Source organism: Paenibacillus sp. LS-5, assembly GCF_056121505.1.
The window spans coordinates 1-115,343 of the sequence record NZ_JBWAVA010000003.1; the positions used below are offsets into that span (position 1 = coordinate 1).

Genomic DNA, 115,343 nt, shown 5'->3' on the forward strand with positions numbered 1-115,343 from the left:
CAGGCAGCGTTCCCCGGCGCGGCGGGCGGCAGAGCCGCGCCGGGGCAGGCGCAGCTGCGGCAGGCGGAGCGCCGCCGCGCGGAGAAGGCGGCCGGTGACCGCAGGGAACCGGCCTGCGCCACGCACCGTAGAACCTGCCATTGCGCTGCGCAGAGCAGGTAACACGCCAACAGCGGCTTCCAAGCTCAGCCGCCTCTGCAAATGGCAGAGCTGTACGGCCGCCCGCCACTGCCCAGTAAGTCCGGGAAGCTGCTCTGCAAGGAGCGCTTCGACTTCAGGCTGGAGTAATGAACGGCCATTAAGCGCTTGTATCAACTGATCAGCCGCATCTCCTAGAGCAGCCTTCGCTCTGTCTTCTTCCATTACATTAGCTATATTGTACTCTTTATAGTTAATGTAGGCCCTTGGGTCGCCTCCGGCCGTTCTAACCTCCTCTTCCAATAACGCCCGGAAAGAGACTTCATTATACAGTCTACCTACACTCCAGCTACCGCCGGCTCTCCTCTCTTCATCGATTTCTGCTCTGAGTACATCTGCCATATATCTCCCCCAGTCCTGCTCCTGCCAATGCCCTACTGACGGGAAGGAGCTCCATTGCTCCCTTAGCTTCACCGCCCAACCCAGAGGAAGAGCCATAGAGAGGAGTACCCGCTTGTCCGCAGCACAATTACTCCACCCATCCTGTTCTGCTCCATTACTACTCCACCATAACCTGTCTACATTCATATCGAGTGAAACCCATAGACTCCAGTCCCCCCCAAGCTCCACTGCATATACAGCCACCTGCATCTGCTGCACCTCCTCAAAATATTTCCTCCCAGCTGTCTCATAACAGCACAAAAAAGCACACTCCCCCATTTCTGAAGAGTGTGCTTCACCCGTTTCCTGCTTTAACTGCATATGTTATGATTATTCGCCTCGCTTTGATCTGCATCCCCTGCTCCACGGCATTTGCAGAAAAGGCAGCGGTACCGGTTGTCCAGTCCCCCGTAAATCCACTATGACTCCAGACTGGAGCTCGTGATCTGACTCCAAAGAACAGATGGGCCTAGCCGGAATCAATTCCAGTGCGGAACCATTCCGTGCAAGCCGTGTAGCTATGTCCAATGTTGCATCACTCGATCCGTCGTCCATCAAGGTTATCTGCAGTATCTTACCGCTCAGCAAAGAATGGAAGGTCAGCGCTCTGATATACCATTCCACTACATATTCATGATTACGAGTAATGAGAATATATTGAATCCGTTTGCCTGTTGGGCTACCCTGCCGGGATCGCTCCCGTTTACTTAGCATATGAACCAACACTACCGCAAAAACATAGATGGCCGCAATCCATATTAACTGGGCTACCATGGAGATACACCTCCTCTTATACCGACACTATATGCCGGTGATAAAAGGTCGGTGACTGCCCAGGGCAGACTGCATTTTCCTTCTAATGTGCTGCAGTCATTATATGTAATAGCTTAACCTACTATCTACAGCGTTACCCACCCATACTTTATCGAATTAATAACAGCTTGAGTACGATCATCAACTTCCATTTTTTGGAGAATACTGCTCACATGGTTCTTGACGGTTTTTTCACTGATAAACAGATATTCACCGATCATTTTATTGCTCTTGCCTTCAGCCATCAGACGAAGCACTTCTGCTTCACGCCGGGTCAGCGGATTGTTGTCACCGGCAACAAATTTAACTCCAGCCTCTTTAACTGCAGTTTCAGCAATAGCTCCTGTTTCATTGAGATATGTCATACGGCGCAGCTGATTAATAAGCTTGCCAGTAACCTTTGGATGAATAAAGGCATGGCCTTCACAGACCGAACGGATGGCATTAATAAGCGATTCCGCCTCCATGTCCTTCAGCAAATAGCCATTGGCACCCTTGCGCAGCGTTTCAAATACATAACTCTCATCATCATGAATCGATAAAATAATGACTTTGACATCCGGGAACATTTCCCGCAGCTTTTGTGTGGCTTCCACACCATTTTCAATGGGCATATTGATATCCATCAGGACAATATCTGGTTTGGTTTCGTTGCAAAATTCAAGCACCTGAATACCATCACCACATTCCCCAATGACCTCAATATCTTCCTCCATATTTAAAATCCGCTTTAGCCCTTCACGAAACAACTGATGATCATCGGCCAAAAGAACTTTAATGGGCGACTTGCCAGGATTCTGGTTTTCCATCACATTACTCCTTCCCTTTTTCCACATTCGTCGGAATGTGAATTACGATTGTTGTACCCTGATTCTCGGCTGATAGTATTTCCATTCTTCCTTCGAGCAGTTCCACGCGTTCCCGCATGCCGACCAGCCCAAAGCTTTCACGATTTGCCTGTTCACTGATTTTCTTCACATTGAACCCAAGACCATTATCCTTCACGACAATCTTGATCAGTTGTGCCTGATAAGTGATCTCCACTAATACGTAGCTCGGAAAAGCATGTTTGGCCGCATTCGACAATGCCTCCTGGACCAAACGGTATACGGCTGCCTCCATAGCTGATGACAGCCGGTGCTCCTTACCCCTCGTTTCAAAAGAGGTCCGGATCTTTGTCTTTTCCTCATAGTCATGTACGTATTTCCTGAGTGTCGGAATCAGACCCAAATCATCAAGCGCCATCGGACGCAGATTAAAAATCACCTTCCGCATTTCTTCCAGGCTGTATCTTACCTGCCCTTTCAAGTCTAATACTTCGTCCTGTACCAGCCCAAATTCCTGCTTTACCAGCATTCTTTCTACAATTTCCGTCCTTAGGACTAGATTCGCCAGCATTTGAGCAGGACCGTCATGAATTTCCCGGGCAATTCTTTTGCGTTCCTCTTCCTGAGCCAGGATTATTTTGAGCCCGATCATCTGGCGGTTCTTCGCAGATTCGACAATCCTCGTCACTTGTCCTAGTTCTCCGGATAGATATTCCAGAACAACGCTCATTTGCGAACCAATCGATTCTGCCCGCTCTACCGAATTTTCGACACTGCGGACCCGAAGCTGCAGCTCGTCACGCCTGCTCCGAAGATAGACCTCCCTCTCTCTGGTCATCATCAGTTCAAGCTGAAGCTCTGTCGCTTTCTCATAAGCGATTCGGATATCCTTCTCGGAGTAGCGGACAAAGTCCCGGCTGACCTCTGTCAGCCGGATACGGGAGCGGTGATACTGCAGCTCCAGCTTGTCTACCTTTTGCAATGTTTCATCCGTTTCATCCATGACCCGCTGCAGTTCTTTGTTGAGTGCAACAAGCTCATCCCGTGCAACCTGCAATATTTCAAAAATCTGATACTTGCTGCTCTCCATCACGTCGATGGTATTCTTAATGACGCGATCTATCGCATCGGCTTGAAATTCCACGGATGCTTGCCCCATTTCTATCGGATCGTATTAAAGACTTTCCTTTAATATTACCATATCATGATTCGATAGTTACGGTCTTCGTTTTCTGTTCCCATTTTACGGTGAGTCCCAGCTGCTCCGAAACCAATCTAAGCGGTACTAAAGTCCTGCCTTGTAGGATTAAAGGCGCTACTTCAGCACTCTGACGTTTACCATTCAGTATGAATTCCTTCTTGTTAACCGTCAGATCAAGCGCTTTGGCCCCGCGAAGCACCAGAATCTTTTTGGTCATCTGATCCCAAGAGGCACTCCCGCCAAATGCATCCAAGACTACTTTTATCGGCACATAGGTACTTCCATTTTTAACAATAGGAGCCACATCAATCGCCTTCTTTACACCGTTGACCGTTATGGACTTAGACCCGATACTCATCGCAGCAGTTCCTGTTGGAAGTCCGGCTTCACTGGATAGAGAAGGCATTATGAATGACAAGTTGTCAAAAGCAACCGTTCCTGTCTTCGCCCGTTCATCCTGGCCTTCTTCTACATTCACTACATACAAGCGTTTCAGCGTTGCCGGGAACTTGATCCCTGAGCCTGACAGATCAATATTGAGACTCTTCCAGCCGTTCCAGTCTATTACTTTGGCCAAATCAATGTAGGAGGTAGTCCCACTACCATCTACAACTTCAGCCCGGAGCCAGTTAAGACTCATATCACCCATCACATCAAGTGACATCGACGTTGCCGTTGCCGGAATCTGTTTACCACTCGTCCCGTTCAATTGGGCATAGGCATACATCTTCCCACTGCCTGCAGTCATATCATAGCTGAGTGAAAGTACCTTAGAACCTGCCTTTTCAGCGTTACCGGCCACAACTGCAGCCGTTCCGGTCACACTGCCCACATTGGATGTGAAGGCAATCGGATAACCTACATTTTCGAAGTTCTCCCATGGCGTAGCCGCTGCTGCAGACAATACAACTGCCGTGCTGAAGCCGTCATAACGGGCGATTGCATATCCTGTCGTAACACCTGCATCAACCGAATCAACCTTCAGTCTGCCATCCTGAACACTACCCTTGAAACCGATAAGCTCCCATTTCAGTGATGCTGGCGGAACGGTAAGCGACGCGCCGTTTTTAGCCAAAGCAGTCACAGGCACGTATACGGATGCCCCGACCGTCAGCGGCGCTGTAGCTGTGGCTACCATTAGTCCTGACAGGTCTTCTCCACCCAGTACTGTAATCCTTGTCGAGGCTGAGGCGGCACCGCTGGCTGCTGTCAATGTGGCTGTACCTGCTTTAACCCCGGCAGCGACCCCGCCGCTTACGGTTACACTGCCATTACTTGAAGTCCACGAAGGATTCCCTGCAGCTACGTCAATAGGATTGTAGTACGTATCATAGCCCTTTAAAGAATAGGCTGCCTTTTGTCCGATCAGCAATACTGAGCTGCCGCTAATCTTAATCCCTTTCACTTCGCCATGCGGAGCTGAGGTGTAGACACCCACTCCGTTGACAATACTCCGCTGTTCGGTGCCATACTCGGTATTGAAGGTCAGGCTCGTCGAGGTTTCGGCAAGCGGCCGGTCTACCATGGTTGTAGATCCGCCTCCATCCAGATTTAATCCTTTCCAGACCCCAATATTCTTCATGAAGGATTGAAGCTCGGTCAGTGACATGCCCGCACTGTTGGCATTGTCTTCGACAGCGATCACGTACACATATCTTCCATCCTGTGAATAGCCGAGTGCTGTACGTGCGCGGTAGCCCCCAATACTGGAGATGGAGCGAGAAAACGTTGCCGCTTGGCCGTTATTCACCAGAATGGTATGCCCGCCAATCATCATCTGCAGACTGGCAAGGTCAAGCTCCTGCTGGGTGGTTTTGGAACGAAGGGTATAGACACTGCTCAGCTTTTGTCCTACAGTCAGATGAGCTTTGACGAACTGGGCTCCCAGCCCATGTGTCCGCAGAATGTAGGCTCCCTTGGGCACCGCTATAGGTAAAGCTTTGTCTACTGAAATCTGGGTAATGGTGTCATTCTCCACAAGCACCTCGGTGGGTGTAGTCGAGCTGTTCTTTGGCCGGTCCAGAGCAGACCAGGCATCCGTATAGATGTAAGCCGCATTTGCATGACTATAGGTCGAGCTCCCGCCTTCCGGGCTGTATGCGCCTTTATTAATACCTGACAATGGAAACTGGGCTCCGTCCTCCGCAGTAACCAGTCCTTCGAACGAATACTCATCAATTACAGGTTTGCGGTCTTTGGTAACGGCAAAAGCATACATGCCTTCAAGCTGTGAAGGTGTGGATACCACAACTCCGCCAGAAACCTGACCACCGATAGGAGCACCCTCTCCTCCTGTATTAAAATAATCTCCGTTCACTGCGGCTACCGCCCCAGTCTCTGTCGCCATTCCACCGGTGCTTTGCCGTGTGGTTAATTGGCCTTTCTTGCCTGTCATTACATCCAGAGATACATAGGGATTATTAAGATCTACGCGGATCACATCCGCAAGACCTGTTACGTTCTTCCCGGAACGGGCTGTTGTATATTTGTATTTCATCATAATAGCGCCTGAAGTAATTACTTCTTCACCCAGCTTGGTCACGGCAAAGGATGAGGCCGCCTTCGCGATAGGTGCCTTTCCTAAGCTTAATTGCGGCAAACCTTCACTGCCCAAAACAGGCATGATCCATAATACTCCTGCTAATGATGCCGCAATCCACTTTTTAGCTTGCAGCTTCTTCATTCCCTGCAACTGCTCTTTACTCTTCTTCCCCATGAAAACTTCATTCATTTCAGCGTAACTCTCCCATCTCTTTTGTACTCACAAACTTCGTAATCAAACTCATACTATTAGTTCCCGCGTTACCATTACATCTTTAATAGACTGATTTTAGACCAGAAAGTTGCGATTCTGATAGATTCTTCAAGAAACTGGACAAGATAAAATAAGCGTCCAGGGACCATTCCCCGGACGCCATAGCAACAATAGTCTTTTGAATTTATAGGGATTCTGCTTGCTTCAGCATTCGTTCTAACATTACAGCTGCCTGGGCACGTGTAGCATTGCCTTGCGGTTGGAACTCCGTGGGGGTCATACCCAGGATAATACCTGCTTGTATGGCCTTGGCTACGAATGCTGTATTTTGACTATGAATCTTAGAACTATCCTTGAACTTTAACAGAGAGGATGAAGCTGTTCCGTTCAATGTAATCGGATGTTTCGTATAATCCATAGCTCGGACCATCATGATCGCCATCTGTTCCCGGGTAATATAATCTCCCGGCCGGAATGTACCATCTGTATTCCCCATGATGATCCCCGCTGTAACAGCGGCGTCAATGAAATCACTAGTTTGGTTAAAGGGCTGAACATCTCTGAACTGCTGCACTGATCCACGCACCGTCTGTAGTCCAAGACCCCTGCTTAACATCACAGCAAACTCGGAACGGGTGATTTTTTGATCCGGCTTGAATGCTATCCCATAGCTACTATCAATGATGTTCTTAGCGGCCAGCTCTGCTACAGTTGTTCTGCTCCAATGCGAAGCCATATCTGAAAAGGTGCGCAAGGATATAAATATTCCAACAACCTGGTTTCCGTTTGTACGTGTACCAATCACAGTATAATTGCCAACTCTACTGATTTGAGCCGGTAGATGAATAGCATCATTATACGTTGAATCTACACTGGCAGCCATCGTCTGCGCACTATTCAGGATAGCTGCATTACGCACTGTATAGTCAACTTTTACATTCGTTTCCTTTGCATTGGAGTAATTATCTTTGAGGGATCCCGTCAAACGCAGATCGACAAGACCAGTAACGCTGCGTACAGCCTGACTTTCAATCTTTTGTTCAAATGAATAGAACGTTCCGCTCGGTACATTCTCCATCCGCATAACAAGTGATACTTTATTAATATCTGATCCCAGATTAGTAGCAAGTGCATTCATATCAATATCGCTTAGCGCCACTTTAAACATATTGTCACCATAACGGATGACCAGCTTGGCATTTTTATTGCGATTCACCGCATCAGATAAAGTTTTTAGCCCTACGGTAACATAGGCCGACTTTTCTGTAGAAGGAACCTCAAATGCTAATGTGTCCGCCCCGGTAAGGTTCAAATATTCATAACTGGCGGCCACCCGATCGGCATTCAGATCATATCTTTTAACCAATTGCTTGTAGACGGAAAGATCGGATACTGCCAGTGCAGAATCGCTTTTCAGAAGTGGATACTCCTGACCAAACTCACCGGATGCCAGACTTCCAAGATAGGACGGGCGTCCTCCATTCCCGGAAGATTCGGTTGTCAGATTTTGAACAGTCAATGTGTTAAAGGAGGGAAGTGAATTGCCGCTTGAGTCTGTAATCATCCCCGCACCAGACAGGTATGACAGATCAACCTTCTGCCCCGCTTTCACTGCTTTTGAGAGCTTAATCTTCAGGGTGGTTCCTGACAAAGTGAAATCCTGAATATCCACACTGCTGCCATCTGCTTTTATGCCAAATTGATTAGCATATAATTTCGAAGAAGCCTGCATGCTCTTGCTGAACGTAACGATAAGTTCATCGGCATTCACCACAGCCCCGCTAATTTGAGATACTGCCGTGTCTGAAGTTACCGTTACTGGCTGCAGATCAACATATGCTGCACGATTTCCGTTTAGATCACTTAGCCCCAGAGTACCAGGAACATAAGATATGGTAACTGCCCCGTTAAGCGGCAGATTACTTTGAAGAGTTAACGTAACCTGCGCACCATTCACTGCTACATTGGTTACATAGTTTGCTTTGCCGTCGACAAGTACTGAAAATTGACTATTCATCGGCAGATTACTGCTTGCCAGACCCTCATTATAAGTCAGAGTCATTTTATTCCCGGCTCCGGAAGCACTTTGGAAGACAGGTGCGACGGTATCATTACTATTCCGGATGTTAAAGTCTGAGAAATTGGCGATATTTTGACCCAGTGTACTGAGCAAAGGATAAGAACCGGCATAATAGGACACCTTCACAGGCTCTCCGTTACCCGCCTCACTACCAACTGTTAAATATACATTACTCCCGCTTGATCCGATAGAATCCACTCTGAGGGAATATCCACCTGATGTCACCACAAATTGTTCTCGGGCATAGGTAGAGACTGTTTTCAACGAATCATTAAAAGTCAAGGTTACGGTTCTGCCTGAGATCCTGCCCTCTTTTGGAGTAGGAAGTGCTGAATCTATACTATTAGTAACCTGTTTTGCTGAAAAAGTAGAAGCTGCATTCCCGCTAGTATCTTGAATCGTTCTTAGACCTCCAGCATAGCTTACTTTTACATTTTGACCAACCGCTATACCTGTACCAAGAACGACTAAGACACTGTCACCCTGGACATAGGCGCTGTCTATTGAACGGCTTTCATCATTTACCGTAACTCCAAAACTCGAAGTAAGCAAAGCTATGGATGGATTGAGTGTCTCATTATATTTCAAGCGGATCGTCCGATTGTTGTCCAGTGTAGCTGAGGTAAACACCGGAGCCGTTTTGTCTACTGCCACTGTCCGGAAACTCCAGGCTTTCGCACCTGACAGCCCTTCATATTGCGAGGTAGAATCAATTGCATCCGAGAAAGCGCCCTTGGCAATATCCACATAATATATGGTATCCGGTTCAAGCGCTGCTGCCGGCTTAATCACAAAATCTTTAGCCGTGGCACCCGCCAGTACAGATGTAGCAACCTTTGTCCCGCTGCTTTTATACAGGTTGACTCCATTGGCAACAGTACTATTGAATACCGCATCCCGATTGAAGCTAAGGGAGATGGTTTTGGAGATGTCTACCGATTCGCTCCGGTCCGCCGGTGTTAATGAAGTGATCAATAGACCTGTAAGGGAGGCCGTTGTGAACGTCCATTTATATGGTCCAGAGGCAGGAAAGACATTTCCATCCTGATCATAAAAAGCTCCTTGTGGAATAGTAACCGTATATAATGTACCGTTTAATAGCGGCGAGGTAGTGGTAGCAGGAAGAAGTGTAATGACCGTACTCCCTCCTCCCGTGACACTTGTTGAGTTAACATTAAGCCATCTCGTTCTGGAGTCATCCTGCGCACCTGGGGAGACAGAGATATACCCGGATGCCGGGCTCATTGGACGATCAAAATACAGCTTTAATGCTCCACTTACCGGTACGCCAGAAGATGCGTTCACTGGAGAGGTCGATGCTGTAATAGCGCTGCTTCCGATCGTAGAGAAGCTCCAGATACTTCCACTGGAAATTCCCTGGAATGTTTTATTGCTTGCATCTTTAAACGCGTAGGAATCGATAAGCACATAATAATTCCCGCCAGCCGGAAGTTTGTTGGATAACGTTAGTGTAACTGTAGTTGAAGTGGCGTCGCTCTGCAAATCTACTTTGGGCTCGCTATCCTTAATTATAAATTCCTGAATGACTGAGTTATCCGCAGAAGACAGCAGTTTAACAGAACCTCCGCCTCTCGCAAGGACTCCTGTCAATTTCATTGTCAGCTGTGTTAAAGTCCCCGCATCCACTCTAGTATTGGCAGCAGGGGCATAGCTGGTTGCTAATATAGCAGGATTGGTTTCTGGAGCGGTAGTGAAAGACCAATTGGTCTCCGCTGAAACATTCCCTGAAGCATCTATGAACAACCCTTTAGGAATGTTTACACTATACGTCGTATTTGGAGCATACTTCAGTGCAGCGTCTAACTTAATCTCATATCCTGCCGAATTCCCGATCAATCCAGAACTGCCTACAGGAATTTCTGCAAAAAGAGCGCCTGAATCACGGGTAGTGATTGTTATTTTTCCGTTTTGCGGTATAACCTGCCGGTCAAAGCTTAGTCCCAAGGGTGATCCCACATTCACAAAAGCTGCACCTGCAGTTGGTGATGTGTTTATTCCAAATTCAGATGCGGCGAATACCGCCGATGTATGTACTCCGATAGTTGGACTGCCCAAACCGAATAGCAAATTGCTTGCAATGATAATAACTGCCCCTATTGTTACCTTCTTCTTCATCCCGTAAAAAGCTCCTCTCAAGCCATTCTATCATCCAACCTATATTGTTATATTTCGGCTGGAGGGCTTCCAAAGTTTAGAAAGGGGACTTCAGCGGTTAGTGAAATCTACCATAACACAAATAAGCCCGCTTGAGCGGCCCTCATCTGTGAGGTTCGTTCGGCGGGCTTACTTATAAATTTATGATTAAATACCTGCTTGAGCTTTCAGCATATCCGCTCTGTCTACACGTTCCCAAGGAAGGTCCACATCAGTCCGTCCAAAATGGCCGTAAGCTGCGGTTTGTCTATAGATCGGTTTACGCAAATCCAGCATCGAAATAATTCCAGCTGGGCGGAGATCAAAATTGCTGCTGATTAACTCAACCAGCTTTTCTTCACTGATTTTGCCTGTTCCATATGTATCCACATTAATCGATACAGGACTTGCTACACCAATGGCATAAGCCAATTGAATCTCACATTTGTCAGCTAGGCCGGCAGCGACCAGATTCTTAGCCACGTAACGAGCTGCATATGCCGCAGAACGGTCGACTTTGGTTGGATCCTTACCAGAGAACGCACCGCCACCATGACGGGCATAGCCACCATAAGTATCGACAATTATTTTACGTCCGGTCAGACCTGCATCACCTTGTGGGCCACCAATGACAAAACGGCCTGTAGGATTAATAAAGTACTTTGTATTCTCATCAAGCAACTCAGCAGGAACTACCGGCAGAATTACATATTCCTTAATATCTGCTTGAATTTGTTCGAGAGAGATTTCTTCTGCATGTTGTGTAGACACAACAATGGTGTCCACCCGAACCGGTTTTTCATTATCATATTCAATGGTTACCTGTGTTTTGCCATCGGGACGCAGGTATTCCAAAGTACCATTCTTACGAACCTCAGACAAGCGACGGGCAATACGATGAGACAACGCAATCGGCAGAGGCATCAATTCGGGAGTTTCATTGGTAGCAAAACCAAACATCAATCCCTGATCACCCGCACCAATATTCGCTGTTTCTTCAGCAACCTGTGCAGGGTCGCGGTTTTCCAGTGCAGCATTAACCCCTTGGGCTATGTCTGCCGACTGTTCATTCAGTGAACTCAAAACAGCACATGTATTATAGTCAAAACCGAATTTAGCACGAGTGTAGCCAATTTCCTTGATGGTATTGCGAACAATTGCCGGAATATCCACATATTCCGATTTGGTACTGATCTCCCCAATGACCAACACCAGACCGGTTGCAACAGCAACTTCACAAGCCACACGGGCATTAGGATCATTAGCCAAAAAAGCATCAAGCACTGCATCGGAGATCTGATCACAGATTTTATCCGGATGCCCCTCGGTTACGGATTCTGAGGTAAATAAATGACGTCCTTTAATAGACAATACAACAACCTCCCATATGGTTGATCTGACACTGTAAAGGGATTATTCGCGGATACCAGACCTAATGATTTCCAGATAACAATAAGACAAGTTTGTCCACCTAGACTATCATTAGCAAATCTTCCGGCTCCATAATCATAGTTAATCTAGTCAGATAAGTTCAAAAAATGAACCTTTCCCGATTGGAAAAGGTTTATGGCTTTCCTCAAAAGTCATATTAACTTATTTGCAAGATGGTGTCAATTCAAGACATTCTTATTTGAAAAGAGACTGTTCGGCCTGCTTCACAAGCCTCTTGGTTAGTTCTCCACCAACAGATCCATTGTCGCGGGAAGTAAGATGTCCCAGATAAGAAGATCCATATCCCATTGAACCACCTGTTACACCAAGCTCAGACGCAAATTCAGTATCTGCCCCCCCACTATTAGGAACACCATACAACCCAAACTCCGAAGCAATTTCATACTGCATTTGTTTGAGCATTGCCCGGCTTTCCGGTACTACTGTGCGATTAGCACGTGCCATATTCAAGCACCTCCTGATAATTTTTAAGATTACAGGAAGTATTGTGCGCCTGATCCACCGCTTTGAATCGCCTCAATGTTTGTCAGACGTGGTAATCCGTTCCGAAGGTATGACCTAACCATTGCTGGGGCATTCTATTTTATAGATAGTTTATTTTGAAGATTCAATTTATTCTTACATTATTTCAATGTATAAGTGCCGCGTACCATTACAACCAGGCCTAAAGTCTGACCATCTTGAACTGTTATACCCCGGCCCGCACGTGGAAAAGATAATAAATGGTTGGTCGGAGCTGAAGCACCATTGGTAAGATCTACGCCATCTGTTAAATCACCCACGCCATTGCTATCCTGCGTAGTGATTACTGCTTTGCCAGCCCGAACTATAAATTCAGCCCCTGCTCCGGCAATAAGAGTCTGACCAGGTTTTACATCAACGATAACAAAGGCAGTAGAAGCACTCTGTGCAGGAGTACTTGTTGGAGCGCTGGTTGGAACGCTTGTGGGTGCAGGAGTAGCTGTTGCTGAAGGAGCTTGTGTGGCAACAGTACCACCTTGGAGTGCTCTCTGAATCTGTTGATCCACATAACTTTTGGTAACAACCGGATCATCTGCAGTACCTGGTTGAGAACCTACACTTGCGCCTTCAGCAGTAAGATTAAGTAAAGACCCTGCCCATACTCCACCAGCTACTACCATCGTAGTCATTGTAATTTTCCAAGCTATTTTCAACGAAGTTCCTCCTCTTATATGGATAAATGGCTATAAAAAAAAGAATAGCCTCCGAAGAGGCTATTCTTTGCTTCGGTAAGGAAGCTGATATTATTTACCGTATACAGTAGTGCCAGTAGTGATGGCATTTCCGCTCAGGTCAACAATGTCAGATGCAGGTGTTGTAACCACGCCGGAAGAGTTAGTTTCCTTAGCTTGAACTGTTACGCTGATCGAGTTCACATAAGCTGCACTCAAATCAAGCAGACCAGCAGCATCAGTTGTGTATCCAAGAACTTCGTTGAATTGTACGACATTATCACCGTTCAAATCAATGTAAAGAACTTGTTGAGAATTGTAAGTGCCGGATTTGGTATCGAAGGTAACATAGTACTTACCTTTATCAGTACCTGTCAATTGAGGTCCACTCACATGAGCAGATGCTGTAGGAATAGTAATACCGTTAATAACAAATTTAAAGTCGGAAGAATCAACCTTAGTTCCATCAACGGATTCAGAGAATGTAAGAACGAGTCTGTTTGCATCACCTGCGGAAATCGCAGCAGCAGTCAGCTTAGGACTTACGCTATCCTTAACAGCAACTTGGTAAGGGAAAGCAACGATAACATTACCAGCAGTATCAGTGATACCGTTGATTACCAATTCCAGAGTACCCTTAGTTCCGATAGCGGAGTTAGGTACAAAGATGGTTACTTTAATAGGAGCAGTGTTGCTACCGGAGTAGTCCGTAATGATGTAAGAACCAGCTGGAAGAACTGTTCCATCCAATGTGTAGTTGTTTACATCACGAAGAGTTGTAAGTGTAAGACCACCAGCATCTTTAACTGTGAAGTCAAATTCATGATAGCTTGCACCGTAAGTAGTGTTAACTACACTTGTAACAAGCGCAGGTCTAGTAGTATCAGTGCTGGAAGAAGCTGTGATAGTCACTGGTACAGCAATTGCTGCAAGAGCATTTGTTGCTGCAGAAGTATCTTTAACATAGCCAGCTGCAAGACGCAGTGTGTAAGTAGCGCCCGACAGGGACTGACCGTAAGTCAAGGAAGTACCGTCAGCAGACTTCACAGGTGTAACTGTAAGGTTTGTTGGTACGCCTGTAGCATCATTGATCAGCACAGGTGCTGCAATAGTTGTATCAACATTGATAGCTTCAGAGAATTTAACTACCAAACCTCTGCTAGTGTATGTTGCACTTGTGACAGTTGGTGCAGTTACATCCTTAGTGAAGGTAACAGCTTGTGTGGAAGCTGCTGCAACTACGTTACCCAGAGTATCTTTAATAGTAGATCCGAATGAGATCGTACCATTGAAAGTACTAGCTGTATTGTAGGAGAAATAGTGCTTCAATGTGAATGTTTTAGCATCGCTACCAGCAGTAACCTGGAACACACCTTGGGAAACCCCGTTTGCATCAAGCAAAGTAATGTTGTTGTTCAAAGTGTTGATATCCATAGCCTTTGTGAACACTACTTTGACAGTACGCTCACCAGTTACAGTTACGCTTGCAATTGCAGGAGCAACTACATCAGATACTACAGCAACCGATGTTTTCAATGGGTTAGGAGTAGCATAGTTACCTGCAAAGTCAGTCAGATTAAGCAAGGAAACATCATAAGTAGCGCCACTTGTCAATGTGCTAGAAGTTGTCAGTGTGAGCTCATCAAGTGGAGCACCAGCATTGCGTGCAGCAATAGTAGCAACAGCACCATTGACATAAGCTACAGCAGTTCCAACACCTTTAACAGGCTCGCTGAGTTTGATGTAAACTTTGTTAGTAGTTGTTTTAGCAGTTGCAGAGATTGACACTACAGAAGGAGCAGTGGTATCAGCAACACTCAACAATGCAGTGTAAGCAGGGAATGCTTTATCAGCAGCAGTTCTTACTGCATCAGTTACCACTACAGTGTATTGACCCTTAAGGTATTCAGCACCAGCAAAAGTTACAGTAGCTGAAGTAGCGTCATCAGACAGAACAACAGTTGCAGCATCAGTATCAACTACTGGCGCGCCATTCAGTGCGATTACTTGTACTGTTCCGTATACCAGTGTAGTTACACCGCTAACAGTTTCAGTGAGAGTATCCGCATCAATTGCACGGTTGAATTTGATCACGGCTTGTTTGCTGTTTGGAGCTGTTACGGAAACAACCTTAGGAGCAGCCAAAGTTACTTTTGTACTGTAATCAACGTTAAGGTGTTTGAAGTTGATTGTTGTTTCAACACCTTCTACCAGTGCGGTAGTCAAAGTTACAGTTTCAGTTGTTTTGTCAGAGAAAGTTACTACAACGCTTGTTGGGCTTACTGCTTCAGCAGAAGCAACAGTCAATGTAGGAACAGTAAGTTTCTGGTCAACTGCATAAGCTGTTTCTACTACCAAAGAACGAGTAGCGTTAGCTTTGAAGTTGGTTGTTTGAGCAACCAGACCAGCGTTGATTACTGCTTGAGCATAGCCCTTAGCCCATGCGGATGCAGTGTTGTCAGTTGTAGCAGGAGTTTCAAGTTTCAAAGCGCGGAACAATACAGCCGCTACTTCTTCAACTGTTACTTTGCCGTTGTAGTCGAAGATACCTTTAACAGTATCTTTACCTTGCATCAATTTAGCTGCAGAAACAGCTTCGATGTAAGGAACTGCCCAGTTGCTGGCTGTGTAACCTTTATCTTTGTAAGAAAGCTTGCCAGTTACTTCAGTAAGACCGAACAATTTAGTTACGATCTTAGCGAATTCAGCACGAGTCAGATCTTTTTCAAGATGAGCTTGACCGTCTGGGTATCCGTTAAGAACACCTTTAGCTGCCAAAGCATCAAATTTCGCTTGCGGAGTTGTTGCAGTTTCACCAAATGCTACAGAGGCAAACATCGAGAATGCCATTGCTGTAGATAATGCTACGGATAAAATTTTCTTCATAACCTTTTTTTCTCCTCCTTGGACGTTCATGAACTGGGTTTCTTCTTTAGTTGGGTAGCTCATGTTACTCATTAGCCGATGCACCCCCTTTCCCGAGTTGAGCATGTTAAGTATAAATAATGTCTGTGACGGGTATCACAGAAACTTGTAAACAGGTTTTGGACAGAGTAATACTAGATTCCTAATTCTACCTAAGTATTATACAATGTGCCTCAAGTCACGTAAAGCTAATTTTTCCATTTGGCATTTTCTCTTCACCCTTACAGACTTACAAGAGATTATCAAATGCCTTGTGTAAATGACTCTACACCTTAAACGCAGAAGTTTCGAGAAAGTTGCGCTTTACCGGAAAATTATTTTTTTATCTTGTACCCTGCCCCGTTCCAATAGAAGATACATATGTATTTTCTACTAAGTATTGTTAATGCTTAGTGGCTACGGGAATCAGTATAGCATAGACAGTTTCTAACCGTCATTAAACAATATTTGTTAAGTAAATAAACACAGTTATCCTAGTTTAAACCATTAATTGAGGATTTGGGCAAACAAAAAAGCGCCGTCTCCGGCGCTTGTCTCTATAGATACTGGTCTAACGGATTTTCATCGATAGTTGAATCAATTCCTGCCGCTTCTCAGGGCTGGCATTTACGTTCTCGTACATAGCATCAATTGCCTCCCGATTCTCACGGTAGCTCTTCTCATGCTTGATTGTAGTATGCGACCATTCGATTAGCGCATTCTCGGCAACAACAAGATCATTATATGCATCATGGAACCCTGTAGCCTGCACAAGCTCCTCCATAACCTCCTGCGTGATCTCCTGCAATGCACGTTTTGCAGCAATTTCCTTTTCCATAACTTTTGCTCTATTCTCAAACGAATTCTTTGCTTTCATGTAATCCAGCTGTGCTTTTGATAAAATCGGTTTCATCGATAGCAAACACCTTTCAAATAAATATTATTTTCTATAATTATTGTAACGTAAATGGGAGCGAATTACAAAGATGTCTATATGGTAATTAACCAGTGTGAAGTCATATCCCCCAAAAACAACAAGAACCGTAATTCATTATATCTAAAGAGGTTTGATTAATAAAGCTTATCCTGAACATAGTTGATCATAAACAAACGGAGGGCGATTAAATCGCCCCCCTGTAATCCAACTGAATCCATTAGATTTTGTATTTAGCTTAGAGTTTTAGGGAAGATAGTGGTACTCTTCTTCAGCAACTCAACGGCAATTTTACCAGCCTCTGCTCTAGTCATGTTGGACTTAGGATTAAAGTTGTAAGATGGCTTCTTTTGACCGCTGATGGTGACTTCAGTTCCGTTCATAATCTTAGCCTTCGAAACCGCTTGGACTGCGGACAAGGCGTAAGATTCAATTTTACCGGAGTCTACAAACGATTTGGCTACCGCATCTTTTAATTTCTGATCGTTAGTAGCAAGCTTCAATTTCAGCGCTCTGGCAATCATTACGGCTGCCTGCTCACGTGTAATTGGCTGATCCGGGCCAAACACACCATCTGTAAGACCTGTTACTATACCCGCTCTGGATGCAGTTTCAATATGTGCATAGTCCCAGGTAATTGAACTAGCTCCAGGAACCAGATCGGCATAAGTCTTGTTATCGTCATAGTTAAGCGGAAGATTCAATCCCTTAACAAGCAGGGTAGCGAATTCACCTCTGGTCGTTTGATCATCTGTTCCGAACTGTTCAAAACGAAGATTATTCATAATTCCTTTGGAGTACAAGGCGTTCAGGATATTTCTTGCCCATTGATGATTAGTCACGTCATTATAGCCGCGGCTCATTTTCATGACCTTGTAGTAACCAAATTCATCAAACGGAACCGAGATCGTATGCTTACCTGTATCTACAGTACCGCCGATATTTTCCCATTCCCGTTTATTGCTGTATTTGAATACTGTAATCATAGTTCCTGCTTCATTCACAACATTGGGGTCAAAAGCCAATTTCAGCGTTCCGCGTTTGGAAGGTGTAATAATGCGCTCTGCAGGAGTGGCTGGATCACCGAACAATCCGTCTACTGAATAAGGCGCTAAACCGTTCGTAGCTGGCACATATCCTGCTGATGATGAGCTCCCTAGCTCGCCCAAACCTCCGCTGATCCAATACACATCCGAAATGCGGCCAAAGTTGCTGCTCTCATAATTCGAACCGAAGCGAAGCATAAATTCATCTGGAATACTCCAGGTTGGTATGCCGCTCTCTGTAAAGGTTTCTGGGAAGCCAATGACGTTCCCGTAATCATTACGCCGTTCCACAACACCACTGGTTGGCTCCGCTATCCCAAACCGCAGCTTGGTATTTGGATAGAACTTCGTCAAATTACGTGTATCCGTAGTTTCCATGACCGTTCCTTTAGGGAAGCTTAATTCTAACGCCTTGTCGAACACACTGTATTTATCCGCTACCTTAGGTGCCATGTATTGCGAATCAACTGCTACTGTACCGGTATAGAATATTGAAATCGTATCTGTACTTGTGGTAGCACCGCGAACAATTTGAATTTTGATCGTGTTCGCCTTATTTGGTTTCAACCCTACATAGTCGAGTGCAAAACGTCCTGGTCCCAGATCCGTACGTCTGATTGCTGGATCTTTGTCAATGATGACACCAGTTGCTCCCTCAGCATCAATATCAAAGTGAACAAAGTTTTTATTCACAACATACTGAGTACCAACAGAAGGTTGCGGAGAAAGAATACGATAGGCACTTACCTCTCTGACAATCTCCAACTTCTGGCTGGTCTTGGCTCCTGTACTATTAATAAGCTCAAGCGTATAAATGTACGTTCCTGGTGTTTCGTTCACAAAATCCTGAATCCGCATGACAAAGTCCTTTTGGCTTCCGGCAAAACTAGTGGTATAGGTTGTACCTGAAAAAACCGGGCTTGGTGTAGTTGATGTACTCGCATTCGCTGGAATATCGAGTGAGAGTATATTTTTGGTTCCCAGGTTCAAATTGAGTTTAACCGCACCGCTACCTCTAAACACCAAATCATATGTCTTCAAGCTGGTAGTATACTTATTGTCTTTATAAATAAAATCAGGGGTTAAGTTAAACAGCTTGGTCAGTGCAATATCGGTAGGTCCATAAGCCGGGTCAGGGAATGTACTTCTGCCCGTACTCACAGCCGGTTGAAACTTACTGATCGTAGATACGTTCTCGTCGAGAATGTAAATGATCAATTCCTTGCGCACTTGACGGGTTTGCCCTTTGGCGTCCGTCCCTGTGCCCGTAAGGACGATTTTATTCTCCCCGAACACTAAGGGTCCATTGGTTGCATCTATAGCTAAGTCAACTGAAAATCCACCATCAATAGGATCAAGCCAATTCGTTGTTGTACCCGTTGGTCTTATTTTTGTACCATTTGCATACATTTCGGCCAGAAAATGAGTACTTGTCAAGTTGAAATCAATGTATTTGCCCTTAACATTCAAGATTTTGCTGGCTTTAGAATCTATAACGATAGTCTGTCCATCTGTAAGGTTTGATACATAAATATAGTTCTTAGAAGCAAAGGAAATATTAACATCTTTATAGGCAGTTGAACCCTTAATATTGAATCGGACGGTCTGGTTACCATTCTGGAAATCCGATATTTTAAAAATATGCTGCGTACCGCTTGTAGATGATTGCACCAGTACTGGTGTCAGTCCTGTAGTGGAAATAGGCAAATAGCCTGCAATCAGTTCTGCTGGAGTTGTCACTGCGGTATTTGTTGTAACCGAGATGTAGAAGGAACTGGAATCCACCTTGGCTCCATTCAGTGGTACTCCGGGTGGAATAACACCTGTTCCATCGTATCCATTCAGATATTTCATATCTGTGATTACGATTTTACCCTTCATATATTGAAAATCAAAAGATCTGTTAACGGTCTTGGTGCCGTAACCAACGGATAGATTATGTGTTTGCGTCTCTAATCTGTTGCCTGCAGTGTCTTTGTTAAGTGTCAAAGGAATCGCAAATGACACCAGCCTATAAGAAGGGGCATTCTTGATAGGAGAAGGTACCAGAACTTCCTTGCCGGGAGTTAACGATATACCAGTGGAACTATCAATCGTAATACCGCTCCCATAAGTTACACTTGTTACCACTGCACTATCCAAATTCACGCCTGCCGAACCTTCAAATGGAATCCCTGCATTGTCAGGCCACATCATTTGGACCATTACCGTCGCAGTGTCCTTATCTTCAGTCATCACTGGCTGATCCCCGTACAGCAGATCCTGCCCCTGTGGGGTTGTGGACGAATCAACCAGATACATTTTGACTATGGGATTCTTGTCATCATAATAAAAGATCGAATATTCAAAGCTCAAGCTATCTGAGCCATTCTGTACTACTAATTTCAGGTTATTGACACCTGGATTAAGCTTCATGCGCTGTGAGAAGAATGTTCCATCCTGCAGCAAGGAAGTGCCTTGTGCTGATCCGCCATTGATGGCAACAGTAACCTTTGTTGCATTCATTGCTTTACCTTGAAGAGTGATTTCTTCGTTGGCTACAACCAACTGTGCTCCTTCGTTCAAATTAAGCGTCGATGATCCGCCTAATACTTGGAGTTTCTCTACATATGGAACCTGATCAAACAGCACATAAAATGACTCAGAACGGTCATTACTTCCCTGAGATCCCGTTAGAGTGATACGGTTCATCCCTGGAAACAAAGTCAGATTTGCGCTAAAGCGGTTGTCAGGGCTATTAACATCTAATTGAACAACACCAGGTGTGACATGAGTAGCATCCTCTACCCAAGTCCCATTCTCCCAGTTTAGACGTTGTACACTCGCTCCCAGCGTAGAACTGGTCACTTTCGTGAACGTTCCTGTAACAACTAAACTAGCATCCGTTACAGGTAATACATTCGTTCTTGTGATTTGATTAGTTGTACTAGTTGAAGGCAGTAATGTCAGATCGACAGTGTTGCGCAATGTCGTATTATCCGGCGTGAAATAACTGGTAGGCTTAAGCACAACGGTGGCAGCCACTGCAGTATTCATAAGGCCAGTAGGAATTAAAGATACTAGTAAAGCGAAAAGAAGCGTCCATACAAATGTCTTTCTCATGCGCTGCATGTCATTAATCTCTCCCTTTTTGATGATATTAATTATTTTATCGGTCCGGCAGAAGATTATTTGAAGGAATATCTCGAATTTCCTAAACACTCCTATTTCTTACTTTGTCAGCTTTCTTCATTATTAAGCTGTAAAAATGCAAAAAAAGCCCACCCCACTATAGGATGAGCTCTTCATAAATATAATAATTGCTATACCCGATAAGAAATAAACCTTAAAGTTTAGAACCGCGTTCCTGAGTTACCTTCAACCGGAGTCTCGCCAAGGAGTTGAGAACCGGACGTTTGGTCTTGCTGATGACACCCGTAATCTCTGCACCGATCTGCAGGAAAAAGAGCATTACGCAAATAACGACGAAGGTTACCCAGTTGGCTTCATATAACGATGCGGACGTTTGAATTACAGCCAAAACTCCAAAGAATGCGGCAATCCCATAAATAATCAGAACAGTCTGGCGATGGCTGAAGCCAAGCTCGCGAAGGCAGTGATGCAAATGTCCTTTGTCCGGAGCGAAGATTGGTTTCTTCTGCAGCTTCCGGCGGACGATGGCAAAAAACGTATCCGATAGCGGAACTCCAATGATCAATAGCGGTGTAATAAAGGAAACCACGGCAATCTGTTTGAATCCCAGCAAGGCAAGCAGTGCCAGGCAAAAGCCCAGGAACAGCGATCCGGTATCACCCATGAAGATTTTGGCGGGATGAAAGTTAAAGAACAAGAACCCAAGAATACTACCCAGCAGAAGCAGGCAAAGCAGTGCAACCATCGTATTGCCCATCAAAAAAGCCATGACGGCAATAGTAGCAATCGCGATACCGGAAACCCCGGCAGCAAGCCCGTCCAACCCATCAATCAGGTTAACGGCGTTCGTGACCCCGACAATCCAGAAGATGGTCAGCGGAATGGCAATCCAGCTTTCCAGTGAGGAATACGTATTATTAAATGGAATGTTTACAAAATCAACGGTAATTCCAAATCCGAAAACAACAATACAAGCTGCGGCAATTTGGCCCAACAGTTTCACTTTTGCTGAAAGCTCGAACCGGTCATCCAGTGCACCGATAAGCACGATCAGTCCGCCACCCGAGAGCAGCGCTTTGATGAAACTTGCCTCCCGCGGAGTAAAATCATAAGGGACAAGCGGTAATACGGCAAGCAGACCTAACACAAACGCCAGAAAAATACCTAATCCGCCGAGGCGGGGCATGATCTTAGTATGCACTTTACGGGCATTCGGCACATCCGTGGCACCAATTTTAATTGCGAATTTCTTCACCAGTGGTGTCAAAAGCAGTGCAAGTCCCATGCACACAATGAATCCGGCGATGTATATGATTAACATTTGACCAGTCGACCTCCATTTCTCTACCGCATTGAATTATACGCTGAACGTAAAACAAATTCCAATTCTGTTTTTAGGCTATTAATCGTATTTTCACACTAAAAAACCGCGTTTTACTGAGCTTTTGTCACTTTATCTTTCTCACGCAGCACTTTTACTGCGAATTTCGGCAGCGCAAGCATTCTTTTGTAGCGAGTAGGCTCCTTAAGAAGGCGGTACAGCCACTCTGCACGAAGTTTCTGGAAGGCTTTGGGGGCTCTGCGGCTCTTGCCGGAGATCACATCAAAACTCCCGCCGACACCCATCATAACCGGTATATTCAGCCGGGATTTGTACTTGGCGATCCAAGGCTCCTGACTATCTGCTCCTCTGGCGACAAAAAGCAGATCAGGTTCTGCGTTGATGATTTCACTAATGATCTCCTCATCTGCCTCAGGACCAAAATAACCGTCGTGATATCCTGCGATGAGGATACCCGGATACTGAGTTTGTAACCGGGAGGCCGTCTCGCGAATCACTTCAGGTGTAGAGCCCAGAAGATATACCTTCCAATTGTAGCTTTCTCCTCGATGCAGCAATTCATGTAGCAGATCGAAACCAGCAACACGCTCAGCTACGGGCTGTTTGCAATATTCCGCTGCCCACACGACACCTGTTCCATCGGGAACAACCAGTTCAGCTGATTTCATTATTTCCATATAAGCAGGATTCTCTAATGCCGTCATAACCATGATGGGATTGGCTGTAATTACCTGATGCGGCACACGTTGTTGGATGGCATCGGTTAAATAGGATACGGTCGCCTTCATATCGATTTTGGATACCCGGATGCCAAAAATCGGCACAGTGGGAATCACACTGTCTGCTCTCATGTATCAATCACCCTTTATGGCGGAAATATTCAATAATTTGCCGGGCTGGCGCCTCGGCCTCCTGAACTAGTGAAGCAATAAGCGGTTCACGTGTAAGCTTCCACTCATCCCCTGCTGCCAAAAGTCCCAGCACTTCCGCAGCAAGCTTGCCGCTGTCCAGTGAAGACGTGGTTCCAATCGGCTGGCAGCCGACACGTTCCAGAAAATGATCAATCTTCGGATCATAAGATATGCCAATGAGTGGCACACGTCTACCTGCAGCATAAATCAGGCTATGCAGCCGCATTCCGATCAGGACATCACATCCCTCTACTTCCCGCAGCATTTGCTGCGGGTGATGGGCATCCTCACGGATACTGACCACTCCACCGTACTGGGAGATTTCCCGCTCCAGCTTCTGCATGATATACCGTGAGGCTTCAATATCAGAAGGATGGTGGAACGGCAGGAATCTCAGATGAAGCGGAGCCTGCTTACAGGCTTGTAGCAAGCCATCCGAAATCGCGTCCAGATCTCCCCGCCCCTGTTCCCAAAAGCGGACAGATATCCCGACAGTTTGAGAAGCAGGCTGTGAATGAGCCCCATTGCTTCTTGTAGCTTCATCTTCCGGAAGACTTAAACCCATCACCGGATCAGGGACCACTTCGATCTTGTTCTTGTCTAACCCCATGGACAGCAGCAGCTGACGTGACTGCTCGTCCCGTACAGAGATATAACTGCATTTGCGGAAAACCGATTTGATCAACGGATGAAAAAGCTTGCGGTTGACCGGGCCAATTCCTTGAGCGTAAATAAAGGTTGGTTTGCCCATCCATTGAGCCAGCTTGATGATGCCCAGGTAGTATGGAATCGTTTTGCTCCCGGTCACATCCTGCAGCAGGCTGCCTCCCCCGCTGATCAACCCTGCACTTCCGGCAATGGCTCTTCGTACCTCTCCAAGCTTCATACGGTGCACGGACTTCACGCCATATGTCGCTGTCGTCCATTCAGGGTCTATCGATAAAACAACCGGCTCAATGACGGTTCCCGTTGCCAGGGCGTGTTTGTGCAGTGCAATAAGAATAGACTGCAGCACCGCCTCATCCCCGCTGTTCCGGAAACCGTAATAGCCTGAAATAATTATTTTTTGAGGAGCGGCGACCATCGTTTCCAACACCCTTCCACAAGCTGCCATACCCCTACTGCGATCAGGCCCACAATCAGGCCTAGTGCCAGTCCCAGCACTCCACGGACCAGTGAAATCAGCACGGGAGAGTGAATATGGGCAAAAGTGTCAACCATGGAGAGCTGACCGATCACAGCAATAATCATGATAAACGCAGCATTACGGTATTTATACGCCATAAAAGCACCCAGAATAAATAGCGGATGGGCCAGCAGGAATTCCTTATTGCGTGGACGGACCCCGACTGCATTCTCAAGGAAGTTGCGGAATGACATTTCCAAAGAGCTTACATTGCCGTTATTACCGGTTCGGCTCAGATAGTACATCCCCATTACCCCAAGTACAGCGGCTGCAATCACCCAAGCTAAGGTAATCGGCGTCCGCAGAAGTTTTCCGGTCTTGCTCAGAACAAACTCACCACGGTATAGCAACACATATACAGCAATCAGCGCAATAGGCGCCAGATGCAGCAGACTGACACCGCGGAACTGATTAAGCACCAGACTATAGGTGATATTGTTTAGCAGCGCGATCACAAAAGGCACGGCACTCAAGGAGATCAACGCTGTTTTGATATAGAGTACAAGACTGTGGGTCAGGCGGCGCTGTGGTGTCATCACTGCAAAGGTCAACGGATTGACCCTAAGCGGTGGACCCATTTCATTGATTTTGCGTATGGCCAATATAGTTGCCACAGTCGGTGCGCTAATAGCTACCGCAAGTGCCAAAGCCTGTTCGAATAATTGCGGCTTCAATAACATCAGCCCGGCACTTCCTACCAGGCCAAGTGCCCAGGCCGGCAACGTGAGCCAAGGTATAAAATAAGAAACCAATAGGGCCACCATCGCCACAGCACCTATAACTGCAATCAATTTAAAATAACGCTGGAATGAGGAATCCACAACATCAAAAGCAGTGGCTTGACCCAATGTAAATCCATTGCCCTCAATTTTCTCCACCGCACCGCCGGGATCACTGAGGCTCGTAATGAGATTATCCAAAGTGTCTTTTATCTGAGCCTTGGATGTGTCACGCGACGGAATGGTGTTAAGATAGATCATTCGGATGTTGCGGTCTTTGGTTGCAAGTGCAAAACGGTCAGCGATTGTTTCCGGAGAAAGGGCTGAATCCCCTTCACTGAGCGAGTATAGCCGGGTTACATTGTAATCCAGCAGATATGCTAATTTATTGAAGCCCTTTTGCTGTGCTTTAATATTCTCAATGGCGGCAATTCCCATTCCGCGTTCCTTAAGAAGATCAGCAAAGGCAGTAATGCTTTTCAAATCAGCGTCATCATTAAATCCTTTGACAGACTCGCCTTCAAAAAGCAGACGTTTGACACCAAGCTCCTTGTATCTATCCAGCAGTCTGGTAACGGCGGCCTCATTGTAAGGCAGGGAATCCACCAGACGAGGTACAATATTAAACCCTTTATCGTGAAGCATCTCCAGGGTAAACGGATCCGGCTGCAACGGCTTGAGTGTGGCATCCTCCAGCGGAGTTTTGATAATTAGCCCTTGTTGTCCGCGGAAACTCCACTCCTCAGTAGCTATCTCCAGACTGCCGAAGCCATCACGGATGATAGGTGCAAGAGCTTCACTGTTCTCCGGGCTGGTAAAGAGGACATATGTATAGTTCTCATTCTCCGGAATCACGGTGTTCATAAGGTTGGCGATATCCGCCGCTCCCCATATCATCAGCCGGCGGGATTTGCGATAATCCTCCAGCGTATTCTCATAGATAGCCATACTGCCTACTCCCGCAGCCTTCAAACGGTCAAGCTGCTGCGAGATGTAATCCTGCGGATTCGCCTGGTAGCTGGCCACCTCCACCAAGTCGCGATAATCAAAAACAAATTCCACGGTCTTGGAAGATTTTTCGGTCTGCAGACGGTCATAGACGACAGGCAATGCAGCGAGCACACCAATCACCACTACGATCCATAACCACTTCCGTGAAGCGATGTTCCAACGTTGCCATTTCTGCTGCACTTCAAAGTACCTCCTCTTTCACTTAAAGCCTGTTCAAGGCTAATTTCAAGCAGAAACGGATGCGCGTCCTTAGAGGAGCGGTATCCGTTTCGCTTGAATCCTGTTCTTCTATTATTTATTTCCCGTCTACGCGGGACATAACCTGAGCTGTAAGCGTAGCAACCTTGTCTTTGGCATTCTGCAGAGATTCACCGCGAACTGCAAAGTACACTTTAATCTTCGGCTCAGTGCCCGATGGCCGCAAGCAAAACCATGAACCGTCAGACAGCAAATATTTCAGAACATTTTCCTTAGGGAGACCGTTAAGTCCCAGGGAATAATCCAATATCTCGCTTACTGCCGCACCGGCAATTTCCTGCGGTGGATTGCTGCGCCAGTCATTCATAATACCCTGAATCTGCGCCACACCGTCCTTGCCCTTCAATGTACGTGATTCCAGGCTTTCCAGGAAATACCCGAACTGCTCGTAAAGTTCCTGAAGAACATCATACAGTGTCTTGCCTTGGGCTTTGTAATAAGCACCTGCTTCAGCAATCAGCATGGAAGCAAGCACGGCATCCTTATCACGGGCATAATTGCCGGCAAGGTAACCATAACTCTCTTCATACCCGAACAGATACGTGTATTCACCTGACTGCTGGAATTGAGTCATTTTTTCACCGATATATTTGAACCCGGTAAGCGTGTTGAATACGGTAGCACCGAAATGCTCAGCAACAGCTGCACCCATCTCACTCGTTACAACCGTTTTAACGACTGCACCATTGCTTGGCAGCTTGCCCTGCTCCTGCAGACGGCTCAAATAGTAATAAATCATGAGCGCTCCAGACTGGTTGCCGGAAAGAACGATGAAATTACCTTCGTTGTCGCGCACTACTGCACCCATACGGTCTGCGTCCGGATCCGTACCAATCAGCAGATCAGCGCCCAGCTTCTCGCCAAGCTGAATCGCAAGAGTGAAAGCTTCCCTTTCTTCAGGATTGGGGGATTTCACTGTAGAAAATTCTGAATCCGGCTGCTCCTGCTCAGGCACCACATGCACTTCTGTGAAGCCGATTTTCTTCAAGACACTGCGGACCGGCAGATTGCCTGTCCCATGAAGCGGGGTGTAGACAATTTTGAAATCACGTCCCAGCCCAGATGAAATCTCATCCCGGGCTACACTCACAGCCGCTACTGTATCCGTGAATGCCTCATCTTCTTGTTCGCCCAGCCAGTGCAGCAGACCTCCGGCCTCTGCCTCTTCCTGTGACATGCGCTTTACGCCATTAAAAGAGTCTACCTCCATGATGTAGGAGATGACTTTTTCAGCCTCATGCGGAACAAGCTGTCCACCTTCGGCATTATATACTTTGTAGCCATTGTACTCCGGAGGATTGTGGCTTGCCGTAATGACTACGCCTCCAGTAGCCTTCAGATGACGCACGGTAAAAGACAGCTGTGGGGTCGAGCGCAAGGATGGAAACAAATGAGCCTCAATGCCGTTTCCAGCCAATACCAATGCAGCTTCAAGGGTGAACTCCGGCGAGAAGCGGCGGGAGTCATGCGCGATTACTACAGAAGGTCTGCCTTCGCCATTATGCTGCTCCAGGATATAATTCGCAAAGCCTTGAGTCGCTCTGCCAACAGTATACCGGTTAATCCGGTTGCTGCCAGCTCCGATAACCCCGCGCAAACCGCCTGTACCGAATTCCAGATCTCTGTAAAAGCGTTCTTCCAGTTCCTGCGGCTCATTCTCCAATGCATGAAGTTCTGCTTTGGTGTTCTCGTCAACGGATGGGTCCTGCAGCCAGCGTGACAGGGTCTCTGCGGCTTTCGGGCTTAACTGAGTCATATCAAAATCTCTCCTTCTCTATCTATGATATATGATTTTATAACAGGTCTTAGCTGAGTGCGAACATTATTTCCCCGGAAGCAACCACTTTGCCAGCGACCTTCGCTGTAGCTTGGCCTTTACCTATGCTGCCCTTAAGACGCGTAATCTCCACTTCCAACTCAAGCGTGTCACCTGGAACAACCTGACCACGAAACCGGAACCCGTCCAAACCTGCCAGAAAACCGATCTTCCCCTTGTTGGCTTCCACGCCAAGAATCGCTACAGCGCCTACCTGAGCGAGTGCTTCCGTGATTAAGACACCAGGCATGACCGGATATCCCGGGAAATGGCCTGCAAAAAATGGCTCATTCACCGTAACATTCTTGATGCCAACTGCCCGCTTGCCCATCTCTATTTCGGTAATTTTGTCCACCAGCAGAAATGGGGGCCGATGGGGGATTATTTCTTGAATTTCATTGATATTCAGCATGGATACAAAGCTCCTTTCGGATATAAGCCACATCTTCTATACTGCCCTGCTGCTGCAGCATTTCGTTAAAATTCTTCACCATACTGCATAAATATGGACAGTTACGGGGAAAATTATATTATCCTTCACCACCTGCAGCAGTGGAGGTTGAGATAAGGGGCTTTCTCCACCATAACGGCGGAGAGGGCCCTTTTTGTCTCAGGGGCCTCCATCATTATACATTTTCCAGTATAAAAAAGAAAACTCCCCTGTACAACAAGGGAGTTTGAATATTAACGATAATTCATGGTGCAAACACCAAATCGTAGACATGCTTCCAGGTGCTCCATTGAAGCACATCACTGAATTCTTTTTTGCCGAGGATCACGTAGCCAACCACCATGCCACCGGCTAGTGCTGCTACCAGCAGCACTGGAATGAGAAACCATTGAACAATTGTCCATTTGGAAATCCCCCGGCGTCTTACTGGCTGCTGCTGTTCTGCTTCGGTTGATTCCGGCTTACCATTGTTCTGACGAGCCATTCCTTCACCTACCCGCGCATGTTATTAGCCAGACCTTGCATCTGATCACTAGATGATAGTGCTCTTGCGGCAAGCTGATAAGTGCGCTGAATTTGCATCATTTCTGTCATTTCTTTATTCAGATCCACGTTGGATTGTTCCAGATACCCGGACCGTACACCTATTGTCGAAGGTACTCCAGCCGCTTTAAAAGCCTGCTGTGTGGTAACTCCGTCAGCGAGCACATAGAAATTTCCGTCTACAGCTTGAAGAGCACTCTTGCTGAGAGGCTCTACAATCATTATAGTACCGGCTACCTGAGCAGGCGCATTCTCATCCGTCTTAGTCAGCACCCGTCCGCTCTCATCAATAGCCGCACTTACATTCACCGGTACAGTCAATGGTTTGCCCTCTGTATTCAAAACAGGATTACCCGTGTTGTCCACCAGCATCATTTTGTCCTTATTCGCACTGTCGGGCACAAAGTGAAAGTCCCCTTGGCGGGTATAGGCAGTAGCACCGTTCACCTGAACTCCAAACAACCCGTTACCTTGAATGGCCAGATCTGTCGGATTCCCAGTTTCTCTAAGCGTACCTTCCTCCCAGTTGCTTGTGACCGTGGGCACACGGACCCCAAAGCCAATGTTAAAGCCAAGCGGTGTGCTGCGTCCAGGCTGGTCATAATCCTTGGACTGCTGCTGAACCCGGGTCAACACATCCTCAAAAGAACCTTCTTTGCTCTTATAACCATCAGTATTCATATTGGCGATATTATTAGCGATAATATCCAAACGCTGCTGGAGACTGGACAAAGAGACAGATGCACCTATTGTTGAGTTATTCATTAGCTACTCCTCCTGTCCTAGACTCTGCCGACTTCATTTACAGCCTTTTGCAAGCTGCTGTCATAATACTGAATTACCTTCTGATTCGCTTCATACGCCCGGTAAGCTGCATTCAAATCCACCGTTACCTGAGTCGCATCAACGTTGGAATTCTCCAGATATCCCTGACGCACCTGAAGATTATCCGTGCCGTTGGCGAAGCGGATCTCTGCATTTGCAACATCCTCTGCATGGAAAACACCGTTACCGTCCCGGACGAGCTCCTGCGGTCTTGTAACTACACTGATACCCATTTTGGTTCCAGAAGGAAGCCCCGTTACTGGGTTTAGCAGATTGCCCTGTCCGTCTACTTTAAGATTGTCCTGAGGACCTGTCAAGACTAACGGGTTGCCGTTGCTGTCGAGCACTTTAAAACCGCCCGCGCTGAGCACTTGCCCTGTTGAATCTACTGTGAAGCTGCCGTTGCGTGTATATAAGTTGTTGCCATCATTGTCCTGTACCGTAAAAAAAGCCTGCGGCCGGTAGATAACCTCACCTTCCGGAGTTATATACTTACCCGAGCCGTCAAAATTAATATTCCCGCCGGTAGCCGGGTCTGCCACCTGCAGATCCGTGGATAATGCAAAATCGGCCGGCTTGCCGCTTTCAATGAGATCTCCCTGCAAATATTGGGAGACCGACTGTTCGGCAAATACACCTGTATTCATTTTACCAACGGGTTTGACGATGCCGCCGCTCATTGCGGAAATGAGCACCTCGGGAAAAGCATGGCTGACACTGTCTACCTGCTTGTACCCTGTTGTGTTCAAATTAGCAATGTTCTGCGTTGCCGTATCATGTCTGCGCTGCTGTGTAACCATTCCGGCAGCGGCTGTATATAATCCTCTAAGCATGAGGGTAAGTCCCCTTCCTGATTGTGCTGTTAACTACTATTATCGGCAGACTAGAATTTTTTCTTAACATTCTTGTCCAATTGATCGAGCATAATCCCGGTTCCCTTAACCACACAATGCATGGGATCCTCCGCCACCCAGACTGGAACATGCAGCTCCTCAGAAAGCAGCTCGTCCAATCCGTTAAGCAAGGCGCCGCCGCCGGTTAATACGACCCCACGGTCTATAATGTCTGCTGACAGTTCAGGCGGTGTCCGCTCCAATACCGATTTGGCTGCAGCCACGATGGAAGAAACCGGGTCCCAAAGCGCTTCCTTTACCTCACCCGAAGTAATGGTCAGCGTCTGCGGAAGTCCGCTTACCATATCGCGTCCACGAATATCCATTTCGGATTTCATGCCGCCCGGACGGACAGAACCGATGGATAACTTGATATCCTCTGCCGTGCGCTCGCCGATCAGCAGCTTGTACTTCTGTTTGATATATCTTAAAATGGCCTCGTCGAATTTGTCCCCTGCCACTTTGATTGAGGAGGCGGTAACAACGTCGCCCATGGACAACACGGCTACATCCGTCGTTCCGCCGCCAATATCGACGACCATATTTCCACTAGGCTGATAAATATCCATACCCGCTCCGATGGCTGCGGCTTTGGGTTCTTCTTCCAGGAATACTTCTTTTGCCCCGCTGCGTTCCGCCGCTTCCCGGATTGATTTCTGTTCAACGGAGGTAATATTGGTGGGGGCACAGATCAGAATACGGGGCCTTGCATACCACGAGCGGCCACCTACGCGGTCAATGAAATACTTCAGCATCATTTCCGTAATCGCAAAATCCGCAATAACACCGTCCCGAAGTGGACGGATCGTAATAATATTTCCCGGTGTGCGGCCTACCATGCGCCGCGCCTGTTCGCCTACTGCAAGGACTCTCTTCGTATCACTTTCGAGCGTGACCACGGAGGGTTCATCCAGAACGACTCCCCTTCCCTTGACATGTATGAGCACATTGGCCGTGCCGAGATCGATTCCGATATCCTTGCTAAGCATAATGAAAGAGCCCCCAAAGTGTTATTTTAAATGAGAATATAGTAAGTTAGTCCCAAATTTAAAAATACCATACTTTAGGGGAAGGATACAATGTAATAAAACTGAATTATCACTTAAATTTCCGAAAATCTTATGGCTTTGAGGCTACGGCCACCTCGCGCCTTTTCCCCGTCGTTTTTTTATATTTAATTTTTGTGGCTTCTCCCCCCCGAAGATGGCGAATCGATTTGTGATATTCGAGAATGTGCTTCACCTGATCGGCCAGATCAGGGTTGATCTCCGGCAAACGCTCCGTTAAATCTTTATGCACCGTGCTCTTTGAAACGCCAAATTCTTTGGCTATGGTCCGGACCGTGTGCCTGGTTTCCACGATGCAGCGTCCGATTTTGATCGTACGTTCCTTGATGTAATCGTGCACGCTCCCGCCTCCCAACTGTGGATAGTTTGGTACATTATATGAGGGGCGGGCCTATATATTCGCGCTTTCAGGACGTGACAAGCTTCCGAAGGCTCATTTTATTTCCTGGACAACCTAAATATGACCTTGCCTTGCGGAGATGTGGATGGAAAAGGAGCTTCTGAGGCAAAAAAACAGGAGGCCCTATGGCCTCCTGCGGAATTCTCATGCTTAGCGTTGCGGCAGCAAATCGGAAGGATTGACTGGCTTGCCGTTTTCGTACACTTCAAAGTGCACATGATTACCAAGGTTCTTCTCGATCTCACTGCGGCCAGCTGTTGCCAGCGTGTCGCCCTGTTTCACTTCATCACCCTGCTTCACCTTGGTATCACCAAGGCTCTGGTAGACCGTCTTCAAATCGCCTGCGCTCGTGACCTCAACCACTTTGCCGAATACCGCCACATCTTCCACACGGGTGACTTCACCGCTGAGTGCAGCTTTGACGTCGAATGCCTGATTGTCCTCACGGGCAATGTCGATTCCTGCGTTAGGCACAAAGGTGTCATTATACTGCACCATGGCCGCCACATGATTTTCTTCGGTCCCATTCTCATCGTAGAACGGTTTAACCACTTCCACATCTGCAGGACTGGCTACCGGCCAAGCCATGCTTTCTGCTGAAGCAACGACTTCAAGTGCTGCAGGATCATCTTTTGCTGTACCTGCTTCAGCACCTGTACCCGCGGACTCCTGTGAAACGACGGCGGCGTTGTCTGGTTTCAGCGGCTTCTGGCCTGCGTCCTGATAGACCCACACCAAGGTTAGTATAATTGCCGCTGCCGCCGTGTAGACTGCCGGAAATACCCACCGTTTGGACAACAGCCTGTTCCATGAAGAAGGCTTGACGCCTGAATCTCCCTGCTTATTTTTGAGAGATTCATCATGGTTTGTTTTGATTTTGTCTTGTTCATTCATATGTTTATCACCTCAGTAACCAGTGTTACCGGGCGCTTCGCTTTTATACGTATCTTGCAAGTTATTTTTTCAGGAGAGTTGAGACTTGGTTAAAAGAGACGCCGCTGTAATAGTGTTTGAGAATTCGCGTAGCCGTGTTTCCCTCCCTTGCCATGCCGTTCGCCCCCCATTGGCTCATGCCGACACCATGTCCGTTTCCATAAGTTGTAATAACGATTTTGCCGCCCTGCCGCTTCCAGGTGAACTGGCTGGAGCGCAGCCCAAGCTTCTCGCGTACCTCCCGTCCAGAGAACACGGTGCCTGCGATGGAGATTTCCTTGACCCGGTGTCCTGCTGTCATCGACAGCACTTCCACAGGCAGGCTAGAGGCGGAGGAGACGGGTTTTACCAGAGTAGCAGCAGCCAGATTGCCGGAAGCCGGAATATCCTTGTCTGCTATCCCCAGCTTCTGCAGCAGACGGGAAGATGTGAACGTATATGTCACCGCCAGATTCGGCGTAATTTCCTGATCCCATGGGCTGGCCACACTGCGCAGGTAAGGTACTGCCGTATTCCAGTAATCTTCGGAATTTTCAGTATAGCCTCCGCTGGAGGCGAAGAAGGAAGCCGTGATCGGCTGTCCTTGGTAGGTCATCACTACGCCGCGCGTCTCCAGGACCGCACGGCGGATCTTGGCCAGCCCGGCGCTCTTGCCGCCGCGCGTCCACTCCCGTTCCAGTGCGGCCCGCGATACGTAAGCCTGATGGCTTACCGTATCCGTCACATCCGCACCCTGAACGGGCACGCCGCTGTGGTCGCCGGCCAGCAGGCGGCGGACAATGAAGGTGCGCGCCGCGACGGCTTGCGCTTTGAGCGCTTCCAGCTCAAAGTCGGCCGGCATCTCGGCCGCAACCACGCCGCTGACGTAGTCCTCCAGCGGCAATGTCTCTATTTGTCTGCTATGCGACAAATAGACGGCGACTTTCGGCTGCAGGGCTTCCTCTGCAGCCGCCCCCGGCGCCGCCGGGAGGGCCGTGGCCTGCGGCACGGCCGGAGGCGCATGTTGTCCCCCGCGCAGCGGGACAACAGCCAGCGGCAGCAGCAGCGCCGCCAGCAGGGGCGCTGCGAGCCAGGCGGCGGGGGCCAGCCGCCTGAGCGGGGGCACCGGGCGCCGCGCGCGCGCGAAGCGGCGCGGCGGTTTCATTTTACGCCATAGCAGGTAGCGGTAATCTTTCATCTCTATGTCTCCTTCCGTCAGTTACCGTTATTCTTATAGATATGAATCACGTGTAACTGCTAGAACGCTATTCTGAGAGAAAGAGAGACGTTCGATAGCTGGAGAGATTCCCTTCGTAACAGGCGTTGGAACAAAGAAAAAAGACCACCTCAGATTGAGGTGGCCTTAGAGAGTTATGAATGGTTATTATACCCAGGTTGGCTGAACCTGAAAGCGGGGCTTAACCTCTTCGCTTTTGAAGGATTCGCCTTTGGCCGTTTCCGGTTTGACCACTTCTTCATTTACAGCTGCAGCAGCTACTTCAGACTCTTCCATGGAAATCCGCCATATGTCCGCACCAAGGCCCGACAGTTTCTCGGCCAAATGCACATATCCACGGTCGATATGATGGGTTCCACCGACTTCCGTCGTGCCCTCGGCAACCAGACCTGCCAGAATCAGTGCAGCACCTGCACGCAGATCCGTAGCAGTTACTTTGGCTCCGACCAATGCTGCATTACCAGTTACGATCGCGGAACGTCCTTCGATCTTAATCTCAGCATTCATATTGTGAAATTCATCCACATGCATGAACCGGTTCTCAAATACCGTCTCTGTCACAACACTTGTGCCTTCGGAACGAAGTAGCAAAGCCATCATCTGTGATTGCATGTCGGTTGGGAAACCCGGGTACGGCAATGTCTTCAAATCCACAGCCTTAAGCGGCTTGTCGCTGATCACCCGAACCCCATTCTCGTCCGGGATAATCGTCACGCCCATTTCTTCCATCTTGGCAATCACAGGACCGAGGTGATCTGCGATTGCACCTTCCACGTATACATCTCCGCCGGTTATCGCAGCGGCCGCCATATAGGTGCCTGCTTCAATCCGGTCAGGAATGACATGGTGCTTAACGCCATGCATGCGCTCCACGCCTTCGATGCGAATCACTCCGGTTCCCGCACCGCGCACGATACCGCCCATCCCATTCAGATAGTTGGCCAAATCCACGATTTCGGGCTCTTTTGCCGCATTCTCAATTACCGTTACACCTTCGGCGAGTGCCGCCGCCATCATTATGTTTTCGGTCGCTCCTACGCTGGCCACATCCAAATATACCTTGGCCCCACGCAGCCGTCCGTTTATTTTCGCTTCAATGTAACCCTGGCCCAAACTAATCTCAGCACCAAGCGCTTCAAACCCCTTCAAATGCTGGTCAATCGGTCTTGTACCGATGGCGCAGCCGCCTGGCAAGGAAATGCGTGTACGACCCAGTCGGGACAAAAGAGGGCCCATTACCAAAAAAGAAGCCCGCATTTTTCGCACCCATTCATATGGTGCTTCACAGGAAGTAAGATTTCTGGCATCAACCTCGATGATATCGTTCTGGTATGTAACACCCGCACCCAGAGATTCCAGTACTTTGCTAATCGTCATTACATCGTCTAGCGGAGGTGCGTCCACAATGACGCTGACTCCTTCTTCTGCCAATAGAGAGGCGGCTATGATCGGTAGTACGGAATTTTTTGCGCCGCTTACTTTCACGCTCCCGGTCAATCTGTTGCCACCGCGGACGATAAATTTGCTCATTTCGGTTTCCCTCCGCGTCCATTATTTCTTAAATTAAGGCTTAGTATAGAATGCTTGTGTTTCCATTGTCTGACCTGCGCCCGAGGTGCGGACACGCTCCTTAAACATCAGTGTTGACATAATAAAACCGTATTATTCGACACTTTTTTCACCGCTTTGGCCTAAGAGAGATATAACCAAAGCACTCATTCTTAAAACATGTTGCGAATCTGCCCGCTCCATCCAAGATAATCCAGAAGGAACCCAGCCACGAAGTGGCCCAGTACAATAGCCAGCAATAAATGCAGCAGCCTTGCCTGAGGGCTCTTGGGATATCTTATGACCAAATCAAGCTTAAGGTTCTGAAGTGCCCACCAAGATATTGCAACACAGAATAAAGAAACAACCATTGACACCAAACCACTGCTGCCGATTGAGCTTGACAACTCATCATATAGCCCTGTATCCATGTTAGCCCCCTGTTTATTAGGTTACTCGGAAATCGACTCTTATATCATACTTGCGCAGGGGAAAAGAATCCAGTACTTTTACAAACTTTTAAACTTTTCATGCAATGGAAGCTGCGATGTTTACGAGATGTTCACTTTACTTGCAGAAAATAGTCATACTTCCCAGCAATCAGGCAGGGCAACCCAGCAAAGAAAGTGGGCATGGCATAAACGATACTTTAGTATACCCTCAAAAAAAACGGCCAAGCCGCAGGCTTGACCGTAATTATTATTGTTGTCCTTTTCCGGTGGACACTTTGATCCGTGTAACGGCGCGTTGAAGCGCCAGCTCCGCACGGCGGTGATCAATATCATCCTGTTTGCTGCGGGTCTGAAGTCGGCGCTGGGCGCGTTCCTTCGCCGCTTCGGCGCGTTCAACATCGATTTCCGTAGGCAGTTCGGCACTTTCGGCCAGAACGGTCACCTTGTCTTTATGCACTTCCACGAAACCGCCATGAACAGCGATAGTGATTGTAGCACCATCCGCTTTGACGAACATTGGAGCAACCTGAAGTGGAGTTACAAGCGGAATGTGTCCCGGTAAAATACCCAGATCACCATCGGCACCCTTTACCGTCAAGCTGCTAACCTGCTTGGAGTAGACAAGATGCTCCGGTGTGACAATTTCCAACAGAAAGGTATTCACTTTCATTCCTCCTCAGAGCTTTACGAAATAAAGCTCGCATCGAAAGCCATAGTTCAGGGTTACATCGTTTTCGCTTTTTCCACTGCTTCTTCGATTGTTCCAACGAACAGGAACGCTGCTTCCGGAAGATCATCATGCTTGCCTTCCAGAATTTCCTTAAAGCTGCGTACAGTTTCTTTGATCGGCACGTATTTGCCTTTGAAACCGGTGAATTGTTCAGCTACGTGGAATGGCTGCGACAGGAACCGCTCAACCTTACGGGCACGGGATACAATGATTTTGTCTTCTTCACTGAGCTCATCCATACCCAGGATAGCAATGATATCCTGAAGTTCGGTGTAACGCTGCAGCAGCTGCTTAACGCCCTGTGCTACGTCATAATGCTCTTCACCAACAATCTCCGGAGCCAGCATACGCGAACTGGATGCCAGCGGGTCTACAGCCGGGAAAATACCCTTTTCGGAAATCTTACGCTCCAGGTTGGTAGTTGCATCCAAGTGGGCAAACGCCGTTGCCGGTGCAGGGTCAGTGTAGTCATCCGCTGGCACGTAGATCGCCTGAATGGAAGTAACCGAGCCTTTTTTGGTTGAAGTGATACGCTCTTGCAGCTGGCCCATTTCTGTTGCCAGAGTAGGCTGGTAACCTACGGCAGAAGGCATACGGCCAAGCAATGCGGATACTTCGGAACCCGCTTGAGTAAAGCGGAATATGTTATCGATAAAGAGCAGCGTATCACGGCCTTCCACATCACGGAAATACTCCGCCATGGTCAGTCCGGTCAGAGCTACACGAAGACGTGCGCCCGGCGGCTCATTCATTTGTCCGAATACCATTGCTGTTTTCTTAATAACGCCGGAATCGGTCATTTCATGATAAAGGTCATTACCTTCACGGGTACGTTCACCAACGCCTGCGAATACGGAAATCCCGCCGTGTTCTTGGGCAATGTTGTTGATCAGTTCCTGAATGGTTACGGTTTTACCTACGCCGGCACCGCCGAAGAGGCCGATTTTACCACCTTTTGCGTAAGGAGCCAGCAGATCGATAACCTTGATCCCGGTTTCCAGAATTTCAGCCTGTGTCGACAGTTCATCAAATGTCGGAGCCAGACGGTGAATCGGATTTCTGTCTGCAACCACTTCAGCGCCGTTATCAATTGGATTGCCCAGAACGTTAAATACCCGTCCCAGTGTAGCTGCTCCAACCGGAACCGAAATCGGTCCTCCCTGATCAAGTGCTTCCAAGCCCCGAACCAGACCGTCTGTAGAAGACATGGCGATACAACGTACCAGATTGTCACCCAGGTGATTGGAAACCTCCAGGGTCAAATCAATCGTGCGGCCGTTTGCCAGGCTGGTTACAATCTTGATAGCGTTGAAAATCTCGGGCAGCTGGCCGCGTTCAAATTCAATATCGACAACCGGACCCATAATGCTTACAACGCGTCCTTTGTTCATTATAATATTTCCCTCCTCGAAAGCTGTTGCATTAAAAAGAAATCACCGCACCGCATAAGCGGAACAACTCTCTTATACGGCACCCGTTTCCTGTGAAAATATAAGCTGAAGAGTTTGGCTTCGCATATATTTTAAGACTGCGCGTTTGCTCCGGCCACGATCTCGGTAATTTCCTGCGTAATAGCCGCCTGACGGGCACGGTTATACGTAAGTGTAAGTTCTCCGATCATTTTTGACGCATTCTTCGTTGCACTGCCCATTGCTGTCATTTTCGCACCCAGCTCACTGGCCTTGCCATCCAGAATAGCGCTGTAAATCAGTGTTTCCGCATACTTTGGCAGCAGTACTTCTAGCACGCCTTCAGCTGAAGGCTCATATTCGTACGTGGCTTGTAAGCCTTCTGCCTTACCGTCATGCTGTTCCACCGCTTCCATAGGCAGCAGCCGATCAACAGTAGGCACTTGACTGATCGCATTTACAAAACGGTTATAGCAGACGTACAGTTCATCGTACACGCCTGTTTCAAACTGCTGTACCGCTGAGTAAGCAATCGACTTAATGTCAGCAAACTTAGGTGTATCGGAGAGCTCGGTAACTTCCTCCACGATCGGATATTCACGGCGGCGCAGAAAGTCACGGCCCTTGCGGCCGATAACGAACAGAGCATACTCATCCTTTGATTTATGGCGCTCCGCCAGCAGCATGGTCACTTTACGCAGAATATTCGCATTGTATCCGCCTGCCAGACCCCTGTCAGAGGTCACAATCAGATACGCGGTTTTCTTCACGGGACGACTGACCAGCATTGGATGTGTAGCATTCTGTGAGCCGGAAGCGATACTCGTTACAACCTCTTTCAGCTTTTCTGAATAAGGACGGGCCGCTTCTGCCTTTTCCTGTGCTTTGCGCAGCTTGGAGGCGGCAACCATCTCCATGGCTTTAGTGATCTGTCTGGTGTTCTGAACGCTCTTGATTTGACGTTTAATATCACGCATGCTTCTTGCCATGATTTCACCACCTTAGAGCTTTGACGAAGTCAAAGCTAACTTCGTAAGCATAATCTGAGCTTTGACGAAATAGTGCTAACTTCGCAAGCTTTATCTGAACTTTGACGATATTCAAAGCCCGTTCTTAAGCATATTCCAGAGCTTTGGCTAGGCCAAAGCTCGGTTTGAAATATCCATAGAATGACTGTAGAGCTTAGCTGGTTGCGAAAGCTCTCTTGAACTTATCGATAGCGGCCTTAAGAGCAGCTTCGTTATCGGCAGTCAAATCCTTGGTGTCAGTTATGGATTTAGCAATATCAGCAGCATTGCTGTCCACATAAGCCAAGAATTCCTTTTCAAAACGTCTAACGTCTTTGACAGGAATATCATCCAGATGTCCTTTGACAGCGGTATACAAGCTGATAACCTGATGTTCAACGGAGAGTGGCTGGTTAACACCCTGTTTCAGAATCTCCATCATGCGCGCACCACGGTTCAAACGGGCCTGCGTAGATTTATCCAGATCGGAACCGAACTGGGAGAACGCCTGAAGTTCGCGGTATTGGGCCAAATCCAGACGAAGTGAGCCGGCAACTTTCTTCATCGCTTTGATCTGTGCCGAACCACCAACACGGGATACTGAGATACCCACGTTGATCGCCGGACGTTGACCGGAGTTGAACAAGTCGGATTCGAGGAAGATTTGACCGTCTGTAATCGAGATTACATTCGTAGGAATGTACGCCGATACGTCAGAGGCCTGTGTTTCGATAAATGGCAGAGCGGTTAATGAACCCCCGCCAAGTGCATCGCTGAGCTTAGCTGCACGTTCCAACAGACGGGAGTGCAGATAGAATACGTCACCAGGGAATGCTTCGCGGCCCGGTGGACGGCGGAGCAGCAAGGACAATTCGCGGTAAGCCGAGGCTTGCTTCGAAAGGTCATCATAGATAACAAGAACGTGTTCGCCTTTGTACATGAAATATTCGCCCATTGCGCACCCTGCATATGGAGCAAGATACAGCAGCGGTGAAGGCTCGGAAGCGGACGCAGTTACAACGATTGTATAATCCAGCGCGCCGTGGCGGCGAAGGGTTTCAACAACCTGTGCTACCGTGGATTGCTTCTGGCCGATGGCAACATAGATACATTTCATGCCGTTGCCTTTTTGGTTGATAATCGCATCAATAGCGATTGCTGTTTTACCTGTCTGACGGTCACCGATGATGAGTTCGCGTTGTCCGCGGCCGATTGGCACCATCGCATCTACGGCCTTAAGACCTGTCTGCATTGGCTCATGCACCGATTTACGGTCGATAACGCCCGGTGCATTGTTTTCCACAGGACGGAATTCCGTTGTTGCAATCGGGCCTTTGCCGTCTACCGGCTGCCCCAATGCATTTACTACACGGCCCAGCAGGGCTTCGCCCACGGGAACCTGCATAATTTGTCCTGTACGTTTTACTTGATCGCCTTCACGAATTTCCGTGTACTCACCCAGGATAACAACACCGACGTTGCTTTCTTCCAGGTTGAGCGCCATGCCCACTACTCCGTTGGAGAACTCCAGCAGTTCCCCTGCCATCGCGTTTTCCAGACCGTAGACACGGGCGATACCGTCGCCGACTTGAATGACGGTGCCGATTTCGGCCACTTCGATATCGGCTTTATATTGCTCAATTTGACTTTTGATCAAACTGCTGATCTCTTCAGGTCTAATGCTCAATATCCTCACCCCTATCTTCTATGCTTCTCATTAAAAGATTTCTCAAGACGCGTAAGTTTGCCGGACAGGCTGCCATCATACAGCGTATCGCCAATAATGACCTTCAGTCCGCCAAGCAAGCTCTTATCAATCACATTTGTGATACGGATATTCCGGCCCGACAAACGGCCGAATTCCTCGGCAACCTGGGTTAGCTCGCTACTACTGAGCGAATAGGTTGAATAGACGGTGGCATCTGCCAGACCAAGACTATCCCCTTCAATCTTGATATAGCTGTCCAGCAGATCCGGAAGAATATCCATTCTGCCCCGCTTCATCAGGATTTCCAGAGTGTTGATAACCGCCCCCGACAGCTTGCCTTCCAACGCTTTTTTCAGCACAGCAAGCTTGTCATCACCAGAGATTCGCGGAGAGCTGATAAATCTCTGGAGCTCTGCATCTGTATTCAGTGCAGTAACCAGGCTTTTCAGTTCCTCTTCGATTTCCAGGGTCTGCCGTTCTTCAAAAGCAACCTCGAACAATGCCTTCGCATATCTTTTGGCGACTATCGTATCCTGACTCATGACCGGCCTCCGACCTCTTTGAGGTATTGGTCAACAAGCCCTTCTTGCGCAGGATCAGTGCTGACTTCTTTTTGAAGCAGCTTGGATGCGATTTTGACAGATGCCGCTCCCAGTTCGCCGCGCAGTTCTTCAACCGCTTTGTTCTTCTCGTTCTGGATATCACGAACTGCCTCGTCCTTGATGCGTGAAGCCTCGACCTTAGCCTGACCGATCAACTGTTCAGTCTGCTTGCTGCTGGTCTGTCTGGACTGCTCAATAATCTCAAGAGCCTCTTTGCGGGCAGTTTGAAGCGCCTGTTTCTGCTCTTCAACATAAGAAACAGCCTGTTCGCGGGTCTGAGCAGCTTCATTCATCTGCTGCAGCACGAGCTCGCGGCGTTTCTCCATCACGGAAAACAACGGCCCGAAAGCATACTTGTTGAGCAAAAAGTATAAAATCCCGAAGGCAATAATAGCCAACACGGAAGATTCCCATACAAAAGACAATGTTAGACACTCCTTTCTGTTGCACGTTCATATCTTAGGTCTTTTCTAAAAAGAAGGCGCGGAGGGCTGTGGCCTTCCCCGCCAAACATGTGTAATTAATTAAGCTCCAACATAGAACATGAACGCAAGTACTACACCGATGATCGGCAGGGCTTCTACCAGTGCGACCCCGATGAACATTGTAGTCTGCAGCGTGGATTTCGCTTCCGGCTGACGGGCGATACCTTCTACTGTTTTACTTACGATCAGACCGTTACCAATACCGGCGCCAAGCGCTCCCAAACCTACTGCAATTGCAGCTGCCAAATAAGCCATAACTCCCATTGTGTAAATCCTCCTCAAAGATATGTTTTAGTGTGTATTAATGAGCCAGACTCGAAAATTGATTCCGCCTTGGCATAAATCTTGTATTCGTAAATCTTTTGCACCCTAATGCTCGTCATGGGTTTCCAGCATTTGCGAGAAATACACCATAGTCAGCATTACGAAGATGAAAGCCTGGATGGTACCGATGAATATACTGAATCCCTGCCAGACTATCAAGCCAAGCACAGAAGCGATCCAGCCCCCTACACCCAGCGCCGCCAATTTGAGGATAACGGATATCAGGACCTCGCCGGCAAAGATATTACCGAAAAGACGCATGCCGTGTGTCAGCAGCTTCGATACCTGCTCAATCAAATTGATCGGGAAGAAGAACGGGTAAGGTTCAAAATAGTGTTTGAAATAGTTTTTGGTATTGCGCGTCATACCCACAATGTGGGTCATCAGGAAAATCATAACCGCAAGTCCCATTGCTACCGCAGGGTCAGCTGTAGGGGATTTCCACCAAGCCACACCTACTTCAATCTCTTCATGGGAGTCGGTAGAACCCGTTCCCGATTCAGCATCAGCATGAAGTTTGTCCAGTTCTTTGGTTACGGAGACAATCTCCTTGCCAAACACTTTGGCATGCTCCGCATCATGATAATCTGTGACAATCCCTAACGGAAGTCCGAGAAGGTTGCCTACAAACAAGAACATGATGAGCGCCAAGCCCAGAGAAAGAAACGGTTTGCCTTTTTTGAGGTCCATTGTACTTGAAATCAGGCCCTGTACAAATTCAACTGCCCATTCCAAGAAATTTTGCAGTTTGCCGGGATTCTCAACCGATAAATTGCGCGTTGCCAGAAGCGCGAGCACAAAAACAATGGTACAGGTCACTAATAGCATAAACACGATAGATAGGTCAATTTGAAAACCGGCCAAATCAATAATTGGTGATTTATGCATTTTATTCTCACCCCTTTCTCCGTTGCAGCCTTTAACTTTCTCTACGCGAAAACCCAATTCCTATTATAATAAGAAGAATTGGAGCCAAGAGCAAACTGCCAGCCACCGCAACCATATTGAAGATCTGCGGTACTTTAAAGGCTACCATTACACCCAAGAGACTTAGCGCAGCACGGGTTAGATAACCCAGGCTTACACGTCTCTTGCCTTCACCTGCCATAGTATCCGCCACTTGCCGGACTTTGTAGCCCAGGTAGGTCACATTAATGCAGCCAATGGCTCCGCCGAGCGCCATACCAAAGCCTATAGTCCGAAAATCCGGGAGTACAGACGCAGCAAGAACGCATACAACCACGAAGCAAAGTGTTGCCAGTGCCAATACCTTGCGGTATCGAGACAAATCATCCATCACTTTCCTCCATGACAGCTTTAATAATGAAGATGACACCTGCTATCCCGAACAGCACACCCAAAATGACACCAAGTGCCACACCGAGACCGGAGCTATTCCACTTTTTATCGAGCCACGCTCCCAAGAAATAACCGCCCAATGTAAAGGCGGCCAAATCAATACCGACAGCGCTGACAAGACTCATGGCTTTCAGCGCATGACCCGTTTGTTTATGCGGTTTCTCAGGCTTATCAGGGCCCTTCATTTCAACACATCCTTAGAAGTCCCATTCATTTTACTGAATGTTACAAGAGTTTGTCAATCCAGCGCAAATCATGGGTTTTTCGGATGAAAGTATGAAAATAATCACAGCAAAAGATTCCAAAACCATATAAACCGTACAGTTTTACTGTATGTTGATTTTGGTGTGTTCAGAATATCGTTTTCAAGCTTTGCTGTTCATTTTGTGAACATTCTGTGAAACTCTTCCGGACGGTCTTCGACAACACCGAAATGATGCAAAATCGCATTGACAATTCTCTGTGAGGCTTTACCGTCTCCATACGGGTTGGCGGCCCGGCTCATCGACTGATAGAGATTCTGATCAGTCAAAAGCGCATGTGTCCGTTGATACACCTTCTCTTCGTCCGTCCCCACAAGTTCCAGTGTTCCGGCTTCAATCCCTTCCGGGCGCTCGGTTGTATCACGCAGCACAAGCACAGGAACCCCAAAGGAGGGAGCTTCCTCCTGCAGGCCGCCGGAATCGGTCAATATCAGGTGGGTATGCGGATAAAAATTATGCAGGTCAACGACATCCAGCGGATCGATCAGCTTGATTCTTGGGTGTCCGCCGAGTATCTCATGAGCCGGTTCCTTGACTGCTGGACTCGGATGCACAGGATAGACTATGGCTACATCTTCAAATTCATCAGCGATTCTTTTGACAGCACGGAAAATATGACGGTGCGGTTCGCCTTGAGATTCTCTGCGGTGCGCCGTCATTAAAATAAGTCGTTTTCCTGAAGCAAAATCCAGTACAGGATGCCGGTAGTCCGGCTGTACGGTATATTGAAACACATCGGTTACAGTGTTGCCTGTGATATAAATACTTGATTCTTTTTTGTTCTCGTGTCTCAGATTTCCTGCTGACCAATCCGTCGGAGCAAAGTGCAGGTCTGCAAGAACTCCCGTCAACTGACGGTTCATTTCCTCAGGATAAGGAGACAGCTTGTTCCAGGTCCGAAGTCCCGCTTCCACATGGCCTACCTGAATTTGCTGCAGGAATGAAGCATAGCTGGCAAGGAAGGTGGTAAGTGTATCGCCATGCACCAGCACAAGGTCCGGCTTAGCTTCCCGAAGCACCGGCTCCAGTCCCTCCAGTACCCGAATGGTAATCTCATTCAGCGTCTGGCGGTCCTTCATCACATCCAGATCATAATCAGGAGTGATGCGGAAGACCTCCAGCACCTGGTCCAACAGCTCACGGTGCTGCGCCGTTACGCAAACAACAGATTCAATGTGTTCAGGATGTCTGGCAAGCTCCAGAACCAAAGGCGCCATTTTGATCGCCTCGGGGCGCACTCCGAAAATCGTCATCACTTTAATTTTGGACATAACCCCTACCCTTTCTTCATAAACACTTCATTATACTTCGTCTGTTTAGTTAATCTATACTACTGCTCTTGATAAGGCTTTACTTGGTTCCATACAACCGATCACCGGCATCTCCAAGCCCTGGCACAATATAACCGTGTTCATTCAGGTGGTCATCCAGCGCAGCAACATAGATATCAACATCAGGATGGGCAGCTTGTACAGCAGCAACACCTTCGGGAGCCGCAATCAGGTTCATCATCTTGATCTGGGTGCATCCGCGATTCTTCAGAGAGGTGATCGCGGCAATAGCAGATCCGCCTGTAGCCAGCATCGGGTCAATCACAATCAATTCACGTTCTTGAACATCGGTAGGAAGCTTGATGTAATATTCAACCGGTTGAAGGGTATCGGGATCACGGAACAATCCGACATGTCCTACCTTGGCAGCAGGAAGCAGCTTCAAGACACCTTCAAGCATTCCAAGCCCGGCACGCAGAATCGGAATCAATCCCAGCATTCTTCCGGAAATCACTTTACTTTCTGTCTCTGCTACAGGCGTCTGCACAGTAATGGTCTCAAGCGGAATGTCACGCGTAATCTCATATGCCATAAGTGTAGCGACTTCATCAACATGCTCTCTGAACTCTTTCGTGTTCGTCCGCACATCGCGAATAAATGTTAATTTGTGCTGAATCAAAGGATGATCGCAAATCACCAATTTTCCCATTCTTGTCCCTCCGGTAATTGTGAGTCTTATTTATAGCCGCAGAAAGCGCTTTTGCTTTCTCCCCTGGCTAAATCTTGTCTATTATATCATCACCCGAGGTGTATTTCACCTAAGAAAGGCTGGTTCCAAAGAACGGAATTGCCTTACTGTTCGACCCGGCTTGCGCTAAAGGGCAGGAAAATGTCCTTTTTCGTTAAAAATGTAATCCGGCTTAGTTTATGCTATTTTAATCAATTCATACTTTTCACATTTCTTTCACCAATTTTATTGAAAATTCCATGAACTTTCATGATTTTTTCATGAGTATTTTCGGTAAAAACACGTGTATCAAATGTGAACATTATGCAACAACTGAATTAGCCACATAGTATTAATTTCTCGAACCATAAAAAAGCCTTTACAGCACCGAAGACCGATGTCTGTAAAGGCTTTTGGTACCACAAGCTGGAGACGTTACTCCGCTGTTATCTTTTGTTTAGTATTGCAGACCTGGATAGATCGGGTATTGCTCAGTCAGTGCAGCCACTTCACGTGCGGCGTCAGCGAGCTTCCCTTCATCCGATGGATTCTTCAGAACGTTCGCGATAATGCGGCCGATAGTAACCATCGCCTGTTCGTCCATTCCCCGTGAAGTGACAGCAGGTGTACCAATACGGATTCCGCTAGTCACAAATGGGCTGGTTGGATCAAACGGGATAGCATTCTTATTCACAGTAATTCCGATAGAATCGAGAACCTTCTCGGCATCCTTGCCTGTGATATTGAGATTGCGGGTATCAAGCAGCATTAAGTGGTTGTCAGTACCGCCGGATACAATGTTAACGCCCTCACCCATCAGTGTTTCTGCCAGTACCTTGGCGTTCTTCACCACATTCTCGGCATACGTTTTGAAGGAAGGCTGAAGAGCTTCACCAAAGGAAACCGCCTTGGATGCAATCACATGCATGAGCGGCCCACCCTGCGAACCCGGGAATACAGCCTTGTCGATTGCAGCTGCCCAAGGCTGTCTGCAGAGAATCATCCCTCCGCGTGGACCGCGTAGGGTCTTGTGCGTGGTTGTAGTTACAAAATGGGCATGCGGAACGGGGCTCGGGTGAAGACCGGCAGCCACCAGTCCAGCGATATGAGCCATATCCACCATGAACAATGCGCCTACATCATTCGCTATTGAGCCTAGAGCTTCAAAGTCGATCGTACGCGGATATGCACTTGCTCCAGCAACAATCAATTTTGGACGATGCTTGAAAGCAGCCTTGCGGACTTCATTATAATCAATCAGGAAGGTATCTTCCTGTACACCATAAGCCACAAAGTTATATAAGAGGCCGGAAGCATTCACTGGGCTGCCATGTGTGAGATGACCGCCATGTGCCAGATTCATCCCCAGGACAGTATCACCGGGATTCAGTGCAGCTAGATAAACGGCCATATTGGCCTGGGCACCGGAGTGTGGCTGTACATTGGCATGATCCGCACCGAAGAGCTGCTTGGCGCGGTCACGGGCCAGGTTCTCAACAATATCCACATCCTCACAACCGCCATAATACCGTTTGCCTGGGTAACCTTCGGCATATTTGTTTGTGAGCACAGAACCCATCGCTTCCATGACTGCTTCGCTGACGATATTCTCCGAGGCAATAAGCTCAATGTTGGCACGTTGACGGCTAAGCTCCAGTCCCATCGCTTCCAGTACTGCCGGGTCATTCTTACGCAATTGTTCCATGATTTTCATTTCCTCCCTAGTGCTCTTTAGTGTATGTTGTGAAAAGACTAACTCAATATTCAGGGGCATTCCGTTAAGCAAGACGAATTAATCGCAATTCCCTGTACCGCTGGTCTCCGGAGTCCGATAGACTGCTCGTTCCCCGCCGATCAGTGGAGGTCTGCTCCAGGCCGCATTCACCCGGGCTGAACCAATGTAACGCAAGCTTGGCCGGAAAGGCACCGCTACCCGGCGCAAATGCATACCGATTAGCGTCTCACCGATATCTATACCGGCATGGGCCTCCAACGTTTCCGCAAGTACCGGATCAGACATCGAGCGATAAGCTGCTGCTGCCATAGACCCCCCAGCTCCCGGAATTGGCACAGCCGATACTTCCCTTAGCCCCAGCTTCTCCAGCAATGAACGCTCCATAACCAGCGAACGGTTCAAATGCTCACAGCACTGGTATACCGGGTGAAACCCTTTCTCCACAGCAACCTGAACAATTCCCTCCAACAGCTGCTGCGCCACCTCCAGTGCACCGCCGGTACCGATATGGACCCCGGCTACCTCACTTGTGCTTGCACCAACGACTAGGATTTTTCCAGGTCCCAGCTTCCCGGCTTCCGCCAATTCCCGCACCACAGTAGCGGTTGCAGCTGTTAGTGAATCCGAGTGCTGCTTCATGACTTGATCCATTACTTCCGCCTCCCTCAAGCAAGTTGAAACGGCTTGGCCATCCCTTTACAAAGACAGTCCCGTTTCAGCGAAAAGTATAAAGATGATTCCTAAAGCCTAACCGCAGTCCTGCAATTTAAACAAAAAAGAGCAGTCCGCAACCTACTGCGGATGTGCTCTTTTGCCCAGGCGACCGGCCGTTTATTCCAGTGCTCCATCGTGGTTTGATCCACATCTGTCGCCAGTTACACCGGAACCGGATAATATTTAATATCATCTTAAAGGAATGGCTGCGAAAAATCAACCACCATTACAAACGGCGTAAGGACTCCAGCTTATCCAGAAGACTGTACAGCGCCGTCCGGATCTCGGCAGCAGCCAGCTCATAATCTTCCCTGGGACCTCCAAAAGGATCGGAAATATCAAAGCTTGGAATCCGCTGACGAATTTCTATGATCCGCTGCAGATCAGCAGATTTCGGTTCTGCCCCCAGTGCAAGACTAAGCTCTGCGTCCGCATACAGGCTATCCAGCTCGCGGATATCCGCATTCACGGCTTCTTCATCGTAGACATATTCTTTTAGCGTATATGTCTTCGCAACGGCTTCCGGAAAATACTGCAGCAAATGGCTTTTGTGCCCTCCCGTGAGGGTCAGCACCAGATCCGCCCATGCTACTGTCTCTCCACTCAGTTGCGTGGACAGGATATGATCATGAATTCCTTCGTCCCGCAGAATCGCTGCGGCATGTCTGGACAAGGGAGTACCGGAAATGGCGGAAACGCCTGCAGACCGCACTTCCACGTCGATTCCCCGTTCCTTCGCAAGCTTCCGGAGAAGCCCCTCAGCCATAGGACTACGGCACGTATTACCTGTGCAGACGAATAAAATATGCAGCATCCTTTCCACCTCCATGAACAAATGAATTGGATATATAAAATATTGTTGTGCCGTTATTGTATCAGAAGATGAACAGCAAGCCAAACGCGAGCAAGATCCCTCCGCCCAGCGCCTCCCCGTAATCACCAAGCCCATGGCTGACTCTTCTACCCAGCAGCAGGCCGGATATCGACATCAGCCCCCCGCAGGCCCCAAAGGCGAGCACGGTTAACATTATGCTATTCACAAACATTCCCAGGGAAACCCCTACCGAAAATGAATCTATACTCACACTGAGCGAAATCAGCAGCATCCCCCAAAAATTGCGGTGATTCATTGGCTCCTGCCGGGTATGAACCGGCCGAAAGGAGTTAAATACCATATGCCCACCGAGTAGCACGAGCAGCCCTCCGGCTGCATAAGTGGCAACTTGTCCGAGAAAATGTCCGACATAACTGCCGGTGAACAAGCCAAGCAGGGGCATCAGCACATGAAAAAAAGCAATCAAGAGACTGAGCTGTAGCACATGCAAAAGGCGGATCCCCTTCATCCCGATGCCTACACCGAGTGAAAAAGCGTCCATCCCCAGCGCGATTGCCATAATGGCTATCGTTACGATTTGGCCCCAGCCAGCATATACTCCCCCTACATCCATGTCTATACCCCCAACGTCCGAAAGTCTTGTACCATAACCATATGCGGACAAGGAGGGATTCATGACTGCGAGTGGAAGCAAGCGGCCGGAGATACCGATAAGAAAAAGAATGTGCAGCGAATCCGCATGCAGATCTAAGTACAAATCACAAAGTACAGCGGCAAAAAACAGGGCCGTTTATCCGGCGTCGATGACGGTTCCGCCGGCGGCCTTCATCAGCCGGTTCATGATCGCTGCGCCGAGGCCGGTATCCGGGCAGGCCTCGGCCAGAATGTAGGTCGCTCCCGCTTCATCGAAGCGCCGCAGCGCGGCATACAGGGAGCGTGCCCCTTCCTCCGGCGAGGCCAGCGAGCCGAGAGACACCATGCAGGCGGCTACGCTGGCGGGATATAGGGCCTTATGCTCCTCGAAGAGGAGCAGGCCCGTAATCTCGCCGGCGCGGTGCGCCGCCTGCAGCAGGCCCGCGGCAGCTTCCGCCACGCGCTGCGCGGAAGCCCCGCGCACTACGCCAAGCGCTCCGCGCGGGGCGTAGTGCGTGTACTTCATGCCCGGTGCGCGCGGCGCCGGGCTGCTGTCCCCGGCGGCAGGCACCGCGCCGGGGGCATGAGCGGAAGCGGCCGCAGGCGCTTCCGCAGAGGCCGGGGCCGCGGTGACGGCCCCGGGACCGAGCACCGCCGCGAGCTGCTCGGCGGTGATCCCGCCGGGACGGAGCACAGCGACCGTCCCGCCCGGTTGCACCTGCACGACGGTCGACTCCAGGCCGACTCCGGCCGCGCCGCCGTCAAGCACCCCGCCGATGTATCCGGCGAGGTCTTCTAACACATGGGCGGCCAGTGTAGGACTCGGCCGCCCGGAGCGGTTGGCGCTAGGCGCAGCAACCGGACAGCCCGCCGCGCGGATCAGTGCCAGCGCAAGCGGGTGGTCCGGCATGCGCACGCCAACCGTATCGAGGCCCGCTGTCACCAGCGGAGACAATACGCCCACGCGGACAGGCAGCACCACGGTAAGCGGGCCAGGCCAAAAAGCGTCGATCAGCGCCGCCGCGGAAGGGTGTACCTCTGTAACCAGCCTGTCCAAATCGCTCCGCTCGGAAATGTGCACGATCAGCGGATTATCGGAAGGCCGCCCCTTGGCGGCAAACACCGCTTCTACTGCAGCCGTACTGCGGGCATCTGCTCCCAGACCGTATACCGTCTCGGTCGGGAAAGCGACGGTGCTCCCTCCGCGCAGCAAAGCCGCCGCCTCTTCTATGGCTTCCCGGTCTGCCGCACTTTGCGGATAAGTTGCGCAATCTGCTTCGCTTTCTCCTGCAGGAGACAGCTTCCAATACTGGGTTGCTTCGATGGATCCGCTGTGCCGCTGGACCGCAAACATGGAATCTTGAGGTTCTGTCATTCTTATCACAAGCTTTCTAAATAGGGTGACTGTATAGCATTCAGCCTTTAAAGCCTTATAGGTTCAACAAAAGCGGCCCCACCAGGGTGGCGCCGCAGGAAATCCGATTCAGTTCACATTATATCGTAACATAGGCCGTTATAGATTCATAGAATCTCAGCTGAATAATCCGCTAATCCAGCTCCAGAACGACTGCAGCAGCTCCCAGAAGAAGAACCGCACCTTCGGCGCTTCCGCTTCTCCGCTTACGGCAGGTACGTCTGATTTCACAGAAGCTGTGGTTACCTCCCCTTGACCCGTGGCCTTCACTTTGGCTCCATCCCCGGCAGCAGCAGCCGAGACAGTCTTAGCCTTGGCCGGAGCAGATGCCGCAGCATCCCCGGACCCCGCATCAATGAAGCACAGCGGCGGAAACAGCACGCACCACCAGTTCTGTCCCTTTCCGGCGCCCAGCGTAATGCGCACCGCTTCATACTCTCCGGCCGGATAGACCGTGCCGCCGTACATTTTGGTCGGGAACGGAACAATTCCCAGCTCTACTTTATAACCATAATCAATCCCCCGCTTCTCCAGCTCCCGGGCCACCAACGCTTCAAGCTCCGGCAAATGGCTCCGGATCAGCGTCCGGGCCTGCTCCAGACTCTGCGGATCTTCCAGCAGAGCTACCCACTGGTTCATCTGTTCGACAATACTGTCGCGGATCTGGCGTTTGACAAGCTGATCGCCTGCGGCATCTGAATTCGCCAGAATCCGCAGCCGGATGGAATCCTGTGGAATCGCCCCGTCTGCTACGGCGGCATCGGTTTTTTGCCCTTCCCAGGCCATCATAAGAATCATAAAAAAGCAAATTAAAATGGCAGTATACTTAAAAGTTACACGCAAGGAATCCTGTCTTCCAGTCTTATTCTGTTCCATCTCCAGCAGCCCCTCTCCCTCAAAACGCTTATGTCCCAAGTATGCCCGGGAAAGAGAGACTGCAAACCTATCAATCTATTAAATATACCGGTTTTAGAAATGCACCACAGGCAACGGCAGGTCATCCTCTACATCCTGGCCATACAGCAGCACACTCATCGCAATGCCCATACTGGCCATATTGATCAGAATGGAGGTCCCGCCATAGCTAATGAACGGAAGCGTAATTCCAGTCAGCGGCATCAGGCCGATATACGCACCGATGTTCTCAAGAATCTGATACAGCAGCATAGCCACAATCCCAATAATCAGAAAAGGCCCCGCACGGTCCCTGCATCCCAGGGCGATCAGAATCATCCGGTGGATGAGAATAAAAAACAGCAGCAGAAGCAGTGCTGCTCCTATGAAACCGAATTCTTCCGCAATCTGTGCAAAGATCGCATCCGTATACAGTACCGGTATTTTACCAGACTGGACCGAACCGCCCTGCATGTATCCTTCCCCGCTGAGCCCGCCCGAGGCAATGGCTATTTTGGCATTGCGCGTCTGGTAGCTGTCATCACTGCTTGCCAGCTCCGGCACCAGCCAGGGATCAAAGCGGGCCACAAAATGCTTGCGGCCAATGGTTTCACTGAGGAAATGAGTCATTTGCTCATGATAATGAATGTAGCTGTAAATAAAACCTCCCACTGCCACAGCGCCAACAATCAGGCCGATTAACGCATGAGACCCTTTGATCCGGCCAATCCACAGCAGACCCAAGAGTATGACCATATAGCTCAGCGCATTGCCCAGATCATTCTGGCTGATGACAATCACAAATGGCAGCAGCGCAATCATACTGAGCGGCACGACATCCCGCCAGAACAGAAGCTCTTTTTTATCTTTGCGGACGAGCAGCGCGGCCAGCGCCAGAATCAGAATCAGCTTGAACAGCTCCGCCGGCTGAACGCTTAATCCTCCTACTTCCAGCCAGCCCCGCGCACCATATTTAACTTTACCGAAAAAGCTGACCACCAGCAGAATCACTACGCCCAGCAAATAGATATAATGGGCATACCTAACCAGAAGACGATAATCAAACAGGGACAATCCGAAGAAAACAAAGAAGCCCAGTCCATACCATTTCAGCATCTGAATGTGCAGTCCGTCGTCATCCCGCCCGTGCGTGACACTGTATATCGACAAGATACTAATGACCATCAGCATTAGCAGAACTACGACAATAACACCATCGATCCTTTTGATCCTCTGCAGCATGGAGCTAACCCCTAACTGTACCTGGATTTGGCTTGCCCGCTGGAGTATGCATTCAGAGGAAAACCGTTAATTTCCATTTTAAAGCAAGCTGCAATATAAATACAATTTTTCAATCGCCGCCCATGAATTCGCAGAGCCGTATCGAGCCTATCCCTGCAATCATCGCTGCAATACAAAAAACCGCCGGAGCCCATCATCAGATGTGCCTCAGCGGTTTCTGTTTCTTCTAAAATATTATCCCTGCTTCGCCGGAGGACTGTATAAAGAAGGAGCCGGCAGATCCTCTTCTACTTCCTGACCATGCAGCCGGACACTCATAACCAGGCCAATGCTGGCCATGTTGATCATCAGGGAAGTTCCTCCGTAGCTAATGAACGGCAGCGTAATCCCGGTCAACGGCATCAGGCCGATAAATGCACCGATATTCTCGAAGATCTGGTACAGCATCATGGCAACAATGCCGACGATCAGGAAGGGTCCACCCCGGTCTTTAGACTCCAGCGCAATCAGAATCATCCGGTGAATCAATATAAAATAGAGCAACAATACCAGCGCAGAACCCACAAAGCCAAATTCCTCGGCTATCTCCACAAAAATAGAATCAGAATAGGTGTACGGCACCCGGTCCGTCTGTACAGAGCTGCCTTCCATGTAACCTTCACCGCTCATGCCTCCCGAGGCAATGGCCAGCTTGGCATTTTTGGTATGATAGCTGGCTTTGGCCGTTGCTTCATCCGGGACCAGCCACGGATCAAAGCGCTCCACCCAGTGGGAACGTCCGATATCAGTAAGGAAATCCTTGATTTCATCGTGATAATGAATGTAGCTCATAATTCCCCCGGCTGCCGTCCCTCCAATTACCAACAGCCCGATCAGCGCATGGGAAAACTTGATATTGCCAATCCACAGCAGCCCGATCAGGATGATGATATAGGAAAGGGCATTACCCAAGTCATTCTGGCTGATGACGATCAGGAACGGGAGCATAGTAAGCAGGCCGAGCGGGACGACATCTCTCCAGAACAGCAGCTTATTTTTGTGCTTACGGACAAGTACTGCTGCCAGGAAAAGAATCAATATCAGCTTAAACAGCTCTGCCGGCTGAAGACTGAAGCCTCCGGCCTTAATCCAGCCCTGGGCTCCGTTCTGCTCTTTACCGATAAAACTGACCAGCACCAGAATCCCCACTCCCGCAATATACACATAAAGTGCATATTTCACGAGCAGACGATAATCCACAAACGTTAGGCCGATAAAAGCGATAATACCCAACACATAGAACTTGATCATCCGAAGATGCGCCCCATCCAGCTTATCCCGTCCATGCGTGACGCTGTATATGGAAAATATGCTGACCACCATCAACAGCAATAGAATGAGTACGATGACACCGTCGATCTTTTTAATCTTCTGAAGCATAATCTGTCTCCTTACTCCGTACTGGGTCTTCTTCATTTCTGTCTGCACCGAAGGCCCGTCAATTCCATTGTAAAGGAAGGGGCAGTAAAAATACAATTTCAACCGATAGACTACGCGTTCACGACCAAAAAGCTTGATTTCACTCTTCAACAGGAGTATTTCACATATTAATGAATGGAGGAGATATCCCCCATGGCTTAAGTGGAAAAAGTGAAACTAAATCAGCGTCTACGGCCTGTATCTGAGTCATTAGCGGGAAAAAGGGAGCCTAATTGGGGCCTGATTTCAACAAATTAGCGGTAGAAAATCCACTTAACGTTCCGTGCTCATAAATTCAGATATGATATTTACCGGCCGGCAAATTATCTGTTAACTTTGCACGAGGTGAATTCCTCATCCGGTGACGGCTTCCCTGCTGCTACCTGGCGATCCCCAGCACATGGCGGGGAATACCCGCGAGATCGTCAATCGTGATGATCTCATTCCAATGGCCTGCCGCCCGCAGCAGCCCGGCCACTTGCCCGGCCTGACCCTGGCCGAGCTCGAAACCGACCAGACGCGGCGGCGCCGGAAGCAGCGCCAGCTGTTCCATCATGCGGCGGTACGGGTCCAGCCCGTCGTCGCCGCCATCCAGAGCAGTGCGCGGCTCGTGGTCGCGCACTTCACGCTGCAGCCCGGCGATCTCTGCGCCGGGAATATATGGCGGGTTGGAGACGAGAATATCCGTCTCCATCCCCGCAAACGGCTCGAGCAAGTCGCCGAGCCGCAGGTCCACTGCCGTGCCGTGCCGCTGCGCATTGCGCCCGGCCACGGCCAGCGCGCCGGGCGAGATGTCGCCGGCGCAGACCCGCCAAGCCGGCGCTTCCGCCGCCAGCGTGACGGAGATCGCTCCGCTGCCGGCGCCGATATCGACGGCGGTCAGCGGACGCGGCGCGCGCGGGCCTGCTGCGCCGCTCTCCCGGCGGGCTGCCGTATTGTCCTGCGCCGCTTCGCCCGTTGCCGCTCTGTCCTGCGCCGCTTCGCCCGCAGCCACATTGTCCTCCGCCGCTTCGCCCGCAACCGCATTGTCCTGCGCCGCTCCGCCCGCAGCCACATTGTCCTCCGCCGCTTCACCCGGCGCCGCCACAACACCATCCGGCCACAGCTCCGCGCCGTACTTCAGAATCGCCTCGACGAGCAGCTCCGTCTCCGGCCGGGGAATCAGTACATCGGGCGTCACCTCAAAAGCCCGCCCGTAAAACTCCTGCTCTCCGATGATATACTGCACTGGCTCACCAGCCGCACGGCGGGTCACCGCGGCTTCCCAAGTCTCACGCACCGAAGGCGGAAACGGATCGGCCATCGCCATATAATAGGCCGCCCCGGACAAGCCCAGCACATGCTCCAGCAGCAGCTGGCTGCTGCGCTGGGGCTCATTGCACCCGGCTTGGTCCAAAAAAGAAGAAGCCTCCGCAAAGGCTTCCCGGATGCTTTGCACGTTAGGCATGACATAAGCGTCGTGTTTCAAAGCATTATTCTCCTTTTTCCATCAATTCCGCTTGCTCCGCAATCGACAGTGCCGAGATAATTTCTGTAATATCTCCGTTCATTACCTGCTCCAGGCGGTGCAGTGTAAGACCGATACGGTGATCGGTTACACGGCTCTGCGGGAAGTTGTAGGTGCGAATCCGCTCACTGCGGTCACCCGTGCCGACTTTGCTCTTGCGTTCTCCGGCGTATTTCGCTTCCTCTTCCTGGCGTTTCATGTCAGAGATCCGGGCCCGAAGTACCTGCAGTGCCTTCTCCTTGTTGGAGTTCTGGGACTTGCCGTCTTGGCAGGTAGCCATAATGCCTGTCGGGATATGGGTTACACGTACAGCTGACTTGGTAGTATTAACCGACTGTCCACCTGCACCACTGGAACAGAAGGTATCGACGCGAATATCCTTATCGTGAATTTCAATTTCAAATTCTTCCGCTTCGGGCATCACAGATACCGTAGAAGTCGAGGTATGAATACGTCCGCCAGACTCCGTAGCCGGAATACGCTGAACACGGTGTGCTCCGCTTTCGAATTTCATTTTGCTGTATGCACCGCGTCCGTTAATCAAGAAGATAACCTCCTTGAATCCGCCGAGGTCATTGGTATTGACATCCATTAGCTCAATGCGCCAGCCCTGGGCATCGGCATAGCGTGTGTACATCCGGTATAGATCGGATGCGAACAATGCCGCCTCATCCCCACCGGCTGCGCCGCGGATTTCCACAATCACGTTCTTGTCGTCATTAGGGTCCTTCGGCAGCAGGAGGAGACGGATCTTCTCTTCCAGTGCAACCTGACGCGAGGAAAGGTCATCAATCTCCATCTTGACCATTTCCTTCATTTCTTCATCAAGCTTTTCGCCCTGCATCATCTTAGCGGCTTCAAGCTCTTCCATAACATTTTTATATTCGGCATACGCCTCAAAGGCGGGCTGCAAATCGGATTGTTCTTTGGAATAGTCCCTCAGTTTCTTACTGTCGCTTGCAACATCCGGGTCACAAAGCAGTTCACTGAGTTTCTCATAGCGGTCCGCCAGGGATTGCAATCGGTCCAACAAGGGAATTCACCTCTCCTGATTCAATTTCAGATTCAATATTAAAACTTTAAATTGTTTATACAATAAAAATAGATATACGACTTTATATTATACCACCGAACCCGCCAATTGGCTACAGGGCTGCGAACAGAGTCGCGTATATTTTTGCAGCCCGCCAAATTCGCTCCTTATTATGTAAGCACAGTAGAAATGTTATGCATATACACAGTCCAACAGGAAGAGCAAAAAAGCCATCCGCCTGTTGAACCTCTAGCCCGGATGACTTCCTCTTGCTTCTATAACTTAATTAACTATTATGGAATACTAACAATCTATCCAGTAAAACGATGAATTTCTGTAAAACAAGGGTTTCATCAGGCACGTTATACGTTGAAACGGAAATGCATGACGTCGCCGTCCTGCACCAGGTACTCTTTGCCTTCCAGACGCAGCTGTCCGCGTTCCTTGGCACCGTTCATCGAACCGGCAGCGAGCAGATCGGCGTACGCAACAACCTCTGCACGGATGAATCCGCGCTCGAAGTCTGTATGAATGACACCAGCAGCACCAGGCGCTTTGGTTCCCTTGCGGATCGTCCAGGCACGAACCTCCTGTACCCCTGCAGTGAAATAGGTGTAGAGCCCAAGGAGCTTATAGGCTGCTTTGATCAGACGGTTCAGCCCGGATTCCTGCAGGCCCAGCTCTTCCAGGAACATCGCCTTGTCTTCGCCTTCCAGCTCAGCAATCTCTGCTTCCACTTTGGCACTGATCGGCACCACTTCGGCGTTCTCGGCAACAGCAAACTCGCGTACCTGCTGAACATAAGGGTTCTCTTCGGCTGTAGCCACTTCATCCTCGCCAACGTTGGCCGCATATAATACCGGCTTCAGGGTCAGCAGGTGAAGATCACGCACGATCAGACGCTCGTCATCGGACAATTCCACGCTGCGCGCAGGTTGGTCTTGATAAAGAGCTTCCTTAAGGCGCTCCAGAACTTCAACTTCCTGGGCGTATTTCTTGTCGCCGCCCTTGATGTTTTTGCGGGAGCGTTCGATCCGTTTCTCGATACTCTCCAGGTCAGCCAGAATCAGCTCCAGGTTAATCGTCTGGATGTCGCTGATCGGATTCACTTTACCATCGACATGGGTAACGTTCTCATCCACGAAGCAGCGCACGACATGAACGATCGCATCCACTTCACGAATGTGGGCCAGGAACTTGTTGCCAAGGCCTTCACCTTTGCTCGCACCGCGCACCAGACCGGCAATATCCACAAACTCAAAAGCCGTTGGGACCGTCTTGTTCGGCTGCACCAGCTCAGTCAGCTTATCCAGACGTTCATCCGGCACTTCCACGACACCTACGTTCGGGTCAATGGTACAGAAAGGATAGTTGGCGGATTCTGCTCCCGCTTGTGTAATTGCATTGAACAATGTGGATTTCCCTACGTTCGGAAGTCCTACGATACCTGCTTTCAAAGCCATTTATATGACAACTCCTATTTTCGGTTGGATTGATCACCGCATAAATTCCAGGGCTTGATCTCAACCATTATATATTAGAACAAAACTGCCAGCAACAGGCGGATGTGTCTGTTAGTGGGCGGCCTGCCAAGGATGATCCGCTTCACCCCTGCCTTAATGTATGAAAATACCAAAAAGACCCCGCCTGGGGTCTCTTCCCTGCCAGCTTAGGCCGGACCATTCTAAAGTTCTTTCGACATGGTGATATCCGTTACGAGAAAGCCCATTTTTTTGTACAGCTCAAAGGCCCGGTTATTCTGTCCGAACACATGCAGGCCGATTTTGGTAATGTTCAGCTTGCGGGCTTCCTCATCCAGCGCAAGAAGCGTCTGCTTGCCGTAACCTTTGCCCTGGTACTGTTCAAAAACATAAAAATCATAAATAAAAGCCTCACGCCCGCTTCGTCCCTCGATCACGTTGAACCAGATATACCCGGCTTGAGTATCCGAATCCGTCTCTACGATGGAAAAGATATATGCCCCTTCGGTATGGAGACCATCGGGCAAAGTTTTGTTCATCTCATCTTGTGACAGCTGCATGGCCGTCTCGGTATCCCAGGCCCCAGCCTTTATTTTATCCTCTGCATAATCCCTGGTAGATTGGCTCATGAAAAATTGAAATGTGGTCTCGTCCATTTGGACCAGTCTAATCATCGTTTTGTGCCCTTCCTTGTTTCCGTATTCTCTATTCACTTCAATGCTTGACTAGGCGATTTGTATTGCGCAGCGCAGCTAGGTTAGGTGCACCGATACCGAACATTGCAGTCCGCAGCTCCAGCTCCACCTGAGCCAGCGCTTGATCCAGCGCCTCCTCGGATTCCACTGCAGGACCGAGCAGATTCCGTCCGAAGCCGGCCAAATCTGCTCCAAGTGCGAGTGCTTTGGCCGCATCCACGCCGTGTCTAAGCCCGCCGCTGCCGATGAGCGCACCGTGCTTCGATGCCGCCCGAACCTCCACAATGCATTCGGCGGTGGGTATTCCCCAATCGGCGAATGCCTCAGCGGCGGCCCGCCGGACCGGGTCACTGCTGCGGAACTTTTCTACCTGACTCCATGAAGTTCCGCCAGCCCCTGCCACATCGACAAAAGCAACGCCGGCATCATACAGCCGGGAAGCCGTTTCCCCGTCAATACCCCAGCCGACCTCTTTCACCCCGACAGGGACCTCCAGTGCCCGGGAGACTTGCTCAATCCGCGACAGCAAGGAGGCAAATCCTGTGTTACCCTCAGGCTGAAAGACCTCTTGAATCCCGTTCAAATGAAGTACCAGCCAATCCGCACCGGCAATATCTACAGCACGCCGGCATTCATCTACGCCAAAGCCATAGGACAGCTGTACCGCTCCAATGTTGGCAATGACAGGAATTCCCGGGGCTTGATCACGGACCCTGAAGGTAGAGGCGAGCTCGGAGCGTTCCACAGCTGCCCGGATGGAGCCAACCCCAAGTGCCCAGCCCCTGCGCTCGGCTGCCGCAGCCAGCCTGGCGTTAATAGCGCCGGTAGCGCTGCTGCCGCCGGTCATGGAGCTGATCAGCAACGGGGTCCGCATTTCCCGCTCCAGAAAGACCGTCCGCAGGGAGATATCATCGAAATTCAGCTCAGGAAGCGCATTATGGCGGAAGCGGTAATGCTCGAAGCCAGTTGAAATCCCACTGCCGCCAACTTCCTCGTTCAAGCAAAGCCTCACGTGTTCAATCTTGCGTTCTCCCGTTGTGGATGAAGGCAGCAGAGACTGATGCCCGGCAGGTTGTGCAGCTGGCGGGGTGGTGCCGGATTTCTTTTGTACATTATATAGTGATTCATCCTGCGGCATCTGATTCATACTGTCATCCCCCGGTTCTAGCGATCTATAATCTGCAGAGAGATACTGTCCCCCATGAGATTTTCCATGTACTGGGCGCCTGCCAGCAAGCTTCATTATAGCATATCCCTATTCTACATCCATGCTCGCCTGCTGAATCATTAGCGTAGCACCTTAATCTAAGTATGATCGGCAATGTATTCGCCAACCAGCCTTCCGGATAATGAGACCACTGGAGTTCCTCCGCCAGGATGCGTTGTGCCGCCTACATACCACAGCCCTTGGATATCCTGGGAGCGGTTCCCCGGACGAAAAAACGTCTGGCGGACGGAATTCGAGGAAATTCCATAGATGGCTCCACGGTGCGCCAGCGTGTCGTCTGCGATATTTTGCGGGGTATAGCGCCTCAGGACTTCAGCCTGAGCAATCCCATCGATGCCATGATCAGCAAGCACTTCAAGCACACGTTCGCCGTAGGATTCGGTATCGCGGCTCCAGTCTGTCGCAGTGCTCAAATATGGCGCATTCGCCAAAATAAACAAATTGCTCCCTCCCTCAGGCGCCATATCCTGTTCGGAATATCCCGAATGACAGATGTAGACTGTGGGCTCCTGCGGGGGCCTCTTGCGAATAAAGATATCCTTGAATTCAGGCTCATACTGTTCCGGAAAAAATACGGTATGATGCAGCAGGCCTGTATATTTGCGCCTGACCCCTGCAAGGGTAACCAGGCCCGATAAAGAAGGCTCATAGGCGGATATTCTGCGGTCGCTCATTCGCGGCCGGTTCTCCCGGGGAAGCAGCATCCGGTTAATGCTCAGCACATCACCTCCGGCGATAACCGTATGGGCCTGATAGAAGCCTTTTGACGTCTCCACCCCTTCGACCCGGCCGTTCACCACAGAAATCTGTGTTACCTCCGTTCCGGTAATCACCCGCACGCCCAGCCCTTGTGCCAAAGAGACGAGGCCTTCGACCAGCTTATAGGTCCCTCCGCGGACCCCAAAGACCCCTCCCTGACTCTCGACATGTCCAAGCATGGCAAAGATTGCGGGAGACTTGTACGGGGATGAACCCACATAAGTCGCATAACGACCCATCATCGCAAGGGTATGGGGATGCCGGAAATAGCGTTGCAGCAAGGATTGAAGACTAAGAAAAGGCCTCACCCGCAGCAGATCGCGCACCAGAGCCGGAGATATTTTATCTTTCCAGGAGAGCAGCAGCCTGTTCAGGAACTGCTTCTCGCTGAGTCTGTACAGAAGTGCAGCTTCAGCCATGAACGCTGGATAACGCGCAGCGTCCCCGGGACTAAAGGTTGCAAGCTGTGCCTGCATATATTCACTATCCCGGGAGAAGTCCACAACCGTACCATCTGCGAACACATTGCGTGTACGCGGTTCGAGTTCATATAGCTGCACATAATCTTCCATCCTGGCACCCGCCAGTTCGTACAGTGAACGGAACACATGAGGCATTGTAATGGTGCTGGGCCCACGATCAAAGGTATAACCCGCTTCCTCAATACGCTGCAGCTTCCCCCCCGGATGGGCCTGACGTTCCAGTACCGTCACATCCCAGCCTTTGGCAGCCAGGGTGACTGCGGACGACAACCCGCCGAAGCCGGCCCCAATAATCACTGCCTTCTGTTTCATCGGTACCGCCTTCCTTTCCACTCGTAGCCTTGTGAGGAGCGGCTGCCCCTCCAGGAGCTCAGCGCAATCGCAGCCAGACTCAAGATACTGGCCGGCATCCAGAGACAGAGCCAGATGGGCTGTCTGCCTGAAGCATCACTGGTCCTCTTAATTGCAGCACCTGCCAAATAGGACAGAAGAGACCAGAACGCCGCTGTTTCAAGACCGTTAAGTATGCTGTAGACAGCCATTCCTACTGGTACTACATACAGCAGCATATACAAAGCAAGCATGAGCAGCAGGAGTAAGGGATTACGGCCAAGACCGGCATAAATATTCTTACGGTAGCCCTTCCAGACTTCAGCCGCCTGATGATACATCCGCATGTCAGCCACAGCTGTAATATCTACCAGAGCCACTGGCTCCCGTACCTGCTTCACCGCCCGGGCCAAGGCCATATCATCCACAAGCTCCCTGCGGATGGCCTCATGCCCTCCGCAGCGGAGGTAGCTGCCACGGTGGATCAGCATGAAGCCTCCGTGCGCCGCTACGAAGCGTGGATCGTTCGATCCCCGGACGAGAGGAACCGGCAAATGCGAGATAATCGTAAAGCCCATAAGGGGTACAACCAGACGCTCCAGCCAAGTGCCGGTAACCTGCCGGGGAAACCCGGTAATCAGACCCGCACCCTGAATTTGGACAGCAGACACAGCGGCTCTAAGCGCACCCGGCTGCAGTCGCACGTCCGCATCCAGAAACAGGAGCCATTCCCCTGACGCAGCTTCGCTCAGCTGTGCACAAGCATGGGTTTTGCCTACCCAGCCCTCAGGCAGCTCACGGCCTGCGAGTACCCGGACCTGCCCCCGTCCGGCTGCAGCGGCAAGCTTCCCTGTTCCATCGGTGGAACGGTCGTCCAGCACCAGAATCTCAAGCTCCACTCCGGCATCCTCACAGGACAGTACGGACGCAAGGCAGGCTGAAATATTAACCGCTTCGTCACGGGCGGGAATCAGGATAGACAGCCGTTTGAGAGGCTGATCGGACACTGACACAGAAGGAGCAGAAGGCTTCTTCCGCTGCCGGTCTCCAAGTATGGGAAGCTGCGCTGCATTCCATAGCGCAAAGATTAACTGCAGCAGCAAAATCGTAAAAAGAAATTGCAGAAAAAATATCATCGGCTAACCCTGCCGCGCATAGCATCCAGCCATTCGTTGGTCGATCTTCCCTGCTTCATCAGCGGACGGAACTGCTTGGGCATATGCCCCTTATGTTCAAAAATAAGCTGTCTGTGAGTATCTAGCTGTGTCTGGAGAATCGTTGCCAGCATGCCGGAGATGCGGCTTCGGTCCATATCCGCCCAAGGATGCTTAAGCGGTGCGCCGGCAAGAAGTGTCGCATCCGGCTTGGAATGCCGGAACAAGCCATGAAAGAGAGTGACGGGAACCACGGCAGCCTGCGGGCACATGCGCAAGATCAGTGCTGCCCCTTCCTTTAGGGTAAGCGGAGCACTGCTGAGCGGTAGAATCTCTCCCTCTGGATACATCCACACATTCCCCCCTGCATGAAGCAGACTCGCTGTATATCGTAATGAAGCTCTGAGATCGCCTGTATGGTCACGGTTAATCGAGTAAGCCCCCAGCTTGCGGAAAAAAGCGTACTTGCGGAGCTGCTCCTCTTCCATCATGAAATAGTGGGAGCTGCCTTTCAGCTGTCCTACGGCATGATAGGCCAGCAGGCCATCCCACCAGGAGCTGTGATTCATAATATAGAGAATAGGTCGGCCTGCGGCAGCTTCGGGCTGAAGATCACCGGAGATGCCCAGGAAATGAAAATGCCGACGGAGCAGATAGAGCGAATTATAGCGGTAGAATAATTGATTAAAGCTTTTGGATTTGGCGGCTTTCAGCATAGCGTAGCCCCCCTTCCGACAACGCGGCTCCCACTCCGGCAATCACTGCACATAGCGGCAGCCCTTCACGCAGGCTGATCAATCCGAACAGGATCAGAATCGCCTGATAGAGCCGCGTCCCCCGCAGTGCAGCTGAACGGGATACATGAAGTTTCGGAAGACATAGGGACAGCAGGGCAGAGACGATAAGCCATCCGGCAAAATTGCTCCATGGCACATGATAAAAGTCTCCGCTGCCCCCCCATTGCCAGAAATTACGCGCATGCGCGACTGGATCAAGCACCAAATCCAGCAATACCGTCCAAAAGCCGACCTGAACCGCTCTTACAGCCAGCAGCCGAAATCCCTTTTGCCCAAAATCATGACTAATCAAAGCAGCATTGCAGATCACAGCGATCCAGGCAAATCCAAGCGTGACAGGTACACCGTAGATCAGCGGTCCAAGCACATTGGTATATTCGTATTCACCGAACAAGCGCCCGGAGTGGACACCTATCCACTCCACGGTCATTCCACCCGTCCAGATCAGGCCGGCAGAGAGCCATATAGAATGCGCCTTCGGTTCATTCAGAAAAATGACTGACCGGTCGGACAGAAATAATGAGGTTTGTCCCTTTGCCAATAGATCAGCAGCATATAGAGCATACAGGATCAGAAAGATTCCACTGGAAAATTGTAGACTGTCAGGGATACTGAATAGGATGAGCAGCAGGGCACCAACGGCATACCACACCCAAAATACATATTTGATCATTAGTACGCCGCCGCTCTGCCCTTGTCGGCATACCGCGCAGCTGTGCGGTGGAACATTTGAAGCTTCGCCTCATCGCTGACATAGGCTCTGCGGCGGAAGACATCGTAGTCTGCGGCTTTAACATCATCCAGAATTGCTGCATAGAAGGCAGCCGCTAGTTCTACAGCCAACCCGCTTTCGGGCGGGTAGGTATCTACGTTTGCCAAGCCTTTTTCAAACCAGGCCAGTGCCTCTCTTCTTAGCTCATGAATCACAGCCACGAACTGTTCATTCACCTCTCCGCGTTCCAGTTCCTGCTGCCGGTAACCATTCCTTCTCATAATATCAAGCGGTACATAACGCCTCCCGCGTCTTAAATCCTCGCCGACATCCCGGATAATATTGACAAGCTGCATCCCGATGCCAAGAGAAATTCCTGCGGCCTGTGCTTCTTCATTATGGTCATCCCGCAGGACCGGCAGCAGCATTTCCCCCACTGTGCCTGCTACCAGATAGCAGTAGGTTTCAAGCTGCTCCAGTGTCTCGTAATGAGTGAATGTAAGGTCCCTGGTTTGGCCTTCCATTTGTAGCAGAAACGGCTCCCGTTCCAGTTGCGGAAAGGTATCGAACAGCCAGCGCAAAGCCGGCCAGATAAAATGTCCCTCCGCCTGCTCCAGGTTTTTGAAATAAGCGCGGAGCTCATGAATGGTATAAAGGGAGTCATCCGGTTCGTCTACACTGTCATCGATCATCCGGCAGAAAGCATAAATGACATGCACAGCCTCCCGGCGCGGACTGGGCAAGCCGTCAAAGGCCTTGTGAAACGAAGAGGAGCCCTTCTTCATGAGTTCCTCACATTGCTGCATAATTCTTTTATCCATGACCGCTCATCTCCTTCAAAAGTTCATTCACTGCCAGTCTGGCTCCCTGCATTACAATCGGTACCCCGCCACCCGGATGAACCGAGGCACCGGCGGCGTATAAGCCCCGTATCGAGTAGGGCTTCGCCTGCGGCCGGAACACACCGGATTGGCTCAGCACCGGAGCGATGCCAAAGCTTCCGCCGCCGAACATCCCTTCTTGCTCTGCTTGCGCCGGTGTGCGCAGCCTGCGCCAGACGATGCTGGCAGACAGCCCCGGAAATCCTCTCTTCTCTGCATCCGCCAGCACCTTGTCAGCCAGCGGTCCGGCAATGCTATTCCAATCCAGCTCAGGCAGTGCCGGAACCGGAACCAGGAAATAAAGCACACTCTCTCCCGGAGGTGCTGCACTATCATCCAGCGCCACCGGATTGAATACATAATAGGAGGGGTGGTCTGAAATCCTTCCTTTATCGAACAATTCCCGAAGATTGTCATTCAGGCTGTCCGGCAGGAAAAACTGGTGGACCATGGCATCCGGCCAGCGTGTATTCACTCCGGCATAAATCAGCAGACAGCCCGAGGAGGGCTTGAATGCACCGCGGCGGATGGGCTTTGATGTTACCGCAGCAGCCTCTCCAGGAGGATCGGTGCGCCGTCCGGCCTGTTTGAACATCTGCTGCGGGAGCAGCTTTTCCAGATGCGGAAAATCACCGTTGTATAGTACTGCGTCATACTTGATGCTCTGTCCATGAACCCTGACTCCCCGGCAACGTCCGCCGCTTACTTCCAGCGCTTCTACCTCAGTACTCGTATGAATCACCACGCCCCGGCGTTCAAGCTCAAGAGCCATAATCTGCGGAAGCCGTCCATACCCGCCCTTCAGCATCCAGATCCCGAAGGCATGCTCGGCATACGGAAGCATCGTGTATATGCCCGGAGTACGGAAAGGTGCACCACCGATGTAAAGGCTTTGCAGTGAAAAGGCATCCTTAAGCTCTTCACTTTGGAAATACTGCCCGACTGCCGATCTCAGGCTTTTATAGGCGCGAAGCCGGCCCATCAACGACAGATTCCGAGGGCTGAAGAAATCTCTTCGCCGTGCAAACCCCTGCTCCAGAAAGGAGGCCTTGCCCTCAGGATATAGTACTGACATTTCCTTCATAAAACGGGTGAACCCCTTGCCTTCCCCAGGATATTGCCTGTCAATCTCTGCAGCCTGCGCTTCGGTTCCGTCAACCTTGGTCAGGGTGCGCCCGCTCTGGAAGTGGATCTGGTAGAGCGGATCACAGCGCAGCAGCTCCAGGCTTCCTTCCGGCAGACCTGCTTCTTTCATAATGCCGAGCAGCATCTCCGGCAGAAGAACAATCGTCGGGCCCCGGTCAATCCGGTAAGACCCGTTCTCTTCAAAGGCCACCCGCCCGCCCACCTGCGGGCCGCGCTCGTACACTACAACCTCTTGGCCCTGCTGGCTGAGCAGCAGTGCCGCGGTAAGCCCGCCGATCCCGCCGCCGACGACGGCAATCCGGCTCATAGCGGAACCCCCGTTCCGGCAGCGGCCGGAACAAAGGCGCTGCCGCGGGCGGCACGGTCGTGCTCCCGCAGCAGCCGGGCACTGATCTTAGCCGACTCAAAAATCGTCGGCAAGCCGCTGCCCGGATGCGTACCGCCGCCGACCAGCCAGATGCCGCCCACCTCCTGGAAGGTGTTGTGCGGGCGCAGGTACATCATCTGGCCCAGATTATGGGCCATGTTAAAGGTCGCACCATTATATACATCCAGCTTATCCTGCCAGTCCTGCGGGGAGAAGAACAGCCGCTCCTCTACCCGGCCTGACAAACCGGCAAGCTGTGGGATATGTTGAAGCTGCTCCATCATTTGGGCTTCTACGGCTGCACCTTCCTTCGACCAGTCCACCCCGGCCGTCAGATTGGGAACGGGCATCAGTACATACAGTGAGGATTTACCGGCCGGTGCCAGGGTAGGATCAATCACCGACGGGTTGTGAACGTAGATGGAAGCATCCTTGGATAACCGGCCCAGCTTCGTAATCTCCTCCACATTGCGCCGGTAGTCCTGCGCGAAATGAACGGAGTGATGAGCCAGATCCACGTCCCCGTCCACTCCAAGGTACAGCATTGCTGTGGAGCAGGAATAGCGCTTGCGGGCGATTTTGGCGGGTGCATATCTTTTGAGGACACCGGGTTCGAACAGTTTAGTCATGGCGGAGCCAAAATCAGCCCCGATCACCACATAATCCGCTTCCACCCTGTCTCCGCTCTCCAGTTGAAGTCCTGCAGCATGGCCGTTCTTCACGATAATCTGCTTCACACCGGTGGAGGTATGGACACGCCCGCCGTGTTCCTGAACGATGTCTGCCATGGCCTGAAGCACACGGTTAATGCCGCCAATCGGATGATAGAGGCCATAACGGTGCTCCATATACGAGAGAATGGTGAACGTGCCAGGACATTCCCAGGGCGACATGCCAAGATATTTAGCCTGAAAAGTGAAGGCATACCGCAGCCGTTCATCATCAAAATAACGGGACAGCCGGTTATAGACATTGTCCGCGGCGTTCAGCTTGGGCAATGCCCGAAGCACATCCTTTTTGACATAATCACTGAGGGATTGAAATGGCCGTTGCAGCAGGGGGATTACCCTTTCAAGCTTCTCCCCTTCTTCGGACATAAAGCGGCGGTAACCCTCCCCATTCCCCGGAAACAAACGTTCAATCTGCTCTGCCGTATGCTCCTGATTCGTCGAAGGCGTAAAAACGGTATCTCCGAAATGCAGCGAATACAGCGGATCCAGTTCTTTTAAATCTATATAGGAGTGCAACGAACGCCCTGCGGAAGCAAACAGTTCCTCCAGCAAATGCGGCATCATCAAAAAAGTAGCACCACGGTCAAAACGGTACTCCCCGAGCCTCAGCTCTCCCGATCTGCCTCCAACATCATCCTGCTTCTCATACAGATCCACCTCATATCCTTCAGCGGCAAGCAGCATGGCGGCAGCCAGTCCTCCCGGACCTGCTCCGATCACCGCTACCTTGGCCGTTCGTTTTGCTCCGGTCATCTTCTTTTTCCTCCTCAAACAAACCTTATACAATAACTATACATATCTGATACAAATATCATACATACTTTAGACGGGGTTGTAAACACTACATATTTGCTTACCGTTCAAGTGTTGCAGAAGATTGTGGGCAAAGGCGGTGCCAACGCAAAAAAACCCTCCGAATCTCTGCAGATTCGAAAGGGCTCCCTATACCTGTTTTAACTTTTAGTGTCTGATCTCCAGCTTCATAAAAACTTCCTGAAACCACGTCTGCCAGTGCTCCGGTGATTCATTCATGACATACCGCGCCTCAGAGAATGGCGGAGCAGCCTCCTCATATCCCTTGCCACCCACCAGAAACTGAAGATCCGGAAATGACCCCTTCAGCCGTCTCATCAGATCCTCTGCGGCTGCTACCCGCTCTTGGCCGGTTACCGACAGACAGATCAGCCCGACCCGGCTTTGCTTGTTCAACATTTCCATAATGCCTTCCTCAGGCGTATTAGCCCCCAAGTAGATCACCTCTACTCCATTCTTACGCAGAAACAGCGCGAACAGCAGTAGTCCGATCTGATGATGTTCCCCGGACGGGCAAAATGCCAGCACCTTCGGATAATGGGCCTGTACAGGAAAGACATGAAAAAACTGATAAAAGCGGTTGGATATCATCTGTGTCATATAATGCTCCTGGGCCACAGTCGCCAGCCCCGCCTCCCAAGCATCGCCAACCCTGACCAGAATGGGTACCAGCACCTGATGAAACATCGCTTCATATCCATAGAGTGAAAAACCAAAATCAATCAGCGCGTTCGCCCGTTCCCCCTGAAATTCAAGCATTGCTGTGTAGATTTGATTTTTCATCTTTTCAAAAGCGTCACCCGGCATCCCCCCGGCCATAGCCGTATGCTCTTCCAGTTGCTTCTCTTTGCTTGCTCTAAGCAGCCGGACCGCGTGTGAGATATTGATTCCCTGCTTCTCGGTCTGCTCTTTCAGCCACCGCAGGTCTTCTATATTCTCCTGGCTGTACAGCCTGTAGCCGGATTCCGTCCGTTCGGGGATCACCGCTTTATATCTGCTCTCCCAGGCTCTCAGCGTAACGGAAGGAATATCCAGCATTTCGACGACCTGTTTGATCGAATACACGTTGCACCCCGCTCTCTTCCCTGACCCTCTAAATATTTGAATGCTCAAACCTTATACAAATTGTTTACACTCATTATACATACGCTACCCGTTTATGTCATCAGGCATTACATCTGCTTCAATTTACCTCTTCGGGTGTTAAATAGTTGAATACTATGCTGGAGCATACTTACTACACAAGCTTACTCCGCAGCACACCAGGAGGAACCTATGAATTCAGACAACAACACCACTCCGTCCACACCACCGGATTCCACCAATGCCAATGGCCGGGACTTTTCTCCACATCACCACAAACATTCGCCCCGCCGCCGTCGCCGACCATGGATTCTATGGACGCTTGGACTTCTTATCCTCTGGCTGGCAGGAGTGATGATATACCAGACCCACAAACCTCTTCCTGCGGGGATTTCGTATGAGAGCCCCGTCTACACAGTAGACCAGGTGTCATTCTGGCATGACCTTACCTATCCGGACAGCAGCGGGAACAGTCAGCACGAGGAACAGATCTTACCCCGCATCCTGCAGATCATAGATGAATCCAGGGAGTTTCTGGTCATCGATCTGTTCCTGTTCAATAACTATACCCATAAGGATCAGAATTTCCCTGCGGTGAGCCAGGAGCTGGCCGACAAGCTCATCGCACAACAATCAGCCCACCCGGATATGGAGATCGTCTTCATTACGGATGAGGTCAACACCAATTACGGCTCTGCCGCGAATCCATTGCTGGAGAAATTGAAAGCTGCCGGAATCAAGGTCATCCTTACTGATGTTGATCCGCTGCGTGATTCGACCCCCGCCTATTCGGCTGTATGGCGCACCTTCTTTCAATGGTTCGGCCAATCCGGTAAAGGCTGGATTCCTAACCTGATGGCAAACGAAGGCCCTGACATCACCGCCCGCTCCTATCTGAAACTGTTGAATGTAAAAGCCAATCACCGCAAGGTGGTGGTCAGCGAGAAGACTGCATTGATCTCTTCGGGTAATGTGCATGATGCCAGCGCCTATCATTCCAACATTGCCTTGGAAGTGCAAGGGCCTATCATCTCCGATATTCTGCATAGCGAGCAGGCGGCAGCCGACCTGTCTAACGCAGGGCCAATTCTCAGCAAAATGCCCGTATTCCCCGAGAAGAGTGCAGCCCGTTCCGGCGGTCCGCTGGAGATACGTTACTTGACCGAGGGCAAGATCTATAAATATGCACTCGAAGGCATCCGTTCTGCCGGCAAGGGCGATACACTCTGGATGGGCATGTTCTATCTGGCGGATGACCGGATTCTGGACGAACTGGTAAAGGCCTCCGCACGCGGAGCAGATATAAGGCTCCTGATGGACCCGAACCAGAATGCCTTCGGACGCGATAAAATCGGCATACCCAACCGGCCGGTCGCCCTGGATCTGAACAAGCGCACTAACGGGAAGATTGCTATCCGCTGGTACAACACAGGTACCGAACAATACCATACCAAGCTGATGTTCATAGCCAAAGCAAGCGGCCAGTCGGTAGTTCTGGGCGGCTCCACCAATTTCACCGCCCGCAACCTGGATGACTTCAATCTAGAGAATAATCTGTGGGTAGGCATGACGAAGGACCAGCCGCTGTATGCCGAAATGGAAAGCTACTTTAACCGGCTGTGGAGCAACGAGGACGCACAGTACAGCCTGCCGCTTGAAGAGTACCAAAGCGATGTGACCTGGCTCAAATACATCCTGTTCCGTATGCAGAAAAACCTGGGCTTCACTACTTTTTAAGTCCAGCAGCAGCATAATCCTCGCTGAGCATACAAAAGACCGCCGGACAGCTGCAAGCGCAGCCTAGTCCGGCGGTCTTTTTAGTTAATATATTGGATAGGCGGATTGCTCTGCCCTATGTGGTAGACTGCTTAAGTCCGGTCTACAGCAGTGGAGACATGAGTCTTGCTGCTGATTCCAGCAGCCGTTCCAAGAGCCGCTTGTTCATGAAAGTCTCATGCACAATCTGACGGGTGGACAGCAGGTCGCGTTCGAAATCCGCCACGATACGGGAGACGCTTTCCGTCTGCAGCAGCAGTGCATTGACCTCGAAGTTGAGATGGAAACTGCGCATGTCCATGTTGGCTGTTCCAATCGTGGCAATTTGACCATCCGTGATCAGCAGCTTGGAATGGATGAAGCCCTTCTCATATTCGTAAATCTTCACACCCGATTCCAGCAGCGCCGGAAAGTAGGAATGGGAGGCCAGGAAGGGAATCCACTTGTCCGGTTTGGCCGGGAACAGCAGCCGCACATCAAGCCCGGACATTGCAGCTACCCGTAGTGCCGTTAAGATATCCTCATCCGGGATAAAGTACGGGCTGGCAATCCATACTGATTTTTCCGCCGAAGTAATCATGGAAAAGAATATATTCTTGAGGGCACGCCGCTCATTGTCCGGACCGCTGGCAATAATCTGCACCGCTCCGTCCCCGGTCGTGAACCGCAACTGCGGAGAGAGGTAGTCCTGCTCCAGGATTTTTTCGCCTGTTGTATGCATCCAGTCCTGCAGAAAAATAATCTGCATCGTCCGCACCGCTTCGCCCCTGATCAGCATATGGGTATCGCGCCAGAAGCCATAGGTCTTACTTCGGCTAAGGTATTCATCCCCCACATTCAACCCGCCCATAAAGCCGACATCTCCGTCAATCACCACGATTTTACGGTGGTTCCGGTAGTTGACCCTGCTGGAAAAAAAGGACGTGGAATTACCGTAAGACGCAACCTGAACTCCGGCATCGCTTAATTCCTTAAGGAAGGCACGGGACAGCTGAATACTCCCCACCGCGTCATACATAAATCTGACGGTTACGCCGGCACGGGCTTTTTCAATCAGAATCTGCTGAATCCGCGTCCCGATATGGTCGGCCCGGAAAATATAATATTCCATATGAATGTGATGCTGTGCCTGACGGAGCTCCAGCAGCAATGTTCCGAAAGTCTCCTCGCCATTGGTCAGAATGCGCGTTTCGGAGTTGAATGAAACCGGTGTCCGCGCGAGCCTCTGTGACAATCCCAGCAGCTTCTGGCGTGACGAATCAAAGATCGACCAATCCTGATGCATACGCAGGGCGTCATTCTCAATCCGTTCGTAGGCCATCAAGTCCCGTTGGGCCTTTTTATCATATTTGCGCCGCTTGAACACATTCTGTCCGAAGAGAAAATACAAGATGAGTCCCACTACCGGAATCAAGGCCAGCAGCAGAATCCATGACATAGTTGTGGAGGGATTACGGTTCTCCATAAAGATACCGAGCGCGATGGAGATGACGGTCAACGTGGAGAATACGCTGACAATTGTACCGGCGGTATTACCCAGTACACCGAAGCCGAAGTAATAAAATGCCAATAAAGCTGCAATAATGACAAAAGCCTGCAATCCTCTTCTCATAGATAACCTACCTTCTCTGTCTGCCTTTCATCACTAAAATGACACATTTATATATTACATGAAGAACTCATTTCTTCCTACAGGTATTGGCTGCAAAATAGGAATTACAACAATAATGTAACCACTTGTGCGGCTCCTGCGTAGCTACATTTGTATTAGCATCACATATATACTATAATCGTTTTGACCTGGTAGTCAATTTCAGAACTCATTGGTCAGAGAGGAGCTAACATCCTTGTCAGCCGATAAAAATGCTATAAAAAAAGAACAAATTATTAAAACAGCCATGCAGCTATTCGCTGTAAAAGGTTCTTCCTCCACCTCGATGCAGGAGATTGCAGAGTTATGCGGGATATCCAAGGGCAGTCTCTACCTGGTGTTCAAATCTAAGGAAGAGCTGGAACGCAGCATTTATATATATTGCTTCCGTATGATCCACGACCCTCTGCAGCAGGAAGAGGACAGCGCAAGTCCCCCTCGCGAGAAGCTGCGCAACCAGATTGAAATTCTGCTTCTTCATGTGTATGAGCTGAGGGAATTTTTTCAGCGGCAATTTCAGGAACTGGCCGGAAAAGGCATACCGGGTGCGCCTGAATGGCTGCGCAAGATTAACGGTCCCCTGCTGAACTGGTCCCGGAGCAAGCTGGAGATTATGTACGGTAAAGAAATCATTCCTTATACAGGGGAGTTATTCTTACTGGGCCATGGGATTCTCCATTCCTATATCTGGGTTCTTTTCAACCATGAGTCCGCCGTTTCCATTCCGAGACTTGCCGATCATCTGGTGGATCTCTTGGATATTGTGGTCGCCGGTCTGCTCGCTGGACATCATGTTCCCTTGATCGCTCCCGTAGTTCTGGACAGCTGGATAGAGTATCAAGACGGCATCAGCCCTCACCGAAATCCGCTGCAGCTGATCAAAGAAATGAAGGAGCTTCTGAATTCGGCCCAAGACATGGATCCGCAGAGCGTAGATGAAGCTATGGAATCGATAGCCATTCTGGAAGGTGAGATTCTCATGCCCCACCCCCGCAAAGCCATTCTCCAGGGAATGATGGGCAACCTGCAGAGCTGTCCCGCTGTTCAACAGCAATTGGAAGATCTGAGAAAGCAGATTTTGCTTCAATCCCAGAACATATGCAATTTTCACTGACCAAATGGGTTATGACAGCAGCAGAGAGAGAGCAACGGATAGGAGTAACTGATACACATTAATACTGAGGTCTTCCCTACGGAAGGTCCGAGAGGAGCAGAAACGTAACTTATGAAAAGCTTAATTAATTTCTCGCTCAGAAACAAATTCGCCATTTGGCTTCTGACGATCATCATTGTATTCGCAGGTCTGTACAGCGGTCTGACCATGAAGCAGGAGACTCTGCCTAATATCAGTATTCCTTATCTCAGTATTACAACGATTTACCCGGGGGCTGCACCGGAAGGTGTGGTGAACGATGTCAGCAAACCGCTGGAGCAGAAGCTCCGCAATGTGGACGGTGTGAAGACACTGACTTCGAACTCGCTCGAGAATGCCTCCAGTATCACCATTGAATTTGATTACGGAACAAATCTGGATAACGCCACAGCGGCTGTGCGGGAGGCGCTGAATGAAGTCACCCTGCCGGAAAATGTGCAAAAACCGCAGATCTCCCGCTTCAGCCTGAGCTCCCTGCCGGTCATTTCACTCAGCTTGTCCGACAACAGCTCTGAGGATCTGGAAGGACTGACCCGTATCGCCGAGAACGACATCCGTCCGGCTCTGGAAGATATCGAAGGCGTAGCCTCCGTGCAGATTGCCGGACAATATGTGAAGGAAGTTACGCTCAAGTTCAACCAGGACAAGCTGAAGCAATACGGACTAACTGAAGATACGATCAAAGGGGTTGTCCAAGGCTCTTCCCTGCGTGTGCCGCTTGGTCTCTTCACCATGGAAGATTCGCAAAAGGCAGTGGTAGTGGACGGGAATGTCACGACCGTTGATGATCTGAAAAATCTGAGTATTCCTGTTGTACCGTCTGGTGCAGCTTCGACTGGTGCAGGCGCAGCTCCAAGTGCTGGTGGAACCGTCCCTTCGGCTGGTGCCGCAGCAGGTACCGGTGCAGCTCCCGGAGCAGTTATGACTGGTCTGCCTACTGTCAAGCTGGGAGAACTGGCTTCTATTGAAGTTGTTGGCAAATCAGAGTCCATCTCCCGCACGAACGGCAAGGAATCCATCGGGATTCAGATTGTCAAAGCCAATGATGCCAATACGGTAGATGTAGTCAACGGCGTCAAGGATAAGACAGAAGAATTGAAGAAGCAGTTCAAGTCGATGAATCTCACCGTGCTGCTGGATCAAGGGAAGCCGATTGAGGATTCCGTAAATACGATGCTGTCCAAGGCAGCCTTTGGCGCCCTGTTCGCCGTGCTGATTATCCTGCTGTTCCTGCGGAATATCCGCTCGACGATTATTTCTATTATCTCTATTCCATTGTCGCTGCTCATTGCGATCCTCTGCCTGCGCCAGATGGACATTACGCTGAATATGATGACGCTTGGAGCGATGACGGTCGCCATAGGACGTGTTGTCGATGACTCGATCGTCGTCATAGAGAATATCTTCCGGCGGCTAACCCTCTCCGGGGAGAAGCTCCGCGGCCGTGAGTTAATAAGCGCGGCGACACGCGAAATGTTCGTGCCGATCATGTCTTCCACCATCGTAACGATCGCTGTATTCCTTCCGCTTGCTTTTGTTAGCGGTATGGTGGGCGAGCTCTTCCTGCCGTTTGCCCTTACGATGGTATTCGCTCTGCTCGCTTCGCTGGTAGTTGCCATTACCCTGGTGCCCGCACTGGCACACACACTGTTCCGCAACGGCCTCAAGAAAGGCAAGAACAATCACGGCGCGAAGCCTGACAGAATGGCCGCCGGCTACACGAAGATTCTGAATTGGTCCCTCTCCCATAAGCTGATTACCTTCGGTGTTGCCGTTGTTCTCCTGGTAGGGAGCTTGTTCTTGATCAAACCTATCGGTGTTAGCTTCCTGCCTTCCCAGGAAGAGAAGAACGTTACCCTCACCTTCTCTCCAAAGGCAGGACAGACGCTGGAAGACGTCAAAGAGCAAGGACTCAAAGCCGAGAAATATATATTGGCTCAAAAACATCTGGATAAAATGCAGTATTCCATCGGCGGCAGCAGCCCGTTTGGAATGGGCTCCGGGAATTCAGGTCTCTTCTATGTAACTTACGACAGTAATACTCCTGATTTCGATACGGTTAAAGAAAACCTGATTGAAGGTTTGACCAAAGAAGTTCCGAATGGTGTCTGGGGTGATTTGTCCGGGATGTCAGGCGGTGGCCTTGGAGGCAGTACGCTGACCGTGAACATTTTTGGCGACAGTCTGGATCAGCTTAAGCCGGTAGCCGACGAGATTGCCGGTATCGTGAAGGCCGACACTAACAACTTTAAAGACGGGGAGACCAGTCTCTCTGAAGCTTATGATCAATACACTATTGTCGCCGATCAGTCAAAACTTAGTTCGCTAGGCCTTACCGCCGGACAAATTGCTATGAAGCTCAGTCCTGCCGGTACCCGCCCTGTGCTGACAGAGGTAGCAATGGACGGCAAAAACTACAATGTCTACATTGAAACCGACAAAGATACGTATACTAGCATTAAGGAAATGGAAGAAGCTACACTGACTTCCCCGCTGGGTATTACAGTGCCGATTGGTGCGGTAGCCAAGATTGAGAACGGCACCTCGCCGGACTCTATTACCCGGGAAGACGGTAAAATGAAGGTGGATGTTACCGCCGAGATTATCGCGAATGATGTAAACAGCGCTTCTAACAGCGTCAAGGAAAAGATCGATGCCCTCGATCTGCCGGATGGCGTGACCGTCACCTTCGGCGGTGTAACCGAGCAGATTAATGATACGTTCGGACAGCTCGGTATTGCCATGGCAGCCGCTGTTGCAATTGTGTACTTCGTGCTGGTAGTTACATTTGGCGGCGGTCTGGCACCGTTCGCGATCCTGTTCTCCCTGCCATTCACGATTATCGGTGCACTGGTTGCCCTGCTGCTGGCGGGAGAAACGCTGAACGTCTCTGCACTTATGGGCGCACTGATGCTCATCGGGATCGTCGTCACCAATGCGATTGTCTTGATCGACCGTGTAATCCACAAGGAAAAAGAAGGATTGTCTACGCGTCAAGCCTTGCTTGAAGCTGGATCTACCCGCCTGCGTCCGATTCTAATGACCGCACTGGCTACGATTGGCGCACTGCTGCCACTCGTATCCGGCCTTGAGAACAGTGCAGGCATCATCTCCAAGGGCCTCGGTGTAACAGTTATCGGCGGTCTTGTCAGCTCCACCCTGCTGACACTGGTCGTTGTGCCGGTCGTGTATGAATTCCTGATGAAATTCCGCAGCAAAAAGGTATATGAATAAGGCTTAACAGATCAGTTACAATGCAAAGAGCACGGCGCCTTCCCTTAAGGAGAGGCGCCGTGCTCTTTATTTGCATGGATATGCTGCATTCCCTCAATAAAAAAAGACCGCCCTGACTCAGGGACGGTCTTATTCCTTGTCCGCAAACACCTTCTAAGCCATCGCCGACGCAGAGCTTTCGAGCGAAGTCTTCCAGGCCCGCAGCATTTGCAGATCCTGCGGCAGAAATTCCTCCAGCATATGGCTAAGGCCAAGATAGAGCGGACTATCTGTGGCTGCATTCAGGCGTTCACAGAACTGCGGTGTCCATCTCAGCAGATGTTCTTCGAGGAACTTCTCCTGGATCTCCAGCAGGTCCAGGGCACTATCAACCGAGAAGCTGTTGTACAGCATACGCTCATGCAGCACGGCCATGAATTCCAGCTCAATAGAGATATGATCATCAGCTTCGCCACCGCATTTCTTGAATACAATACCTGCAGAAGCATACACATCCGACAGCACGTTGCAGAATTCTTCCTCACGACCCAGCCCGGCTGCTTCGCGGGCCACAATTGTGCTGGACTCACGTTCATTCATTAGACGCATGTATTCACGGTTCTCCCGCTCGCAGATTTGCGGGAGCTCTGAAGGCTCCTGACTGCAAAGGTACCGTCTCAGTTCCCGTCCGCCCTCCGTCATCTCTGCTGCAACATTAATCCGGCGGTTGCGGATCCATTGGGCGACCAGAGAAAGACTAGGCTTTCGTCCATAAAAGTCCACTAAAAGTTGATATATTAATCCCCGGCTTTCCAGCCAACGAGTGAATGCCTCCGGTACGACAAGCGATGGAACAGTAGTTATAGTCATTTTGCAAATCCTCCCTATTGGTTTGCCGGGCGCTTATCGCCTATAGCATGCAAGGCGCGCGTTATCCGGTCTCCTGGCTGTGTTCTTCGCAAAAGTGAGTGGAATATGAACTAACAATACTTCCGCATGTAGATTATATCGGAATTGGGAAACGCTTTCCGTGAGCGTTTTATGACCATTACCTTAAATTGTCGCACTTCTGTCATAATTGGGCTTTGCCATTTAGGCTTCCTCACCTATTATTTAGGTTGACTGTTGAGTTCATCAACAATCCATTGTCACCCTCTTCCACTGTCCTATGCAGTATGTGCCACAGCCATGGCGCATTGACGGGGACGCCAACAAACTTTAAAATTTAAACTAAAATACAATGCTGAAGGGAGCACCCCATGGAACCGTTGACGGACCCTTTTGGACGATTGCATGATTATATGCGTATTTCGGTTACAGACCGCTGCAACCTGCGCTGTATTTATTGTATGCCTGCGGAAGGAATGCAATTCCAGCCCCAGGAAGAGATTATGAGTTATGAAGAAATTACCGCTGTGGTGGAGGCTCTTGCCCCGCTGGGGTTACGCAAAATCCGGCTTACCGGAGGCGAACCGCTGGTCCGCAAAGATTTGGAAAAGCTGGTCTCCATGATTGCCGCCATCCCGGGCATTGAAGATATATCTCTTACGACCAACGGCCTGATGCTTCCCGCCAAAGCCGCCCTGCTCAAGCAGGCGGGATTGTCACGAGTGAACATTAGCCTGGATTCACTGCAGCAGGACCGTTTCGCCATGATTACACGCGGCGGAGAGGTCGCCAAGGTTCTGAAAGGAATTGAGGCCGCCGAAGCGGCAGGACTCTCCCCGATTAAGCTCAATGTAGTGTTGATGAAAGGCATCAATGATGATGAGATCAAGGATTTCATCTCCCTGACCCTGAACAGCCCTCTCAATGTGCGGTTTATTGAATATATGCCCATCGGCAGCGCAAGCGATGCCTGGCGTCAGACCTATCTGCCGCTGGAAACAGTAATTGAAGCCTGCAATGAAGCAGGCTGGGCCACAGAAGAAGCGGACATGCCGTCAGGCAATGGCCCTTCTCAGAACCGGCGGGTCGTTGGAGCGCGCGGGACTTTTGGATTGATCCACCCGGTAAGCGAACATTTCTGCGACAATTGCAACCGACTTCGCCTTACAGCTGACGGACACATTAAAGCCTGCCTCTACTGGGCAGACGAGTACAATGTACGCCCTCTGACCGGCGACCCCGCAGCCGTACAGGCCTTATTCCGCAAGGCCCTGGGTAACAAGCCGCATAACCACGAAATGGCGCTCGCCTTGGAACGCAAAACCCAAAGCCACACCCCAACCGCAAGACGCATGTCACAAATCGGCGGGTAGCGGCCAGCAAACATCAAATAACCGGCAGTGTATTCCTTCTCAGGATGACACTGCCGGTTATTCAGTAACGCGATAACTCATCATACTACATATTTATCTCAAACCCCACCGATATGGTGCCTTTAATCACATTGCGTTCATGATCGACTTCTGCAGCAAAATCCACGCTGTGCATGGAAATGTCATGGCCCCCAAAGCGTCTGCGGGATAAATAATAGGTAGCCAGCTCACTGCGGAACCGTTCATGTTGATCATCAGTAACGTGCTTATCACGCTTAGTAAATATACCTGTGTACCTCCGGTAAGGAATATACGCTGAAAACCGCTTCAGGATGTGGTCCACATCCCAATGAAAGCGGTTTGCTGTCTCTACGATTTTATACAAAGCCGTAAAGATCTCATTCTCTCTTGTCGAAACGTAATCAACATACTCCTCTAATACCTCCTGCTGTCCTTCCATCACACGATTTAGATAAGTATTAGCTGTTCCCCACTCCTTGAACTGGGTTACAATCCTATTCACTTCTTCGCCTTCCTCCTGTATCCAGCTCCCATCTGTGTAAAGGGGGACAAGCTCCAGAGCAGCCTTGTAATCTCCCCGCTCCTCGTAGGTACAGGAACGCATAAGTTGAGCGTATAAAATGTAATAAAATAATGGTTTTTCTGATGCTTTTTTATGGCTATGCTTATTGTCCGATCGGCTGCGCAGCTTATATTGAATGGAAGCGAGCCGGTGCAATTCCTGTGATAATTCCTCTGCCTTCTCCCAATTATGCAGCGAATAATGCACATTCACCAATTGTTGAATGGCATCCAGCTGATAGGCCTCATCCAGCCGGGTCACATAGTTCTCAAATAAAGTGGCGACTATCAGGTTACGCTGAGGATCATCACCCAAAGCCATTTGGAAAAGACGATATTGACAAAGTGCCAGCCGCTCCGAGTGCTGGTATTTCTCGCTGACAGCCACATTCTCAAAGAGAATAACAGCCGGCTGATGTAATTCCTGCTGGAATAGTTCTTCCGCAAGATCAAACAGCAGAGGTGCATAGAGGAGATTATCCAGCAGACTGCGCGCCAACCGCTCAATACAATCCAGACGACCAAGCTGAGCGGAACGCAGAATAAAAGGCCGAATCCGACGCCACGTAGGTGCCGAATGGTACAGACATTCTTCCACATATTTAGTGAAAAAGTAATCCTCCGCTAATCCCAGTGACCGGGTAATGCGTTCCAGATGGCTCATGGCCATCGATTGCTGACCTTTCATGATTCGGCTGAGTGTTCCGGAATGGATCCCGCTGAGTAGAGCGAACCTGTTAATCGACAGGCCCTCCCGGGTTAAGTAGGCCCCTATCTCATCGCGGATTGTGACTGTATGCTCCAAGTCTATACCACCTTTATTTAGAACTATTATTCAACATATCTCCAGGACATCGCATCCCCTAATGACAAGGCCGGCAACTACAAGTAAAACAAATCGCTTAAGCGGGTGAACGGCTCTGTTTCATGTGAATAGAGCTATATTTGTTCAGCAGCTTGTCCAGTTCTACCGATTGCCGTAACACTTCAGGATGGCTAAAACCACCATACTGCATTTGCACCTGATGAAGCTTGCATCTTGCCCGCTCAATACGAATTCTAGTGAATACAGCATTATCCATATCAGTCGCGCCTCCATATGTAATATTTTAGGTAATTATGTAAAATTATTTATCTCCATCAATGTTGCATCGCCTTAATAATTTACCGCGGTGAAGAAGAGTGCTTTGACAAAAAAAACGTCCCCTGAACAGGAACGTCGTTGTTGAAGTATTTAGGTTTGTTCCTTATATTTTTTTATGAAAAAATAATCCTATTGCTACATGCATCATCGAATTTAATGGCATATATAATTCCATAAAATAGTATTTTGTTTTTATATATGTAATTCTATGTGTTAATATTCCATCGGTCAATAGGTCAGTTTAGTATAGAAAGTGAACAAAATAAAATATTTTAAAATTAAGGCAACTCAGTTGCCACTTTACAATGAAACAAGGATCCCCGCGTCAAAATGATCTCCACCATTGTACTTCCCCGTACACCGCAATGCCCCAAATCAACAGAGCTGAACCAGTATTCAGCAGCCGGATCCATGGCATGAGTCTGCATTCTGAATATTCATACGAAAAAATCACGAAAACGCCGCCCCCCAAAACAAGGGGGGCGGCGCTATGGTGCTGCATTTTGACTACTTCACTTTGATCAACACTGCCCGATCAGATTGATAATGCTGCAAGCAGCTTAGAGACAGCTGCGGCGGCTTCTGCACGGGTGGCTGTCTTGTCCGGGCGGAAGGTGTTATCTTCGAAGCCCCTCAGAAGGCCGGCATCCATTCCGGCCTTCACCGATGCCTGCGCCCATGCCGGGATTGCTGATTGATCGGCAGGAATCCGATTGTCTCCAGCAATCGGTACTTCTATGGGGCTGGTCTTCAAGGCATTAGAGAGCATCACGGCCATTTCGGCACGCGTGATCTTCTCCGAACCTCTGAATACGGATTCCCCTCCAGCTGCATAGCCTTTGAGGATCCCGGATTCTACTGCTGCCGCTACATCACCTGCAGCCCAGGCAGGAATATTGCTCTGGTCAGCGAATTCTGCCGCGCTGCCGGAAGGCTTCAGTCCCAGCGCTCTGGCGATAATCGAAGCGAATTGTGCTCTGGTGACCGGTTCATCCGGTCGGAAGCTCTGATCCCCGAAACCTTTCATAACGCCCATCCCGATCAGGCGGTCCGTGTATTCTGTTGCCCAGTGGCTGCTCAAATCTGCGAGTACCGGAGGCTGATAATTCATTACAGCATAGGTCGCGAAGCGTCTGGTATTTGCGGTGATCGTCCCATCCGGGCTTTGGGTACCCCCAACATAAATCCAGTTGCCGCTCTGCTCATTGTAGTAATATACAGCCGGTTTATGGCCGGATGTGATCTGCCCCTGATCATAAGCAAGAGACAATGCCACCGGCTTGCTGAGCTTGCCTTCACCGCTTGCAGCGAAAGCCACCGCTGGGCTCAAGGACTGGAGCTGCCCGCTAGCCGGCGCTTCCTTAGCTGCCAAAGCTTTTAGTGTAAGCGTGGCATTTGCAGATAATGCCCCTGCCGGAACAGAGAAGCTCGCCACACCTTGAAGTAAGCCTGTACCGCCCAGCTGTGCCGGCACCTCAACCTTTACTTCTACAATAGGAGGCTTCTCCACAGTTGTTGCAGGCGGAGTTGCAACCGGACGGATCGGCGTGCTTCCACTGCTTCCAATACCGTCGCCATTGCCATTACCGGTGCTGGAAGATGCTGTGACTACTACCGTCCGAACCACTTCAAGGGCCGCATTACCCGCCAGATCACTGGCATTATAACGAAGCGTATAGATGCCCGGAGTCTGAGTATCTACAGTTCCGGTTACTTTTACCAGCCCCGCAATGCCCAGCTTGTCAGTAATCTCCGTACCCGGATCAACGAAGCCGGCCCCTTGGGTAAGGGTCAGCCTGCTGCTGCCTTTCAGGGAAATCACGGGCGCAGTCCGGTCAATATTTACAGCAAGCGGCAGTGAAGCTGTATTCCCCAATGTATCCACCGCTTGCAGCTCCAGCTGGTGCTTGCCTTCTGCTGTAAGCTTGATCGGCTGGCTTTGCTCATACGGCTGGCCTTCTCCACCATCCAGATGAACCTTAAAGGATACCCTACTGCCTGGCACATACACATTGGCATATACACTTACGGTAACATTTTGATTCGTCCAGGCACCGCTAAGATAGGCATGTCCATCCCCCGTTTGCAGAGTACCGCTGAGCGCGAGCGGAGTCACACTGGCATCACCGCTAAGATGAACTTCGAAGGTCTTTACTTCTGCTGCACTCCCGCGACGGATCGTTGCGGTCAGGGTAAGCTTCGTGTCCTGCTGTGGCCGAAAAACAAGCTTCCCGTCATGGGTCATCAGCAGCGGACTAGAGCTCTCCCATGTGATACTTGTTCCCTGCTCCCCTGCCGTCGGCAGGTACAGATCGCTTGTCACAGCGCTTGTGTCTCCGAGCGTCAGCTTATCTTTTGCCAGCAGAACCGCTTCGGCATCCGTGTAATCTTGTGCCCGAATGACAAGATCGAACGTCTTGACTGTGCTCTCAGCACCACGGGTAACCGTCGCCGTCAGCAATACAGAAGCATCGGGCTGACCTGCCGCCGGACGGTTAATAAGGCCCTCTCCCTTTTCAACGCGCAGTACATTGAGATTGCGGCTCTCCCACTTCACCAGCGCGCCATGCTCTCCCTCAGCAGGAAGCTTCAAATCAGCAGTCACAGCCGATATATTTCCCAGATCCAGTGCCGCTGCGGTATCCTCCACTGCCTGCTTGTCACTATACGGCGCTACATTCACGAAGATCGGATTGGAATAGAACCACAGATCCTGATAATTGCGCTTGTTGATCTCGGCGAACCGGACTGCGTTGTCCACGGTAAGATTTTTCGCATCCAGCAGAGGTTCCCCGTTACTTGTCTCACCGGGAACATTGACGCCAAGGTTCGTGCCTCTCAAGCGGTAATACCGGTTCTTGTCCGCCGCGCCAAGCTTGTATGTAATGACGTTATAGCCCTCCGCATCCGTCGTCCAGTCCTTGCTTGTAAAGCGGGCCACAACCTTAGTACTGTCATTCGTCGCTTTGTTATACTCCGGTGTGCCAGGTACAGCCTTGCCGCTTACTTCACCAGAGATCAGATCCACATGATCCACCTGAACGGGATCGCCGTTGTTGTTTTTGCCGGGGCTTTTAAATCGGATCGTCAGCTCCAGGTTATCTCCCTCGGTTATTTCCAGTTCACCGCCGGTTTCTTCCTTCTTCCCGTCTGCAGCCAGTTCGAAATCCAGAGCGTTGATCAGATCTCCGAACACGGAGAAGGATTTGCCTGAACGCATGCCGTCAACCACGGCCTGGATATCAGTGCCGTCCACCCACGTATAGTTCCTGGAGTATTCTCCCGGCCAGTAGCCGCTGGAATATTTATTGTCACGGCTTGTTTTGAAATGGAAATCGGAGTTGGCAAAATTCCAGAATCTGCGTCCCTCGCCGAGAAGTGCATCCCAGAAGCCTCCAACCTTGGCAACCTTCACATCCGTACCCCCGTAGACGTCAACGGTCTCACCACGGTCCGGTGCCATCTGATTACCGAGCATTCCTTCCAGTCCGAAAACAACATGCGGGTCAATATTGTTGAAGTCACGCACATCGGCAATTTTGATCTCTGCGCTGCTGCCATTTTTCCGTGAAGGGTGGTTAATCAGGAGGTAGCTCTCGGGGTAGTGGTCACTCAGCCACTGAATCCCGGTCCGGGTATCCGCTTTGGTGGAATAAGCCCGGCTGTCTGCTGCACTCCACGCTGCCACATCCGCCGCGCTGAACAGCTTCGCATCACGGTTCGTAAATAAATATTCAAATTGGTTAATGGCCTTCAATGCCGCCTCTGAGCCGGGATTGTCCGTAACAAGGCCGACAGCCGCATGGTCGTACTGTGGCATATCCCATTCAAATCCGGAGAAAATGATCTTACCCGCGTATTTGCCCCCCGCCTGCAGCTGCTTAATAATCGGCGTCTGATAGGCTGCTATGCCTTGGGACATTGGAATCGAACCGCCAGGCAGGGCAATGCCCTCATCATCCCGGTCGGATACACGCAGGTGATCTGCCAGAAACATCCAGTCCAGTCCATTCTTATCAAAAGCATTGTCCAGCACATCCTTAAGAGATTCCTGGGCATCATTGGATTCATAGGTATGGGCATGGTATTCGCCTGACATCCATTTCCCTGTACTTGCGGTAACCGCAGATCCCTGCGGGGTTAAGGCTGCTGCAGACGAACCGTAGGCCGTTGGTATGGCCAAGCTTTGCCATAAAAGTGCCGCAGCTATGGATGTGGACAGACAAAAGCGGATATTCCTCTTCTTCAACATGTGTTCCTCCAATATTCTTAAAATTACGTGCAATCTGTATTAAGAATAGAGGGTGAATGTAAAGTGATGTCGAAATTTGTTGAACACTTTTGTAATCTCAAATCCCGTAAAGATTCACCGGCTCTCAGCACCTCCGGCCTTTTTCGAACTTTCGCTGCAGCATTTTATGCTATGATGTAAAAAAACAACAGGAAAAGGAAGATGAACCTTGGATTATGAAGTAATTGTCGTCGGCGGGGGGTCGGCGGGACTGATGGCAGCCGCTGCCGCGGCCGAACACGGCGCGCGGGTGCTGCTCCTCGAAAAAGGTGACAAACTCGGCCGCAAGCTCGGCATTTCGGGGGGCGGACGCTGCAACGTGACCAACAACAAGGAGTATGATGAGCTGATCAAATGGATTCCCGGCAACGGCCGGTTTCTGTATAGCGCGTTGTCACAGTTCGGCAGCCGCGAGATTATCGATTTATTCGAGGGACTCGGTATCCGGCTGAAAGAAGAAGATAACGGGAGAATGTTTCCGGTCAGCGACAAAGCGAAGACTGTGGTCGACACGCTGGTCCGGCGGGTGCGTTCACTCGGCGTGGAGATCCGCCTGAATACGCCGGTAACACGCATACTGTACGAAGATAACCTTTGGACGGCCGGTGTACAGCTGCCCATCGGCGATACGATCAGCGCACCCTGCGTTATCGTGGCCGTCGGAGGCAAATCCGTGCCCAAGACCGGCTCAACCGGGGACGGCTACGGATGGGCAGAACAGGCGGGGCATGTGGTGACGAAGCTTTATCCGACCGAAGTTCCGCTGACCTCCGGCGCGGCCTTTATACAGAGCAAGGAGCTGCAGGGGCTGTCGCTGCGCGAGATTGAGATGACGGTTTGGAGCAGCAAAGGCAAGAGGCTGGTAACGCATACCGGCGATATGCTGTTCACGCACTTCGGCCTGTCCGGCCCGGCGGCGCTGCGCTGCAGCCAGTACGTGGTCAAAGAACTCGATAAACAGGCCGGCGGCACGGTGCGGGTCACGATCGACCTGATGCCGGACCGCAGTGCGAGCGAGGTGTACCGGGATACAATGCATCTGACGGCAGCAGACCCGAAGAAGGCGATCAAGAACGTGCTCAAGAGCTTGCTGCCGGAAAAGCTGATCCCGTTGTTACTTGTCCGGGCCGGGCTCGATGAAATGCTGACGCACGACAATATTCCGAAGGCCGGATGGACCGAATTGTCGGAGCTGATCAAGGCGTTTCCGGTTCCGGTAAACGGCACGCTATCGATCGAAGAAGCGTTCGTGACGGGCGGCGGCGTCAGTCTAAAAGAGATCAATCCGCGGACGATGGAATCCCTGATGAAGAAGCGCCTATATTTCTGCGGCGAAATTCTGGACATCCACGGTTACACCGGAGGCTACAATATTACGGCGGCGTTCTCGACCGGCCATGCGGCGGGAACAAGTGCCGCGGAGCAGGCACTGGCGCTGCCGGAGTAGACGGCAGTCAGCCCCGGCAGGCGCGCGGCGCTTCGCTGATTACGTATCGACAACAGACCTGCGATCCGCTGATGATCGGAGACGCACCGGCTCTCCGACGCTGTGCGTGAACGGCAGATTACCTTTATGACTACATAGGCAAAACCACTACACAAGCCGTCCCCTCCCCGGGACGGCTTGTAATGGTTATGGTTCCATCGTGAAGATCCACGATTTTTTGAACCAGAGACAAACCTAGTCCGCTCCCGCCTCCGCTGGTGCTTCTGGCTTGATCCACCTTATAGAAACGCTCGAAGATGCGGGGCAGTTCCTCTTCGGCAATGCCGATGCCAGTGTCCCGAATCTCTACCTCTACCCGGCCCTCCAGTGCCTTCAGCCGGACAGTGATCAATCCGCCCTGCGGGGTGAATTTGATGCTGTTGTGCAGCAGGTTGGTCCATACCTGGCTCAGAAGATCTTTGACCGTTTCTACAGTGGCCTCCTCCAGCTCTGCCTCGACTTCGATGTCCTTACCCAGCCACTGCGGCTCACAGGCCAGAATCATCTCCTGCAGCTGCTTATCCAGCCGGTAGGCCTTGCGCTCGAACGGAAAGCTCTCCGCTTCGAGTACCGACAGCTTCAGCAGATTGTCACTGAGTCCGGAGAGGCGGCTGCCTTCGGCTTCAATAATGTCAAGATAATGCGCCTTGCTCTCTGCACTTAGTCCTTCATCCCTGAGAGCCCGGGCGAAGCCGCGGATGGAGGTGAGCGGGGACTGGATCTCATGAGAGACATTCGAGATGAAGTCCTGTCGCATCGTTTCCATCCGGTTCAGTTCGCTGGCCATTTCGTTGATGCCCTCGATAATGCTGCCAAACTGGCCATACTCCTTGCTGTTCAGCTCCACATGAAAATCCCCTTTAGCGATTTGTCGGATCGCCGCAAGAATCGGCATAAAAAAAGCCCTTTCCCGTCCCTTCGTGGCAAATGCCACCAATCCCACCAGACCGAACATAATAAGCATCTGCAGGCCCATGATCAGCAGCTGATAGGTGTATGCGGACAACTCCCAGCCGAATTGATGCAGAATCAGTCCCGCCCCGAAATAACCTCCATTCCAGGTGACAAACAGCAGCGACAATAATCCAAGGATCTTTAAAATAATCCTGCAAACTTCCCAAAACCTGCTCATTTGACTTCACTCTCCAGGCGGTAGCCCAGACCACGGACCGTACGGATGGCAAAACCATAATCCTCCTTGGGAAAACGGTCACGTAAGCGGCCCACATGCACATCCAGCGTACGCTCATTTCCATCAAAGTCATAACCCCAGATTTCCTCAATCAGCCGGTCACGCGTCAGTGTCTGCCCCGGATAACTGGCCAGCTTGAACAACAGCTCAAACTCCTTCAGCGGCAGTGTAAAGCTCCCCTGATCCGCGGTTACCTCGTACGTTTTGCGGTTCATGCGCAAAGCGCCGACATTGACGCTCTGCGCGGCAGAAATCTGATATCGTTTGAGCAGCGCCTTAACCCGCGCAATCAGTACCGGAGGCTCGAACGGCTTGACCAGATAATCGTCGGTCCCCAGTTCGAAGCCTTTGACGATCTGCGAGGTTTCCCCTTTGGCCGTCAGCATCAGGATTGGGAACTCATAGCTTCTCCTAAGCTGCCGGCACAGTTCCCAGCCATCCATATTCGGCATCATGACATCAATAACCGCCAGATCCACACTGTTATCCTCAAGGACCTGCAGCGCCTCCATTCCATCAGAAGCACCGTATACCTCTTCCATACCTTCAGCCCTCAAGAAGACTTCCACCAATTCGCGGATGTGCGGATCGTCGTCCACTACCAGAATTTTGGCCATATTCTGCTGAACCCTCCTCTTCTCCGCCGCCTGGAAGCTCCGGCGTATTCAGCTGCAGCTGCTGGTCGGCGAATTCCCGGTACAGCTCATGCCCTCTAAGCAGCTCCTCATGTGTTCCCCTGCCGGTAATCCGGCCCTTTTCCATAAAAATAATCTGATCTGCATTCACCACAGTGGCCAGCCGGTGGGCAATGACAATCGTCGTCCGCCCCTTCATCAGATTGGACAAAGCTTTCTGCACCACCGCCTCCGACTGGCTGTCGAGACTGGAGGTAGCTTCGTCGAGCATCAGAATCTTGGGATCGCGCAGCAGCGCCCGGGCAATAGCAATCCGCTGGCGCTGACCTCCGGACAGCTTCACCCCGCGTTCTCCAACATCCGTATCATAACCCTGCGGCAGCTCGCTGATGAAGCCGTCGGCATAGGCCATTGCTGCCGCACGGCGCAGCTCATCCGCGCCAACCTCCCGGTTCAGGCCGTAAGCAAGATTGTCTGCGATTGTGCCTGAGAGCAGCGGGCTTTCTTGAGACACATAGCCAATCAGTTTACGCCAGGAACGAAGGGAGAAGGTGGATACCGGCTTCGCTCCCAGCTTAATCACTCCGCTCTGCGGTTCATAGAACCGTTCCAACAGCGAGAAGAGAGTAGTTTTGCCACCACCGCTGGGTCCGACAATCGCCGTCACCTGTCCCGGCAGCATGGAGAAGCTCACTCCGCTGAGCACAGGTTCACCTGTTTGGTAGCCAAAGCTTAATTCATCGATCATGATAGGTTCTTCTGCACCCTTAGCTTCCTCTACCCCCTCATAAATCTCCTCATCAGCCTCCAGAGTCTCAATAATCCGTTCAGAGGCGCCTTTGGCTTTTTGAATCTGGGTGAAGAACTGGGTCAATTGGGTTAGCGGCATCACAATCTGAATCAAATACAGAATGAAGGCGACCAGTTCCCCTGCGGTCAGGACACCTGAAGACACCTGCATTCCGCCGTAACCGATAATCACTACCAGCAGCATCATGAATACGAAGGAGACGAGCGGGCTGATCATGGCACTGATTTTGCCCTCGCGGATCCCGAAGGACAGCAGGTTCATGATTCCGTTACGTCCCGCTTCATATTCTTTTTGTTCTGCTCCTGAGGATTTCACCAGCCGGATCTCTGACAACACACCGCTCAGTGTAGCGGTAAAGGAGGCTGTTTCATCCTGGGTTCCCTTGGATATTTTGTACATCTGCCGTCCCAGCGGAACCAGAATCAGCGCGGACAACGGGAGTACTGTGAACAACACCAGTGTCATTTGCCAGTTCAGATAGAGCAGTACGACGATCGAGCCGACAATGGAGATCACCCCGGTGAACAGACTCGCCAAATGCTCCGAAATCAGCGACTTAATGATCCCGGTGTCGTTCGTCATCCGGCTGACACTTTCTCCGGTACGGTTATCGTTATAGTAGGCTACCGGAAGCACAAGAAACTTGCGCCACAGCCGATCCCGCAAGCCTGCCACCGTCTTCTGTCCGGCATAGTTCAGCAAGTAGATCGACACGCCTCCGGCAATCGTCTGGGCAATAAAAGCTCCCGCAATACCGGCAATCTGCAGCTTACTGATAGAAGCCAGTGAGAACCCGTCGACCAGGTTCTTGGTGAACATGGGAATCACAAGACCCACCAGAGTCGATATCATACTAAGTGCAACAGCAAGAATAAGCATTCCGTAGGAAGGCTTAGTACCCTGTAAAAGCTTCAAAAAAGATTTCAAGGACGCTCCCTTTTTCTTGTCAGGCCGATTATTATTCATAGAAATTCCCCTTTCCAGCGGATCCATGTCCAGGGACATCTGTAGTTTCTTCCGCCTTAATCATCACATTATCTCAGCTGTGTAAACTGAAGTTAAACCGCTGATTACTGTGCAGAGGAATCATCTGCTGGAAGCAATGCCAGCTCGAGGGCCGCTGCATAGTCCTCCGGTGTGTTCATGTTATAGAGCGGGGACGGTCTGAACGTATAGTCTTCTTCTTGAATATAGAGAACCTTCAGGTTATCCAGACATTCCATGACTTTGAGCCTCTGCTGGCTCAGTGCTTCTTCAAGAACCGGCAGTGCCCGCTTATGGAAAAGTCCCAGCAGCGGCTGCGCACGCCCGGATACGGAGACTGGAACCACCGCGTCTATCTGTTCTGTTTGGATAGATTCCATCATAACCCGCATAAATTTCGCTGAGGCAAACGGCAGATCGCAGGCAGCCACCACATTCCATTCCGTAGACGAGCAGCTTAGTGCCGCATGAAGCCCAGCCAGCGGGCCGCAGCCCGGATACAAGTCCGTGACCTGGGGCAGCTGTAAAAAACGGTATTCCTCCCGTTCCTGCTCCCCGCAGGCAATGAGCGTGTTCCCGGCCACCTTGGACAGCTCCTCTGCGAGACGGGCAAGAATCGGCTTGCCTCCAAGCTCCAGCAGCGCCTTATCACGGCCCATCCGTCTGGAATATCCCCCCGACAGCAAAATCCCCGTGAACTGAGGCATCTTTTTCCCCTCCCGGCTTACATATTAATTGCTTTCAGAAGTCATCGTATCAAACTTTACCGCGGGAGAACAGGAGACTTGCAGACTTCAAATGATTTCTCAGGCAGTGTCTTATTCCCGGCGGTAAGGAAATGTCTTCAAATGTTGGTTTGTATCCCTTTTCAACAAATGTTACAGTGGTAGAAGCAGCGTGTTGCTGGCTGTTATAAATACGTGCAAGGCATTTGGCAGGAAGGGAGTGCCCAATTTTGCGGGAGAACCTTGATAAGAAACTTTCCTTCACTTCATTGAAGTGGTTCAACTTCTTCTTGTATGGAACAGTCGTCCTCTTTACCAGCTTCTTTCCACTGTACCTTCAGGAGGTGGGGATGAACAAGCTGGAGATCGGGAGCTTAATGTCTGTCGGGGCGCTTGTCTCCATTATTGCTAATCCCTTCTGGGGTATCTGGACAGACCGGTATCAGAATATCCGCCGGATTGTGCTGCTGATGCTGACAGGGACGCTGGTGTTATCCCAGGTTGTGTTTCAGGCAAATACATATGAAATGATCTATATCTCCATCCTGTTCTTTTATTTCTTCCAGGGTCCGCTGTTTGCTGAGAGCAACACGATGATTCTGAGCTATATTGACGGCACGAAGCACCGCTTCAGCTCTTTCCGGTTGTGGGGATCACTGGGGTGGGCGTTCACAGCCATTCTGGCCGGACCGGTGATCGATTGGGGGGGCGTATCCGTACTGTCCTATCTTTTCGCGGCGCTGCTCTGTGCAGCTATGATCTCTCTGATCGTCCTGCCGAGGCTCGATCATTCCATCGGCATTGCGCCGCTGCCATTTAAAGGGTTCGGCCAGATCTTTTATCATCCGTTTTTTCTGAGCTTCATCTTCTTCGGCATTCTGGTCTCGATTCCGAATACGATGAACAATACCTTCGTGTCTCTGTATATCACAGAGCTTGGAGGAAGCAAAACCATGATCGGGCTGGCCGTGTTCCTCTCCTCGATTCTGGAGGTGGCAGTTCTGCTGCTGTGCGACCGTTACCTCAAACGCAGCATTCCTGTACTGCTCGGCTGGCTCGCCCTGGTCAGCGCCCTGTTTGTCATTCGCTGGTGGCTGATGGCCGATGCGACTACACCGCTGCAAGTAGCTTTTATACAAATTCTGCATTGCGTTACGTTCGGCGGATTCTTCTATGTTGGCACCCGGCTGACCATGCTGCTGGTTCCGAAGCCTTACCGTTCCTCGGGACAAGCGCTGTATACCCTGACCTGGAGCGGCCTCTCTGGCATTATGGGTGGCATTCTCGGCGGCTGGATGTACCAGTATCTTGGTGCACAGAGCATGTATCAGACAGGCGTCTTTCTGACGCTGATCGGAACCCTGGGATTCGGTGCCATGTGGCTGCTTGTCAGCCGCGGCGGCTATCACCCGCACGGCAGGCATCCGGAAGAAGATCTGGAGGATATTTGAACCGGAGCTTTGATGCACGAGACTTAGGTCCATTAAAAACAGAAAAGCAGCGATCTTCCCGTCCGATGACTGGAAGATCGCTGCTTTATTTATTGGGGGACTGCCTCTGTCTATAATGACTTCGGGCAGCCCTCTTGCGGCATTTCAGGGGATTCAGCCTTATTTGGCCGGCTGGAACGAGCTTTTAAGGGATACGATTAGATTAAATACCAGATGATCCGGTGACGAATATTTGCTGTCCACATTGAAGTAACCATGACGGAAGAACTGGAACTTGTCCTGTGCAACGCTGTCCTTCAGCCCCGGCTCCACAAAACCATGGAGGATCTCCATAGATTTGGGGTTCAACTGATCCAGGAAGGTTGGTTCCGGTTTGTCTGCGGATGACTCCATACCTTCAACTTCAGCCTCCGTATCGGCCTCTTCAGCGGAAATCAGCGGCTCATACAGGCGGAATTCTGCCGGTACAGCCTGGCTGGCATCCACCCAGTGCAGCGTTCCCTTAACTTTCCGGCCGGTGAAGCCACTGCCACTCTTGGTTTCGGGGTCGTACGTACAATGCAGTTCGACAACTTCACCGTTCTCATCCTTAATGAAATCCGTGCATTTGATGAAATAGGCATTCTTTAGGCGTACTTCATTGCCGGGGAACAGACGGAAATACTTGTTCGGCGGGTTCTCCATGAAGTCATCACGCTCAATGTAGATCTCACGGGAGAATGGAATCTGGCGGGTGCCCATAGCTTCATTCTCCACATTGTTCTCAATTTCGAACCATTCTGTCTGGTCTTCCGGATAGTTGGTGATAACTACCTTCAGCGGCCGCAGCACCGACATGGTCCGGGGAACCGTCAGCTTGAGATCCTCACGGATGAAATGCTCCAGCATCTGAAGGTCCACCAGGCCCTGGCTCTTGGAAATCCCCGTCTCATGCACAAAACTCCGAATTGCTTCCGGCGTATATCCACGGCGGCGGAGCCCGGAGATCGTCGGCATGCGCGGATCGTCCCAGCCGTCAACATGGCCTTCATCCACCAGCAGCTTCAGCTTGCGCTTGCTCGTGACTGTCTGGGCGAGATTGAGGCGCCCGAATTCATATTGATGCGGAGAAGCGGGCATCTCACACTCGGCTACCACCCAATCATAGAACGGCCGCTGGTCCTCGAATTCCAGAGAGCAGAGGGAATGCGTCACATGCTCAATAGCATCCTCAAGCGGGTGCGCAAAGGTATACATCGGATAGATACACCATGTATCGCCCGTATTATGGTGATGAGTATGGGAAATCCGGTAGATGACCGGATCGCGCAGGTTGATGTTCGGTGAGGACATATCAATTTTGGCACGCAGTACCTTTTCGCCATCCTTGAATTCACCTGCCCGCATACGGCGGAACAGATCCAGGTTCTCCTGGGTGCTGCGCTCCCGGTACGGGCTGTTCACTCCCGGTTCGGTCAGCGTACCGCGATGCTCACGGATTTGATCGGCGGTAAGGTCGTCCACGTAAGCTTTGCCTTTTTGAATCAGCAGCTCCGCTCTTTCGTACATTTCCCCGAAGTAATCCGAAGCAAAACGCAGCTCTTCCCATTCATAGCCGAGCCACTTCACATCTTCCTGAATGGAGTTCACGTATTCCGTATCTTCTTTGAGAGGATTGGTATCATCGAATCTCAGATGGGTCTTGCCGCCGAATTCATCAGCCAGGGTGAAGTTAATCCAGATTGCTTTGGCATGCCCGATATGTAAATATCCGTTCGGCTCCGGCGGAAAGCGGGTGACCACTTCCTTCACTTTTCCCGAGCTCAGATCTTCGGTAATGACATTCTTGATGAAATTGGAGGGTGTTCCACGGTTCTCCACAGTTATCAACCTTTCATTCTGTAATATTACTACTTCCTTGTATGAACATGTTTCCTACTAATATACCCGTTAACCGGGGAATGTTCAATAAAAGTCAAGAAGAAACGGCTGGGGGGTCCAGCCGCAGAGAACCAGCGGTTCAGGGCACTTTGACTTATTTCCCGGCTATGGAGTAGCATGGGGATTATAGGTATATGTATCTTATCACTATGCGAGGAGGACTAATCCATGAAGCCAATTAAGCTGCCTAAAGAGCAGCGGGAGATCATTACAGAGAATATCCAGGCCTACTTTGAGGCGAAGCGCGGCGAGACCATCGGCCATCTGGCGGCGGACAGCCTGCTGGAATTCTTCCTTCAGGAGCTGGGACCGGCCATTTACAACGGGGCGCTGGGAGACTGCCGCACCCTGGTAGAACAGCGGATGCAATCGCTGGAGGATGACATTTACGCATTGGAATGGAAGAAACGCTAATCCTTGTGCCACAGAGGGGGCAGCTTCATGTTTAATTATGTCATTGATGAAGAGCTTATCCTGAAGTTGCTCTTGCCTGAGCATGCACGCCATATGTTTGCACAGGTAGAACGTTCGCGCACCCGGCTCAGACAATGGTTGCCTTGGGTAGACGGTGTGACAGAGCAGGCTCATTTGGAGACTTTTATCAAGAATTCCGTAAGACAGGGCAGCGAAAATGGCGGTTTCTCCGCCGGACTATGGGTCCGCGGTGAGCTGGCCGGGATCATCGGGTACCATGAGATTGACTGGCACAACCGTTCGGTCGGCATCGGCTACTGGCTCGGCGAAGGGTATGAAGGCAAAGGCTACATGACCAGCGCCTGCCGGGTCTTCGTGGATTACGCCCTGCTAGAAATGGATCTGAACCGCGTCGAAATCCGCTGCGCCACCGGCAACAGGTCAAGCCGGGCCATACCTGAGCGGCTGGGCTTTGTATTCGAGGGCGTCATCCGCCAGGCCGAAAAACTCCCGGGCGGCTATGTGAACCACGCTGTCTATGGCCTGCTGCGCAGTGAGTGGAAGCTGCTAGGATGAAAGATCTGAGCCATACAAATCCCCGGAGGACTTACTCCACCGGGGATTTAGCCTGACTATACACTTAATAGCCGCAATGAATCTGACCAGATGAAGTGTACAATATACACTTAGCATCATTCGTTACTTTTCCTCCGCATCCAGCCAGCCCTGGAACTTCGCCCGCGTCACAGCAGACAGGGTTTCCAGCCGGGCAAGCTCCGCCAGGCCAGTCTTGTCCTTGCGTCCATGCTCCATTAGATAGAGCACCTGCTTGATAGGAAAGCTACCCTCGCCAGTTTCTTTCTTGATGATTTTGTCGCCTGCGGCCACCGCACCCTCGCACAGTACGCGGAAATAGAAGCCGCTGTATCCGGTATGCAGCACATGGGCCGGCATATCGGCCGGTCCATGTTTTTGTGCCAGCTTATAGCACGGAAAACGCGGCTGGCTAACCTGCAGCAGAGCTGAACCTATCTCGTACACATCCCCGATGCAGACTTCGGTCTCCAGCAGGCCGCTGGCTGTGATATTTTCACCAAAGGCCGAATACTCCAGGTTCTTGCCAAGCCACCTCTCCCAATAGGTATAATGCTCAACGGGATACACGCACACTGCTTTGTCGGGGCCGCCGTGATTCACAAGATCCGCTTGTCCGTCTCCGTCGAACCCCTCAGAATGAAGCCGCACCCTGCCTGCTGCAGGCAGTTTATAAATCCCTGTTTCCAGCGGCTTGCCCCGGTAATCCACCGTCTTCGGCTTGCCTACATTAAGCGAGATGACTTCCATTCCTATTCCCTCCGATCAGTATGCAGCTCATAAAGACCTCATCCACATAACGTCCGCCGAGATAGAACTCTTCATGCAGCCGGCCTTCTTCCACAAACCCGCATTTGCGGTAGAATGCAAGCGCAGGCTCATTGCAAGACAGCACACGCAGACGCAATTTGCGGATTCCATTCTCCGCTGCGTGAATTTTGATCGCCTGTATCAGCTGGCTCCCAACACCCTGTCTCTGAAACCGGGGGTGAACGGCAATATTGACCTCACATACATGACGGTTGCTCTCCATGCCACTGGGGCAGCCAAAGCCGACATAACCGCACAATTCATCATCCTGCAGAGCTACCAGCTGCGAACCGGGAGGAGCATGCATCAGATAATCCTCGCGCGAGCGCCACATTAACGGTCCGGGTGTTGTGTCCTCGGTCCAGATCATATTATCAAGAACAATCAGCTCCCGGGCATCCTTGAATTCCGAGGGCCGGATCGTTAAAGCATCCCTGTTCAGTTGTTGCATCGCTTTACACTCCTTGCCTTACTCTAATCACCCGGAAATGGGCTACCCTATTCCTGTACGGATTCCCACTTGAGGAATTATGCTGTATTCCGTTCAAGTGTACGGGACATGCGGTTGATGTATGCATGGAATCCGAAGAACCCTACAGACAGAACAGCCATCCCGCAAGCCAGCCACCCCGTCGGTGCAAGCCCTCCGCTGTCAAACTGGACGCCCAGCAGATAAGGCCCGATCACTCTGCCGACCGCGCCAATTCCGCCACTGAGTCCCAGATAGAATGGGGCACTATGGCCGGAATGATCTGAAATGAACGAAGGCATCGCGGGAGAGATCAGCATCTCTCCAAGTGTGGCCAGCACCATCGCCAGCAGCAGGCCCGGGTAGCTTGGCATAAGCAGGATTACCGCATAGCCGGCCAGATAGAACACTGCGCTTGTTGTCATCTGTGCCGTAGAGGTTGCCGCGAACCAGCGTTTGATCAGGCTGACTAGCGGCTGGGCGGCAAAGATCAGAATTCCGTTCAGCGTCCACAGGAAGCCGTAGGTCTGCTTCGGCCAGCCTTCCGAGATAATGAACGGGGATACGCCGGCATTCCAGATCGAATTCCCGATCAGCAGAAACATTGAACCTATTGCCATGAACAGGTAAATCCGCGTGTGGCCCATGAGCCTCCAGCCGGATTGTTCTGTCTGTGATTGTCTTCTGAGATGCTGTTCATCAGGTGCTGCTGTTCCCACTCTGCGTAAATAAAAAAAGAAAAATACGGCAAACACCGCCGAGGTCACTCCGTTCAGCACGAAACTAAGCATATAGTTGCCCAGAAATCCGCTAAGTGACGTTCCGATGGCTACTCCTATATTATTGCAAACATAGATGATGTTAAACAGCTCCGAACGCTGCTCGGCAAAGCGGAATCCGACGAAGGCCTGGATTGCCGGCAGAGACAGGGAGTTGAACAATCCGAATAATCCCATCAAGATGATGAACAGATGCCAGTTGCTGCTTGCCGCAGGAATGGAGAATAAGGACAAGGCAGTCAGGGCAAGAGCCCCCACAATCAGGCGGTTAACGCCGACTTTATGATAGAGTGAGCCACCCAGAAGCTGGCCGGCAATCCCGCCGAGCGCCTGAACAAGCAGCACGATACCGGCATCCTTCATGCTTCGGCCCAGCTCATCAAATACATACATGGTCACAAGCGGCCACATGAGCGCGCTGCCGGTTGCGTTGATCAAGCTGGCAATAAGAAATACTTTAACTTCCTTAGGATAACCTTGCAAAAACTTCATATTTTGTCTTTCATCCCCTGTAAACCTCATGTCATTAATTCATCCAGTATCATCCCAAAACAGGGTCAAGAGCAAGCATATGAACTAACGCTTTATCGCGTCACCCCAGCAAAACAATTTTACTCAAATTAAACAGATTCCCCTGCGGACTGCACTTCTTCTCTTCGCTTCACTTCAACGGTTGCTGAGAAAAAAGTGGCCCCATTGCCCATATCGCTCAGCCGGTCCGGTGTCAGTACGTTAACCCTCTGTCTGCGCCCTTTACCTTCCCACCAAAGCCCCTGGCTGATTACAGTGCCCGGAAGCATTTTGTCCGTTACCATTGCCCACAGCTCAATACTGCCCCGGCCGTTATACACGGTCAGTTCGTCACCGTCGGCAATGCCTCTTGCCACTGCATCTGCAGGATGAATCTGCAGCGTAGGCCGCTTCTCCATGCGCTGGTGCTTCTCCACATTGGAGAAGGTGGAGTTCAGGAAATTATGGTTCGGCGGTGACACGAACATCAGAGGATACGCTGTCCCCGGCTGCGGCAGCCGTTGACCGTCATAGCCTTCCTTCAGCGGCATATATGTTGGCAACGGAGGGAGCCCGGCAAGCTCCATAGCTTTGGAATAGAGCTCGATTTTGCCGGATGGTGTAGGTAGATGTTCCAAATAATCCGTCTGTGGAGACATATCCAGCTTCACGAACCGTTCCGCCTGAAGCCGCTCCAGCGTGACTCCGTTCATATACGGGTTGCGCGGATGATCGAGCGCCTGACGGATCATATCATATTCAGAATCGCTAAATGCCGCTGCATCAAAGCCCATCGCCCGTCCAAGCAGCGAGAACACTTCCATATTGCTTTTGCATTCACCCGGTGCATCCAGCACAGGCTCCTGGAGCTGCATATAGTGATGCCAGTATGAACCGTACAGATCCACATTCTCAAGTGTGGAGGTTGCAGGCAATATGATATCGGCATAAAGAGCTGTGTCAGTCATAAACAGATCATGTACGACTGTGAACAAATCCTCGCGGGCAAATCCCTTGCGTACTCGCTCCGCATCGGGAGCCACTACCACAGGATTGCAGCAGTAGACGAACATGCCCATGACTGGTTGCTCTTTCATCTCCAGCGCTTCCCCGATCCGGTTCATATTGATCGTGCGTGTCCCGCGGTTCGGACGCAGATCGGGACGCGTCAGCGCACGGGCGTTCGTTGCGGTGTAGCCCCCGTTCGACTTGATCGCTCCGCCCCCGGTCTTCAGCCAAGCACCTGTAAGGGCCGGCAGACAAGCAATCGTACGCACATTCATACCGCCGTTATCATGGTGCTGCAGGCCATTGCCGATGTGGATATGTGATACCTTGGCTTCGCCGTACAGCCTGGCCAGCTTCTCGATATCTGCCTCCGCAATGCCAGTAATCTCTGCTACCCGCTCAGGCGGATAGGCAAGCACATGTTCTCGCAGCTCATGATGCCCGGTTGTATAGCGCTCCAAAAATGCTTCATCCGTCATCCCGTCCCTGAACAGGATATGCATCATCCCCAAGGCAAGGGCTGTATCCGTCCCGGGATACAGAGGCAGGAACCAGTCTGCCCACTGCGCCGTACGGTTGCGGTGCACATCGATTACAACCACCTTCGCCCCCCGCTTGCGCGCCTGTTCGGCATAGACGACCTGATGCATATTGGTACTTACAATATTGCCGCCCCAGACAATGATCAGATCCGCATGGACCGTATCCTCCGGACTCGTCCCGCCATTGAATCCCATCGTATATTTCCAGCCGGCCGTACCCGCTGCACTACAAATCCCCTGCTCCAGACGGCTTGCGCCCAGCGCATTAAAAAACCTCCGGTCCATCCCGTCCACGCTAAGCACCCCCATATTGCCATAAAAGCTGTACGGAAGAATGCTCTCCGGCCCATGAGAGGCCGACAATTCCTTGAAACGGCCGGCTATTTCGCCGATGGCCTCATCCCAGCTGATCGGTGTGAAAGAGCCGCTTCCTTTCGGCCCAGTACGACGCAGTGGCTGCAGCAGACGTTCGGGATGATGTACCCGCTCAGCCATATGCCGCACCTTGTTGCAGATCGCCCCTTTGGTCACCGGATGCTCGGGGTTGCCTTCCACTTTAATAATTTTGCCATTCTGCTTATGCACTAGCAGTCCGCATGTGTCAGGGCAATCCAGCGGACATACCGCCGGAAAGACCCCATCTCCGCTGTAACTCATGGGCGTAAGTCCTCCCTTATCGCTTGAATATGTATATTCTATAACCGCACTTCTTCCACGTAAAGAAAATAGGGAAAAACCAGCTGATTCGTTCCAATTGTGCCAGGGTAATAGAGCATATGAAACACTCCCTATGAATTCGCCGTGAGCCCGATTTCGTTCCCCCGAGTCGGAATTGCACGGCGAATTTTATATTGTCTGCATTTCAAAAAAAAAGCACTCCCTCATAGATTGCAGGGAGTGTCTGTATAACCGTCCCGGCCCATGGGGTCCGGGAGTATTTTATGCGTGCTTCTTCACACCGGCAGCAGAAATGCCTTCTACGGATTGAACAGCTGCTGGCGCCTTGCGCAAGTAAGCCATCCAGTAGGCCAAAGCGACGAAAATCGCACCACCTGTAAGGTTGCCTAACCAGACCGGGGCAAAATTGCCGAAATACTGGGACCAGGTGAAGTGACCTTCAAATATGGCAGCAGGAATAAGGAACATGTTAGCTACAACGTGCTGGAAGCCGATTGCCACAAACGCCATGGTCGGAAACCAGATCCCGAGGATTTTACCGCTGAAATTATCTGCTCCGTAAGAGAGCCATACCGCCAACGCAACGAGCCAGTTACAACCGATACCTGATACAAAAGCCTGCAAGAAAGTGGCGTCAATCTTGTGTCCTGCCATATCTACCAGTTTATCCAGATACACACCATCTGCAGTGAGGCCGACAATGTGACCAAAGAAATAAGCGACGAACAAGGCACCAGCGAAATTGCTGATCGTAATCAGCACCAGATTCTTGAACATTTCCCATAACGAAATTTTCTTCGCCATAAAGGCCAGCGGCACCGCCATCATATTACCGGTAAGCAGTTCCCCTCCGGCCAGCAGCACCAGGATTAGACCTACCGGAAACACGGAAGCCCCGATAAAAGTGGCGATAGAACCCCATTCCTTCGGTGCGCCTGCGATAACGCGAATATCCAGCAAAAATCCGAGCGCAATGAACGCTCCCCCCAAGAAGCCAAGAATAAGTACGGAACTGAGCGGATTATGTGCTTTCTTGATCCCGTTCTCTACCGTGACTTCGGCAATCCCCTGCGGTTTGTTATAAGCCATGATTCCTATCCCCTTCTAATTACTTAAAATTTGTTCCTTTATGCCATTGTAGCGTGTCAACAATCACATTTACGTGATGAATATCACTCTTGCAAAGACTAAGTGAAAGTTTTCACTGACATGTCAAATTTATAAGGACACCATTCAGATTCTCCTATGGAATCTTAAAAAACATATTTTTCTGTTCACCTTCGGGCAATCTTAATTATCGTTCCAATTGTACCGATATCTCAATTAAGGAGGTGATGCGCTGTTCTCAGAATAACTGAAAAAGACGCATACATAAGAATGAACAACTTGCGGCGTCTCATCTTGGCTCTGCTATGCCTGATCCTGCTCGGAGCTGTAGTATTTCCTCTACCCGCAAGAGCCGGGCACACTCCATTTGTGGATACAGAGCGAAGTTATGCTCATCAAGAAATTGATTACCTGTTCTATAGGGGGATCGTCGAGGGTTACGGAGATTCTATGTTCAGACCATTGAAACCCATTACCCTTGCTGAGATGAGCGCCTTGATGTCCAGGGGATTATCTCTTCCTGTTACTAACGGGGAGTACCCCTTAGCAGCGGAGAACGTACAGAAATGGGCACTCCCTTCCATACGTTCACTCTTATCCGCAGGTATCCTGAAGGACCAGACGATACGCGGAAGTAGTCTTATTACCCGCGAGAGCTTGGCGGTATGGTATGTACGGGCACTCGGACTATATGATCAGGTCCGGCAAACGGGTCATATGCCAACCTTTAAAGATGCATCTTCTATTTCGGAAGAGGCTCGGACAAGCGTCTGGGCGGCCCAAGAACTCCACCTATTCCAAGGTGATGAACAGCAACGGTTTAATCCGAAGGAATGGGTTGACCGCCAATGCGCCGCCAAAGTAACTGCACAGGTGTACCTTTTGCTTAAGGACAGACAGCAGATACAAAATCTGCTTAAGCCTGGAAATGCATTACCGGGAGATCCATCACTGCAATTGCCACAGGAAACCGTAATTCCCAAAGCTACAGTTTTGGAAAATAGAGACATTTCCGATCCGCAATATCCAGTTCATTCAGATGCGCCAACACCGGTTCCATCGGCTTCACCTGAATTGCCAACACCAGCTCCGTCTGCTACACCTGAACCGCCATCACCGGCTCCGTCTGCTTCACCTGAACTGCAAACACCGGCTCCACCAGCGTTTAAAACAGTAGATTCTATACATGTGACTACCGATTCCATTGAGGCTTCATTTAATGTATCGGTAGATAGTTGGAAGCTGGCTTATGTGACCGCGGATGTATATGGTACGGAGATCACACCGGATCTTTTGCCGCCAGACCTCAAAGTATCGATTACAGATGACTATTCCATTCTGGCACCTGACGGGACGATAGCAAGATTCTATAACATCCCGGGGCCGGGAACGGTCATCCACGGTCTGATCCGGCTCAGTTCCAACCTTGCTAATTTCAGCACTGCAAGCAACTTCGAGCTTAGGGTAAAACCGGCCGAGTACAACTCCACTTCATATTTCACGGTATCATTGCTGCTGGAAGATACGGGAGCCTCGGCTACAACCATAGCTGAGATGGAGACCATGCGGGATTCACTCGCAACCATTGACCCCAATCTGCGTGTAACCTGGGCAATGGACAGCCGGTTCGTATTCGATGAAACCCAGCGGCCCCAACTGCACAAAGTGCTTGAATATGTGGATCTTTATGGAGATGAGGTTGGGATCGCATCCGGTTATCCCAATAACATTTATTATCTGTCCCAATGGATTACAGAGATGAATTCGTGGCTGTACATGTACAGATATAATGCGCTTAATGCCCTGCATCAGGGTGGTACTAACGGAGATCCGTCAGTATGGCTGAGCATACCTGACAAGTATCGTCCCAAATCACTATCCACCTATGCCATCAATCCCGAGCAGGCAGCATGGCTAAAGGAAAACTTCCAGATTGATGCGTTCATGGGCTGGGCAGCCACACAGTATAACGTGGGACAAATGTCTGCAGACGGATCACCGTTGATGCCTTACTGGTCACACATCGATAATCCGATGGTGCCCGCACAGGATGTGGCTACAAACAGTGGCAGTATATTTATGAATTCACTTAGCATTGATCCTATCGGCTCCCGCTACACCTCAGGAGCATCTAGGTGGACACTGCATCCTGCAGATCCATTTGTAATGGAGATGACGGCAATACCCCAGTTGCATCTGGCCTCACAATATCTCAACAATCCTTTTCTTAACCTAAATACGGTCAATTACCTCTCACTGGTGATTGGAACGAATTGGGTGCTCAGAACACCCGGTCTGGATGTAACCTGGCAGGATTTCATCAGCAGATTCCCTAAAGACAATGGCGTAAAAATATTAGGCGTCCATGATCTGGCGGAAATCTACAAAACAAAAAGCGCCAACACGAATGATCAGTCTGAATTCACGCTGATGTTCCGGGGCTCAGGGTACACAACGGCCACTGGAGAGAATTCTCCAGCCGATCTGCAGTATTTATGGACAGAAACTGCAACAGAGCGTATCATTCTTGCCAAAAAAGACAGCGAACCTTCCTGGAGCATCATTGACTTCACGGACTACTCCAGGCTACCCGTCGCAAAACTACCGTATACGACCAATGGGATAGCAGATGATATCAGCTACATTACAGGGAGAAACTACAAATTGAATCCCTCGGCTCCGTTAACCCCACTTGAAATCGAACGGGTGCGAAGCCGGCTGGAAGCCCTGAAGTTCAAGGATGACATCAGCTACCAGTAGCCGTTAAGAGAGGCTAGACAACAAAACGCCCTGTTCAACCTTTTCCAGGTTGAACAGGGCGTTTTTCATTTTCTAAGCTTATACAGTCACTGTTTCTTTAACTGCCACATTCTTCGGCAACGCCTGAAGTCCGGCAGTATTCAAGAAATTCCAAGGTTTGTTGTAGTGCGGCTGGAAGAAGAAATCCATGAAGGCCAGCTGGTCAACGGTCATTTTATTCTGAATGCAGACCGATACGGTATTGATCGATTGCGTCAGATCCATCTTGGACATGATCTGTGCGCCGAGAATGCGGCGGGTCGAGCGGTCATAGACCACTTTTAGCTGCACCTGTTCGACAGTTGGCATGAACTCGGGACGATAGTTGTCAATCAGCAGTACACTCTCGGCATCCATACCTTCAGCTTTGGCTGCGTCTTCTGTCAGTCCGGTTCCGGCAATATTATCTTCATAAATCTTAATTCCCGAGGTTCCCTGTGTACCCATATAAGGGGTGGTCTGCGATACCAGGTTGCGGGCTACCAGCGTTCCCATGCGTACAGCATTGGTTGCGAGCGGAATATAAGCATGTTTGCCGGTTGGATTATAATGAATCGCGCAGCTGTCACCGGCGGCATAAATGTCCGGAAGGCTAGTCTGCATATAGTCATTAACGATAATCGCGCCATTCGGCAGCATATCCACTTTACCCTTTAGCAGCTCGGTATTCGGACGGAAGCCGATACACAGGATAACCAGGTCCGTCTCATGCTCGCCTTTGCTGGTGATTACCTTGGTCACTTTGCCATTCTCCCCAACGAACGAACTAACCTTCTCGCCAAGTGCCAGGGTAATTCCGTGTTCCTCCAGCGATTTTTGGATCGGAGTGGTGAATTCTTCATCCAGATATTTGCTCAGGATACGCTCTTCGCCGTCAATCAGCGTAACCTGCTTACCGTTCATTTGAAAAGCCTCCACCAGCTCGACTCCGATGTACCCGGCACCGACAACAGTGATTCTGTCTACCTGCTGCGCTCTTTCGATGATGGTGTTGGAATGATTGTAGTTCTTGGAGAGGAGAATACCGTCAAGCTCCATGCCTTCCAGCTTGGGAACAATCGGCCATGATCCGGTAGTCATGATCAGCTTGTCGTAGGTGTCATCGAATTCCTGGCCTGTCGCCAGATTACGGGCACGCAGCGTTTTGCGGTCGGTATCAATCTGAATGACTTCGTGACGCATGTTCGTCTTCACACCAAGCTCAGCCAGCTTTTCCGGTGACGAATAGAACAGGCCCTGCGGGTCTTTGATGACTCCCCCCACATAAAGCGCGATTCCGCATGACAAGAAAGAAATATTATCATTGCGTTCATACACGGTAATCTCGGCATCAGGGTAAAGCTGGGCGGTGTTTACGATTGCTGCGGTTCCGGCATGGGTACATCCTACGACTGCTACTTTCATGGTTTGTTCCTCCTCCAAATTGGGTCATTCATTTATTTTTTTGTTTGGATGTGATTTATTTCACTTTGTACACTGATTATATTGTGATTTTTCTCACATTACAAGTCCTTTTGTGATTTTTCTCACATTGTTCACATTTGATGCGGATAAATTCTGCGGTGCTTCTTCTGTACACCTGCATTAGTTTTCCCCCGAGCAGGCACATTATGTCTTCAGGGTAGCAGGAAGGACTAGGGAATCTCTTTGATACCGGAGGCCGGCAAGCTACGCAGCAAAGCCCCCGCACCTCTGCATAATCTGCAGTGATACGGGGGCTGAAGGTGAATCAGAATGAACCTGTTCTATACTAAACCGTTAATAACGCCATCTGTGGCTACCTGTATGCCTTCTGCCGCCGGTTTGGCCGGAAGTCCGGGCATAGTAACAATATTGCCGGTGATGACCACCGCAAAACCCGCTCCAAGCGACAGCGTAATATCGCGGACACCCATGGTGAAGCCTTGAGGTGCTCCCAGCAGTCTTGGCTGGTCCGAGAAAGAGTACGGATTCTTCGCCATACAAACCTGAAGCCGCTGAAGGCCGTGCTTCTCTATGAGGCTCAGGCTGCGTTTCGCCGCTGGTGAGAAGACCACTTCGGCACCACGGTAGATTTCAGTAACGATTGTATTGATTTTGGCCGGGATATCCAGATTGTCGTCATACAAAGGAGCAAATGTCGAGGCTTGACCTTCTCCCCGTTCCAGGAGCTTCTTAAGCTCCATGGCGAGTTCGATCCCTCCAGCACCGCCTTCTGCCCATACTTTTGAGATGGCTGCTGGTACACCCAGACGGCGGCAGGCCTCCAGCACATCGTTAATCTCTGAAGGGGCATCGCCCTCGAAGTGATTAAGTGCCACAAGGACTGGAACACCGAATTTACCCAAATTCTCAATATGCCGCTCCATGTTAGCAATACCGGAGAGCAACGCTGCCCGGTTCGTCATGTAGAGCTCGTCTTTATGGACACCGCCGTTGTATTTCAGTGATTTCACCGTAACTACCAACACAGCCGCAGCGGGCGTGAGTCCGGCTTGACGGCATTTGATGTCCATGAACTTCTCTGCACCCAGATCCGCACCGAACCCTGCTTCGGTCACGACCACATCTCCCAGCTTCAGTGCATAACGGGTACCGATTACACTGCTGCAGCCGTGTGCGATATTGGCAAAGGGGCCACCGTGCACGATAACCGGCGTGCCTTCCAGCGTCTGTACCAGATTGGGCTTCACGGCTTCCTTCAGCAGCGCAGCCATGGCTTCCACTGCCCCGATATCATTAGCCGTCACCGGCTGCCCCGACTGATCATATCCGACCAGCATGCGGCTGAGCCGGTTTTTGAGATCGGCAAGATTGTCACACAGACACAGCACGGCCATAATCTCTGAGGCTGTCGTAATCTGAAATCCGCTCTCCCGCACTGGACCATTGCCATCGCCGAGGCCGGTGACAATGCTGCGCAGGCTGCGGTCATTCATATCCATAACGCGTTTCCAGACTATACGCTGGGGATCAAGTCCCAGCACATTGCCTTGGAAAATATGATTGTCAATCATGGCCGACAGCAGATTATGCGCCGAGGTTACCGCATGTATATCGCCTGTGAAATGCAGGTTGATCTCATCCGCGGGAACAATCTGCGCTTTACCTCCACCCGTGGCTCCGCCTTTCATGCCCAGACATGGACCAAGCGAGGGTTCACGCAGTGCAGCTACAGTCTTGATTCCCGCCGCATTCATTGCCTGGGACAGCCCGATCGTCGTTAGCGTTTTCCCTTCGCCTGCCGGGGTCGGATTCATCGCGGTGACCAGCACCAGCTTTCCGTCCGGCTTATGCTTAAGCACTTCCCAAAGGGATGGCGACAGCTTGCTCTTATATTTGCCGTACAGCTCCAAATGTTCCTCATCAATCCCTGCTGCCGATGCCACCTCAGTAATTAACTTCATGCCGTTATAAGACCCTCCTGCCGTTATTATCCTGCACCATACTTCCCTTTATACAACTATCTATGATGTACCTATTCCTCTTCAAAGAATACAGTGTCTGTGAAAAGCGTCAAGGATAATTTTCATAAGCCGCAACTGCAAAATCCCCCTGAACACAGCAATTGCCGTCATTCAGGGGGTGAAAGAATCCGTAACTTAGAGCAAGGCTTCGATCTGTTCCTTCATGCTTTCGGGGGATTCCTTCGGCTCCACACGGGCTACCACATTGCCGCTGCGGTCCACGAGAAACTTAGTGAAGTTCCACTGGATGTCACTGCTCTCGCCATCTCCCGGCTGCTGGCCCTTCAAATACTGAAAGAGCAGACTGGCCTCCGGCCCGTTCACATCCACTTTGGCGAAAACAGGAAATGTGACGCCGTAATTCATCTGGCAGAACGCTTCCGCTTCTTCACTGGTTCCCGGCTCCTGCCCGGCAAATTGGTTACAGGGAAAACCTAATACCACTAACCCCCGGTCTCCATACTGCTCATAGAGCTTTTGCAAATCCCCGTATTGTGGTGTAAGTCCGCATTTGCTGGCCGTGTTGGCAATCAGCAGTACCTTACCTTCATAATCCTTGAAAGGGACTTCTGTACCCGATGGCTTCACTCCGGCAAAACTGTAAATGGACATTCTGCATCCTTCCCTTCATCCGTGGATTGATCAAACGGCTATGCACTGTACAGCCATCCTTCATCTTACCTTATGACCGGAGGAATACAAAATACAGATAGCGTGCCCGGACAAGACAATATTTCGCTACCCCTTACGTCTGGGACAATCCGCAGGCGCCGGCAATCAGCCGGAGAGACTTCAGTTTATCTTCATATCTGTGCATTGGCATGGCGAACATTATTTCCTCACAGCGGTATTCCTCCATAAGGGAAATAAACTTCTGCCGCATCTCCCCCGGCGATCCGAGGATCGTCCGCTTGCGGTTCTCCTCAATCCGAAAGCGGTCATACGGTGTATAGTTGTAGCTCAGTGCCGTTTCCACAGAAGGTATGCCTGTCGAGACATGGCCCTTTTCAAGCAGAACCACGGACAGGTCCATGCTGGCCGCCAGTCTATCTGCTTCTGCAGAAGTCTCAGCACAGACGGCAAACACCGATACTAGTGCCCGGGGAGCATGGGAAGCAGGAGACGGGTGAAAACAGGTCTGAAAAGTATGTACCGCCTCGCCGCCTCCGTCACTGTTAATGAACGCGGCATAGGCGAAACGGACGCCCATCTTCGCTGCAAGAGCTGCGCTGTCCCCGCTGGACCCGAGGAGCCAGAGCTCCGGCGCGGTACTGACCTCCGGACAGGCCTCCAGCCCGGCAAAGCGGTGTGTCTCATCCGCACCGCCGTACAGATAGCTCAGCAGATCCCTGATCTGCAATTCATAAAGCTCTGCGCCTCCTGTCCGGTTCTCCTGAAGCGCTCTTGCAGCAAGTGCTCCTCCTCCTGCGGCTCTGCCGAGTCCAAGATCGATTCGTCCCGGATATAGAGCTTCGAGCACACGGAAGTTCTCGGCAACCTTGTACGCGCTGTAATGGGGAAGCAGCACGGCTCCCGAACCAATACGGATATTTGAGGTGATTGCAGCCAGATGGGTCATCAGTATCTCGGGACTTGAACCGGCCAGACCGCGCGCGGCATGATGCTCGGACACCCAGAAGCGGTGATAGCCCAGCCGGTCAGCCTCCCGGGCAAGGCTTGCGGTCTGGGCGATAGCCTCGGCGGGGGTGCTGCCCTCAGAGACCGGGGATTGATCCAATATGCTTAATTTCATAGAATGTGCATCTCCAAGTCAGGGAATGGTTGACTTCCTCCATTATATCACCCCGTATCCCCGCCTTCTGCAGTATTTCCCGAACCCCCATCCGGCAAAAATCCGCCCCGCTAACGGGACGGAAATCTTCCATACTTATGAATTAAAGTTCCAATGCCACAGCACGGGCCCATCCTCTTACCGGGCCAGCTTCACCAGCATGTGTGCCAGCCGGTGGCGTTCTTCCTTGGTCCCCACCTTCCACAGCTCCTGCAGCAGCTTCTCCTCACTGTTACGGGGTTCTTCATGTTTGGCCAGGTAGTCTGCGATTTTTTCCGCTGCCACCGCCAACTGCTCTTCACCCAGACCGATTTTCTGTGCCAGATGAATGCGTTTTCCTAAATAGGCCTTGAATTCCTCAAAATTGTTCAAGATGACCTCTTTTTGTTCGGGATCAATCCGGTCCAAGGCGTCATTCACTTTGCCCATCGTTACCATTCCATCCTTGCTCACAACATGATTATGTTCAGACATTCAAAATCCCCCTTCCAGTGGAAATTTGATAGGTTTCCCACTACTTAACCAGGGTCCGGACAGATGAACCAAATAGACCTTGTGAGCTTCCCCCGCTGAAATAAGTACATAATCCCAGCCTAAACGCATCTCCAGACGGTCATTTCACACATGGTGATCCAGGCGCCTGGATGAGCAGATGCAAAAAAGCACTGCAACCCTTCCTCATTACGGAGGGCTGCAGTACTTAAAATGATCTTATTTGGACACCGGTACCGCGTCAAAGTATTCTTCCAGCGTAATGCCTCTCTCTGCAATGGATACTGCGATTTCCTTGCCTACGTAACGGACATGCCAAGGCTCGTACATGTATCCTGTAATCGCCTGTTTGCCTTTGGGATAACGGATGATGAAGCCGTACTCCGCCGCATGGTCCGCAAGCCAAATAGCTTCCTCTGTTCCGGCAAAACAGCTTTCGGCGGCGCATTTGCCGTCAGTGCCGGACAGATCGATGGCTAGCCCCGTCTGATGCTCACTGTGCCCAGGCACGGCACTGTAAGTGCGGGCCTTCTCTTCGCCATCCCTGGCTACATAATTGTTGAACAGCCGGGTCTGCGTAGCTTCGGAACGGTATCCGGAAACCCCGGCCAGGTGTACGCCATCTTCCTTCGCTCCAGCGAACATCTTCTCCAGCGCGGTAGCCGCGGTCTGGCGCAGCATCCGCTTCTCAATCTTTTCCGAGAAAATAAACGGCACGTCCGGATAGACCAGATCGGCCGGTTTATAGCCCTCCGGCAGCTTGTACTGCTTATTAATGATTGCCTCCAGACTCTCCGGCTCGGCAGCCGTAAGCTCCACTGCCGGATCGCCTGAGCCGGCGCTGCCGGTATCAGAAGGTTTGTCGGTCGCGGTCGTTGTTGCGGTTGCGGTCGCGGTTGCGGTCGCTGTTGCAGTTGCCGCTGGTGAAGGCTCTGCACTTGGCTGATTGCCGGATGGGTCCGGCTTGTCCGCAGGTGCTGTAGAAGGCTCCGTCCCTGAGTTCACACCGGACTCCGGTATGTCAGAGGCTGTAGCCGAAGGCTCGGGGGCTGTGCTTGGCTGCGCTTGAAGTTCCTCACCCGTGCCGGCAGAGGCCCCCTCTTCCTGTGAAGCCGATGGCGAAGGTGAGGTATATTTACCGATTCCCCAGCCTACAGCAATGATGATGATAAGCAAAATAACGATTTTGGCGGTCTTAGACATATGCCGTGTTTCCTCCCACAAAGTTTATGAATGTTTCACCCGGTGCCATACATAAGAAACTCAACTCTATTATAGACAAGCATTGTATCCAAAATGTTTCAAAATCTTAAACGGACCTGACCAGGCCGGCAGACAGCCGAAAAAAAATGTTACCACAGCACGCCAGCCGTAGCTGACCGTCCTATGGTAACAAGTCTCAAAGCTGAAATCCAGCACCTTTATCTGGACGAACCGCGACCGCCGCGCGAGCCGCCAGAACCGTTGCCACGGCCACCGCGCGCCGAAGCATTCCCGCCGCTGCTGCGTCCGCCCGAGCCAAAGCCGCCTTTGGCGCCTTTGCCGCCCTTGGAACCACCGCGTGAGCCGCCGCCTTTGGCTGGCGCTGCTGCACTCCAGCCGCCGGCATCATTGCTGCGAGCCACGTTCGCTCTATGCTTAGGGCTGGCCTGAGCGCCGCCCGGGTTATACCCGCTGCCCGAGCCTGCCCCTTTGGAGGCTCCATAGCTGAAGCCTCCGGCTTCCGCACCACGTGCAACGTTGGTGCTGTAGCCGCTGCTTGGGCCGCCACCCGTACCGGCGGCCCCTCTGCCGCCGCGCGTGCCGGCGGCTTTCCCTCCGGCTGCTGAATCTGCAGCCGGGTTACTGCGGGCGTCGAAGCTGCCGTAGCCGCCGCCCGGTCTTGGCTTCGCCGCGCTTTTGCCGGCGGATTCGCCGCCTTTTGGCGCAGCCGCGCCATAGGCGCTGCGCTTGCCGCCAGCCGCAGCGTCGCGGCTGCGCCTTTCGGCAGGCGCGCCCCAGCCGCCTGCTTCCTTGCTACGGCCGCCCGCTTCCTTGCCGCGGCTGCCTGCCTCCTTGCCGCGGCCGCGTCCGCCCGGCCGTGCACCGGCTTCAGCGCGCGGTGCTCCGCCGCTGCGTCCCTGGCCGCGCCCGCCGCGTCCGCCGCGGGTTGCTTCCGGTGCGGCGTTCTGGCGTCCGCCGCGAGGCGAGCCGCCGCCAGCCTGCACGGAGGTGAATTCGCCTACGCCGAATTCATCCTTCTCGTACCGGCGGCGGTCCAGCCGCTGGGAAATGCCGTGCTCGATCAGGTCGAGCCCGGCGCGTTCGCGCGGCGAAGAGAACGTGATCGCCAGTCCCTTGCCGCCTGCGCGGCCGGTCCGGCCGATCCGGTGAATGTAGCTGTCCGCATCCAGCGGCAGATCGAAATTGAAGACATGCGTGATGCCCTCTACGTCCAGACCTCGGGCAGCCACGTCCGTAGCCACCAAAAGCTGAAGCTTGGCTTCGCGGAACCGCTTCATAACGGCTTCACGTTTGCCCTGAGACAAATCGCCGTGCAGCTCGTCGCAATCATAGCCCGCCGCCTGCAATGCTTCATTCAGCTTCGAGACCCGGCGCTTCGTCCGGCAGAAAATAATCGCCAGGTAAGGACGGTCCCGCTCGATCAGCGCAATCAGCGCTTCTTCCTTGTTGCGGTCAGAGCATTCCACGACCTGCTGGCGGATGTTGTCCAGCGGAATAGGCGAACCGCTTTTAATAATGATATCCAGCGGTTCTTTCATGTAATTGCTGGCCAGCCGCTTGATCGGATCCGGCATTGTCGCAGAGAACAGCATCGTCTGGCGGCGGTAAGGCACAGCCGTTATGATCGTCTCCACATCCTCCAGAAAGCCCATATGCAGCATTTGGTCGGCTTCGTCCAGTACAAGCATTTTGACCCCGTTCAGATCGAGGGTTTCCCGGCGCATATGATCCAGCAATCTGCCCGGAGTCCCGATAATCAGATGTCTGCCGCCTTCCAGCTTGCGCAGCTGTTTCTCCACGTCCTGTCCGCCGTAAACCGCCAGAATTTTCACACCGGTATGGCGTGCCAGCTTGCGCGCTTCCTCTGTAATCTGCAGTGCCAGTTCGCGTGTCGGCGCCATAATGAGCGCCTGCGGATACGCCTGCTCCACACGGATCTTGTCCATAATCGGCAGCAGGAAGGCCAAAGTCTTCCCTGTTCCCGTCTTGGCTCTTGCAATAACGTCCAGCCCCTGCACCAGCGGCGGAATCGCTTCTTCCTGCACCGGTGTCGGCTTCACGATACCTTGACCCTGAAGCAGACCGTTCAATACTTCAGATACTCCCAATTCTTTAAAACCCGCCATAGTCTCCACCTCACAATTTTCTTTAATGTTGTTCAATTCATATCACTATAGTCATCCATTTTCTGGAGTAATGTTAGCATCTTGCGATTGCCGCCCGCGGCGTATAGCCACGTTTTCAAGCAGAAACGGCTTTGCCGTCCTGTAAGCGGACGGACCGTTTCGGCCGGAAATATAAGGATAATGTATAGCGTGTCTAAACATATAAATTCTTATATTTCAAACAAAAGCGGAAGAACCCCGTCACCGGAGCCCTTCCGTCTCACTAGCCGCCCTTTAGCCCTGCAGATATGCGGTCCAAGGTTCGGTTTCTGGGGCAGCAGCGATCCACCGGACGTTCAGACGGCATTCCATTTGCGTTCCATTACACTCTATACGGATAGCTTCTTATAGGAATAAGAAGTTAACTTATACATTGTACTTGATCCAGCAGGGTTTGTGTGCATCTGCTGAAGAATATTTATTCATTTTCAAGTTCATCTTATAGGGCCAGTCCCACACAGCTAGAATCTGCCTGACTTAAATATGGAATACAGCAGCCAAAGAATCATCAGTGCGGCTATTACGGACCCGATTTCGACAATGGGGAAATCCCAGAGCATAGAGGGCTCTCCGCGCAGCGAGGAAGCAA

The 115,343-nt window shown here is 50.7% G+C and carries 91 protein-coding genes, 1 pseudogene and 1 riboswitch (1 of these 93 running past the window's edge); of the genes and pseudogenes, 9 read left to right on the forward strand and 83 right to left on the reverse strand.

Features of this window, described 5'->3' with window-relative positions:
• The 60 genes and pseudogenes from AC0MA3_RS05650 to AC0MA3_RS05945 form a co-directional block, all read right to left on the reverse strand.
• Positions 1–789, reverse strand: a pseudogene (locus tag AC0MA3_RS05650) (hypothetical protein); the annotation flags it as partial.
• 120 nt (positions 790–909) lie between these two features.
• Entirely contained in the window at positions 910–1,353 is a 444-nt protein-coding gene (locus AC0MA3_RS05655; protein WP_474655448.1) for a hypothetical protein, read from the reverse strand.
• Positions 1,354–1,478: 125 nt separating this feature from the next.
• Entirely contained in the window at positions 1,479–2,201 is a 723-nt protein-coding gene (locus AC0MA3_RS05660; protein ID WP_074087298.1) for a response regulator, read from the reverse strand.
• A gap of 4 nt (positions 2,202–2,205) precedes the next feature.
• Positions 2,206–3,363: a sensor histidine kinase gene (locus tag AC0MA3_RS05665; RefSeq protein WP_379157535.1), complete on the reverse strand. Its 1,158-nt coding sequence runs from the start codon at positions 3,361–3,363 to the stop codon at positions 2,206–2,208.
• A gap of 58 nt (positions 3,364–3,421) precedes the next feature.
• Positions 3,422–6,151 (reverse strand): stalk domain-containing protein, encoded by a 2,730-nt coding sequence (locus tag AC0MA3_RS05670; RefSeq protein ID WP_474655449.1) that lies wholly within the window; start codon positions 6,149–6,151, stop codon positions 3,422–3,424.
• Positions 6,152–6,359: 208 nt separating this feature from the next.
• On the reverse strand, positions 6,360–10,391 hold the full coding sequence (locus tag AC0MA3_RS05675; protein ID WP_474655450.1) for an Ig-like domain-containing protein: 4,032 nt from the start codon (positions 10,389–10,391) through the stop codon (positions 6,360–6,362).
• A 186-nt stretch (positions 10,392–10,577) separates the two neighbouring features.
• The gene (gene metK / locus AC0MA3_RS05680; protein WP_474655451.1) at positions 10,578–11,780 is read right to left on the reverse strand and encodes a methionine adenosyltransferase; all 1,203 of its coding nucleotides are present in this window, start codon (positions 11,778–11,780) and stop codon (positions 10,578–10,580) included.
• Positions 11,781–12,035: 255 nt separating this feature from the next.
• On the reverse strand, positions 12,036–12,305 hold the full coding sequence (locus AC0MA3_RS05685; protein WP_474655452.1) for a small, acid-soluble spore protein, alpha/beta type: 270 nt from the start codon (positions 12,303–12,305) through the stop codon (positions 12,036–12,038).
• A gap of 179 nt (positions 12,306–12,484) precedes the next feature.
• Complete coding sequence (locus tag AC0MA3_RS05690) at positions 12,485–13,036, reverse strand: hypothetical protein (protein ID WP_474655453.1); 552 nt, start codon at positions 13,034–13,036, stop codon at positions 12,485–12,487.
• A gap of 90 nt (positions 13,037–13,126) precedes the next feature.
• Positions 13,127–16,012 (reverse strand): Ig-like domain-containing protein, encoded by a 2,886-nt coding sequence (locus tag AC0MA3_RS05695; protein ID WP_474655454.1) that lies wholly within the window; start codon positions 16,010–16,012, stop codon positions 13,127–13,129.
• A 517-nt stretch (positions 16,013–16,529) separates the two neighbouring features.
• Entirely contained in the window at positions 16,530–16,871 is a 342-nt protein-coding gene (locus AC0MA3_RS05700) for a hypothetical protein (protein WP_474655455.1), read from the reverse strand.
• A gap of 254 nt (positions 16,872–17,125) precedes the next feature.
• Complete coding sequence (locus AC0MA3_RS05705; RefSeq protein ID WP_474655456.1) at positions 17,126–21,049, reverse strand: S-layer homology domain-containing protein; 3,924 nt, start codon at positions 21,047–21,049, stop codon at positions 17,126–17,128.
• 214 nt (positions 21,050–21,263) lie between these two features.
• On the reverse strand, positions 21,264–22,391 hold the full coding sequence (locus tag AC0MA3_RS05710; RefSeq protein ID WP_379157188.1) for a glycosyltransferase family 4 protein: 1,128 nt from the start codon (positions 22,389–22,391) through the stop codon (positions 21,264–21,266).
• A gap of 113 nt (positions 22,392–22,504) precedes the next feature.
• Positions 22,505–23,263, reverse strand: a complete 759-nt coding sequence (locus AC0MA3_RS05715) for a WecB/TagA/CpsF family glycosyltransferase (RefSeq protein WP_474655457.1) — start codon at positions 23,261–23,263, stop codon at positions 22,505–22,507.
• A 7-nt stretch (positions 23,264–23,270) separates the two neighbouring features.
• The gene (gene csaB / locus AC0MA3_RS05720; protein WP_474655458.1) at positions 23,271–24,407 is read right to left on the reverse strand and encodes a polysaccharide pyruvyl transferase CsaB; all 1,137 of its coding nucleotides are present in this window, start codon (positions 24,405–24,407) and stop codon (positions 23,271–23,273) included.
• Positions 24,383–26,419 (reverse strand): DUF5693 family protein, encoded by a 2,037-nt coding sequence (locus AC0MA3_RS05725; protein ID WP_474655459.1) that lies wholly within the window; start codon positions 26,417–26,419, stop codon positions 24,383–24,385. Before AC0MA3_RS05725 ends, csaB begins: the two co-directional genes overlap by 25 nt.
• Positions 26,420–26,534: 115 nt before the next feature.
• Positions 26,535–28,253, reverse strand: a complete 1,719-nt coding sequence (locus tag AC0MA3_RS05730) for a phospho-sugar mutase (protein ID WP_474655460.1) — start codon at positions 28,251–28,253, stop codon at positions 26,535–26,537.
• A gap of 49 nt (positions 28,254–28,302) precedes the next feature.
• Positions 28,303–28,725, reverse strand: coding sequence for a 3-hydroxyacyl-ACP dehydratase FabZ (fabZ, locus tag AC0MA3_RS05735; protein WP_379157174.1), 423 nt, complete (start codon positions 28,723–28,725; stop codon positions 28,303–28,305).
• A 283-nt stretch (positions 28,726–29,008) separates the two neighbouring features.
• Positions 29,009–29,248: a DNA-directed RNA polymerase subunit beta gene (locus AC0MA3_RS05740; RefSeq protein WP_474655461.1), complete on the reverse strand. Its 240-nt coding sequence runs from the start codon at positions 29,246–29,248 to the stop codon at positions 29,009–29,011.
• Between the two features lie 8 nt (positions 29,249–29,256).
• Entirely contained in the window at positions 29,257–30,072 is an 816-nt protein-coding gene (locus tag AC0MA3_RS05745) for a flagellar hook-basal body protein (protein WP_379157168.1), read from the reverse strand.
• Between the two features lie 17 nt (positions 30,073–30,089).
• Positions 30,090–30,965: a flagellar hook-basal body protein gene (locus AC0MA3_RS05750; protein WP_474655462.1), complete on the reverse strand. Its 876-nt coding sequence runs from the start codon at positions 30,963–30,965 to the stop codon at positions 30,090–30,092.
• 50 nt (positions 30,966–31,015) lie between these two features.
• Positions 31,016–32,014 (reverse strand): rod shape-determining protein, encoded by a 999-nt coding sequence (gene mreB / locus AC0MA3_RS05755; protein ID WP_379157162.1) that lies wholly within the window; start codon positions 32,012–32,014, stop codon positions 31,016–31,018.
• Between the two features lie 130 nt (positions 32,015–32,144).
• Positions 32,145–32,432 (reverse strand): sporulation transcriptional regulator SpoIIID, encoded by a 288-nt coding sequence (spoIIID, locus tag AC0MA3_RS05760; RefSeq protein ID WP_474655463.1) that lies wholly within the window; start codon positions 32,430–32,432, stop codon positions 32,145–32,147.
• A 210-nt stretch (positions 32,433–32,642) separates the two neighbouring features.
• Positions 32,643–33,386, reverse strand: a complete 744-nt coding sequence (locus AC0MA3_RS05765) for a peptidoglycan DD-metalloendopeptidase family protein (protein WP_474655464.1) — start codon at positions 33,384–33,386, stop codon at positions 32,643–32,645.
• 61 nt (positions 33,387–33,447) lie between these two features.
• Positions 33,448–34,530 (reverse strand): stage II sporulation protein D, encoded by a 1,083-nt coding sequence (gene spoIID, locus AC0MA3_RS05770; RefSeq protein WP_474655465.1) that lies wholly within the window; start codon positions 34,528–34,530, stop codon positions 33,448–33,450.
• Between the two features lie 258 nt (positions 34,531–34,788).
• On the reverse strand, positions 34,789–36,171 hold the full coding sequence (gene murA, locus AC0MA3_RS05775) for a UDP-N-acetylglucosamine 1-carboxyvinyltransferase (protein WP_474655466.1): 1,383 nt from the start codon (positions 36,169–36,171) through the stop codon (positions 34,789–34,791).
• A gap of 191 nt (positions 36,172–36,362) precedes the next feature.
• The gene (locus AC0MA3_RS05780) at positions 36,363–36,620 is read right to left on the reverse strand and encodes a DUF1146 family protein (RefSeq protein WP_379157149.1); all 258 of its coding nucleotides are present in this window, start codon (positions 36,618–36,620) and stop codon (positions 36,363–36,365) included.
• A gap of 268 nt (positions 36,621–36,888) precedes the next feature.
• The gene (locus tag AC0MA3_RS05785) at positions 36,889–37,305 is read right to left on the reverse strand and encodes a F0F1 ATP synthase subunit epsilon (protein ID WP_379157146.1); all 417 of its coding nucleotides are present in this window, start codon (positions 37,303–37,305) and stop codon (positions 36,889–36,891) included.
• Positions 37,306–37,364: 59 nt separating this feature from the next.
• Positions 37,365–38,762 (reverse strand): F0F1 ATP synthase subunit beta, encoded by a 1,398-nt coding sequence (gene atpD, locus AC0MA3_RS05790; RefSeq protein WP_379157143.1) that lies wholly within the window; start codon positions 38,760–38,762, stop codon positions 37,365–37,367.
• Between the two features lie 131 nt (positions 38,763–38,893).
• Entirely contained in the window at positions 38,894–39,769 is an 876-nt protein-coding gene (gene atpG / locus AC0MA3_RS05795; protein WP_474655467.1) for an ATP synthase F1 subunit gamma, read from the reverse strand.
• A gap of 193 nt (positions 39,770–39,962) precedes the next feature.
• Positions 39,963–41,474 carry a F0F1 ATP synthase subunit alpha gene (gene atpA / locus AC0MA3_RS05800; RefSeq protein WP_379157137.1) on the reverse strand — a complete coding sequence of 504 codons (1,512 nt, stop codon included), beginning with the start codon at positions 41,472–41,474 and terminating at the stop codon, positions 39,963–39,965.
• Positions 41,475–41,485: 11 nt separating this feature from the next.
• Entirely contained in the window at positions 41,486–42,037 is a 552-nt protein-coding gene (locus AC0MA3_RS05805; protein WP_379157134.1) for a F0F1 ATP synthase subunit delta, read from the reverse strand.
• Positions 42,034–42,522 carry a F0F1 ATP synthase subunit B gene (gene atpF / locus AC0MA3_RS05810; RefSeq protein ID WP_379157130.1) on the reverse strand — a complete coding sequence of 163 codons (489 nt, stop codon included), beginning with the start codon at positions 42,520–42,522 and terminating at the stop codon, positions 42,034–42,036. The genes AC0MA3_RS05805 and atpF overlap by 4 nt, the downstream gene beginning before the upstream one ends.
• A 99-nt stretch (positions 42,523–42,621) precedes the next feature.
• Entirely contained in the window at positions 42,622–42,846 is a 225-nt protein-coding gene (atpE, locus tag AC0MA3_RS05815; RefSeq protein WP_025709067.1) for a F0F1 ATP synthase subunit C, read from the reverse strand.
• A gap of 105 nt (positions 42,847–42,951) precedes the next feature.
• A complete protein-coding gene (gene atpB / locus AC0MA3_RS05820) occupies positions 42,952–43,794 on the reverse strand; it encodes a F0F1 ATP synthase subunit A (RefSeq protein ID WP_474655468.1) in 843 nt (280 codons plus the stop codon).
• Positions 43,795–43,825: 31 nt separating this feature from the next.
• Entirely contained in the window at positions 43,826–44,203 is a 378-nt protein-coding gene (locus tag AC0MA3_RS05825) for an ATP synthase subunit I (RefSeq protein ID WP_474655469.1), read from the reverse strand.
• Complete coding sequence (locus AC0MA3_RS05830; RefSeq protein WP_474655470.1) at positions 44,196–44,450, reverse strand: AtpZ/AtpI family protein; 255 nt, start codon at positions 44,448–44,450, stop codon at positions 44,196–44,198. The genes AC0MA3_RS05825 and AC0MA3_RS05830 overlap by 8 nt, the downstream gene beginning before the upstream one ends.
• Positions 44,451–44,644: 194 nt before the next feature.
• Positions 44,645–45,799, reverse strand: a complete 1,155-nt coding sequence (gene wecB, locus AC0MA3_RS05835) for a non-hydrolyzing UDP-N-acetylglucosamine 2-epimerase (RefSeq protein WP_379157117.1) — start codon at positions 45,797–45,799, stop codon at positions 44,645–44,647.
• A gap of 79 nt (positions 45,800–45,878) precedes the next feature.
• Positions 45,879–46,508 carry a uracil phosphoribosyltransferase gene (upp, locus tag AC0MA3_RS05840; RefSeq protein WP_087918508.1) on the reverse strand — a complete coding sequence of 210 codons (630 nt, stop codon included), beginning with the start codon at positions 46,506–46,508 and terminating at the stop codon, positions 45,879–45,881.
• A gap of 475 nt (positions 46,509–46,983) precedes the next feature.
• Positions 46,984–48,234 carry a serine hydroxymethyltransferase gene (locus AC0MA3_RS05845; RefSeq protein ID WP_379157532.1) on the reverse strand — a complete coding sequence of 417 codons (1,251 nt, stop codon included), beginning with the start codon at positions 48,232–48,234 and terminating at the stop codon, positions 46,984–46,986.
• Between the two features lie 84 nt (positions 48,235–48,318).
• The gene (locus AC0MA3_RS05850; protein WP_474655471.1) at positions 48,319–48,912 is read right to left on the reverse strand and encodes a TIGR01440 family protein; all 594 of its coding nucleotides are present in this window, start codon (positions 48,910–48,912) and stop codon (positions 48,319–48,321) included.
• Between the two features lie 155 nt (positions 48,913–49,067).
• Positions 49,068–49,150: riboswitch (ZMP/ZTP riboswitch) on the reverse strand.
• Positions 49,151–49,201: 51 nt separating this feature from the next.
• A complete protein-coding gene (locus AC0MA3_RS05855) occupies positions 49,202–49,789 on the reverse strand; it encodes a low molecular weight protein arginine phosphatase (RefSeq protein ID WP_379157110.1) in 588 nt (195 codons plus the stop codon).
• A gap of 61 nt (positions 49,790–49,850) precedes the next feature.
• A complete protein-coding gene (locus AC0MA3_RS05860; protein WP_379157529.1) occupies positions 49,851–50,423 on the reverse strand; it encodes a manganese efflux pump MntP in 573 nt (190 codons plus the stop codon).
• A 177-nt stretch (positions 50,424–50,600) separates the two neighbouring features.
• The gene (locus AC0MA3_RS05865; protein WP_474655472.1) at positions 50,601–51,818 is read right to left on the reverse strand and encodes an L-threonylcarbamoyladenylate synthase; all 1,218 of its coding nucleotides are present in this window, start codon (positions 51,816–51,818) and stop codon (positions 50,601–50,603) included.
• Positions 51,819–51,974: 156 nt separating this feature from the next.
• A complete protein-coding gene (spoIIR, locus tag AC0MA3_RS05870; protein WP_474655473.1) occupies positions 51,975–52,733 on the reverse strand; it encodes a stage II sporulation protein R in 759 nt (252 codons plus the stop codon).
• A gap of 93 nt (positions 52,734–52,826) precedes the next feature.
• Positions 52,827–53,993 carry an FtsW/RodA/SpoVE family cell cycle protein gene (locus AC0MA3_RS05875; protein ID WP_474655474.1) on the reverse strand — a complete coding sequence of 389 codons (1,167 nt, stop codon included), beginning with the start codon at positions 53,991–53,993 and terminating at the stop codon, positions 52,827–52,829.
• A 234-nt stretch (positions 53,994–54,227) separates the two neighbouring features.
• Positions 54,228–55,412, reverse strand: a complete 1,185-nt coding sequence (locus AC0MA3_RS05880; protein ID WP_474655475.1) for an FtsW/RodA/SpoVE family cell cycle protein — start codon at positions 55,410–55,412, stop codon at positions 54,228–54,230.
• Positions 55,413–55,830: 418 nt separating this feature from the next.
• On the reverse strand, positions 55,831–56,919 hold the full coding sequence (locus AC0MA3_RS05885; protein ID WP_474655476.1) for a N5-glutamine methyltransferase family protein: 1,089 nt from the start codon (positions 56,917–56,919) through the stop codon (positions 55,831–55,833).
• 4 nt (positions 56,920–56,923) lie between these two features.
• Complete coding sequence (gene prfA, locus AC0MA3_RS05890) at positions 56,924–57,991, reverse strand: peptide chain release factor 1 (RefSeq protein WP_379157090.1); 1,068 nt, start codon at positions 57,989–57,991, stop codon at positions 56,924–56,926.
• Positions 57,992–58,353: 362 nt separating this feature from the next.
• Complete coding sequence (ychF, locus tag AC0MA3_RS05895) at positions 58,354–59,454, reverse strand: redox-regulated ATPase YchF (protein WP_379157086.1); 1,101 nt, start codon at positions 59,452–59,454, stop codon at positions 58,354–58,356.
• A 221-nt stretch (positions 59,455–59,675) separates the two neighbouring features.
• Complete coding sequence (locus AC0MA3_RS05900) at positions 59,676–60,146, reverse strand: GNAT family N-acetyltransferase (RefSeq protein ID WP_379157083.1); 471 nt, start codon at positions 60,144–60,146, stop codon at positions 59,676–59,678.
• Between the two features lie 40 nt (positions 60,147–60,186).
• Positions 60,187–61,314: a type 2 isopentenyl-diphosphate Delta-isomerase gene (gene fni / locus AC0MA3_RS05905; RefSeq protein WP_474655477.1), complete on the reverse strand. Its 1,128-nt coding sequence runs from the start codon at positions 61,312–61,314 to the stop codon at positions 60,187–60,189.
• Between the two features lie 158 nt (positions 61,315–61,472).
• Positions 61,473–62,948, reverse strand: coding sequence for a phytoene desaturase family protein (locus tag AC0MA3_RS05910; RefSeq protein WP_474655478.1), 1,476 nt, complete (start codon positions 62,946–62,948; stop codon positions 61,473–61,475).
• Positions 62,945–64,102: a glycosyltransferase family 2 protein gene (locus tag AC0MA3_RS05915; protein WP_474655479.1), complete on the reverse strand. Its 1,158-nt coding sequence runs from the start codon at positions 64,100–64,102 to the stop codon at positions 62,945–62,947. The genes AC0MA3_RS05910 and AC0MA3_RS05915 overlap by 4 nt, the downstream gene beginning before the upstream one ends.
• Complete coding sequence (locus AC0MA3_RS05920) at positions 64,099–64,836, reverse strand: lysophospholipid acyltransferase family protein (RefSeq protein WP_474655480.1); 738 nt, start codon at positions 64,834–64,836, stop codon at positions 64,099–64,101. Before AC0MA3_RS05920 ends, AC0MA3_RS05915 begins: the two co-directional genes overlap by 4 nt.
• Positions 64,805–65,590, reverse strand: coding sequence for a carotenoid biosynthesis protein (locus AC0MA3_RS05925; RefSeq protein ID WP_474655481.1), 786 nt, complete (start codon positions 65,588–65,590; stop codon positions 64,805–64,807). The genes AC0MA3_RS05920 and AC0MA3_RS05925 overlap by 32 nt, the downstream gene beginning before the upstream one ends.
• A complete protein-coding gene (locus tag AC0MA3_RS05930) occupies positions 65,590–66,450 on the reverse strand; it encodes a phytoene/squalene synthase family protein (RefSeq protein ID WP_379157064.1) in 861 nt (286 codons plus the stop codon). The genes AC0MA3_RS05925 and AC0MA3_RS05930 overlap by 1 nt, the downstream gene beginning before the upstream one ends.
• Complete coding sequence (locus AC0MA3_RS05935) at positions 66,443–67,963, reverse strand: phytoene desaturase family protein (protein ID WP_474655482.1); 1,521 nt, start codon at positions 67,961–67,963, stop codon at positions 66,443–66,445. The genes AC0MA3_RS05930 and AC0MA3_RS05935 overlap by 8 nt, the downstream gene beginning before the upstream one ends.
• Positions 67,960–69,507, reverse strand: a complete 1,548-nt coding sequence (locus AC0MA3_RS05940) for a phytoene desaturase family protein (RefSeq protein ID WP_474655483.1) — start codon at positions 69,505–69,507, stop codon at positions 67,960–67,962. The genes AC0MA3_RS05935 and AC0MA3_RS05940 overlap by 4 nt, the downstream gene beginning before the upstream one ends.
• A gap of 207 nt (positions 69,508–69,714) precedes the next feature.
• Positions 69,715–70,632, reverse strand: a complete 918-nt coding sequence (locus tag AC0MA3_RS05945) for a MerR family transcriptional regulator (RefSeq protein ID WP_474655484.1) — start codon at positions 70,630–70,632, stop codon at positions 69,715–69,717.
• 210 nt (positions 70,633–70,842) lie between these two features.
• Between AC0MA3_RS05945 and AC0MA3_RS05950 the strand changes: the two genes are divergently transcribed.
• Complete coding sequence (locus AC0MA3_RS05950; RefSeq protein ID WP_474655485.1) at positions 70,843–72,387, forward strand: phospholipase D family protein; 1,545 nt, start codon at positions 70,843–70,845, stop codon at positions 72,385–72,387.
• A 142-nt stretch (positions 72,388–72,529) separates the two neighbouring features.
• Here the strand turns inward: AC0MA3_RS05950 and cls are convergent, their stop codons facing one another.
• Positions 72,530–74,038 carry a cardiolipin synthase gene (gene cls / locus AC0MA3_RS05955; protein ID WP_379157049.1) on the reverse strand — a complete coding sequence of 503 codons (1,509 nt, stop codon included), beginning with the start codon at positions 74,036–74,038 and terminating at the stop codon, positions 72,530–72,532.
• Between the two features lie 235 nt (positions 74,039–74,273).
• Here cls and AC0MA3_RS05960 point away from each other — a divergent pair, with 235 nt between their 5' ends.
• The gene (locus AC0MA3_RS05960) at positions 74,274–75,191 is read left to right on the forward strand and encodes a TetR/AcrR family transcriptional regulator (protein WP_474655486.1); all 918 of its coding nucleotides are present in this window, start codon (positions 74,274–74,276) and stop codon (positions 75,189–75,191) included.
• A gap of 111 nt (positions 75,192–75,302) precedes the next feature.
• Positions 75,303–78,464: an efflux RND transporter permease subunit gene (locus tag AC0MA3_RS05965; protein ID WP_474655487.1), complete on the forward strand. Its 3,162-nt coding sequence runs from the start codon at positions 75,303–75,305 to the stop codon at positions 78,462–78,464.
• A gap of 153 nt (positions 78,465–78,617) precedes the next feature.
• Here the strand turns inward: AC0MA3_RS05965 and AC0MA3_RS05970 are convergent, their stop codons facing one another.
• Entirely contained in the window at positions 78,618–79,313 is a 696-nt protein-coding gene (locus AC0MA3_RS05970) for a TorD/DmsD family molecular chaperone (RefSeq protein ID WP_379157039.1), read from the reverse strand.
• A gap of 389 nt (positions 79,314–79,702) precedes the next feature.
• Here AC0MA3_RS05970 and moaA point away from each other — a divergent pair, with 389 nt between their 5' ends.
• Positions 79,703–80,704, forward strand: a complete 1,002-nt coding sequence (gene moaA / locus AC0MA3_RS05975) for a GTP 3',8-cyclase MoaA (RefSeq protein ID WP_474655488.1) — start codon at positions 79,703–79,705, stop codon at positions 80,702–80,704.
• Between the two features lie 85 nt (positions 80,705–80,789).
• On the opposite strand, the gene AC0MA3_RS05980 is transcribed toward moaA, so the two are convergent.
• From AC0MA3_RS05980 to AC0MA3_RS05990, 3 genes are all read right to left on the reverse strand, one after another.
• The gene (locus AC0MA3_RS05980) at positions 80,790–82,091 is read right to left on the reverse strand and encodes a transcriptional regulator (protein WP_474655489.1); all 1,302 of its coding nucleotides are present in this window, start codon (positions 82,089–82,091) and stop codon (positions 80,790–80,792) included.
• 97 nt (positions 82,092–82,188) lie between these two features.
• Positions 82,189–82,368 (reverse strand): aspartyl-phosphate phosphatase Spo0E family protein, encoded by a 180-nt coding sequence (locus tag AC0MA3_RS05985; RefSeq protein WP_379157030.1) that lies wholly within the window; start codon positions 82,366–82,368, stop codon positions 82,189–82,191.
• Between the two features lie 597 nt (positions 82,369–82,965).
• Positions 82,966–86,682 (reverse strand): immunoglobulin-like domain-containing protein, encoded by a 3,717-nt coding sequence (locus AC0MA3_RS05990; protein ID WP_474655490.1) that lies wholly within the window; start codon positions 86,680–86,682, stop codon positions 82,966–82,968.
• Positions 86,683–86,890: 208 nt separating this feature from the next.
• Between AC0MA3_RS05990 and AC0MA3_RS05995 the strand changes: the two genes are divergently transcribed.
• Positions 86,891–88,168: a BaiN/RdsA family NAD(P)/FAD-dependent oxidoreductase gene (locus AC0MA3_RS05995; protein WP_474655491.1), complete on the forward strand. Its 1,278-nt coding sequence runs from the start codon at positions 86,891–86,893 to the stop codon at positions 88,166–88,168.
• A gap of 130 nt (positions 88,169–88,298) precedes the next feature.
• On the opposite strand, the gene AC0MA3_RS06000 is transcribed toward AC0MA3_RS05995, so the two are convergent.
• The 4 genes from AC0MA3_RS06000 to mobA form a co-directional block, all read right to left on the reverse strand.
• On the reverse strand, positions 88,299–89,339 hold the full coding sequence (locus AC0MA3_RS06000; RefSeq protein WP_474655492.1) for a sensor histidine kinase: 1,041 nt from the start codon (positions 89,337–89,339) through the stop codon (positions 88,299–88,301).
• Positions 89,336–90,016 (reverse strand): response regulator transcription factor, encoded by a 681-nt coding sequence (locus AC0MA3_RS06005; protein WP_379157018.1) that lies wholly within the window; start codon positions 90,014–90,016, stop codon positions 89,336–89,338. Before AC0MA3_RS06005 ends, AC0MA3_RS06000 begins: the two co-directional genes overlap by 4 nt.
• Entirely contained in the window at positions 89,946–91,811 is a 1,866-nt protein-coding gene (locus tag AC0MA3_RS06010) for an ABC transporter ATP-binding protein (RefSeq protein ID WP_474655493.1), read from the reverse strand. The genes AC0MA3_RS06005 and AC0MA3_RS06010 overlap by 71 nt, the downstream gene beginning before the upstream one ends.
• Before the next feature lie 104 nt (positions 91,812–91,915).
• Complete coding sequence (gene mobA / locus AC0MA3_RS06015) at positions 91,916–92,536, reverse strand: molybdenum cofactor guanylyltransferase (protein WP_474655494.1); 621 nt, start codon at positions 92,534–92,536, stop codon at positions 91,916–91,918.
• A gap of 248 nt (positions 92,537–92,784) precedes the next feature.
• Here mobA and AC0MA3_RS06020 point away from each other — a divergent pair, with 248 nt between their 5' ends.
• The gene (locus AC0MA3_RS06020; RefSeq protein WP_474655495.1) at positions 92,785–94,005 is read left to right on the forward strand and encodes an MFS transporter; all 1,221 of its coding nucleotides are present in this window, start codon (positions 92,785–92,787) and stop codon (positions 94,003–94,005) included.
• A gap of 159 nt (positions 94,006–94,164) precedes the next feature.
• On the opposite strand, the gene AC0MA3_RS06025 is transcribed toward AC0MA3_RS06020, so the two are convergent.
• Complete coding sequence (locus AC0MA3_RS06025) at positions 94,165–95,865, reverse strand: glutamine--tRNA ligase/YqeY domain fusion protein (protein WP_474655496.1); 1,701 nt, start codon at positions 95,863–95,865, stop codon at positions 94,165–94,167.
• 228 nt (positions 95,866–96,093) lie between these two features.
• Between AC0MA3_RS06025 and AC0MA3_RS06030 the strand changes: the two genes are divergently transcribed.
• Positions 96,094–96,339 (forward strand): DUF2164 domain-containing protein, encoded by a 246-nt coding sequence (locus AC0MA3_RS06030; protein WP_474655497.1) that lies wholly within the window; start codon positions 96,094–96,096, stop codon positions 96,337–96,339.
• Positions 96,340–96,366: 27 nt separating this feature from the next.
• Entirely contained in the window at positions 96,367–96,915 is a 549-nt protein-coding gene (locus AC0MA3_RS06035; protein WP_474655498.1) for a GNAT family N-acetyltransferase, read from the forward strand.
• Between the two features lie 123 nt (positions 96,916–97,038).
• Here AC0MA3_RS06035 and AC0MA3_RS06040 read toward each other — a convergent pair whose 3' ends face one another.
• The 5 genes from AC0MA3_RS06040 to AC0MA3_RS06060 all read right to left on the reverse strand — a co-directional run bounded on the left by AC0MA3_RS06040 (position 97,039) and on the right by AC0MA3_RS06060 (position 102,818).
• Positions 97,039–97,683, reverse strand: a complete 645-nt coding sequence (locus AC0MA3_RS06040) for an MOSC domain-containing protein (protein WP_474655499.1) — start codon at positions 97,681–97,683, stop codon at positions 97,039–97,041.
• Positions 97,664–98,194 (reverse strand): N-acetyltransferase family protein, encoded by a 531-nt coding sequence (locus AC0MA3_RS06045; RefSeq protein WP_474655500.1) that lies wholly within the window; start codon positions 98,192–98,194, stop codon positions 97,664–97,666. The genes AC0MA3_RS06040 and AC0MA3_RS06045 overlap by 20 nt, the downstream gene beginning before the upstream one ends.
• Before the next feature lie 77 nt (positions 98,195–98,271).
• Positions 98,272–99,483, reverse strand: a complete 1,212-nt coding sequence (locus AC0MA3_RS06050) for an MFS transporter (protein WP_379156991.1) — start codon at positions 99,481–99,483, stop codon at positions 98,272–98,274.
• Positions 99,484–99,611: 128 nt separating this feature from the next.
• Complete coding sequence (locus AC0MA3_RS06055; RefSeq protein WP_474655501.1) at positions 99,612–101,708, reverse strand: molybdopterin-containing oxidoreductase family protein; 2,097 nt, start codon at positions 101,706–101,708, stop codon at positions 99,612–99,614.
• Between the two features lie 282 nt (positions 101,709–101,990).
• Positions 101,991–102,818: a formate/nitrite transporter family protein gene (locus AC0MA3_RS06060; protein WP_379156985.1), complete on the reverse strand. Its 828-nt coding sequence runs from the start codon at positions 102,816–102,818 to the stop codon at positions 101,991–101,993.
• Positions 102,819–103,106: 288 nt separating this feature from the next.
• On the opposite strand from AC0MA3_RS06060, the gene AC0MA3_RS06065 reads away from it, so the two are divergent.
• Positions 103,107–105,596, forward strand: a complete 2,490-nt coding sequence (locus tag AC0MA3_RS06065; protein ID WP_474655502.1) for an S-layer homology domain-containing protein — start codon at positions 103,107–103,109, stop codon at positions 105,594–105,596.
• A gap of 78 nt (positions 105,597–105,674) precedes the next feature.
• Here AC0MA3_RS06065 and AC0MA3_RS06070 read toward each other — a convergent pair whose 3' ends face one another.
• The 8 genes from AC0MA3_RS06070 to AC0MA3_RS06105 all read right to left on the reverse strand — a co-directional run.
• Complete coding sequence (locus AC0MA3_RS06070; RefSeq protein WP_474655503.1) at positions 105,675–107,039, reverse strand: FAD-dependent oxidoreductase; 1,365 nt, start codon at positions 107,037–107,039, stop codon at positions 105,675–105,677.
• Positions 107,040–107,380: 341 nt separating this feature from the next.
• A complete protein-coding gene (locus AC0MA3_RS06075; RefSeq protein WP_474655504.1) occupies positions 107,381–109,021 on the reverse strand; it encodes a formate--tetrahydrofolate ligase in 1,641 nt (546 codons plus the stop codon).
• A gap of 195 nt (positions 109,022–109,216) precedes the next feature.
• The gene (locus AC0MA3_RS06080; protein ID WP_379156973.1) at positions 109,217–109,693 is read right to left on the reverse strand and encodes a glutathione peroxidase; all 477 of its coding nucleotides are present in this window, start codon (positions 109,691–109,693) and stop codon (positions 109,217–109,219) included.
• Positions 109,694–109,826: 133 nt separating this feature from the next.
• The gene (locus tag AC0MA3_RS06085) at positions 109,827–110,834 is read right to left on the reverse strand and encodes an LLM class flavin-dependent oxidoreductase (protein ID WP_474655505.1); all 1,008 of its coding nucleotides are present in this window, start codon (positions 110,832–110,834) and stop codon (positions 109,827–109,829) included.
• Positions 110,835–111,011: 177 nt separating this feature from the next.
• Positions 111,012–111,347 carry a DUF3243 domain-containing protein gene (locus AC0MA3_RS06090; RefSeq protein ID WP_379156967.1) on the reverse strand — a complete coding sequence of 112 codons (336 nt, stop codon included), beginning with the start codon at positions 111,345–111,347 and terminating at the stop codon, positions 111,012–111,014.
• 237 nt (positions 111,348–111,584) lie between these two features.
• Positions 111,585–112,568, reverse strand: coding sequence for a M15 family metallopeptidase (locus AC0MA3_RS06095; protein WP_474655506.1), 984 nt, complete (start codon positions 112,566–112,568; stop codon positions 111,585–111,587).
• A 218-nt stretch (positions 112,569–112,786) separates the two neighbouring features.
• Positions 112,787–114,715 (reverse strand): DEAD/DEAH box helicase, encoded by a 1,929-nt coding sequence (locus AC0MA3_RS06100; RefSeq protein WP_474655507.1) that lies wholly within the window; start codon positions 114,713–114,715, stop codon positions 112,787–112,789.
• Between the two features lie 500 nt (positions 114,716–115,215).
• Positions 115,216–115,343 carry the 3' portion of an ABC1 kinase family protein gene (locus AC0MA3_RS06105; protein ID WP_474655508.1) on the reverse strand. Its footprint extends 1,543 nt past the window's final position, so 128 of the gene's 1,671 nt are visible here — the last part of the coding sequence; its start codon lies beyond the right edge, outside the window — the gene reads right to left on this strand; its stop codon occupies positions 115,216–115,218.

What these genes read in the sequence shown, in the direction of transcription:
- fni (WP_474655477.1), bottom strand. Translation starts at nt 61,314, where the DNA reads ATGAATCAGATGCCGCAGGATGAATCACTATATAATGTACAAAAGAAA.
- AC0MA3_RS06065 (WP_474655502.1), top strand. Translation starts at nt 103,107, where the DNA reads ATGAACAACTTGCGGCGTCTCATCTTGGCTCTGCTATGCCTGATCCTG.
- AC0MA3_RS05670 (WP_474655449.1), bottom strand. Translation starts at nt 6,151, where the DNA reads ATGAATGAAGTTTTCATGGGGAAGAAGAGTAAAGAGCAGTTGCAGGGA.
- AC0MA3_RS06100 (WP_474655507.1), bottom strand. Translation starts at nt 114,715, where the DNA reads ATGGCGGGTTTTAAAGAATTGGGAGTATCTGAAGTATTGAACGGTCTG.
- atpG (WP_474655467.1), bottom strand. Translation starts at nt 39,769, where the DNA reads ATGGCAAGAAGCATGCGTGATATTAAACGTCAAATCAAGAGCGTTCAG.
- moaA (WP_474655488.1), top strand. Translation starts at nt 79,703, where the DNA reads ATGGAACCGTTGACGGACCCTTTTGGACGATTGCATGATTATATGCGT.
- atpE (WP_025709067.1), bottom strand. Translation starts at nt 42,846, where the DNA reads ATGGGAGTTATGGCTTATTTGGCAGCTGCAATTGCAGTAGGTTTGGGA.
- AC0MA3_RS05930 (WP_379157064.1), bottom strand. Translation starts at nt 66,450, where the DNA reads ATGGATAAAAGAATTATGCAGCAATGTGAGGAACTCATGAAGAAGGGC.
- AC0MA3_RS06050 (WP_379156991.1), bottom strand. Translation starts at nt 99,483, where the DNA reads ATGAAGTTTTTGCAAGGTTATCCTAAGGAAGTTAAAGTATTTCTTATT.
- AC0MA3_RS06005 (WP_379157018.1), bottom strand. Translation starts at nt 90,016, where the DNA reads ATGGCCAAAATTCTGGTAGTGGACGACGATCCGCACATCCGCGAATTG.
- AC0MA3_RS05750 (WP_474655462.1), bottom strand. Translation starts at nt 30,965, where the DNA reads ATGCTTAGAGGATTATATACAGCCGCTGCCGGAATGGTTACACAGCAG.
- AC0MA3_RS06060 (WP_379156985.1), bottom strand. Translation starts at nt 102,818, where the DNA reads ATGGCTTATAACAAACCGCAGGGGATTGCCGAAGTCACGGTAGAGAAC.
- AC0MA3_RS05985 (WP_379157030.1), bottom strand. Translation starts at nt 82,368, where the DNA reads ATGGATAATGCTGTATTCACTAGAATTCGTATTGAGCGGGCAAGATGC.
- AC0MA3_RS05920 (WP_474655480.1), bottom strand. Translation starts at nt 64,836, where the DNA reads ATGCTGAAAGCCGCCAAATCCAAAAGCTTTAATCAATTATTCTACCGC.
- AC0MA3_RS05825 (WP_474655469.1), bottom strand. Translation starts at nt 44,203, where the DNA reads ATGGATGATTTGTCTCGATACCGCAAGGTATTGGCACTGGCAACACTT.
- spoIIR (WP_474655473.1), bottom strand. Translation starts at nt 52,733, where the DNA reads ATGGAACAGAATAAGACTGGAAGACAGGATTCCTTGCGTGTAACTTTT.
- AC0MA3_RS05865 (WP_474655472.1), bottom strand. Translation starts at nt 51,818, where the DNA reads ATGACAGAACCTCAAGATTCCATGTTTGCGGTCCAGCGGCACAGCGGA.
- fabZ (WP_379157174.1), bottom strand. Translation starts at nt 28,725, where the DNA reads ATGCTGAATATCAATGAAATTCAAGAAATAATCCCCCATCGGCCCCCA.
- AC0MA3_RS05950 (WP_474655485.1), top strand. Translation starts at nt 70,843, where the DNA reads ATGAATTCAGACAACAACACCACTCCGTCCACACCACCGGATTCCACC.
- AC0MA3_RS06040 (WP_474655499.1), bottom strand. Translation starts at nt 97,683, where the DNA reads ATGGAAGTCATCTCGCTTAATGTAGGCAAGCCGAAGACGGTGGATTAC.
- AC0MA3_RS05685 (WP_474655452.1), bottom strand. Translation starts at nt 12,305, where the DNA reads ATGGCACGTGCTAATCGCACAGTAGTACCGGAAAGCCGGGCAATGCTC.
- ychF (WP_379157086.1), bottom strand. Translation starts at nt 59,454, where the DNA reads ATGGCTTTGAAAGCAGGTATCGTAGGACTTCCGAACGTAGGGAAATCC.
- AC0MA3_RS05855 (WP_379157110.1), bottom strand. Translation starts at nt 49,789, where the DNA reads ATGCTGCATATTTTATTCGTCTGCACAGGTAATACGTGCCGTAGTCCT.
- AC0MA3_RS05660 (WP_074087298.1), bottom strand. Translation starts at nt 2,201, where the DNA reads ATGGAAAACCAGAATCCTGGCAAGTCGCCCATTAAAGTTCTTTTGGCC.
- AC0MA3_RS05970 (WP_379157039.1), bottom strand. Translation starts at nt 79,313, where the DNA reads ATGACTATAACTACTGTTCCATCGCTTGTCGTACCGGAGGCATTCACT.
- AC0MA3_RS06095 (WP_474655506.1), bottom strand. Translation starts at nt 112,568, where the DNA reads ATGTCTAAGACCGCCAAAATCGTTATTTTGCTTATCATCATCATTGCT.
- AC0MA3_RS05745 (WP_379157168.1), bottom strand. Translation starts at nt 30,072, where the DNA reads ATGAATAACTCAACAATAGGTGCATCTGTCTCTTTGTCCAGTCTCCAG.
- AC0MA3_RS06070 (WP_474655503.1), bottom strand. Translation starts at nt 107,039, where the DNA reads ATGAAAGTAGCAGTCGTAGGATGTACCCATGCCGGAACCGCAGCAATC.
- AC0MA3_RS05915 (WP_474655479.1), bottom strand. Translation starts at nt 64,102, where the DNA reads ATGATATTTTTTCTGCAATTTCTTTTTACGATTTTGCTGCTGCAGTTA.
- upp (WP_087918508.1), bottom strand. Translation starts at nt 46,508, where the DNA reads ATGGGAAAATTGGTGATTTGCGATCATCCTTTGATTCAGCACAAATTA.
- AC0MA3_RS06045 (WP_474655500.1), bottom strand. Translation starts at nt 98,194, where the DNA reads ATGCAACAACTGAACAGGGATGCTTTAACGATCCGGCCCTCGGAATTC.
- AC0MA3_RS06090 (WP_379156967.1), bottom strand. Translation starts at nt 111,347, where the DNA reads ATGTCTGAACATAATCATGTTGTGAGCAAGGATGGAATGGTAACGATG.
- AC0MA3_RS05830 (WP_474655470.1), bottom strand. Translation starts at nt 44,450, where the DNA reads ATGAAGGGCCCTGATAAGCCTGAGAAACCGCATAAACAAACGGGTCAT.
- csaB (WP_474655458.1), bottom strand. Translation starts at nt 24,407, where the DNA reads ATGGTCGCCGCTCCTCAAAAAATAATTATTTCAGGCTATTACGGTTTC.
- AC0MA3_RS06075 (WP_474655504.1), bottom strand. Translation starts at nt 109,021, where the DNA reads ATGAAGTTAATTACTGAGGTGGCATCGGCAGCAGGGATTGATGAGGAA.
- AC0MA3_RS05675 (WP_474655450.1), bottom strand. Translation starts at nt 10,391, where the DNA reads ATGAAGAAGAAGGTAACAATAGGGGCAGTTATTATCATTGCAAGCAAT.
- AC0MA3_RS05730 (WP_474655460.1), bottom strand. Translation starts at nt 28,253, where the DNA reads ATGACTCAGTTAAGCCCGAAAGCCGCAGAGACCCTGTCACGCTGGCTG.
- AC0MA3_RS05655 (WP_474655448.1), bottom strand. Translation starts at nt 1,353, where the DNA reads ATGGTAGCCCAGTTAATATGGATTGCGGCCATCTATGTTTTTGCGGTA.
- AC0MA3_RS05700 (WP_474655455.1), bottom strand. Translation starts at nt 16,871, where the DNA reads ATGAAACCGATTTTATCAAAAGCACAGCTGGATTACATGAAAGCAAAG.
- mobA (WP_474655494.1), bottom strand. Translation starts at nt 92,536, where the DNA reads ATGCCTCAGTTCACGGGGATTTTGCTGTCGGGGGGATATTCCAGACGG.
- wecB (WP_379157117.1), bottom strand. Translation starts at nt 45,799, where the DNA reads ATGTCCAAAATTAAAGTGATGACGATTTTCGGAGTGCGCCCCGAGGCG.
- AC0MA3_RS06080 (WP_379156973.1), bottom strand. Translation starts at nt 109,693, where the DNA reads ATGTCCATTTACAGTTTTGCCGGAGTGAAGCCATCGGGTACAGAAGTC.
- mreB (WP_379157162.1), bottom strand. Translation starts at nt 32,014, where the DNA reads ATGCTTAGCAAGGATATCGGAATCGATCTCGGCACGGCCAATGTGCTC.
- AC0MA3_RS06035 (WP_474655498.1), top strand. Translation starts at nt 96,367, where the DNA reads ATGTTTAATTATGTCATTGATGAAGAGCTTATCCTGAAGTTGCTCTTG.
- AC0MA3_RS05765 (WP_474655464.1), bottom strand. Translation starts at nt 33,386, where the DNA reads ATGAATGAACAAGACAAAATCAAAACAAACCATGATGAATCTCTCAAA.
- AC0MA3_RS05990 (WP_474655490.1), bottom strand. Translation starts at nt 86,682, where the DNA reads ATGTTGAAGAAGAGGAATATCCGCTTTTGTCTGTCCACATCCATAGCT.
- AC0MA3_RS05900 (WP_379157083.1), bottom strand. Translation starts at nt 60,146, where the DNA reads ATGATTAGACTGGTCCAAATGGACGAGACCACATTTCAATTTTTCATG.
- AC0MA3_RS05880 (WP_474655475.1), bottom strand. Translation starts at nt 55,412, where the DNA reads ATGCTTCAGAAGATTAAAAAGATCGACGGTGTCATCGTACTCATTCTA.
- AC0MA3_RS05935 (WP_474655482.1), bottom strand. Translation starts at nt 67,963, where the DNA reads ATGAGCCGGATTGCCGTCGTCGGCGGCGGGATCGGCGGGCTTACCGCG.
- atpD (WP_379157143.1), bottom strand. Translation starts at nt 38,762, where the DNA reads ATGAACAAAGGACGCGTTGTAAGCATTATGGGTCCGGTTGTCGATATT.
- AC0MA3_RS05780 (WP_379157149.1), bottom strand. Translation starts at nt 36,620, where the DNA reads ATGGATACAGGGCTATATGATGAGTTGTCAAGCTCAATCGGCAGCAGT.
- AC0MA3_RS05940 (WP_474655483.1), bottom strand. Translation starts at nt 69,507, where the DNA reads ATGACCGGAGCAAAACGAACGGCCAAGGTAGCGGTGATCGGAGCAGGT.
- AC0MA3_RS06010 (WP_474655493.1), bottom strand. Translation starts at nt 91,811, where the DNA reads ATGAATAATAATCGGCCTGACAAGAAAAAGGGAGCGTCCTTGAAATCT.
- AC0MA3_RS05740 (WP_474655461.1), bottom strand. Translation starts at nt 29,248, where the DNA reads ATGGCTCGTCAGAACAATGGTAAGCCGGAATCAACCGAAGCAGAACAG.
- AC0MA3_RS06055 (WP_474655501.1), bottom strand. Translation starts at nt 101,708, where the DNA reads ATGAGTTACAGCGGAGATGGGGTCTTTCCGGCGGTATGTCCGCTGGAT.
- murA (WP_474655466.1), bottom strand. Translation starts at nt 36,171, where the DNA reads ATGAGCAAATTTATCGTCCGCGGTGGCAACAGATTGACCGGGAGCGTG.
- AC0MA3_RS06030 (WP_474655497.1), top strand. Translation starts at nt 96,094, where the DNA reads ATGAAGCCAATTAAGCTGCCTAAAGAGCAGCGGGAGATCATTACAGAG.
- AC0MA3_RS05850 (WP_474655471.1), bottom strand. Translation starts at nt 48,912, where the DNA reads ATGGATCAAGTCATGAAGCAGCACTCGGATTCACTAACAGCTGCAACC.
- cls (WP_379157049.1), bottom strand. Translation starts at nt 74,038, where the DNA reads ATGAGAAGAGGATTGCAGGCTTTTGTCATTATTGCAGCTTTATTGGCA.
- AC0MA3_RS05710 (WP_379157188.1), bottom strand. Translation starts at nt 22,391, where the DNA reads ATGTTAATCATATACATCGCCGGATTCATTGTGTGCATGGGACTTGCA.
- AC0MA3_RS05925 (WP_474655481.1), bottom strand. Translation starts at nt 65,590, where the DNA reads ATGATCAAATATGTATTTTGGGTGTGGTATGCCGTTGGTGCCCTGCTG.
- AC0MA3_RS05805 (WP_379157134.1), bottom strand. Translation starts at nt 42,037, where the DNA reads ATGAGTCAGGATACGATAGTCGCCAAAAGATATGCGAAGGCATTGTTC.
- AC0MA3_RS05860 (WP_379157529.1), bottom strand. Translation starts at nt 50,423, where the DNA reads ATGGATGTAGGGGGAGTATATGCTGGCTGGGGCCAAATCGTAACGATA.
- AC0MA3_RS05705 (WP_474655456.1), bottom strand. Translation starts at nt 21,049, where the DNA reads ATGCAGCGCATGAGAAAGACATTTGTATGGACGCTTCTTTTCGCTTTA.
- atpB (WP_474655468.1), bottom strand. Translation starts at nt 43,794, where the DNA reads ATGCATAAATCACCAATTATTGATTTGGCCGGTTTTCAAATTGACCTA.
- AC0MA3_RS05875 (WP_474655474.1), bottom strand. Translation starts at nt 53,993, where the DNA reads ATGCTGCAGAGGATCAAAAGGATCGATGGTGTTATTGTCGTAGTTCTG.
- AC0MA3_RS06085 (WP_474655505.1), bottom strand. Translation starts at nt 110,834, where the DNA reads ATGAAATTAAGCATATTGGATCAATCCCCGGTCTCTGAGGGCAGCACC.
- AC0MA3_RS06000 (WP_474655492.1), bottom strand. Translation starts at nt 89,339, where the DNA reads ATGAGCAGGTTTTGGGAAGTTTGCAGGATTATTTTAAAGATCCTTGGA.
- AC0MA3_RS05965 (WP_474655487.1), top strand. Translation starts at nt 75,303, where the DNA reads ATGAAAAGCTTAATTAATTTCTCGCTCAGAAACAAATTCGCCATTTGG.
- AC0MA3_RS05695 (WP_474655454.1), bottom strand. Translation starts at nt 16,012, where the DNA reads ATGAGTAACATGAGCTACCCAACTAAAGAAGAAACCCAGTTCATGAAC.
- AC0MA3_RS05715 (WP_474655457.1), bottom strand. Translation starts at nt 23,263, where the DNA reads ATGAGAGCAGACAGTGTGATTCCCACTGTGCCGATTTTTGGCATCCGG.
- AC0MA3_RS05910 (WP_474655478.1), bottom strand. Translation starts at nt 62,948, where the DNA reads ATGAAACAGAAGGCAGTGATTATTGGGGCCGGCTTCGGCGGGTTGTCG.